This is a genomic window from Vibrio breoganii, from assembly GCF_024346795.1.
Classification (GTDB): Bacteria; Pseudomonadota; Gammaproteobacteria; order Enterobacterales; family Vibrionaceae; genus Vibrio; species Vibrio breoganii.
On the sequence record NZ_AP024865.1, the window covers coordinates 461,371 to 576,713 of the forward strand.

At 44.6% G+C, this 115,343-nt stretch carries 108 protein-coding genes (2 of these 108 only partly in view); 67 read left to right on the plus strand and 41 right to left on the minus strand.

The features are described from left to right. From OCU35_RS15140 to OCU35_RS15155, 4 genes are all read left to right on the plus strand, one after another. On the plus strand, positions 1 to 5,190 hold the 3' end of the coding sequence (locus OCU35_RS15140; protein ID WP_261826443.1) for a retention module-containing protein. It extends 14,097 nt beyond the left edge of the window; the window shows 5,190 of its 19,287 coding nt (coding positions 14,098-19,287); the start codon falls outside the window, past its left edge; the stop codon is at positions 5,188 to 5,190. A gap of 241 nt (positions 5,191 to 5,431) precedes the next feature. Continuing rightward, the gene (locus OCU35_RS15145) at positions 5,432 to 7,792 is read left to right on the plus strand and encodes a Lon protease family protein (RefSeq protein WP_261826444.1); all 2,361 of its coding nucleotides are present in this window, start codon (positions 5,432 to 5,434) and stop codon (positions 7,790 to 7,792) included. A gap of 4 nt (positions 7,793 to 7,796) precedes the next feature. Then, positions 7,797 to 8,489, plus strand: a complete 693-nt coding sequence (locus tag OCU35_RS15150; protein WP_261826445.1) for a class I SAM-dependent methyltransferase — start codon at positions 7,797 to 7,799, stop codon at positions 8,487 to 8,489. 156 nt (positions 8,490 to 8,645) lie between these two features. Beyond that, the gene (locus tag OCU35_RS15155) at positions 8,646 to 9,332 is read left to right on the plus strand and encodes a MaoC family dehydratase (RefSeq protein ID WP_017032366.1); all 687 of its coding nucleotides are present in this window, start codon (positions 8,646 to 8,648) and stop codon (positions 9,330 to 9,332) included. A gap of 79 nt (positions 9,333 to 9,411) precedes the next feature. Here the strand turns inward: OCU35_RS15155 and OCU35_RS15160 are convergent, their stop codons facing one another. Continuing rightward, on the minus strand, positions 9,412 to 10,236 hold the full coding sequence (locus OCU35_RS15160; RefSeq protein WP_261826446.1) for a phosphate ABC transporter substrate-binding protein: 825 nt from the start codon (positions 10,234 to 10,236) through the stop codon (positions 9,412 to 9,414). A gap of 148 nt (positions 10,237 to 10,384) precedes the next feature. Here OCU35_RS15160 and OCU35_RS15165 point away from each other — a divergent pair, with 148 nt between their 5' ends. Next, positions 10,385 to 10,738: a DUF3024 domain-containing protein gene (locus OCU35_RS15165; protein ID WP_017032364.1), complete on the plus strand. Its 354-nt coding sequence runs from the start codon at positions 10,385 to 10,387 to the stop codon at positions 10,736 to 10,738. A 3-nt stretch (positions 10,739 to 10,741) separates the two neighbouring features. Here OCU35_RS15165 and glgC read toward each other — a convergent pair whose 3' ends face one another. Beyond that, positions 10,742 to 11,959 (minus strand): glucose-1-phosphate adenylyltransferase, encoded by a 1,218-nt coding sequence (gene glgC, locus OCU35_RS15170; RefSeq protein WP_102430268.1) that lies wholly within the window; start codon positions 11,957 to 11,959, stop codon positions 10,742 to 10,744. Between the two features lie 275 nt (positions 11,960 to 12,234). On the opposite strand from glgC, the gene glpK reads away from it, so the two are divergent. Next, on the plus strand, positions 12,235 to 13,752 hold the full coding sequence (glpK, locus tag OCU35_RS15175; RefSeq protein ID WP_261826447.1) for a glycerol kinase GlpK: 1,518 nt from the start codon (positions 12,235 to 12,237) through the stop codon (positions 13,750 to 13,752). Positions 13,753 to 13,834: 82 nt separating this feature from the next. On the opposite strand, the gene pyrC is transcribed toward glpK, so the two are convergent. Continuing rightward, positions 13,835 to 14,866, minus strand: a complete 1,032-nt coding sequence (pyrC, locus tag OCU35_RS15180; protein WP_261826448.1) for a dihydroorotase — start codon at positions 14,864 to 14,866, stop codon at positions 13,835 to 13,837. A 154-nt stretch (positions 14,867 to 15,020) separates the two neighbouring features. Here pyrC and OCU35_RS15185 point away from each other — a divergent pair, with 154 nt between their 5' ends. Next, the gene (locus OCU35_RS15185) at positions 15,021 to 15,857 is read left to right on the plus strand and encodes an MOSC domain-containing protein (RefSeq protein ID WP_102498860.1); all 837 of its coding nucleotides are present in this window, start codon (positions 15,021 to 15,023) and stop codon (positions 15,855 to 15,857) included. Between the two features lie 52 nt (positions 15,858 to 15,909). On the opposite strand, the gene nadE is transcribed toward OCU35_RS15185, so the two are convergent. Then, positions 15,910 to 16,737, minus strand: coding sequence for an ammonia-dependent NAD(+) synthetase (gene nadE / locus OCU35_RS15190; protein ID WP_261826449.1), 828 nt, complete (start codon positions 16,735 to 16,737; stop codon positions 15,910 to 15,912). 95 nt (positions 16,738 to 16,832) lie between these two features. Here nadE and OCU35_RS15195 point away from each other — a divergent pair, with 95 nt between their 5' ends. Both OCU35_RS15195 and OCU35_RS15200 read left to right on the plus strand, forming a co-directional pair. Further along, positions 16,833 to 17,354 carry a nicotinate-nicotinamide nucleotide adenylyltransferase gene (locus OCU35_RS15195; RefSeq protein ID WP_261826450.1) on the plus strand — a complete coding sequence of 174 codons (522 nt, stop codon included), beginning with the start codon at positions 16,833 to 16,835 and terminating at the stop codon, positions 17,352 to 17,354. Between the two features lie 89 nt (positions 17,355 to 17,443). Beyond that, entirely contained in the window at positions 17,444 to 17,878 is a 435-nt protein-coding gene (locus OCU35_RS15200; protein ID WP_017029588.1) for a hypothetical protein, read from the plus strand. A gap of 43 nt (positions 17,879 to 17,921) precedes the next feature. Here OCU35_RS15200 and OCU35_RS15205 read toward each other — a convergent pair whose 3' ends face one another. Continuing rightward, positions 17,922 to 18,527 carry a hypothetical protein gene (locus OCU35_RS15205; RefSeq protein ID WP_261826451.1) on the minus strand — a complete coding sequence of 202 codons (606 nt, stop codon included), beginning with the start codon at positions 18,525 to 18,527 and terminating at the stop codon, positions 17,922 to 17,924. 348 nt (positions 18,528 to 18,875) lie between these two features. Here OCU35_RS15205 and OCU35_RS15210 point away from each other — a divergent pair, with 348 nt between their 5' ends. Further along, positions 18,876 to 20,006, plus strand: a complete 1,131-nt coding sequence (locus OCU35_RS15210) for a 1-acyl-sn-glycerol-3-phosphate acyltransferase (protein WP_261826452.1) — start codon at positions 18,876 to 18,878, stop codon at positions 20,004 to 20,006. Positions 20,007 to 20,077: 71 nt separating this feature from the next. On the opposite strand, the gene OCU35_RS15215 is transcribed toward OCU35_RS15210, so the two are convergent. Continuing rightward, a complete protein-coding gene (locus OCU35_RS15215) occupies positions 20,078 to 20,377 on the minus strand; it encodes a DUF406 family protein (RefSeq protein WP_017029585.1) in 300 nt (99 codons plus the stop codon). Positions 20,378 to 20,593: 216 nt separating this feature from the next. Here OCU35_RS15215 and OCU35_RS15220 point away from each other — a divergent pair, with 216 nt between their 5' ends. The 6 genes from OCU35_RS15220 (at position 20,594) to OCU35_RS15245 (ending at position 26,534) form a co-directional block, all read left to right on the plus strand. Next, positions 20,594 to 21,055, plus strand: coding sequence for a TetR family transcriptional regulator (locus tag OCU35_RS15220; protein WP_261826453.1), 462 nt, complete (start codon positions 20,594 to 20,596; stop codon positions 21,053 to 21,055). A gap of 163 nt (positions 21,056 to 21,218) precedes the next feature. Then, positions 21,219 to 21,497 carry a peptidylprolyl isomerase gene (locus OCU35_RS15225; RefSeq protein WP_017029583.1) on the plus strand — a complete coding sequence of 93 codons (279 nt, stop codon included), beginning with the start codon at positions 21,219 to 21,221 and terminating at the stop codon, positions 21,495 to 21,497. Positions 21,498 to 22,321: 824 nt separating this feature from the next. Further along, on the plus strand, positions 22,322 to 23,200 hold the full coding sequence (locus tag OCU35_RS15230; RefSeq protein WP_261826454.1) for an acetamidase/formamidase family protein: 879 nt from the start codon (positions 22,322 to 22,324) through the stop codon (positions 23,198 to 23,200). An 18-nt stretch (positions 23,201 to 23,218) separates the two neighbouring features. Beyond that, the gene (locus tag OCU35_RS15235) at positions 23,219 to 24,544 is read left to right on the plus strand and encodes an APC family permease (protein ID WP_261826455.1); all 1,326 of its coding nucleotides are present in this window, start codon (positions 23,219 to 23,221) and stop codon (positions 24,542 to 24,544) included. A gap of 227 nt (positions 24,545 to 24,771) precedes the next feature. Next, positions 24,772 to 25,872, plus strand: coding sequence for an AI-2E family transporter (locus OCU35_RS15240; RefSeq protein WP_102489693.1), 1,101 nt, complete (start codon positions 24,772 to 24,774; stop codon positions 25,870 to 25,872). Further along, positions 25,872 to 26,534 carry a potassium channel family protein gene (locus OCU35_RS15245; RefSeq protein ID WP_017029578.1) on the plus strand — a complete coding sequence of 221 codons (663 nt, stop codon included), beginning with the start codon at positions 25,872 to 25,874 and terminating at the stop codon, positions 26,532 to 26,534. The genes OCU35_RS15240 and OCU35_RS15245 overlap by 1 nt, the downstream gene beginning before the upstream one ends. An 82-nt stretch (positions 26,535 to 26,616) precedes the next feature. On the opposite strand, the gene OCU35_RS15250 is transcribed toward OCU35_RS15245, so the two are convergent. Both OCU35_RS15250 and OCU35_RS15255 read right to left on the minus strand, forming a co-directional pair. Then, on the minus strand, positions 26,617 to 27,159 hold the full coding sequence (locus tag OCU35_RS15250) for a YaeQ family protein (protein WP_065210759.1): 543 nt from the start codon (positions 27,157 to 27,159) through the stop codon (positions 26,617 to 26,619). A gap of 94 nt (positions 27,160 to 27,253) precedes the next feature. Further along, positions 27,254 to 27,463 carry a cold-shock protein gene (locus OCU35_RS15255; protein ID WP_017029576.1) on the minus strand — a complete coding sequence of 70 codons (210 nt, stop codon included), beginning with the start codon at positions 27,461 to 27,463 and terminating at the stop codon, positions 27,254 to 27,256. Between the two features lie 354 nt (positions 27,464 to 27,817). Between OCU35_RS15255 and OCU35_RS15260 the strand changes: the two genes are divergently transcribed. Next, positions 27,818 to 28,216 (plus strand): OsmC family protein, encoded by a 399-nt coding sequence (locus tag OCU35_RS15260; protein WP_261826456.1) that lies wholly within the window; start codon positions 27,818 to 27,820, stop codon positions 28,214 to 28,216. A gap of 69 nt (positions 28,217 to 28,285) precedes the next feature. Here the strand turns inward: OCU35_RS15260 and OCU35_RS15265 are convergent, their stop codons facing one another. After that, positions 28,286 to 28,588: a putative hemolysin gene (locus OCU35_RS15265; protein WP_017029574.1), complete on the minus strand. Its 303-nt coding sequence runs from the start codon at positions 28,586 to 28,588 to the stop codon at positions 28,286 to 28,288. A gap of 127 nt (positions 28,589 to 28,715) precedes the next feature. Between OCU35_RS15265 and OCU35_RS15270 the strand changes: the two genes are divergently transcribed. Continuing rightward, positions 28,716 to 29,234, plus strand: a complete 519-nt coding sequence (locus tag OCU35_RS15270; RefSeq protein WP_102328911.1) for an NUDIX hydrolase — start codon at positions 28,716 to 28,718, stop codon at positions 29,232 to 29,234. Here OCU35_RS15270 and OCU35_RS15275 read toward each other — a convergent pair. Then, the gene (locus tag OCU35_RS15275) at positions 29,226 to 29,990 is read right to left on the minus strand and encodes an ion transporter (RefSeq protein WP_261826457.1); all 765 of its coding nucleotides are present in this window, start codon (positions 29,988 to 29,990) and stop codon (positions 29,226 to 29,228) included. The genes OCU35_RS15270 and OCU35_RS15275 overlap by 9 nt on opposite strands. Positions 29,991 to 29,996: 6 nt before the next feature. Then, complete coding sequence (locus OCU35_RS15280) at positions 29,997 to 30,317, minus strand: heavy metal-binding domain-containing protein (protein ID WP_017029571.1); 321 nt, start codon at positions 30,315 to 30,317, stop codon at positions 29,997 to 29,999. Positions 30,318 to 30,507: 190 nt separating this feature from the next. Between OCU35_RS15280 and OCU35_RS15285 the strand changes: the two genes are divergently transcribed. From OCU35_RS15285 to OCU35_RS15295, 3 genes are read left to right on the plus strand one after another with little or no spacing between them, the layout of a single operon-like run. Next, positions 30,508 to 31,839, plus strand: a complete 1,332-nt coding sequence (locus tag OCU35_RS15285; RefSeq protein ID WP_261826458.1) for a TackOD1 domain-containing metal-binding protein — start codon at positions 30,508 to 30,510, stop codon at positions 31,837 to 31,839. Next, complete coding sequence (locus tag OCU35_RS15290) at positions 31,832 to 33,148, plus strand: glycosyltransferase family 2 protein (RefSeq protein WP_261826578.1); 1,317 nt, start codon at positions 31,832 to 31,834, stop codon at positions 33,146 to 33,148. The genes OCU35_RS15285 and OCU35_RS15290 overlap by 8 nt, the downstream gene beginning before the upstream one ends. Continuing rightward, complete coding sequence (locus tag OCU35_RS15295; protein WP_261826459.1) at positions 33,145 to 34,197, plus strand: HlyD family secretion protein; 1,053 nt, start codon at positions 33,145 to 33,147, stop codon at positions 34,195 to 34,197. The genes OCU35_RS15290 and OCU35_RS15295 overlap by 4 nt, the downstream gene beginning before the upstream one ends. Before the next feature lie 261 nt (positions 34,198 to 34,458). Here OCU35_RS15295 and OCU35_RS15300 read toward each other — a convergent pair whose 3' ends face one another. Both OCU35_RS15300 and OCU35_RS15305 read right to left on the minus strand, forming a co-directional pair. Continuing rightward, positions 34,459 to 35,850 (minus strand): glycoside hydrolase family 1 protein, encoded by a 1,392-nt coding sequence (locus OCU35_RS15300; RefSeq protein ID WP_261826460.1) that lies wholly within the window; start codon positions 35,848 to 35,850, stop codon positions 34,459 to 34,461. A gap of 135 nt (positions 35,851 to 35,985) precedes the next feature. Further along, a complete protein-coding gene (locus tag OCU35_RS15305) occupies positions 35,986 to 36,915 on the minus strand; it encodes a LysR family transcriptional regulator (protein WP_261826461.1) in 930 nt (309 codons plus the stop codon). 162 nt (positions 36,916 to 37,077) lie between these two features. Between OCU35_RS15305 and OCU35_RS15310 the strand changes: the two genes are divergently transcribed. The 3 genes from OCU35_RS15310 (at position 37,078) to OCU35_RS15320 (ending at position 40,481) form a co-directional block, all read left to right on the plus strand. Then, positions 37,078 to 38,274 (plus strand): glycine C-acetyltransferase, encoded by a 1,197-nt coding sequence (locus OCU35_RS15310; protein WP_261826462.1) that lies wholly within the window; start codon positions 37,078 to 37,080, stop codon positions 38,272 to 38,274. Beyond that, a complete protein-coding gene (gene tdh, locus OCU35_RS15315) occupies positions 38,274 to 39,305 on the plus strand; it encodes an L-threonine 3-dehydrogenase (protein ID WP_017032338.1) in 1,032 nt (343 codons plus the stop codon). Before OCU35_RS15310 ends, tdh begins: the two co-directional genes overlap by 1 nt. 276 nt (positions 39,306 to 39,581) lie before the next feature. Next, entirely contained in the window at positions 39,582 to 40,481 is a 900-nt protein-coding gene (locus tag OCU35_RS15320) for an EamA family transporter (RefSeq protein WP_261826463.1), read from the plus strand. A gap of 39 nt (positions 40,482 to 40,520) precedes the next feature. Here the strand turns inward: OCU35_RS15320 and OCU35_RS15325 are convergent, their stop codons facing one another. Next, a complete protein-coding gene (locus OCU35_RS15325) occupies positions 40,521 to 40,829 on the minus strand; it encodes a DUF1272 domain-containing protein (protein WP_261826464.1) in 309 nt (102 codons plus the stop codon). A 167-nt stretch (positions 40,830 to 40,996) separates the two neighbouring features. Here OCU35_RS15325 and OCU35_RS15330 point away from each other — a divergent pair, with 167 nt between their 5' ends. The 10 genes from OCU35_RS15330 (at position 40,997) to mnhG (ending at position 50,303) form a co-directional block, all read left to right on the plus strand. Beyond that, the gene (locus OCU35_RS15330; protein ID WP_261826465.1) at positions 40,997 to 41,680 is read left to right on the plus strand and encodes a spondin domain-containing protein; all 684 of its coding nucleotides are present in this window, start codon (positions 40,997 to 40,999) and stop codon (positions 41,678 to 41,680) included. Positions 41,681 to 41,690: 10 nt separating this feature from the next. Next, complete coding sequence (locus OCU35_RS15335) at positions 41,691 to 42,410, plus strand: spondin domain-containing protein (protein ID WP_261826466.1); 720 nt, start codon at positions 41,691 to 41,693, stop codon at positions 42,408 to 42,410. Between the two features lie 63 nt (positions 42,411 to 42,473). Then, positions 42,474 to 43,205 (plus strand): response regulator transcription factor, encoded by a 732-nt coding sequence (locus tag OCU35_RS15340; RefSeq protein WP_261826467.1) that lies wholly within the window; start codon positions 42,474 to 42,476, stop codon positions 43,203 to 43,205. Between the two features lie 34 nt (positions 43,206 to 43,239). Beyond that, positions 43,240 to 44,628 (plus strand): sensor histidine kinase, encoded by a 1,389-nt coding sequence (locus OCU35_RS15345; RefSeq protein ID WP_261826579.1) that lies wholly within the window; start codon positions 43,240 to 43,242, stop codon positions 44,626 to 44,628. A gap of 106 nt (positions 44,629 to 44,734) precedes the next feature. After that, positions 44,735 to 47,398, plus strand: a complete 2,664-nt coding sequence (mbhE, locus tag OCU35_RS15350) for a hydrogen gas-evolving membrane-bound hydrogenase subunit E (protein ID WP_261826468.1) — start codon at positions 44,735 to 44,737, stop codon at positions 47,396 to 47,398. After that, a complete protein-coding gene (locus tag OCU35_RS15355) occupies positions 47,398 to 47,748 on the plus strand; it encodes a Na+/H+ antiporter subunit C (RefSeq protein ID WP_261826469.1) in 351 nt (116 codons plus the stop codon). The genes mbhE and OCU35_RS15355 overlap by 1 nt, the downstream gene beginning before the upstream one ends. After that, entirely contained in the window at positions 47,748 to 49,244 is a 1,497-nt protein-coding gene (locus OCU35_RS15360) for a proton-conducting transporter transmembrane domain-containing protein (RefSeq protein ID WP_261826470.1), read from the plus strand. The genes OCU35_RS15355 and OCU35_RS15360 overlap by 1 nt, the downstream gene beginning before the upstream one ends. Further along, complete coding sequence (locus OCU35_RS15365; protein ID WP_261826471.1) at positions 49,241 to 49,717, plus strand: Na+/H+ antiporter subunit E; 477 nt, start codon at positions 49,241 to 49,243, stop codon at positions 49,715 to 49,717. The genes OCU35_RS15360 and OCU35_RS15365 overlap by 4 nt, the downstream gene beginning before the upstream one ends. Then, entirely contained in the window at positions 49,710 to 49,988 is a 279-nt protein-coding gene (locus tag OCU35_RS15370; protein ID WP_017032328.1) for a monovalent cation/H+ antiporter complex subunit F, read from the plus strand. Before OCU35_RS15365 ends, OCU35_RS15370 begins: the two co-directional genes overlap by 8 nt. 18 nt (positions 49,989 to 50,006) lie before the next feature. Then, the gene (gene mnhG, locus OCU35_RS15375; RefSeq protein WP_017032327.1) at positions 50,007 to 50,303 is read left to right on the plus strand and encodes a monovalent cation/H(+) antiporter subunit G; all 297 of its coding nucleotides are present in this window, start codon (positions 50,007 to 50,009) and stop codon (positions 50,301 to 50,303) included. A gap of 36 nt (positions 50,304 to 50,339) precedes the next feature. Here mnhG and OCU35_RS15380 read toward each other — a convergent pair whose 3' ends face one another. Both OCU35_RS15380 and OCU35_RS15385 read right to left on the minus strand, forming a co-directional pair. Beyond that, the gene (locus OCU35_RS15380; protein WP_261826472.1) at positions 50,340 to 51,275 is read right to left on the minus strand and encodes a universal stress protein; all 936 of its coding nucleotides are present in this window, start codon (positions 51,273 to 51,275) and stop codon (positions 50,340 to 50,342) included. A gap of 606 nt (positions 51,276 to 51,881) precedes the next feature. After that, positions 51,882 to 52,817, minus strand: a complete 936-nt coding sequence (locus OCU35_RS15385; RefSeq protein ID WP_261826473.1) for a hypothetical protein — start codon at positions 52,815 to 52,817, stop codon at positions 51,882 to 51,884. 86 nt (positions 52,818 to 52,903) lie between these two features. On the opposite strand from OCU35_RS15385, the gene OCU35_RS15390 reads away from it, so the two are divergent. The 6 genes from OCU35_RS15390 (at position 52,904) to OCU35_RS15415 (ending at position 59,360) form a co-directional block, all read left to right on the plus strand. Then, positions 52,904 to 53,134 (plus strand): DUF3820 family protein, encoded by a 231-nt coding sequence (locus OCU35_RS15390; protein WP_261826474.1) that lies wholly within the window; start codon positions 52,904 to 52,906, stop codon positions 53,132 to 53,134. A gap of 98 nt (positions 53,135 to 53,232) precedes the next feature. Then, a complete protein-coding gene (yghU, locus tag OCU35_RS15395; RefSeq protein ID WP_261826475.1) occupies positions 53,233 to 54,090 on the plus strand; it encodes a glutathione-dependent disulfide-bond oxidoreductase in 858 nt (285 codons plus the stop codon). Positions 54,091 to 54,466: 376 nt separating this feature from the next. Continuing rightward, positions 54,467 to 55,969: a glucose-6-phosphate dehydrogenase gene (gene zwf / locus OCU35_RS15400; RefSeq protein ID WP_017032323.1), complete on the plus strand. Its 1,503-nt coding sequence runs from the start codon at positions 54,467 to 54,469 to the stop codon at positions 55,967 to 55,969. Further along, on the plus strand, positions 55,966 to 56,682 hold the full coding sequence (pgl, locus tag OCU35_RS15405; RefSeq protein ID WP_017028065.1) for a 6-phosphogluconolactonase: 717 nt from the start codon (positions 55,966 to 55,968) through the stop codon (positions 56,680 to 56,682). The genes zwf and pgl overlap by 4 nt, the downstream gene beginning before the upstream one ends. Positions 56,683 to 56,706: 24 nt before the next feature. Then, positions 56,707 to 58,155, plus strand: coding sequence for a decarboxylating NADP(+)-dependent phosphogluconate dehydrogenase (gene gnd / locus OCU35_RS15410; RefSeq protein ID WP_017032322.1), 1,449 nt, complete (start codon positions 56,707 to 56,709; stop codon positions 58,153 to 58,155). Positions 58,156 to 58,595: 440 nt separating this feature from the next. Next, positions 58,596 to 59,360, plus strand: a complete 765-nt coding sequence (locus OCU35_RS15415) for a hydratase (protein ID WP_261826476.1) — start codon at positions 58,596 to 58,598, stop codon at positions 59,358 to 59,360. An 80-nt stretch (positions 59,361 to 59,440) separates the two neighbouring features. Here OCU35_RS15415 and OCU35_RS15420 read toward each other — a convergent pair whose 3' ends face one another. From OCU35_RS15420 to OCU35_RS15430, 3 genes are all read right to left on the minus strand, one after another. Then, positions 59,441 to 61,048: an ABC-F family ATPase gene (locus OCU35_RS15420; RefSeq protein WP_083188997.1), complete on the minus strand. Its 1,608-nt coding sequence runs from the start codon at positions 61,046 to 61,048 to the stop codon at positions 59,441 to 59,443. Positions 61,049 to 61,290: 242 nt separating this feature from the next. Then, entirely contained in the window at positions 61,291 to 62,517 is a 1,227-nt protein-coding gene (gene gltS / locus OCU35_RS15425; RefSeq protein ID WP_017032319.1) for a sodium/glutamate symporter, read from the minus strand. Between the two features lie 169 nt (positions 62,518 to 62,686). Continuing rightward, entirely contained in the window at positions 62,687 to 63,748 is a 1,062-nt protein-coding gene (locus tag OCU35_RS15430; RefSeq protein ID WP_261826477.1) for a helix-turn-helix domain-containing protein, read from the minus strand. Positions 63,749 to 64,156: 408 nt separating this feature from the next. Here OCU35_RS15430 and OCU35_RS15435 point away from each other — a divergent pair, with 408 nt between their 5' ends. Next, a complete protein-coding gene (locus tag OCU35_RS15435; protein WP_065210748.1) occupies positions 64,157 to 64,888 on the plus strand; it encodes a dienelactone hydrolase family protein in 732 nt (243 codons plus the stop codon). Positions 64,889 to 64,893: 5 nt separating this feature from the next. Here the strand turns inward: OCU35_RS15435 and OCU35_RS15440 are convergent, their stop codons facing one another. After that, positions 64,894 to 65,535, minus strand: a complete 642-nt coding sequence (locus OCU35_RS15440; RefSeq protein ID WP_017243098.1) for a hypothetical protein — start codon at positions 65,533 to 65,535, stop codon at positions 64,894 to 64,896. 204 nt (positions 65,536 to 65,739) lie between these two features. Here OCU35_RS15440 and OCU35_RS15445 point away from each other — a divergent pair, with 204 nt between their 5' ends. Further along, positions 65,740 to 66,288: a cytochrome b gene (locus tag OCU35_RS15445; RefSeq protein ID WP_038132945.1), complete on the plus strand. Its 549-nt coding sequence runs from the start codon at positions 65,740 to 65,742 to the stop codon at positions 66,286 to 66,288. Then, positions 66,285 to 66,854 (plus strand): YceI family protein, encoded by a 570-nt coding sequence (locus OCU35_RS15450; RefSeq protein WP_017028074.1) that lies wholly within the window; start codon positions 66,285 to 66,287, stop codon positions 66,852 to 66,854. Before OCU35_RS15445 ends, OCU35_RS15450 begins: the two co-directional genes overlap by 4 nt. A gap of 96 nt (positions 66,855 to 66,950) precedes the next feature. Here OCU35_RS15450 and OCU35_RS15455 read toward each other — a convergent pair whose 3' ends face one another. Continuing rightward, positions 66,951 to 67,373 (minus strand): hypothetical protein, encoded by a 423-nt coding sequence (locus tag OCU35_RS15455; RefSeq protein ID WP_261826478.1) that lies wholly within the window; start codon positions 67,371 to 67,373, stop codon positions 66,951 to 66,953. Between the two features lie 304 nt (positions 67,374 to 67,677). After that, a complete protein-coding gene (locus OCU35_RS15460) occupies positions 67,678 to 69,306 on the minus strand; it encodes an ATP-dependent endonuclease (protein WP_017028076.1) in 1,629 nt (542 codons plus the stop codon). 234 nt (positions 69,307 to 69,540) lie between these two features. Between OCU35_RS15460 and OCU35_RS15465 the strand changes: the two genes are divergently transcribed. From OCU35_RS15465 to OCU35_RS15480, 4 genes are all read left to right on the plus strand, one after another. Beyond that, positions 69,541 to 71,256, plus strand: a complete 1,716-nt coding sequence (locus tag OCU35_RS15465; RefSeq protein WP_261826479.1) for a bifunctional metallophosphatase/5'-nucleotidase — start codon at positions 69,541 to 69,543, stop codon at positions 71,254 to 71,256. A gap of 258 nt (positions 71,257 to 71,514) precedes the next feature. Continuing rightward, complete coding sequence (locus OCU35_RS15470) at positions 71,515 to 71,706, plus strand: hypothetical protein (protein WP_017028078.1); 192 nt, start codon at positions 71,515 to 71,517, stop codon at positions 71,704 to 71,706. Between the two features lie 334 nt (positions 71,707 to 72,040). Beyond that, positions 72,041 to 72,802 carry a transporter substrate-binding domain-containing protein gene (locus OCU35_RS15475; protein ID WP_261826480.1) on the plus strand — a complete coding sequence of 254 codons (762 nt, stop codon included), beginning with the start codon at positions 72,041 to 72,043 and terminating at the stop codon, positions 72,800 to 72,802. A gap of 529 nt (positions 72,803 to 73,331) precedes the next feature. Beyond that, on the plus strand, positions 73,332 to 74,813 hold the full coding sequence (locus OCU35_RS15480) for a lipid-binding SYLF domain-containing protein (RefSeq protein WP_261826481.1): 1,482 nt from the start codon (positions 73,332 to 73,334) through the stop codon (positions 74,811 to 74,813). Positions 74,814 to 74,897: 84 nt separating this feature from the next. On the opposite strand, the gene OCU35_RS15485 is transcribed toward OCU35_RS15480, so the two are convergent. The 5 genes from OCU35_RS15485 to OCU35_RS15505 form a co-directional block, all read right to left on the minus strand. Continuing rightward, positions 74,898 to 76,259 carry an L-serine ammonia-lyase gene (locus OCU35_RS15485; protein WP_102360212.1) on the minus strand — a complete coding sequence of 454 codons (1,362 nt, stop codon included), beginning with the start codon at positions 76,257 to 76,259 and terminating at the stop codon, positions 74,898 to 74,900. Positions 76,260 to 76,348: 89 nt separating this feature from the next. Further along, on the minus strand, positions 76,349 to 77,602 hold the full coding sequence (locus tag OCU35_RS15490; RefSeq protein ID WP_102446469.1) for an aromatic amino acid transport family protein: 1,254 nt from the start codon (positions 77,600 to 77,602) through the stop codon (positions 76,349 to 76,351). 391 nt (positions 77,603 to 77,993) lie between these two features. Next, positions 77,994 to 78,986 (minus strand): porin, encoded by a 993-nt coding sequence (locus OCU35_RS15495; protein WP_017028083.1) that lies wholly within the window; start codon positions 78,984 to 78,986, stop codon positions 77,994 to 77,996. Positions 78,987 to 79,536: 550 nt separating this feature from the next. Then, on the minus strand, positions 79,537 to 80,145 hold the full coding sequence (locus OCU35_RS15500) for a hypothetical protein (protein WP_261826482.1): 609 nt from the start codon (positions 80,143 to 80,145) through the stop codon (positions 79,537 to 79,539). 176 nt (positions 80,146 to 80,321) lie between these two features. Further along, complete coding sequence (locus OCU35_RS15505) at positions 80,322 to 81,218, minus strand: LysR family transcriptional regulator (RefSeq protein WP_261826483.1); 897 nt, start codon at positions 81,216 to 81,218, stop codon at positions 80,322 to 80,324. A 131-nt stretch (positions 81,219 to 81,349) separates the two neighbouring features. On the opposite strand from OCU35_RS15505, the gene OCU35_RS15510 reads away from it, so the two are divergent. From OCU35_RS15510 to OCU35_RS15540, 7 genes are all read left to right on the plus strand, one after another. Beyond that, entirely contained in the window at positions 81,350 to 81,778 is a 429-nt protein-coding gene (locus OCU35_RS15510) for a PACE efflux transporter (RefSeq protein WP_261826484.1), read from the plus strand. Positions 81,779 to 81,913: 135 nt separating this feature from the next. Next, positions 81,914 to 82,162, plus strand: a complete 249-nt coding sequence (locus OCU35_RS15515; protein ID WP_017028085.1) for a DUF3297 family protein — start codon at positions 81,914 to 81,916, stop codon at positions 82,160 to 82,162. A 213-nt stretch (positions 82,163 to 82,375) separates the two neighbouring features. After that, entirely contained in the window at positions 82,376 to 83,479 is a 1,104-nt protein-coding gene (locus OCU35_RS15520; protein WP_261826485.1) for an NADH:flavin oxidoreductase, read from the plus strand. A 428-nt stretch (positions 83,480 to 83,907) separates the two neighbouring features. Beyond that, positions 83,908 to 85,638 carry a choice-of-anchor F family protein gene (locus OCU35_RS15525; RefSeq protein ID WP_261826486.1) on the plus strand — a complete coding sequence of 577 codons (1,731 nt, stop codon included), beginning with the start codon at positions 83,908 to 83,910 and terminating at the stop codon, positions 85,636 to 85,638. A 115-nt stretch (positions 85,639 to 85,753) separates the two neighbouring features. Further along, the gene (gene mrtJ / locus OCU35_RS15530; RefSeq protein WP_261826487.1) at positions 85,754 to 86,251 is read left to right on the plus strand and encodes a JDVT-CTERM system glutamic-type intramembrane protease MrtJ; all 498 of its coding nucleotides are present in this window, start codon (positions 85,754 to 85,756) and stop codon (positions 86,249 to 86,251) included. A 118-nt stretch (positions 86,252 to 86,369) separates the two neighbouring features. Then, on the plus strand, positions 86,370 to 87,290 hold the full coding sequence (yegS, locus tag OCU35_RS15535) for a lipid kinase YegS (RefSeq protein WP_261826488.1): 921 nt from the start codon (positions 86,370 to 86,372) through the stop codon (positions 87,288 to 87,290). A gap of 14 nt (positions 87,291 to 87,304) precedes the next feature. Continuing rightward, complete coding sequence (locus tag OCU35_RS15540; RefSeq protein WP_261826489.1) at positions 87,305 to 88,288, plus strand: helix-turn-helix domain-containing protein; 984 nt, start codon at positions 87,305 to 87,307, stop codon at positions 88,286 to 88,288. 59 nt (positions 88,289 to 88,347) lie between these two features. On the opposite strand, the gene OCU35_RS15545 is transcribed toward OCU35_RS15540, so the two are convergent. Then, entirely contained in the window at positions 88,348 to 89,301 is a 954-nt protein-coding gene (locus OCU35_RS15545) for an ATP-grasp domain-containing protein (protein WP_017028091.1), read from the minus strand. 223 nt (positions 89,302 to 89,524) lie between these two features. Here OCU35_RS15545 and OCU35_RS15550 point away from each other — a divergent pair, with 223 nt between their 5' ends. Next, positions 89,525 to 89,704, plus strand: a complete 180-nt coding sequence (locus OCU35_RS15550) for a hypothetical protein (RefSeq protein WP_261826490.1) — start codon at positions 89,525 to 89,527, stop codon at positions 89,702 to 89,704. Between the two features lie 87 nt (positions 89,705 to 89,791). Here the strand turns inward: OCU35_RS15550 and OCU35_RS15555 are convergent, their stop codons facing one another. Together OCU35_RS15555 and OCU35_RS15560 are read right to left on the minus strand one after the other, a co-directional pair. Then, a complete protein-coding gene (locus OCU35_RS15555; protein WP_102562312.1) occupies positions 89,792 to 90,574 on the minus strand; it encodes a slipin family protein in 783 nt (260 codons plus the stop codon). Positions 90,575 to 90,583: 9 nt separating this feature from the next. Then, entirely contained in the window at positions 90,584 to 91,951 is a 1,368-nt protein-coding gene (locus tag OCU35_RS15560) for an NfeD family protein (protein ID WP_261826491.1), read from the minus strand. A gap of 248 nt (positions 91,952 to 92,199) precedes the next feature. On the opposite strand from OCU35_RS15560, the gene OCU35_RS15565 reads away from it, so the two are divergent. Next, positions 92,200 to 93,927 (plus strand): potassium/proton antiporter, encoded by a 1,728-nt coding sequence (locus OCU35_RS15565; RefSeq protein WP_017028095.1) that lies wholly within the window; start codon positions 92,200 to 92,202, stop codon positions 93,925 to 93,927. A gap of 70 nt (positions 93,928 to 93,997) precedes the next feature. On the opposite strand, the gene OCU35_RS15570 is transcribed toward OCU35_RS15565, so the two are convergent. Both OCU35_RS15570 and OCU35_RS15575 read right to left on the minus strand, forming a co-directional pair. Beyond that, the gene (locus OCU35_RS15570) at positions 93,998 to 94,567 is read right to left on the minus strand and encodes a PhnA domain-containing protein (RefSeq protein ID WP_017028096.1); all 570 of its coding nucleotides are present in this window, start codon (positions 94,565 to 94,567) and stop codon (positions 93,998 to 94,000) included. 142 nt (positions 94,568 to 94,709) lie between these two features. After that, positions 94,710 to 95,498 (minus strand): M48 family metallopeptidase, encoded by a 789-nt coding sequence (locus OCU35_RS15575; protein ID WP_017028097.1) that lies wholly within the window; start codon positions 95,496 to 95,498, stop codon positions 94,710 to 94,712. A 162-nt stretch (positions 95,499 to 95,660) separates the two neighbouring features. On the opposite strand from OCU35_RS15575, the gene OCU35_RS15580 reads away from it, so the two are divergent. The 3 genes from OCU35_RS15580 to OCU35_RS15590 all read left to right on the plus strand — a co-directional run bounded on the left by OCU35_RS15580 (position 95,661) and on the right by OCU35_RS15590 (position 98,086). Beyond that, a complete protein-coding gene (locus tag OCU35_RS15580; RefSeq protein ID WP_065210738.1) occupies positions 95,661 to 96,098 on the plus strand; it encodes a hotdog fold thioesterase in 438 nt (145 codons plus the stop codon). Then, positions 96,095 to 96,316 carry a DUF3389 family protein gene (locus tag OCU35_RS15585; RefSeq protein ID WP_017032294.1) on the plus strand — a complete coding sequence of 74 codons (222 nt, stop codon included), beginning with the start codon at positions 96,095 to 96,097 and terminating at the stop codon, positions 96,314 to 96,316. The genes OCU35_RS15580 and OCU35_RS15585 overlap by 4 nt, the downstream gene beginning before the upstream one ends. Positions 96,317 to 96,382: 66 nt before the next feature. Next, positions 96,383 to 98,086, plus strand: a complete 1,704-nt coding sequence (locus OCU35_RS15590; RefSeq protein WP_261826492.1) for an SgrR family transcriptional regulator — start codon at positions 96,383 to 96,385, stop codon at positions 98,084 to 98,086. Between the two features lie 29 nt (positions 98,087 to 98,115). On the opposite strand, the gene OCU35_RS15595 is transcribed toward OCU35_RS15590, so the two are convergent. The 3 genes from OCU35_RS15595 to OCU35_RS15605 form a co-directional block, all read right to left on the minus strand. Further along, complete coding sequence (locus tag OCU35_RS15595) at positions 98,116 to 98,370, minus strand: hypothetical protein (protein ID WP_261826493.1); 255 nt, start codon at positions 98,368 to 98,370, stop codon at positions 98,116 to 98,118. Positions 98,371 to 98,418: 48 nt separating this feature from the next. Continuing rightward, positions 98,419 to 98,841 carry a hypothetical protein gene (locus OCU35_RS15600; RefSeq protein WP_261826494.1) on the minus strand — a complete coding sequence of 141 codons (423 nt, stop codon included), beginning with the start codon at positions 98,839 to 98,841 and terminating at the stop codon, positions 98,419 to 98,421. Positions 98,842 to 99,188: 347 nt separating this feature from the next. Further along, entirely contained in the window at positions 99,189 to 100,229 is a 1,041-nt protein-coding gene (locus tag OCU35_RS15605; RefSeq protein WP_261826495.1) for a helix-turn-helix domain-containing protein, read from the minus strand. A 115-nt stretch (positions 100,230 to 100,344) separates the two neighbouring features. On the opposite strand from OCU35_RS15605, the gene OCU35_RS15610 reads away from it, so the two are divergent. From OCU35_RS15610 to OCU35_RS15625, 4 genes are all read left to right on the plus strand, one after another. Further along, the gene (locus tag OCU35_RS15610) at positions 100,345 to 100,692 is read left to right on the plus strand and encodes an MFS transporter (RefSeq protein WP_261826496.1); all 348 of its coding nucleotides are present in this window, start codon (positions 100,345 to 100,347) and stop codon (positions 100,690 to 100,692) included. Then, positions 100,686 to 101,909, plus strand: coding sequence for an HlyD family secretion protein (locus tag OCU35_RS15615; protein WP_261826497.1), 1,224 nt, complete (start codon positions 100,686 to 100,688; stop codon positions 101,907 to 101,909). The genes OCU35_RS15610 and OCU35_RS15615 overlap by 7 nt, the downstream gene beginning before the upstream one ends. Positions 101,910 to 102,025: 116 nt before the next feature. Next, the gene (locus OCU35_RS15620; RefSeq protein ID WP_017028104.1) at positions 102,026 to 102,439 is read left to right on the plus strand and encodes a glycine zipper family protein; all 414 of its coding nucleotides are present in this window, start codon (positions 102,026 to 102,028) and stop codon (positions 102,437 to 102,439) included. Positions 102,440 to 102,525: 86 nt separating this feature from the next. Then, a complete protein-coding gene (locus tag OCU35_RS15625; RefSeq protein WP_017028105.1) occupies positions 102,526 to 102,906 on the plus strand; it encodes a hypothetical protein in 381 nt (126 codons plus the stop codon). Positions 102,907 to 102,942: 36 nt separating this feature from the next. Here OCU35_RS15625 and OCU35_RS15630 read toward each other — a convergent pair whose 3' ends face one another. Further along, entirely contained in the window at positions 102,943 to 104,403 is a 1,461-nt protein-coding gene (locus OCU35_RS15630) for a protein adenylyltransferase SelO (RefSeq protein WP_102499549.1), read from the minus strand. Positions 104,404 to 104,438: 35 nt separating this feature from the next. Then, a complete protein-coding gene (locus tag OCU35_RS15635) occupies positions 104,439 to 106,031 on the minus strand; it encodes an ABC transporter ATP-binding protein (protein WP_102367050.1) in 1,593 nt (530 codons plus the stop codon). A 244-nt stretch (positions 106,032 to 106,275) separates the two neighbouring features. Here OCU35_RS15635 and OCU35_RS15640 point away from each other — a divergent pair, with 244 nt between their 5' ends. Continuing rightward, on the plus strand, positions 106,276 to 106,518 hold the full coding sequence (locus tag OCU35_RS15640; protein ID WP_065598902.1) for a hypothetical protein: 243 nt from the start codon (positions 106,276 to 106,278) through the stop codon (positions 106,516 to 106,518). Between the two features lie 80 nt (positions 106,519 to 106,598). On the opposite strand, the gene OCU35_RS15645 is transcribed toward OCU35_RS15640, so the two are convergent. From OCU35_RS15645 to OCU35_RS15655, 3 genes are all read right to left on the minus strand, one after another. Continuing rightward, complete coding sequence (locus OCU35_RS15645) at positions 106,599 to 107,615, minus strand: ABC transporter permease (protein WP_017243246.1); 1,017 nt, start codon at positions 107,613 to 107,615, stop codon at positions 106,599 to 106,601. Continuing rightward, positions 107,616 to 108,707: a microcin C ABC transporter permease YejB gene (locus OCU35_RS15650; protein WP_102481077.1), complete on the minus strand. Its 1,092-nt coding sequence runs from the start codon at positions 108,705 to 108,707 to the stop codon at positions 107,616 to 107,618. 233 nt (positions 108,708 to 108,940) lie between these two features. Continuing rightward, the gene (locus OCU35_RS15655; protein ID WP_261826498.1) at positions 108,941 to 110,749 is read right to left on the minus strand and encodes an extracellular solute-binding protein; all 1,809 of its coding nucleotides are present in this window, start codon (positions 110,747 to 110,749) and stop codon (positions 108,941 to 108,943) included. Positions 110,750 to 111,125: 376 nt separating this feature from the next. Here OCU35_RS15655 and OCU35_RS15660 point away from each other — a divergent pair, with 376 nt between their 5' ends. Next, positions 111,126 to 111,455, plus strand: coding sequence for a nitrous oxide-stimulated promoter family protein (locus OCU35_RS15660; RefSeq protein ID WP_241901739.1), 330 nt, complete (start codon positions 111,126 to 111,128; stop codon positions 111,453 to 111,455). 102 nt (positions 111,456 to 111,557) lie between these two features. After that, entirely contained in the window at positions 111,558 to 112,961 is a 1,404-nt protein-coding gene (locus tag OCU35_RS15665) for an IS4 family transposase (protein WP_261825301.1), read from the plus strand. 50 nt (positions 112,962 to 113,011) lie between these two features. Here the strand turns inward: OCU35_RS15665 and OCU35_RS15670 are convergent, their stop codons facing one another. Then, positions 113,012 to 114,412, minus strand: a complete 1,401-nt coding sequence (locus tag OCU35_RS15670; protein ID WP_261826499.1) for a DEAD/DEAH box helicase — start codon at positions 114,410 to 114,412, stop codon at positions 113,012 to 113,014. Between the two features lie 335 nt (positions 114,413 to 114,747). On the opposite strand from OCU35_RS15670, the gene OCU35_RS15675 reads away from it, so the two are divergent. After that, positions 114,748 to 115,343, plus strand: partial view of a histone deacetylase family protein gene (locus OCU35_RS15675; protein ID WP_102457188.1) — the 5' portion only. It continues 322 nt past the right edge of the window; only the first 596 of its 918 coding nucleotides appear in the window; it begins with the start codon at positions 114,748 to 114,750; its stop codon lies beyond the right edge, outside the window.

The following is a 115,343-nucleotide window of genomic DNA, read 5'->3' on the forward strand; positions in this document are numbered from 1 at the left end:
AATGAAGCAAAAGACGATGCTTACAGTGTTAACTTCGAAGACCTCGATATCACACAAGCAGAGCAAGATGCGCTAGATAAGTTAGCCGATGATCCAAATGCAACCCTGACCCCTGAAGAGCAAGCAGAACTGGATGAAAATCCGGACGAAATTAGTGAACAGTTGGTGGTTGACTTCAATACTCTGGATCAAGAGATTCTAGACCAGTTAGTTATTGTTGGTGCTGTGAATAACGGCGATGGTAAGTGGGTCGTAACCAATGAAGAAGACTTCACTATCGTAGCGCCAAGCGGTCTTAAGATCCCTGATGATGGAGATAGCGCTTTTTCTGAAATAACCATCACTTTCACCGCGCTAGTCTATGACAAAGGCGAGGATGGAGAAGAAAGCGCTCGCGTTCAAAAATCAACAGATGTCACGTTAAGTTTCCCAGAAAATGTCACTGCCGCCGACTCGATAGCTGCGGTTATTATTGAGAACAGAGACCCTGATGACATTGTCTTAGGTACTGAAGATACTAACGTTGACTTGGGTCAGCAAATTATGGACAAGGCGATACTAGCCACTACAGTCATCAAAGATGATGTAGCTGACATCTTTACGTTGGTGTTTGCACAATCAGAACTTGAAGGCTTTAGTATTGGTGGTGCTGAGTTTGATTACACCAACGGACAATACGTATTCCAAGGCCGAGTCGATGAATCTGGAAATATTATTGGGTTAGAAAACCTCATTCTTATTCCACCAGAAGATTATGCCGGTGACATTGCTCTCAAATTTACTGCTATTACCACAGATACAGAATCTGGTGATGAAAAATATCATGACTTGACTATCCCTGTCGCAATATCACCTGTGGTGGAAGATTCTCAAGTGGTGTCTGCGGTTGTAAAAGGCACAAGTGGGCTTAATCAAGACCTCCAACCGCTTGACCCTAATAGCGCCACTGATACCGAAATTTATCAAGACGATATTGCATATGAGGATGGCGTTATTCACCTAGAGGTTGGGGTAGAGTCAACAGATCTTGATACGGCCTCTGGTCGTGGTGTTGAAAGCTTCCAAACGGTCACTATTGCGTTGAAAGATGTGACAGAGGGTGTACTGATAGACCCTGATGGCAACGAGGTAAGTTCTTATACATTGACTTACGATCCGGCGAATCCAACGGCTATCGATGACTTCTTAAAGGATGTTCAGTTCATTCCTGCGGAGAACTTCCCTACAGGTGATAACGATAATATCGTTGAACTGACCATTTCTGGAACCATCAATGACACCACTGTTTTTGATGAGACAGCAGGATACGATCACCCGTCCAACGTGGATTCTGGAAAACCATTTAACGGTGAGGTTTCGTTTGAGGTGGTACCTGTTGTTGATAACATCCTTGTTGAAGGTGGTGATAGATCAAACAAAATTGTCATTACGGGCGCAGAAGATACACCTATATTTCTTGACCAGGTTCAAGGTACACCTTTTAAAATCAAGCTAAAGGATAATGATGAGTCAGAAGAATTCGTTTCTATAAGACTCTCAGGGGTTCCAATTGGTTTCTTGGTGGGCTCTACTAATGAAAATGATCCTGATGGGTTTGTGGTTAAAAATAACGGTGACGGCTTCTGGACAATACAGCTAAATAACCCATCGGTTACTGAGGTTTCATTTGCTGATCTCGAAATCACCCCAGCTGAACAATTCAGTGGAACTGTTGATATTGACATTATTGTCTTTACCCAAGAAAAACTATTGGGGGTTCCGGTTGAGCATACGGCTAACTTCACTCTCGTGGTTAACCCTGAGGCAGACGAGGTGGATACTGATATTGCCACAGCGGTAACTGGGCTTGAAAACGAAGATATTGAGATCCCAATTAATGCGTATATCGTCGATGATGAATATTCGTTATCCGGCAATGGTAGTGGCTCTGATTATGAAGAGAATGCTCCGGAAACTCTACGTATCACCGTGCTCGATGTACCTGATGGTGCAAGTATTAGTTTGTCTGATGGTACTTTATTTACCGACAATGGTGATGGCAGCTGGACAATTGATGTAGATGCACAAGAGCTAGAAAATATTGTCTTTAATCCAGGGGATAATAACTCTGTCAGCTGGGACCCATCGCAGATTAGGGTGCAGGTTCAGTCTGTTGAGTACGATATTAACAATATTGAGTATACAGGCCCAATATCGGAGCAAGTGGTTGATATCAGCATAGATGCGGTCAATGACCAACCACTCTTTGGCGGCATTGAACAGATTGATGCTATTGAGGATAACGAATACGTCATTGATAATTTAAGTATCTCTGATGTGGATGAAGCCGATGATCCGACGGCGGAATACACCTTTACCATTACAGTGGAAAGTGGGTTGATTAACTTCCAAGACGGAGCTGAGGGGCTATTTGGTATCACTCTAAATCCAGCCTCAAATGTACCGTCTACTACCATCGAAGTGAAGGGAACCATTGCCGATATTAATGCCGCGCTAGCGGATGGTGTTCGCTTCAATCCGGATGCAAACTTTAATGGCGATGTGAAAGCAACGATTACCGTTAATGATGGTGGCAACTCCGGAATTGTGGGTGAACCAAATGATAACAGTGCAGAGTTTGTCATTAACGTTCAACCTGAAAACGATCAGCCAGTGTTCGCAGCGCCTATAGATGACACGTCTGTGGATGAAGAAGGTACAGTGCTGATTGATACAATTCAGATTACTGATATTGATGAGTCAGAGGCGCCTTCTGCGGAGTTTAGTGTCACGTTATCAGTAGATGATGGACAGGGTAACTTTGGTTTTGCTTCTACGCCAACTGGAGTCACGGTAACGCCAGCAACAGGTGCAACCGTAGTACTGACCGGAACCTTGGCAGACATCAACGCTGCCTTAGCAAGTGGCATAGAGTTCACCGCAGGGGACGATGTTATCGGAACCGTACCTGTCACTGTGACTGTAGACGATGGTTCAAACGGTGGCATTGTTGATGCTGGGGATTCAACAACCTCAAATATTAATCAAACCAGTTTTGATATCGAGGTAAATCCAGTCAATGACGAGCCTGTTGTTACTGGCACTGCAGATGTGAATACTGATGAAGACATCGCTACAACAATTACTGGCATCCAGATTGATGACCCTGATTTGTTAGGTGATGCTTCAACAGACTATGTCGTTACCATCGATGTTACTGATGGTGATCTTGATTTTGCTCAGGCGGCAAAAGATGTCTTCACAGGCCAGATTGATATCACCAACGGCAAGGTCGTGATTACCGGCTTAGCGGCTGATATTAATACACTGCTAGATAGCGGAGTGATCTTTACTCCATCACAAGATTTTGTTGGAACCGTGTCTGCAACAGTGACCGTTAATGATGGCGGAAACCAAGGCAGTGGTGGACCACTGTCTGGTAATGCCTCATTCGACATTGTGGTAGATCCTGTCAATGATGAACCAGAAATCAGCGATATTTCTACTCAAGCCGGGTTAGAAGATACCGATACTCTAATCACTGATATCCAAATCTCCGATGTTGATGAGGCTGACGATCCGTCCGCTTCTTATAATGTCACTATCACCGTGGATTCTGGTGTGCTGAGTTTTCTTACCGACATTGAAACCGATTTTGGTGTGACGATTGAGACAATAGTACTGCCTGCCGCAAGCGTAGAGCTGTCGGGCACCATTACCAATATCAATGCAGCTCTTGCAAATGGTGTTAATTTCACACCTGATGCGGATTTTTACGGCACGGTATCGACAACAGTGCTGGTGGAAGACAATGGTAACTTCGCCACGCCTAGTGACCCTAAATCTGCACAAACAACCTTTGATATAGAGGTTGCTGCCGCCAATGATGCGCCTGTAAATACTTTGCCTACCGACGTCACTGTAGATGAAGGGGCAGAGGTTAAGGTGACAGGTATCCAGGTCAGCGATGTGGATTACTCTGGCATGTTCTCCAGTAGTGCCATTGAAGTGACCCTGAGTGTTGATGTGGGTAGCATCAACATCGTCACAAGCAATGGCAGTGTCACTATCACAGATAACAATTCTAGTAGCGTATTGATAAGTGGGCCTATTGATGATGTCAATGCAGTGCTGGCAGAATCAGCGGCTACTGATGGTGTTTTCTATGCTAACCCTCAGGGGAGCGACAGTGCTCAATTAACCGTAACGACCTCTGATGCTGGCGTGTTTGGTGATGACAGTTCCATTGAGTCAGACAGTGACAGCATCACTATCACGATTAACCCCGTGGCTAACGCCCCAACCTTAACCCTAGATAGTGCCAACCAAAGAAGCCTGAACACCATTATTTCTGAGTCTGCGTTGATCTCTCGAGGGATCCCGCTGTTGGGCTTGATGGCAGCGCTATCCGATGCTAACGAAACTCTTACCGTCGAAGTTCGTGGCTTAGATGCTGCCTTGTCCGTTCAATCCAGTGCAGGTAATGCTGTGCCTGGAAGTGAAGCGGGGACTTGGGTGCTAGATATTGCCGCTCTTGCGGATGCGACCGTTATCGTGACTGATCCTAATACATTACCTGCTTCTGATGTAACCTTTGATGTAGTCGCCGTATCTAAAGAGTTTGATGGAGTAACAGAATTGGATTCTGCTGATTCATCGGTCATTTCATATGCTGCAAATGTGGTGGCGGACGGTGATCCTCTAGATGCTTCCGCCGAGTCTGTGCCAACCACTATTGTTGATGGAGATGAAAACACAGTGCTGACGGGCACTAGCGGTGACGATGAGCTTATTGGTGGAGATGGTGCTGATACGCTGATTGGCGGTTTAGGCTCAGATATCCTCACTGGTGGTTTGGGCGGCGATCTATTTGTTTGGACTGATGTAGATGATGGCGCGCAAGATGTGATCACTGACTTCAATCTAATCGAAGGGGACAGCATTGACCTAACGGGTGTGCTTGATGAGCTTGTGACGAATACCGATCTAGACTCCTTGTTGCAAGACTTCTCAGTCAATCAAGAGCTCACGGCGACGCTTCTTAGCAACAACGAAGATGTGCAAATTGATTTCTCATCGACGCCAGATACAGAGACACAGTCCATTGTCGTGAAGGGCTTGAATAGTCAGTTAGATTACGGTGCTGATCCGAGTAAAGATCTGTTAACGGCCATGTTCGAGAATCAGGTATTTAAATATGACGGTAGCTGATGCTGTCGTGACACGCAGATATTCAACTAATTTGTCGTAAATTGATTAACTATTGGCCGCTTGTCGGCCAATAGCTTTATTTGTCACACTAACTCTTTCAAAACAGTATTACACTGAAAGTACTGATTGCATCACAAGGGATTGGATATCCAGTCTGTAGGTCCCAGCAATATCACGCTCCAGAGATTCGATTACTTGTAAATCCATCTCTCTATTCACCATTTTTCACATTGAGGTGACTATGGCTACATCTTCTCTATCGTCTAAAGCGCTTTATCGAGAGGCTAATCTCGACGCATTCGCATGTAAATCCACCAAAGATATCCCACCTATTGATGAGATAGTGGGCCAAGAGCGAGCACAATCTGCGGTTGAGTTTGCTATGTCTATAAGAGAAAAGGGTTACAACATTTACGCCATTGGTCGTAATGGGCTGGGTAAGCGCACCATGATTCTGCGCTATCTAAAACGCCATCCCTTTGATCTACATGAGCTTTATGATTGGTGCTACGTTGCCAACTTTGACGATATTCGTGTGCCTAAGGTATTGAAACTACCGCGTGGAGTAGGGCTAAGCCTTCGCGCGGATATTGAGAAGTTGATGACCAAACTGCTCAAGGCAATCCCATTAGCGTTTGATAACGAGATGTATTTTTCCCGAGCTGATCGTCTAAAGAATCAGTTAACCAATAAACAAAATAGCGCCTTGGAGCATCTAACCAAAGAAGCAAAAGAGAAGAGTATTAGCCTCTCTATTACCACTCAAGGTGATTACCAGTTCGTTGCTCTCGATGGTGAAGAGCCGTATACAGAAGAAGCATTTGAACAGCTAGATAAGAAAACCCAGGCAGATTTTGAGAAGACCATTGATACCCTTGAGATCTCACTGCGTCACATCATCCGTGACCTTACTGAGTGGGAAGAGCAATACTCAGACAAAATTCAAAAGTTAAACTCTGATGTGACACTGGATGTTATTGGTCACTTTATCAAAGAGTTAAAGGCAAAATATAAGAAACACCCTGAAGTAAAACAGCACCTTGCAGAGCTGCAAGCAGACATTGTTGAAAACGTAGAAATCTTTCTTGAAGAGAGTAACGAGCAAGGCGAAATCGCGACCGCATCGCTAGATAAGAAGCTACCACGTCGCTATAAGGTCAATGTCTTGGTCTCTCAACCCAAGGATGACTTGCCTATCATTGTTGAAGAAAGTCCTAACTATCACTCGTTATTTGGCTATGTGGAAACGGCCACCTTTAAAGGCACGGTATTTACGGACTTCTCACTTATTCGTCCTGGAGCCTTACACAAAGCCAACGGCGGCGTCCTGCTTATGGATGCGGTTAAGGTGTTAGAGCAACCTTATGTATGGGATGGTCTGAAGCGAGCACTTCGTTCTCGCGAGCTGAGCTTAACGGCGCTTGAGAAACAAGTGACCATGACCGGCGCAGTGTCTCTTGACCCTGAGCCGATCCCACTCGACGTGAAAATAATCCTGTTTGGGGATTATCGAACCTATCAACTATTGCAGCATTACGATCCAGAGTTTGCGGAGCTATTTAGAGTCACCGCAGATTTTGAAGATGAAATGAAGCGTGATACCGACTCTGAGCTTCATTACACCCGCTTTATTTCGAGCATTGTTCACGATAACAAGCTGCTACATTGTGATAAAAAAGCCATAGCGCGAATTATTGAACACAGCTCAAGACGAGCAGGTGATCAGAATAAAATCTCATTGCACTCAGCCAATATTGCCAATCTTCTTCGCGAAGCTAATTACATAGCAAGATCCGCAAGAGCCAATATTATTCGAGCCACCCACGTAGAAAAAGCCTTGTTAAATCAACTGTCTAGGGTAAGCCGATTGCAAGAAAGCGTAATGGAAACCTTCGTAAACGGCACGACACTAATTCATACACATGGTGAAGCGGTAGGGCAGGTGAATGCTTTATCTGTGCTAAGCACTAGCGATCATATGTTTGGTGCGCCAAACCGAATTACTGCGACGACCTCATACGGTAGTGGTGAGGTCATCGACATCGAGCGTAATGTCGACCTTGGAGGAAGTATTCACTCCAAGGGTGTGATGATTTTGACGGCGTACCTGTCTTCCGTATTTGGTAAGACGGCCAAGATCCCACTGACCACCAATATCACCTTTGAACAATCTTATGGTGGCGTTGATGGTGATAGCGCCAGTATGGCCGAGTTCTGTGCTGTCGTCTCGGCGTTCTCCAAGCAAGCGAATCGTCAAGATATCGCAATTACGGGTTCGATGAATCAGTTTGGAGAGGCACAACCTATCGGCGGGGTTAATGAGAAGATCGAAGGCTTCTTTGATGTGTGTAAAATAAAGGGAAGAAGCTCAGCCCAAGGGGTGATTATTCCTAAATCGAATGTTCAGAACCTTATGTTGCGTTTTGATATTGTCGAAGCAGTAGAAAAAGGGGAGTTTCATATTTGGGCGATAGAGCACGTCTCTGAAGCCATCAAATTATTTACTGGCAAGGATGCGGGTATTCCTACGGATGAAGGGAGTTATCCTATCGATACCATTTATGGTATTGCGCAGGCCAAGTTAAATTCTTTGAGGAAGTAAAACCGTGAGCAACCCTATGTATACCAAGTTCGCAGACCAATATGCGAGCGTTGTACAGAACAATATCTATAACGCCTTATTGGAAAGACCTTCTATTTTGGCGTTAATGGAGGTTAAGCCACAGCAAAAGATACTCGATCTAGGCTGTGGCTCGGGAGAGCACGCAAAAGAGATTCAGGCCCGAGGTGGCATTGTCACCTGTGTGGATTTGTCTGAAGAGATGGTTGAACTAGCGAAGGCGAACGCAACGCCGTTTCATGCCTACGCCCAAGATCTTCGTGAGGGGTTACCCAGCGAAGACGACAGCATTTACGATTGGGTGATTGCGCCACTGGTCATTCACTACCTAGAAGATCTCACCTCATTGTTCAAAGAAGTGAAGCGCGTGTTGAAGCCCGGTGGCCGCTTCCTCTTTTCTACGCATCATCCAATGAATGATTCTGAGTCTTCTCCAAGTGGTAACTATTTTGCTATTGAGCGTATAACCGAGGAGTGGGACACCATAGGCGAACCAGTAAAGGTGAGTTTTTATCGCAGAAGCCTGCAAGACCTATTTGGATCTATATTTGCCGCTGGCTTTTTAGTCTCAACGGTTTCTGAGGGAACGCCTTCACCTGCAATCGCCGATATAAGCCCGGAAACCTATGAAAGATTAAGTAAAACTCCTAGTTTCATTTACATCAGTTGTGTTTCATAATTATTTCAATACTGGGTGAAAGGTGTGCATATTTAGGGGTAAATTGCAGTTTTTATTGGTATTTTACTGCTGAGTGGACAATCACATGTTGAGTTAAAGTGTGATTTAGTTCAAACTTGGCGCGTTATGGCTATTTAAAGCTTCACTGGAGCATGCATGAAAGTTGTTGATATTCTTAAACACAAACGTGGCAATCTTACGAGACACCATATGGAGTTTATGGATAGGATGTCCCCATCACTTAGAGAATATTGGAGTGAGTTGGTGAACCGTGCGCACGCACAGCACCTTTTCCGCTCTTGGGGTAGAGACTTTCATAAGCCTGCGGTCAATGAAGAAGTAGAAAACCCAGTTAAAGATACCATTGAGATGAAGCCGGAAGCGGAGGCTTTGTACATTGAGCTTTCTGCAAAAATTGGTGAAGAGCTCCATATTGGCGAGTGGTTTAGCATTGACCAAGAGCGTGTTGATGCGTTTGGTAAAGTGACTGAAGACATGCAATGGATTCACACTGATCCTGATAGAGCAGAGCAAGAGTCACCATTTAAGACGACTATTGCCCATGGTTTTTTAACCTTAGCGCTATTACCGCGTTTATCTGATGCTGTCGATCCAGACAAGCCGTTGTTCCCTACAGCGAAAGTGACGGTCAATATGGGGATGAACAGCGTTCGCTTCCCTTACCCAGTTCGAGTCGGTAGCAATATTCGCGCTCGCAGTAGTTTGGTAAAAGTGGTTCCTATTCAGAAGGGTTTGGAAATCACTCGTGAACTGAAGGTTGAGATCGAAGGGGTTCGCAGGCCCGCTTGTGTCGCCGAGTCTGTGATTCGATTGTACTTCTAGTTATTTAGTACGATTGATATTACTATTCTAATGAAAGAGGCCAAGCTATAAGCTTGGCCTCTTTCGTTTATATACGTTGTTAATCTTGGTCTTGATAAGGAGTGTAGCCTTGATTCTCAATGATTGAACGCGCTTCTTTTGAAGTAACATACTGAGCGAACTTCAGTGCCGCTTTGTCTTCAAGATCTTGATGGTAGAAGATCAGGAATGGACGGGCTAGGTCGTATTCTTTGTTCAGTAGGTTTACTGAGTTTGGAACGACGCCATCAAAATTGAGAGGCTTAACAGAGGCATCGATAGACCCCATGCTAATAAAGCCAATGGCTTGCTGATTGTCACTGATAAGTGTCTTCATCATGCTATTGGTACTAACCACAAGTGCAGAAGGGCTAATCGTTGAGACTCGGCGGTCATTTAGAACTCGAGACAAACCAATTTGGTCTTCAAATGCATAGCGAGAACCAGAAGATACCTCACGAGTCACCACTGCAATTGCTCTGTCGTCGCCACCTAACTCTTTCCAGTTGGTGATTTTCCCGGTGTAGATCTTGTATAGTTGATCGCGAGTGATGTTTTGCACCGCATTTTGGTGATTAACCACCACTGCAAGTCCATCGTACGCAAACTGCTTAACAATAAGATTATCTTTATACTCACGTTCAGTTAGCATGCGTGAACTCATGCCGATTTCTGCTACGTCGTTTCTCACTAACGCAACACCTGCCGTAGAACCCACACCTTGAACCGCAATATACGTTTCACTATGAGTCTTATTAAAATTCTCAGCTAAGATATCCATTACACGCGCAACGGAAGTTGAACCGCTAACGTTGATTTGTGCTGCATTTGCTTTAACTGTACCAAGTGTCAGACACATCAGTGCCGTGAGAATCACTCTAAACATAAGTTTCCTTCTTCAAACTATAATTGTATCTATCGCAACAGAGTAAGACGGTTGTGTTACAGAACTGTGACACGAATGGAGAATCTGCATCTCTTCATGCCGTATTATCTATTTTAGAAGATCAGGATAAAAAAAGATGAGGTATTAGATGGAGTTATCTGAATTAGAGCAGCACCAATTAGTGAAATTTGCCTCTGATGCATGCCATTCACGCAACCATAGTGTGAGTGTCGATTTAGGTAAGGCGGAATTTGAATTGGTTGAAAACGGAATTCAGTTTTATCACTCTCAGTTTAAACTCGACTCTAAACATGCTGATTATCGATATCTAGTGGCGAAAATACTTCTGCGTGATGAGAAATGGACGCTTTTGGTGGCACATAGAGACCAATATGAAATGTTTGAAGGGTGGCATACCCACCCATCAATTGAACGTCTTGGGAATCAACTGCATCCGTTATTTGAAGAAGTAGAGCAAGATCCCCAAGGGCTGATTTGGTAATCGTTATTCGAAGATATAGCCCTCGGGTACGACGACAATACCTTGCTCTGAAATAGTGAATCGCTCACTATCAAGCTCTGCGTCATAACCAATCCTTGTTCCATCAGGCACAACAACGTGCTTGTCTATAATGCAGTTTTGCAACTCACAGTGCTCGCCGATTCTTACTTCATCAAACAAAATACTGTTAATTATGGTCGCACCGTCACCCACTTTGACATTAGACGACAGAATAGAACGCTGAACGGAACCACCGCTAATCACAACCCCATTGGCCACAATTGAGTTAATGGAGATGCCTTGATTCCCGGTTACTGAAGGCACGGTTCTTGATGGCGGACGTTGACGCTCGTAGGAACGAATACCCCAGTCGTCTTGATACAAATCGATAGGCGGAACCGGATCCAGTAAATCCATATTGGCTTGATAGAAAGAGTCGATAGTACCCACATCTCTCCAGTATGCATCTTGAGAGACGCGGCCCTCTTCGCAGCCAAAGCGATGTGCATAAACGCCCTCAGTATCAATCAACTTTGGAATGATATCGTGGCCAAAATCATGACTAGAAGTGTCAATTGCGGCGTCTTCTTCTAGCGCTTCCACGAGTGCATCCATACTAAAAATATAGATACCCATCGAAGCCAAACTTTTAGTAGGGTCATCAGCCAGAGTAGGGGGATCGGATGGCTTTTCTAAAAAGGAGATAATTTGATTGTTGGGAGCTGTGTCCATTACACCAAATGCACTGGCTTCTTCAACAGGCACCTCCATACACGCGATAGTCAGTGCTGCGCCCGTTTCTTTATGTTGTTTAAGCATGGGTTTGTAGTCCATACGATAGATGTGGTCGCCGGACAGCACGACAACATGCTTTGCTTCACTGCGCGAGAGCAGCCATAGATTTTGATAGATAGCATCAGCGGTGCCTTCGTACCAAGTCTCTCCCTTACGCATTTGTGGGGGAACAGCGGTGATGTATTCACCTAGCTCAGGGTTAAAGATCGACCATCCATCACGCAAGTGTTTTTGTAGTGAATGAGATTTGTATTGGGTGAGAACGAGAAGGCGACGGAGTCCAGAGTGCAGACAGTTACTCAGGGTGAAATCGATGATTCGATATTTTCCACCAAAGGGCACAGCAGGCTTTGCCCTATCTTGAGTCAACGGTGCGAGGCGGGAGCCCATTCCACCAGCCAAAATGACGGTTAATGTATCTTGCATTGCGACACTTCCTTGTTATTTTTATGGGGGTACTAGTAATGTGCAATAACTAAGCCATATTACAAGTCCTTGTTTGTTATAGCTTTTGACTGGTGAAATTCAAGTAATGCACCAATATGAATAGCTATTTAGTGCATGCGATCAATTTTGGTGCAATTAACGGTCGGTTTGGGTTTATGAAGTTCTAATATGAATCACACAAACAATTCTCTTTTTGTGCCAACCTATCTATACACAATCTATAGTTAATCTATTTGGTATTGATAGGAAACCCCATGGCCTCAGGCTCTTACATTGTTGCCCTAGACCAAGGAACTACTAGCTCAAGAGCGGTAGTCTTTGATGCTCAAGCAAATATCATTGCAACCTCACAGCGTGAATTCACTCAGTATTACCCGGAAGCGGGTTGGGTTGAACATGATCCGCTGGAAATCTATTCATCACAACGATCTACCCTCATCGATGTACTCGACAAGCTCTCTATTAAAGCGGAGCAAGTAGCAGCGATTGGCATTACTAACCAGCGCGAAACCACTGTAGTGTGGAATAAAGAGACGGGTAAGCCTGTCTATAATGCGATAGTGTGGCAGTGCCGTCGTACAAGCCAAATGTGTGAAACGTATAAAGAACAAGGTTGGGAGGAGTACATACAGCAAGCCACAGGCTTGGTATTAGACCCTTACTTCTCGGCGACCAAAATAAAGTGGATTCTGGATAATGTTCCCGGAGCAAGAGCCCTTGCTGACAAGGGGAAACTGCTGTTTGGAACCGTCGATACTTGGCTATTGTGGAAGCTAACACACGGCAAGGTGCATGCCACAGATCATACCAACGCCTCTCGCACCATGATGTTCAACATCAACAACCTTGAATGGGATGACAAGATTTTAGACTTGCTGGATATTCCTAGGTCCATGCTACCCGAGGTTAAACCCTCTTCCGGTCTATTTGGGGAGACCTGCATTGGTGAAGACGGAGGATTGAAGATCCCGGTTGCAGGTATAGCGGGTGATCAGCAAGCGGCGCTCTTTGGTCATTGCAGCGTAGAACCAGGGCAAGCCAAGAACACCTACGGCACAGGCTGTTTCCTATTGATGAATACAGGGCAAACCAAGGTAAACTCAAAACATGGATTGCTTACTACGCTCGCATGCAATGCGCAGGGAGAACCTTGTTATGCGTTGGAAGGGGCTGTGTTCATGGCGGGCGCTTCGGTGCAGTGGCTTAGAGATGAGCTAAGGCTGCTCAACGAGTCTAAGGATTCAGAGTATTTTGCCAACAAGGTGGACTCGTCTGAAGGAGTCTATGTGGTGCCTGCGTTTACCGGCCTTGGTGCACCCTATTGGGACCCTTATGCCCGAGGGACTATGGTTGGCTTAACGCGCGGCACCAGCGCAGAGCATATCGTTAGGGCTACGCTAGAGAGCATTGCCTATCAAGCCTGTGATGTCATTCAGGCGATGCAAGCGGACGCAAATATTAAGATGCATGAACTTCGTGTTGATGGCGGGGCCTCAAAGAACAACTTCTTAATGCAGTTCCAATCAGATATCTTGGATTGCGAGGTACAAAGACCACAAATTACAGAGGTAACGGCGTTAGGTGCCGCCTTCTTAGCGGGGCTTGCAGTAGGGTATTGGAAAGACCTATCTGAGCTTGAGGCGAGATCTAAGATTGAAACTCGTTATAACCCTGTGTGTGACGATGAAAAAAGAACCAAGCGATATGCCGGCTGGAAACGGGCAATTAAGTGTGCACAAATGTGGAGCGATCTGCACAACGAAGATGATTGACGCTAGCTTTTTGGATTAAAAAATAGGGTTGCTTTAATCTCGTTAAAGCAACCCTATTTCATATCTGTAGAAATGGAGGAGATTAAGCCTCTACCTTCCAAGTCATCATTTCGCCGCCTTTGATTGGCACAACGATGTCATCACCAAACGGCATGCTTTCAGCTACAGGCCACTCAGTTTTAGTTAGAGTTACCGTATCGCTATTGCGCGGCAGGTTGTAGAAGTCTGGGCCATTGTGGCTAGCAAATGCTTCTAGGTGCTCAAGCTTACCTTCAGCTTCAAATACTTCAGCGTAAAGCTCTAGTGCTGCGTGCGCAGTGTAAGAGCCTGCACAGCCACACGCTGTTTCTTTACGACCTTTAGCGTGAGGTGCAGAATCAGTACCGATAAAGAACTTCTTGTTGCCGCTTGTTGCTGCTTCAACCAGTGCTTTTTGGTGTGTATTGCGCTTTAGGATTGGCAGGCAATAAAAGTGAGGACGAATACCGCCAACTAACATGTGATTACGGTTGTACATCAAGTGATGCGCGGTAATCGTTGCTGCTACGTTGTCGTTCGCGTTCTTCACAAACTCTACTGCATCTGCGGTAGTGATGTGCTCTAGAACAATCTTCAGGGTAGGGAAGTCATTAACGATAGGCGCGAGTACCGTATCTAGGAACTCTTTTTCACGGTCGAAGATATCAACATCATGAGCCGTTACCTCACCATGGATAAGAAGCAAGAGGCCTTGCTTCTCCAATTCTTCTAGAACCGGGTAAATCTTCTTAGCGTCGGTTACGCCAGAGTCTGAGTTTGTTGTTGCGCCTGCAGGGTAGAGCTTACAGGCAACCACTTGACCCGATGCTTTTGCTTCTTGGATGTCTTCTTTGCTGGTGTTGTCCGTTAGGTAAAGAGACATCAAAGGTTGGAAGGTATCGCTATGGTTGTGCTCGTTGATACGGGCTTGGTAAGCGATAGCTTGCTCTGTATTGGTGGTTGGTGGAATGGTATTTGGCATAACCAAGGCACGACCATTGTAGCGGCTAATATCGCGCACGGTATCTTTTAGTACATCGCCATCACGAAGGTGAACATGCCAGTCATCAGGACGTGTAATAGTTAAGTTGGTCATCGTTTTGCTCCCGCCAAAATATTCCTAAAGGTGTAAGAAGAAACCGTGGTTGTGGTAAGGTGACTATGCCACGCAAACGGTTACTTGAATGCGGGCGCATAATAGCGAAAATGCAACCAGATTGCATTAACAAAGAGACAGTTAGGGGTATAAAGTGAAGGATAAAGCGCAATTATCGGGCATTAATATATTTCCGGTGAAATCGACATCGGGTATCGAGCAGTCTAGAGCGTGGGTTGGCTTAGAGGGGATCAGTTTTGACCGACGCTTTGTGGTCACCGATCGTGCAGGAAGAATGATGACAGCTCGTAAGTTCCCAAAGATGGTCACCATTAAAAGTACTCTACTCGCCGACGGTATTGTTTTAAGTGCCCCTGGCGCGAACAACCTTCACCTATCCACGAGCGATTTTGATCGTGATGAATTCGAGTGCAAGATTTGGAACGACCGCTTCTTCGCTTATACCACAACAGAAAAAGCCAATGCTTGGTTTACCAAGGTTATTGGCTCGGATGCTCAGTTGCTGTTTTGCGGTGAAGAGTCTAATCGTTTCCGAGAAAAACTAGGGACAAGAGTGAGCTTTGCTGATGCTTATCCGCTACTGGTGATTTCTCAGGGTTCTTTGGATGAGCTTAATCGCCGCGCCTCGCATCCGCAGACTATGTCCCAGTTTAGAACCAATATAGTCGTCGATGGCGTAGAGCCCTTTGCTGAAGATGGTTGGGAGCGAATTGCGATTGGTGAGGTTGAATTTCAGGTTGGCTCAACCTGTCAGCGATGCGTCCTCACCTCTGTCGACCCTTTAACGGGCGATAAAATGGCAGATAAGGAACCTACGGCTACCTTGTCTCGATTCCGCGCTGATGAAAAAGGTGCAATCTACTTTGGTATGAACCTCGTCGCTTTGAACGAGGGCATTATTGAGGTAGGGGATGAGATACGTATATTAGAGACTCGCAGTGCGGTGCTCTATCCCGACGCCGATGCATGATTGGTACAATAAAGGCACCTTGCGGTGCCTTTGTCTTTAATTGCGTTTGCTATTAATCGTAGATGGTCGGGATCGGCTCACGCTTGTGCTGAGTGCGCTTATAGATATCAATCAGCGTTTGTTTTGCGTCTTCGGCTAGAGGCTTGCCTTCCAAAAAGTTATCGATGTCATCGTAGCTTACGCTTAGCGCATCTTCGTCCGCTTTTTGTGGGTCTAGCTCTTCTAAGTCCGCGGTTGGCGTTTTAGCCACAAGCAATTCAGGTGCGCCCAGCGTATTGGCCAATTGACGCACTTGACGTTTGCTTAAACCAAACAGAGGCGCCAAGTCACACGCACCATCACCGAATTTAGTGTAGAAACCGGTAATGTTTTCAGCAGAGTGGTCGGTGCCTAATACTAGGCCGCCAATATACCCTGCGATTTGGTATTGAGCGATCATTCGAGCACGCGCTTTCACGTTACCCTTAACGAAATCGATCTTCTCAGCCGATTCAGGCATTAGGCCGGTCCCTTGCAGTGCTGCGCCAGTGGCTGCGTGCAACCCATCAACACCATCAGCGATGTTCACCGATACTGAATGTGTCGGCTTGATGAAAGAAAGTGCTAGCTGAGCTTCGTCTTCATCTCTTTGTGTGCCGTAAGGTAGACGAACGGCGATAAATTGATAGTTGTCATCAGTTTCTTGGTTGAGCTGGTCTACCGCAAGTTGAGCTAGGCGACCACAGGTAGTGGAGTCAACTCCGCCACTGATGCCAAGGACTACAGACTTGCATCCTGATTCCAGCAATTTACGTTTGATAAAGTTAACGCGTCGTTCAATCTCAAAGTCAACGTCGATGCTCGGTAGTACGCGCATCTCTTGGCGAATTTCTTGTTCCATGAGTTAAATGTCCTAAATATCGAAAGGCAACTTTTGGTATCATATTGCAAATTCAACTTTGTCTCAATTTCCAAACCCTTAGAGAAAACGCAATCATGAAAAAAATAGCGGTATTTGGTAGTGCCTTTAATCCACCAAGCTTTGGTCATTTGAGTGTCATAGAGCGTTTAGCACATTTTGATCAAGTGTTATTGGTGCCGAGTATTGCCCATGCATGGGGCAAGCAAATGCTCGACTATTCAGTACGATGTTCCATGATTGAAGAATTCATTGGAGATATTCCCTGTGACAATGTCGCCCTGTCACGTATAGAAGAAGGGCTAGATAGAGAGCAGGGTGGAGTCACCACTTTTCAGGTGTTAAGCGCGATACAGCAACAGAATCAACAAGCAGAATTAACCTTTGTGATGGGCCCAGACAATTTGTTCAGTTTCGCAAAATTCTATAAAGCGGACGAAATAATGAAGCGTTGGAATGTGCTTGCTTGTCCGGAAACAGTGGCTATTCGTAGTACAGAAATACGTGAAAAGCTTGCACAAGGTCAAGAAATCAAACACTTAACAAGTAAAAATGTTGTCAAAATATTGCAAAATCAGGAGTTATACCGCAATATTTAACGTTGCGATGACAGAAACTATTTTTTACAAGGATTAATGACGCAGTGACGCGGATACATACAACACTAGCACTAGTATGTGGCACTTTTATGGCAGGAACTTCTGAGGCCTGTGTGTCTGATCGCGATCCTACTCGTTCTATCGTCCTTGTCGACTCTACGCTTACCCTTTGCGAAAACTTAATCGAAACCGTTGACGAGCTGGTGGATGATTTGTTGGTTTCTACGAATATTAAAGAAGAACCATCAACCTTAGGTTACTGGTCTGATTGGATGATGGACAATGTCGATGATCCTCTTTTAACTCAACAAGTAGACCAAAGCTTCTTCGGATTAGGGGTATTTCGTCCTCACGAAATGACCACCAACGATGACGAGCTGTCTTATGAAGAGTGGATCAAAACTCACGGCCTTCAATTGAGTGTGGGTATTGGAGAGAAAGATCAACCACGTGTTAGGCTTGATTATCAATGGCATGAGCGTCATGAGGACGTCTTCCATGTACAAGTGGAAGTACCATTCTAAGATACATTGTTAAAGCGCCTTATGAAGGCGCTTTTTAGTTGCGCTAGAGGGTGTCGCCCAGCACAGCCATTCGAGCCATTTTGTAGCCTTGTTCGTTACCTGCAAACAAAGCCTCAGCAATAGCAGCGTCTTTTTTACCTGATAGACGCAACTTCTCTGCTTCCTTTATTCTCATAACCATCTGGTATTCAGCGGATAGATCTTTACCTGCGCTGTCCCACTGGCTGAGCTTGTGGCTTAGTGCGGTGGTTTGTAGGTTAGGGTGCATTTCTAGCAGTTCGTACTGCAAGGCGGTCAGCAGAACCTGCTGATGCTCTGAAAGGCTAGATACCTCAGACAGTTTGTCGAGTAGCGATAATACTAGCGTGTTAGGTTTGACATAGCCTGCTTGATGCGGAAAGGGTTTGCTTAAACGTTGTGACGCTTCGACCACCTTGCATCGACTATTAGGAAAGTAGCTCAAAGCAGACAAGCAGTTTGCAGGAAGCCAAAAGGTATCACCGGCTGCGATAGCGTATTCAATTTTACCCAATCTTACGCTGACTAAGCCCTCAACAACATGTATGAGCTGGTGCTTTAGGGTGGGTTTTCTTGAGGTAAGAGACAAGTATTCGAACTGTTTATCTTCAAATTGTATAGCGTAATGCATGTCGTTCAGCATCTGTTGAGCAGGGATTTCATAAGGTTAGCGCTTTCTGGTGCCCTAATAAAGTAATAAAACAGAACTGATGGTATGGTTATACCAATCACACTAAATAAGTGTTCAGAAATAGCACAGGAAAAATGCTCGAGAGCAAGGCAGAATTTTTCGATAAGTAGCTATTCTACAATCAAAAATTCTAACGTAGTTATCGAGCATTTTAACCAGCTAGAATGATCAGTTAGTTAGTACGATTGGTATTATATGGTCTGACCTTACAAAATCATCAACGATCTAGCTGTAAATTGTCGCGTAAGTGCGTAAAATCGGCGTGATTTTTAGAGAATGAAGAAGAATATGTCTACCGAGAACGATATTTACCAAGAGATTCGCCCTTATAACGATGAAGAGATTGCTCCAGCAATCCAGCGACTAATTAATGACGAAGAATTTATCTCAGCAATACTGAACCAAAAGTTCAGCAATCATGCGAAATGGTTTCAGGCGCTTATGTCTCCTTTGGTTAAACTGTATCTAAAGAATCGTTGGGGAAAACTCAACTCTATCGACGCAGTGCAAGTTGAAGTAGAAAAATACCTTCAGAAAGCACTTGATAGCACGACTGATGACGTCTCCTTTGATGGGCTTGATAAGCTAGACCAAAATACTCCGTATCTGTTTATCTCAAATCACCGTGATATTGCGATGGACCCAGCGTTGGTGAACTACGGGTTACACCACACAAACCATCAGACAATGCGCATTGCGATTGGTGATAACCTGTTAAGTAAGCCGTGCTCTACAGAGTTAATGAAGATCAACAAAAGCTTCATTGTTAAGCGCTCTGCTAAAGGGCCGCGCGAAATGATGAAGACTCTAGGGCTTTTGTCTTCTTACATTAAGCACTCATTAGAAACAGGAAACTCCATCTGGATCGCGCAAAAAGAAGGGCGCGCTAAAGATGGCAACGATTTCACTGATCCGGCAATTATTAAGATGATTCAACTAGAAGGACGCAAGCGTAAGCTGTCGTTCTCTGAATACGTTAAATCTCTTAAAATTGTTCCTGTGGCGATCTCTTATGAGATTGACCCGTGTGATATTGCGAAAGCCAACGAGTTGCATCAAAAAGCAACCCTAGGTGAATACAAAAAATCAGAGTTTGAAGACATCGATAGTATTGTTAAAGGCATTACTGGATACAAAGGTCGAATTAATGTGAGTTTTGGCGATGTGATCGATAGCGACATTGATAATGCTGATGCTTTGGCTGATGAAATAGATCGTCAAATTCATGACAACTACAAACTTTTCCCAATCAACTTGCTTGCCGCAGGTGTAGAAGACTGCAGCATAGACCAAGCAACGAGAGACAAGCTTGAAGCGAAACTGGCTCAACTGGAAGAGGGGGCTAAAGCGTACCTTCTTGATGGTTATGCAAACCCGGTAAGAAACTTATCTAAAGATAAGTCTGAGCAAGTCGCTTAAGCCGAGTTTGAAAAGGTGAAAATAAAAAAGGTCGAACTGAGTTCGACCTTTTTTATTATTTTTGAACGCTCTTAGCGAGAAATAGAGCGGCTCTTAAGATCAAAGATCAGTTTTTCAGCACTGACTTCAAATTTTAGCTTAGCGTGAAGTTCAAATTGTTCTTTTTCTTCGATTTCAACTTCATGCTCAACAGCAGCGTTTACGTTCTTAGCAAGCTCAAGGTATTTAGTGAATTCAGCTTCTACCGCTTCTTTGCTTGCAGCAAACAAAGAGACTTCTGAAACTTCATCACCTTCGTTGATAATAAAACCCATCTCGCCTGCAACGCCACATGCTTCACATACTTCAGGCTCTTTAATTAGTTTTGACATAGTTTATCTCCTATAACGGTTTGCCTCAGTTTACATAGCTATGTGAGCTACATCTACAAAAATCCATTGAGGTGTAACGAATAATTACAGGAACTGAAACCGGTTACTGAGTTATGTCATTAGATTGTCAGAATAAGGTTCCGTATATTGAATCTACGCTATAACTATATGAGTATTAACTAAATCAAGATAAGTCAATTCACAAAGGTCGGTGTAATGCCAAAGCGCAGTAAAGAAGATACAGAAATCACCATTAACAAAATCATGGATGCAGTCGTTGAGCAATTATTGACTATTGGCTATGACAAGATGTCATACACTACTTTAAGTCATGCGACTGGTGTATCTCGAACTGGCATTAGCCATCACTTTCCAAAGAAAACAGACTTTACAACGGCTCTAGATGGCCGAATCTATAAGTTATTCTTAGCGCACCTAGATTTAGAATCAGGCTTGCAAGGATTCTCACAAAGTTGGATGGATTCTCTTGAAAAGCCGCAGTTCTTGGCAATTCTACGCTTGATGTTTCACCACATTGTTACCTCTGATTGTGCTCATGAGTTTGCAAGGCAGGGCATTGATAGACTATTTGTTATGCTAAAAGAGTTGTATGGCGAAGAGAGTGAGAAAGAGCTTGAATGGCTGTTTGGTCGCACCATTATACAGCTCGCCAAATAAACACGATTCATTAAAACGCTGAGCTAACTGCTCAGCGTTTTTGTTCTAGGGCCTTCAACTTCAATGCTCCCTTCAACAAACGATGTCATTGGCAAACTTGGGGCTAACAAGTGTCTCGATATTTTGTATAATGCGTCCAAATTGAACATATCGAGACACCACCATGGCACGCACCGCGCACGCACTACATATCCTGGTTAAGCACAAAGACCAAGCTGAAGACATCATCAAACAGTTAAAGAAGGGCGCTAAGTTTCAAACTCTCGCGCGCAAATACTCTAGCTGCCCATCAGGTAAGAAAGGCGGTGACCTTGGTGAGTTTAAAAAAGGTCAAATGGTGCCACAGTTTGATAAGATCTGTTTTACCGGTGAAACCTTAGTACCACATCTAGTTAAGACTAAATTCGGTTGGCACGTGGTCAAGGTGCTATGGCGAACTTAGGATAATTTTTAAGTAGTTGAATTTAAAGGAATAGGCACTCTCAGGAGTGCTTTTTTGTATCTGGTAGATTATATCGGAATATCAAAAACCCTCTTAAACCATCACTCTCGTTTATATATCAAACCAATTTGACCGTCTTTTTGCTTCTGTAAAAAAGGTTCAAAATACCCTCAATTTCCAAATGTCCATCCTCGTAGGGGCTGGAGACATCTTGTTCGACATCACCGACGTTGTTGTAGAAAAAATACACGTAGTCGCAATTAGTACACTCCAGAGCGGCTTGTTAATGGCGCCCTGGTTGCCACTCGTAGCATTTCTTCTAACGGCACTCATTACACTTTTTATTAGGAATTATTATGAAAAACAAATTTGAAGAGTTCGACACGAGCACAAAAGTCATGCTATCCGCTGTAGCGTTTTTTACATGTGCACTTATCGTAATGATGATTAGATTCTCGTAAGTCATGAAAATACGATGAGTATGCTGAACTTCCTCCAGTAAAATACCAAATTGATAATGTTGTTGAAGCAATGTTCTTTGCTGAGAGTTTTTGCTGAACAGCTTTACTTGACCCGTCCTGATAAGCGCTGGCACATTTAAGTATTAAACCCCTTTTAGTTGTGTGAAACACTGAGCTTGGTTTGGTTCATCATTTTTAATGAATTATGCCAAGCAGTGTTATCGCCTTTATCCCCATTCCCTAAGTTCCTTTCATTTATTCAAACAATCATTTCATCATACAATATGACCAGTAGTTCACTAGACTGAATGTTCCACAAGCTTTTACTCGTTTTTAAAAGCACAGAGCAGACAGGAATGGAACATGACCCATATCAGTACCGAGCATTATGTTTATGCGATGAGCAAGGACAACACCTCAGTAGCTCATATCGAACCGAACCAACGCTTTACAGTCGACACCTTTGATTGCTTTCGAAATCAAATGGAAGGAGCAGGCTATGTGTTGGAAGAAATCGATTTTGCGAAAGTAAACCCAGCGACAGGACCTGTATTTGTACAAGGGGCAGAAGTGGGGGATGTGTTAGCTGTCACCATCCATGAAATTGAATTAGCCGATAAAGGCTCAATGGTGTCCTCTGAACTGTTTGGTAGCCTTTCTCATAAACTCTCAGGTTCAGTTGTCCACCCCGTAACCATCAATGGAAACAGCGCAGAAATAGCGCCCAATCTAAATGTTCCGCTATCTCCAATGGTAGGTGTTATCGGTACTGCGCCTGCTGAGGGCACTATTGCATGTGGCAGTCCTGGTGAGCACGGTGGGAACATGGATACCAAGGAAATCAAGCAAGGCTCTGTCGTTTACCTTCCTGTGAACCATCCTGGTGGTTTGCTCTCATTGGGCGATCTTCATGCCGCTATGGGCGATGGGGAATTGTCAGGTACGGGCATAGAGATCCCAGGAAAGGTAACCCTATCTGTCGAAGTGCTTAAGCAATCAAATTTACCTACACCAGCGGTGCTAAACGCCGACTTGCTCACGTTCATTGCCTCTGACCCTGATCTAGATGCAGCGGCAACACAAGCTGTAGAGAAAGCCCATCAGCACCTTATGACAGAATATGAAATGACCGATCATGTGGCTTCTCGATGGATGAGTGTCGGCGCAGACTTGGGCGTTTCACAGATTGTTAACCCGCTAAAAACAGCAAAAGTCACCCTCAAACTTAGCTGGTTAAAATAAATTAAAGGAGATACGGATATGCCTCAATTAAAGAAGAACATGAGTTTTGGTGGACTGTTGATCTATGCTCTTATCTTCATGGTTCCCATCGCCCCATTTGGTATCTATGGTGATGTATTCAATGTCAGTCATGGCATGGTGGGGATGGTTTATCTAACTGGTTTTGTTGGAATGCTATTTACTGCCTTGTCCTACGGCCGAATGATGAAAGAGTTTCGAAAAGCAGGCTCTGTGTATGAATATGCCAAACGTGGACTCGGTGCCAACATTGGCTTTATTGGCGGTTGGTGTATGTTGCTCGATTACATCATTATTCCTGCGTTGCTTTACATAGTTGCGACTATCGCTATGCATGAGATTGTCCCTTCAGTGCCTGCGTTGGTTTGGGCTGCTGTGTTTATCGGTTTTAATACCGTTGCCGCATTTGTGGGGCTCAATTTTACCGATAAGGTTAATAAAGTCTTCCTTGCCTTTATGCTGCTTTTGATTGGTATTTTTGTTGTCATGGCTTATCGCGGATTATCGACAGGTGAGTTTCCTGAAAGCCAAGGTTTCACTATGGCGCCTTTCTTCCAGAAAGAGCATTTTACAGTGGGTATGGTGTTCAGCGCAGTATCAATTGCAGTGATGTCTTTCTTAGGCTTTGATGGAGTTTCTACGCTCACTGAAGAGGCGAAAGATGGCGTAAAAACTCATTATGTTCCCTTTGTTTCTCTTTGCATTGCTGTGGTGTTGTTCTTAGCACAAGTGGTTTTTGCCGCTTGGGTTTTGCCTAACGCTGATGCCTTTCAAGCCAATAGCGGTAATGCATGGTATGTGATTGCAAAAATTGTGGGGGGCGGTTATCTCTCTACAGCGTGTGCGTTATTAACGGCTCTATCTTGGGGTATCACCAATGCACTGGCCTCACAAACTGCGGTATCACGAGTGATATTTGGTATGGCTAATGACGGCGTTTTGCCTCGCTCACTTGCAACACTGAATGAAAGGTTTAAGACACCCCACGTTGCGATTGCCTTGTCGGGTTTGCTATCAGCGGTATTGGTGTTCTTATTTGAGGACCACTTGGACGTATTTGTTTCCTTTGTAAACTTTGGAGCTTTAACAGGCTTTATCTTGCTTCACCTTGCGGTTTTATCTTGGTGCAACATCAAAAATAAATGCCAAAATGTATTTATCGAACGTATCTCGCCCCTTTGTGGCATCGCGATTCTCTCTTATGTTTGGATTGCTCTAGATCAAAGTGCAAAAATGCTAGGGTTGGCGTGGTTAGTTGTGGGCGTTATTGTTATCGCTATTAATAAGTATCGCGGTGTTTCGATCAATATCGAAGCTCTAGATTAGAGATTAATTCTTAAAAAAAAGCCGCTCACATTCAGTTTGTGAGCGGCTTTTTTATTTGTAGGGCCTTAATTTATTGCTGAGCCTTATCTTTTGTGTTGCATTTATTTGTTGTGTGTATGTTGCGAGTGTTTTTCTTGTTTGATGCAAAAAAAGATGAGGGGTTATGTCTATATAAGCTGTAGAATCATCTAAACTACCTTTAGTAGATTGTATTACAAGGACTTTTCATGAACTCTTCGCAAGATTTTTCCCGACAAGCTATCGATGCCTTTATTAAGATAATTATTATCGGCGTGCTTCTCTTTTGGTGTTTCCAAATATTAAAGCCCTTTGCTTTGCTGGTTATCTGGGGCGCAATTATCGCAACGGCACTATTTCCTGTGGTTAAGGGAATTCAAAATAAAACGGGGTTATCTCAAGGCAAGGCCAGTTGGCTATTATCACTCACGGGTGTCATCTTATTGGTCGTCCCCGCTTATCTGATTGGTGATAGTTTATTTAGTACCGCTGGCGATGTGTATCAGCAGATTCAAGAGGGTACCTTAGCGCTTAAGCCACCATCGGAGAGTATTCAGTCATGGCCATTGGTTGGTGAGAAGCTTTACGCGACCTTACTCAGTTTTTCATCAAACTTAACCAACGCATTGCTTGAGCATTCAGATCAGGTTAAAAGTGTTTTGGGTAGCGTAGCTTCTGCGATTGGTAGTGTTGGCGGCAGTGTATTACAGTTTGTGATTTCACTATTAATTGCCGGTATCTTCATGACTAACGCGCAGGCTTGTGAAAAATCATTTCAACAAATTTCAGTGCGCCTAGCAGGCGAATATGGCGCCCAATTTACTAAGCTCTCGGTTGCGACCGTGCGTAGCGTTGTGCAAGGCGTGATAGGGGTAGCGGTTATTCAGTCTGTTATGGCGGGTATCGGTCTTTACTTTGCTGACATTCCTTTTGCAGGTCTATGGATGCTAGCTGTGCTTATTGTTGCCATTATTCAACTTCCACCAATTCTGGCATTGATTCCTGCATTGATCTTCGCTTGGACTACCGATTCTACCTTAGTAGCAGGTGTGTTCACCGTTTGGTGTGTGCTGGTCAGTGCCAGTGATGCCGTTCTTAAACCTATGCTAATGGGGCGTGGTACAGATATCCCTATGCTGGTAATCCTACTGGGTGCTATCGGTGGTATGGCTATGTCTGGTATCGTCGGCTTGTTTGTGGGTTCAGTGGTGCTTGCGGTAACTCATAGACTGTTTGTGGCTTGGTTAGCTCAATCTGAGGTCGATGTAGAGCAGTTGGAAGTAGAACCTGTGGAAGAAGAGAGTAAGTAATGGCAAAGATGTCCGAGCGCGATAACTTTTTACATCTGTTTGTCGCTTTGATTGTACTGTTATTCGGATGTGCAATTCTCGAACAATTTTTTGAGACAGGGCAGGGGATCGTGTTACTCGGCCTGTTGTTTTGTATGTCGGCATCGACTCTCGGTATCGAAAAGAAGAAGGCAGGGGTTCGGGGCTGGTTAGGCTTTTTGATCGTCCTCGTGTTGCTGTCTTCGGTGGCCTCTATTTTAGAAGCGGCGAACCTTGCTATTGTTTCGCTGGTTGCTTTGATTTTGTTTATTGGACAGTATTTAAGACATGCAACGAAATTGGTATTAACCGCGCCGAAAATAGATAAAAATCAGATAGTGGGTTCAATCTGTATCTATTTGATGATGGGGCTATGGTTTGCGTTTGTACAACTGCTGCTGTTAGAGGTCCTGAAGGGGGGCTTTAATGGAATCGAACATGGACCATGGTTAGACAACCTTTCTAGAATGATCTACTTCAGCTTTATCACTATGACCTCTGTGGGCTACGGCGTGATAGCACCAACCGAACCTTTAACTCGCTTTGTTGCGTATTTTGAGGCGATTGCGGGGGTGTTTTACCTCGCAATCTTAGTATCGAGCTTAGTGAGTGCGGGTTTAACTCAAGTGAACGAAAAGAAATAGCGACCAATAGCTGGAAAATACAAGGGCCTGCGAACGCTTTTGCGAGAGCAGGCCCTTTTAATTTGTACTGAGCAGATTTGAGTTAGGACTTAACTTGCAACTCTGTAATGGTGATTTCAGTGTTCACATCGCCCAGTGTGGCAAACATACTGTCGCCAGAGATCATTAGGCTTAAATCGTTGGTGCGCTCAAGTCCTGAAACGAGCTCTTCAATAGGAGCGAAGTCAAACTGTGTAATGCTCGCATCATACTCGCGAAGCACAGACTGGTTTTTGTTAAACCAAACATCTGATTTGTTTTCATTGAACGTATAGAAGTGAGTCTGCTTTGACTTGCGCGCTGCTTTCTTAACTCTGTCCGTTGACGGCTCGCCAACTTCTATCCAAGTGACAATATCGCCAATATCAGAAAGCTCCCAAATATCAGGCTCTTCTTGCTCAGACAACCCCTTAGTAAAGGTTAGGTTTGGGGTGTTATTTAGACAAAACGCAAAGATGCGGACCAGCATGCGTACTTCATTTTCAGAAGGGTGCTTGGCTACAGTAAGGTTAATGTCATCAAATTGATTGCGATTAGTGTCGGCAAGGTTTACGCGAAATTTATAAATAGTGGGTTTGAGCGCCAAAGTGGGAGTTCCAGAAAATAGGATTTAGGCGTTTGATTATATAGGGTTGAGAGGAGAAAAGTAAGCCAGTGAAGCACTGGCTTACTTGGCGCAATTAAACAGCGCGAATTTGTTCTGCTTGCGGGCCTTTTTGACCTGTAGTAACAACAAATTCTACTTTTTGGCCTTCAGCAAGAGTGCGGAAACCGTCGCCTTGGATAGCAGAGAAGTGAGCGAATACGTCTGGACCGTTTTCTTGTTGAATAAACCCGAAACCTTTAGTTTCGTTGAACCATTTTACGGTACCAGTAACTGTGTTTGACATTGTCAATTTTCCTTTGCGATATAACTAAACTCGGTCAGATACGACCATACTAAGTGCTTGAAAACAGATTGCATTGACCGATGGTGAATACAACGGCGACTAGTCTCCAACTGTACTGCACAACTTCAAAAACAAAACTTTCTCTTGCCTGATTCAGTGTATCGACGGAAGTCTATAAGTCAATGATATCACTGGCATAGTCAGGGATACATTGTTCAAAATTGTTAGGTGTATTCAAGTTTTTCATCCTGAAACTTAAACTTGCACGACATGTCATGACACCGTCATCATTTCGATTGTTGAGTTCGCACTATGAGTGTGTAAAATGAGGCGAAATTAAAAGAGGATTTGATTATGCAAGCAACCGTATCTTGGGTAGATGATTTTAAGTTTATCGGTGAATCTCAATCTGGCCATTCAGTGGTTTTAGATGGCAGCGGTGGCAAGACAGCGCCAAGCCCAATGGAAATGGTATTGATCGCAGTGGGCGGTTGTAGCTCTGTAGACGTGGTAGACGGCCTAAAAAGTGCAGAGCAAAAAGTAACGGGCTGCGTAGCGAAACTGAGCAGCACTCGTCGTGACCAAGCGCCTAAGTTTTTCACCAGCATCAACATTCACTTTGAAGTGTCGGGTGTTGACCTTGATCCTGAGGTTGTCGCTAAAGTAGCGAAAGACTCTTTAGTAAAATACTGCTCGGTATGCCTAATGCTAGATAAGGGCGTGGAAATGACGCACTCTTGGGAAATTGTTTAAGCAGATAAAATAGAAAATGCCCCGCTAATGAACGTTAGCGGGGCATTTTTATAACTGACGTTAGAGAAATTAGTTTGAGGCTTTTCTCATTTCATCGTCACTCTGCTTTTGATTCTCGGGACGTTCATCTTCATGATTCATGTAGTAGTACTCCCAGATCTCATGCTTCTCATCATCAGAGATCTCACAGTAGGTGACTCGTTTACCTTCCTCTGAGGCACGCACGATTTCATGGTCTTGCTGTACACAGTACATAGATGCTTTACTTGTAATTGGATCCCAGTCCTCTACTGTGTACTCGTCTGGTTCGCTTGCACAACCTGCTAGCAACACAGCGCCACTCATTGCAGATAAAAGAAGGATTTTCTTCATTATTGGCTCCAAAGAACTATTTGTTTTGACTTATCTTTTTCAGTGTACGAGATATCTTAATTAATTCAATAGTTAACCTCTGGTTACATGTTAAAATATCGGGAAATTCAATTTAGCCGTTATTCTCATGCGCCATTTAAAAACTAACATCCATCCTGATTTAAGCGAACTTGATCAAAAGACCATCATACAGCGCCGTGCAACGCGAGCCATCGCATTGATGGGCGATCAAATACTGTTGCTATACACCGAACGCTATCACGACTATTCACTGCCAGGTGGCGGTATTGATGAGGGTGAAGATGTGATTGCGGGTTTAGTACGTGAGTTAGAAGAAGAAACCGGCGCGCAAAACATTCGAAATATCAAACCGTTTGGGGTGTTTGAAGAGTTTCGCCCTTGGTATAAGGACGATGCGGATGTGATGCACATGCATTCCTACTGCTATACCTGCCATGTGGACTTAGAACTCGGTACACCTAACTTTGAAGACTATGAGATCAAAAATGGTATGCAGGCAAAGTGGGTCAATATCCATGACGCTATCGCTCATAACGAACATACGATAGCCAATAGTGCGAAGAAGGGTTTAAGCATTGAACGTGAAACCTTCTTGCTGCACCTTATCGCGAAAGAACTAGTTTGATTTTTGCTCTTTGATGAGCTCTTTTAGCTCATCAATCTTCGTGTGAAGGGCTTTGATCTCTGCTTTCACAGCCGTACGCTCTGTATTCTCAGCCTGTTCCGTCTCGGTCATAAACCAATTGGCCACTAAACCGGTAAAGGTACCAAAAAGACCTACACCCGCGGTCATTAAGATAGCCGCTACCAATCTACCTTGTGTCGTCACAGGGTAGAAATCACCATAGCCTACGGTAGTAATGGTCACAAAAGACCACCAAAGTGCGTCTCCTGCTGAGTGAATGTTGGAGTCTGATAGCCCTTTTTCAAACTGCAGAATCCCAATAGCGCCAAAGATCACCACCAATACCGAGACGCTTGCGACGATGGAGAAGGTGCCAGAGCGTCGGTTTCGAAACAGGTAGTACAAGATGAGCTTGGTAGAGCGAACTGCTTTTAGAATGCGTAAGAAGCGCACCAAATGAACAAAGCGTCCATAACGTAGGGCATCGACTAACGGAATGCTCGATAGCAGGTCAATCCACCCCCATTTCATGTACTGCAGTTTATTGGGCGCACGGTAGAAGCGTTGAAAAAAGTCCACCAAGAAAACCATGCACACCATGGTATCTATCATAGCCAATAACTCAGAGGTATCTGAATCTAGGGTGAAGGCATTCTCCACAAATAGGGCAATGAGTACATACACCGAAAGGATTAAGGTGACGAACTGCAGTGGCCCTAATTCGTGCTTGGCCTCGTGTCGTTCTGACTTTGGCATAATGAGTTAGCCGATGGTGACTGCGGTGCCACTTGCGCTCACCATCAACATGCCGTTGTCTTTGCCTAGTACTTCGTAGTCAATGTCGATGCCAATAACCGCATTCGCGCCGATTTCACGCGCTTTATCTTCCAACTCTTGCATCGCAATAGTGCGGGCACGCTCCAACTCTTTTTCATAGGTCCCTGAACGACCACCGACCATGTCGCGAATACCGGCAAACATGTCCTTGAACAAGTTAGCGCCCAAGATGGCTTCACCCGCAATTACGCCGTGGTAGCTGAGAACACGTTTGCCTTCAACGGATTGTGTAGTGGTCATTAGCATGTTTTATTCCTCGTAGGTATTAAATCTCTTAAATGTACATAAACAGCGAATAAATTTAAGAAATTATAAGCATATCAGCGTTTTATTGTTCTACTCTTTAACAGAAATATATATTAAATAGTGTGCTAATCATAGGCTATCCAAGGTTCCACGTTAACGGATAAAGATTTTGATTTTCAAGGAGTGAAGAGTGTCTGATGAAAATAAGACTCTAGTGATATTCGGCGAGGCTTTAGCTGTGACTCCTCCTATGGGTTGGGATGTCGAGTATGAAACCAATGAAGACCAATTATTGTCAAGGCGGGGGATTATCTGTCTTATTAATGTCCCTTCTTTGGAGCAAGACTCCCTCCTTAAAAAAATACACGGGTCGGAGTTTGGATGGAGTTGGCGTTTATATGTAGTACAAGCAAGCACATTAAGCCCTTACTTGAGCGATGGAGTGTATGAATCTGACCAGATCCGAGGTGTTCCAGAGAAGCTTAACTACTTAAGTGAGCAGCCTAGCGATACATTACTGGCATATTTGTGGCTAGATGAGAGGCGGGCACTTAAACCCATCAGAGATGCTGGCACTACAGCAATCTATCGTTATCCCTTAATAGATGCTTACTATCAATTAGAACGCACCCCATTTCGATATATTCTCAAGCAGGTAGAGCAAGAGTTACTAGAAAAGGGAGAGTGTATTGATAGGGTTCGCTATTGCCAGAAGTGTCATTCTGGCCACTTGAATTATGTCGATGCGTGCCCTTCGTGTAGCTCTGTCGATACTGTTTCAAATGATGCGCTTCACTGTTTTACTTGTGGTCATGTAGATGACGCGAAAAATTTTGCTAAGCACAACGCACTCCAGTGTCCTAACTGCAGTACTTTATTAAAACATATAGGCGTTGATTACGATCGTCCACTAGAGCTAATGCAGTGTAATAGTTGCCAGAATGAGTTTGCGGAAGCTCGAGTGATAGCGCGCTGTTTAAGTTGTGGTCATAAAAACAATGTAGAGTCTCTTATAACGCAAACTTACTTCAATTATTTGAGTGGTGATAGAGCACACCTTTTTCTGCTTAACCAGGCCTCATCAAAAGTCTCCTTCCGTTTATCAGGGACAGTTGACCCCGTTCTTTTTGAATCGGTTGTGTCTTGGAAGAACCAGCTATCCATTCGTCACAGTCACACTGATCTTCTCATAGGTTTGAAGATTATTAATATCGAAGAATTTATCCAAAAATTTGGAGAGGTGGCTTATGTTGAGTTTTTGGCTCAGTTATCCGAACAGTTAGAGTCACTATTCAGAACCACAGACCTGAGCTGTCAATATAGTGAAGAAGTATTGTTTGTATTCCTACCTATCTGCGATACAAACTCCATAGAAATCCTTCGCGAACGGTTGTCAGAGTTTGCTACCAAGATCGAATCAAATGAAATAGGGCTTCGGGTAAGGCATTGGTATCTGCCTGACCAAGAGTTCGATGACTCAAACACTTGGTTTAAAGCCAAAGCGAGTGAGTTGGATGCTTGATTCTGTAGTCTATGTTTTAAGGAGTATGTGGGGGAGCATCTGGACTCATACAGAGGTGCTCATTACTTACTTCCCTCTTATTATCATGGTTGAGTTACCTTTGATATTAATGATGCTTGTTGGAGTGTTTAAATGGTATTGGAGAAACCAACATAGTGATCTAGATCGAGCGCCAAGTTTAAGCATTGTTATCACTTGTTATGGTGAAGGTGATGCAATCAAAAAAACCATCGATACGTTGGTGGAACAAATTTACCCAGGAAACATAGAAATCCTAGCCGTAGTTGATGGAGCGGTGCAAAATCAACATACCTATGCTTCCGCAGTGGAATCACAGCAACAACATCAGCACAGAAAAGATCGTTTAGTGAGAGTCGTGCCTAAATGGCAGCGCGGAGGCAGGGTGTCTACGCTGAACACAGGCTTATACAAAGCTAAGAATGAAATTGTTATCAACGTCGATGGCGATACCTCATTTGATAACGACATGGCTTTTAATATCGCAAAGCAGTTTAATAACGCAAATGTTGTCGCTAGCGGAGGCGCTCTGAGGGTTCGCAATTGGCAAGATAACGTATTAACCCGTATGCAAGCATTGGAATACATGATGTCTATGCAGGCGGGAAAAACGGGAACTCGAGAGTTTGGGCTTTTAAACAATATTTCTGGAGCCTTTGGAGCATTTCGTAAAACTGTATTGAAGCGAGTTGGAGGCTGGGATACTCATACAGCTGAAGACCTAGATCTTACTTTTAGATTCAAACAGTACCATGCTCGTTATCCCAATATTCGATTGGCGTTCACCCCACACGCAATAGGCCATACAGATGCACCTAGCTCCATAAGAGACTTTACGTTGCAACGACTTCGCTGGGATGGCGATTTGTTGTTTTTGTACTTCAGAAAACATATGAAAGGCATGACACCGAAGCTACTTACCTGGCCGGTATTTCTTTACACGCTAGTGTATGGAGTGCTGCAAAATGTGCTGATACCTGTGCTGGTAGTGATGTATTGCATGTATGTATTAGTAGTGTACCCAGTTGTCTTCACCATATCCGCTTTCATACTGATTTATCTTGTTTACCTAGCCATAGTTCTTATTAAATTCTCTATTTATTGGGTATTGATTTCAGAGAGGAAATCTCTAGATATCAAGCTGATAGGTTGGTTACTCGCTTACCCATCCTATGCATTGTTTGCTCGGTCGATCACCGCCTTTTCTATATTTAATGAGTTAATAAGGCGCTCTCATGAAGAATCGAGTATGGCACCTTGGTGGGTGCTGAAAAGGGGGAAAAGATTTTGAAAATTGAATTCATGCTCGATAAGAAAAAGAATCCAGCCACAGAAAAAGGACTTAAGGTTCTTTATGGTGGTACCAAACGCACAGGCTACCGAATTAGGTGGTTTGTGTTGGTGGCTATTGTGTTATTACCGGCTTTGTTTGGTTTAGGGTGGATTGTTAAGCAACAAGTGTTTGTTGTGGCGCCTGCTATCGTCAGCTACAACTCTGTGGATCTCAACGTTAAGACGTCTGGACTTATCAAAATGGTTAACTTCAAAACAGGGGACACAGTATCTGCAGGAAGTGTTTTATTCGAATTGAATGACCCTGTATTGGATTCCGAAATCCAATTTCTAGAAAGTGAGATCCAAGTACTGAGACGAATTCTAAAGCAGGAAGACGATTCAACACTAAGGCTTTATCGTGGAGCCGTTACTCAGTCACGTAATACTCTAAAAGAGATGGAAGCCATTAAGAGAAAGTTTGATACGTATTTTAGTAAGGGCCAGGTGAGCACATCCGACTACTCAGCGGTACTGAGTAATTACGCTGCGGCTGAAAGTAAACTAACCAATACCACCATAGAATTGCGTTTGGCTGAATTGAACTTGGCTAAGGAAAAATACTCAGGCGATGTAGCAAATGTCATTAGAAATCTGGAGAAAGAACTAAATCTAAAGATAAAGCTTAGAGAGTCTCTTCAAGTGAAAGCACCATTTGATTCCACAATACTCGATGTTGCTGGGAAAGTAGGGATGCAGGTAGGTGAGCTTGATACGGTTATGACCATCGCAGGGAAAGACACAACCCCACATGTCATTGCATATTTAGATCCAAAATATGTATCCAGCGCCAAGATGGGCCAAACGGTTGAGGTTAAGCTTCCTAATGGAGAAAACCACAAGGCTGAGGTTAGCACGTCCGTTCAACTAGCAACAAAGTTACCCGAACAATTAGCTAAGCCTTTTGAAGGCAAGAAAGCACTTATGCGAGTATCCGTTGAGTTTTCAGGTACGTTACCAGATCGCTATAAATTGGTAGAGGGCATGCCTGTGGAAGTTTACTTTTAGACTTAATAGGTAAATTGATTAAAGCGGAATTTCATCTGTTGCTTGGTAATGTCATGGGACAGATAAAATCACAGGTTGAGGCCCCATAAAAAGGGTAATAGAAAAGAGTAAAGCAGGGTATCTTTAACTGAGAACTAACCATTAAAGATATCCTTGCCTACTTTTACAGGGTCATATCAACCTAGAACCTAGAACCTAGAACCTAGAACCTAGAACCTAGAACCTAGAACCTAGAACCTAGAACCTAGAACCTTAAGCCGTTTACAATTTTAGCGTCGCCCCGCGGCTAGCAATTACGTCTTTATACCAATAGAAGCTTTTCTTTTTGGTGCGTACCAGAGTCCCTTCACCATTATTGTCTCTATCTACATGAATATAGCCATAGCGCTTACTCATCTCTGCTGTTGAGTTCGCGACCAAGTCGATAGGGCCCCAAGAGGTAAATCCCATCAACTCAACGCCATCCAATATCGCTTCATGGGCTTGCACTAAATGATCGTTCAGATACGAGATTCGGTAGTCATCGTTGATTTCGCCTTCTGGCGTCACAGTATCGATAGCGCCTAAGCCATTTTCCACAATAAACAGCGGTTTTTGATATCTGTCATGCAGCATATTTAGCAGAATACGTAACCCCTTAGGGTCGATGAGCCAGCCCCATTCACTCTTTTTCAGGTGAGGGTTTGGCACGCTATCGACGATGTTACCGACCTCTTTTTGCATAGGGTCTGCTGAGGCGCAACCACTGGCGTAATAGCTAAAGGAAATGAAGTCGACGCTAGCAGAGGCAATGATATCGAGATCGTCCGCCTGCATCTTTATCTCAATGCTGTTTTCTCTGAAGTAGCGAAGCATGTAGCCCGGGTATTTACCGCGAGTCTGTACGTCGCCAAAGAACAGCCACTGATTATTTTCCTGCATGGCAGCAATCACATCATCTGGATTACAAGTGAAGGGGTAATTAATCGCCCCTAAAAGCATGTTACCTATCTGAGCGTCAGGAATGATTTCATGACACAGGTTCACGGCTTTTGCGTTCGCAACCAGTTGATGGTGTATGGCTTGAAAAATCTCTTGTTTAGAGGCTTGTTCTTGAAGACCGACGCCAGTAAATGGCGCATGCAGCGACATATTGATCTCATTGAAGGTCAGCCATAGCTTTACTTTAGAGCCGAAGCGTTCGAATACAGTGCGAGCGTATCTTTCAAAGAAGGTAATGACACGTCGATCGCCCCAACCGTTATACTTTTCCACCAAGTGGTAGGGCATTTCATAGTGTGACAGCGTCACGAAAGGTGTCATGTTATGTTTGGCTAACTCGTCAAAAATACGATCGTAGTAGGCGAGGCCAGCTTCGTTGGGCTCTGCTTCGTCACCGTTTGGATAGATACGCGTCCAAGCAATGGATAAGCGCAAACAGGTAAAGCCCAATTCTTTAAATAGGGCAATGTCTTCTGGGTAACGGTTGTAAAAGTCGATTGCCAAGTCTTTGATGCCAGGCTCTCGCTCATCTCTTGTTTGGTGAGGACTAAGGATGCCATTGGGCAGCATGTCTGATGTCGATAGGCCTTTGCCATCTTCTAGGAACGACCCTTCAACTTGGTTGGCAGCGATTGCGCCGCCCCACAGAAAGTGCTCGGGAAACTGAATCATGGTGTGCTCCAATGAGTATGGTTATTGTAATTTTAGTTGTAGATAGTGAATCTTAGGCGAATATAGTCTCTTTCTGCTCAATTCATATCAAAATATTTTTGTCGTTGGATCGCTTTAAAAGTTAGCGAATTAGGGTTATTGAGTACCATTGCACTTATTGGAAAGTGCCTGACTAATAAAGTCGATAAACAAGCGAAGGCGCTCTGGCATATATTTGGTTTGCGCGTATTGCATGAGCACATTGCCATGATAATTACTGGTGAGTGTCCAATCCTCAAGCACTTGCACTACTTCTCCAGTTGCTACGGCATTCGCGACAACAAAATCGTGGAACAGCCCAATACCTAGGTGGCTTTTTACGCCGTCAAATCTTAGATTTGCTTGGTTCACGGCATAGCGACCCGATACGGTAACTGACTGAGATTTATCGTCTTTATGAAAGGTCCATACGTTGTCGTGTTCAGTTTCCGCCAGATACAAACAGTTGTGCTCTAACAGGTCACTGGGCTGCTGTGGGGTGCCATGCTTCATTAAATAAGGTTTAGAGGCGCACAAGATCAAATGAGTCTCACCCAGCTCTTTAAGCACTAAGTGTTCATCCGGTTGTTCTGACAGCCTAAAGGCAACATCAATACCTTGTTTTTGAATATCGACCGCACCGTCAATAGCGCGCGCCTTTATCTGAATATCTGGATACTTCTTTAAAAAGTCGATGATTAAGGGCTGCAAGACAACACTGAGAAAGGCCTCTGGCGCAGAGACTAAGAGGCTTCCCTGAGCTTGGGAGTGGCTATTTGTGGACAGCTCTACGGCTTGCTCGGCAGCGCTAAGCATTTGTATTGCTTGTTCATAGACCTTTTGACCTTCTTCTGTAATGCGAAGAGTACGAGTAGTTCGTTCAATAAGCTTCACCGCCAATGCGCTTTCGAGACGAGTGATTGTCTTAGATACAGCGGAAGGGGTCATCGCTAAGCTATTGGCTGCATTGGTAAAGTTACCTTGTTGAACCACTAGGGTATAGGTAGCAAGGTCGGGCAAAAGGGCAACAAGTTGAGTGGTTTTCATTATATGTGCCTACAGTTCACAAATGATTTTCCGTAGAAGGCATTATACTCGCAACATCTTTGAACTAGAATCTCTTTACACTGTAAATCAGGAAAAGATTTTGCTCCGAGCAAGCTAGATATCTTGCTTGGCATTCCCCCTTACTGAAAGGATCAAAGAATCATGTCTTCTGCGTTTTATAACCAAATTCAACAACAAATCGACGAAGTAAAAACTGAAGGTTTGTACAAGTCAGAGCGCGTTATCACTTCTCAACAAAAAGCGTCTGTGTCTATCTCTACGGGTGAAGATGTACTTAACTTCTGTGCAAACAACTACTTAGGTTTGGCTAACCATCCTGAGCTTATCAAAGCAGCTCAGCAAGGTATGGATAAATACGGTTTTGGTATGGCGTCTGTGCGCTTTATTTGTGGTACTCAAGACATCCACAAACAACTTGAAGACAAGCTATCTGCATTCCTTGGAATGGAAGATACCATTCTTTATACCTCTTGCTTTGATGCAAACACAGGTCTGTTTGAAACCATTCTAGGTAAAGAAGATGCCATCATTTCTGATGCACTGAACCACGCGTCGATTATTGATGGCGTTCGTTTGTGTAAGGCAATGCGTTTCCGTTACGCAAACAACAACATGCAAGAGCTAGAGCAGCAACTTATCGCTGCAAAAGAAGCGGGTGCGCGTAATACTTTGATTGTTACCGATGGCGTGTTCTCCATGGACGGCGTTGTAGCAAACTTGCCTGCTATCTGTGACCTTGCCGATAAGTACGAAGCGTTAGTCATGGTGGATGACTCTCACGCGGTAGGCTTCATGGGTGAAACTGGCGCAGGTACGCACGACTACCACAATGTGATGGATCGTATTGATATCATTACAGGTACTCTAGGTAAGGCTATGGGCGGCGCATCAGGCGGCTACACTTCTGGTAAGAAAGAAGTAATTGACTGGCTTCGTCAGCGTTCTCGTCCATACCTATTCTCTAACTCTGTAGCGCCAGCGATTGTTTCGGCTTCTCTACGTGTTTTGGATCTTCTTCAAGAAAGTGGCGATCTTCGTACTCACCTTTGGGAAAACGCTGCACACTTCCGTGCTCGTATGGAAGGTGCTGGCTTCACTATGGGTGGTGCTGACCACGCGATCATTCCAATTATGTTGGGTGATGCAAAGGTTGCCGCTGAATTTGCTGAGCGTTCGCTAGCAAAAGGTATTTACGTTGTTGGCTTCTCTTTCCCAGTAGTACCGAAAGGCCAAGCTCGTATTCGTACGCAAATGTCTGCGGCGCATACTCGTGAACAACTAGACCGCGCTATTGATGCATTCATCGAAGTAGGTCGCGACATGGGATTGATCAAATAATGAAGATTAAAGCACTTTCTAAACTTAAGCCTGAAGAAGGCATCTGGATGAATGAAGTCGATATGCCTGAAATGGGGCATAACGACCTGCTTATCAAGATCAAGAAAACCGCTATCTGTGGCACTGACGTACACATCTACAATTGGGACGAATGGTCACAAAACACCATCCCTGTGCCTATGGTTGTTGGACACGAATACGTGGGTGAGGTGGTTGCTATTGGTCAAGAAGTTCGTGGCTTTGAGGTCGGTGACCGCGTTTCTGGCGAAGGCCACATTACTTGTGGCCATTGCCGTAACTGCCGAGGTGGTCGTACGCACCTATGTCGTAATACTATCGGTGTGGGTGTTAACCGCACGGGTTCTTTCTCTGAGTACCTAGTGATCCCTGCGTTTAACGCATTTAAGATCCCTGAAGGCATCTCTGATGACCTAGCGTCAATCTTTGACCCGTTCGGCAATGCGGTTCACACTGCATTATCATTCGATCTTGTGGGCGAAGACGTACTGATCACAGGTGCTGGTCCTATTGGTATCATGGCAGCTGCAGTGGCAAAACACGTTGGCGCACGCCACGTTGTGATTACTGATGTGAACGAATACCGTCTAGACCTTGCTCGTCAAATGGGTGTTACTCGCGCTGTTAACGTTGCGAAAGAAGATCTAAAAGATGTGATGGCTGAGCTCAACATGACTGAGGGCTTCGATGTAGGCCTTGAAATGTCGGGCGTTCAAGCAGCATTCAGCACCATGCTAGAAACCATGAACCACGGCGGTCGCCTTGCACTGCTCGGTATTCCACCATCAGACATGGGTATCGATTGGAACCAAGTGATCTTCAAGGGTCTGGTCATCAAGGGTATCTACGGTCGTGAGATGTTCGAGACATGGTACAAGATGGCGTCATTGATTCAATCTGGCCTAGATCTATCACCAATCATCACTCACCACTACAAAGTTGACGACTTCCAAGAAGGCTTCGACGTTATGCGTAGCGGTCAGTCTGGCAAGGTTATCCTTGATTGGGAATAACCTGTTTTAGCTCTCTAGCTTAAGCTATTCCAGCGTGTCAGTCTTTCTAAAGCCCTAAGGATTCTTAGGGCTTTCTTCGTTCATCCGTATCCATCCTTATTTCCTTATATCTAAAGCCTATCTATATTTGACCTCAATCGAAACTGCCGCGCAAACACTGTAAAGGTAACGTCATTGAAGAGTCACAATCGCTAGTTAGAATCCGTCTTTTCCTAAGTTACCTAGAGTAATGGATCCCACTAGTAAAATAGACAAACTGTCTATTTAGGAAGCGCTTTGAGTATTATCGCGATTGTTTTGGTTGTTTTTTCAGCGCTGCTTCATGCTGGTTGGAACGTATTGGGTAAGTCTGGTTCAGGTTCGGGATATTCTTTTGCGTTGGTTGCATCGCTTACCCCTTTTATTTTGCTCTCACCCTATCTTGTGTGGTGTATCTCTGTAATTGGTCTTACCAATATTACAGCTGACTTTTTTTGGTTACTGGTTTTTAGCTGTATAGGACAGGCTATTTATTTGGTGAGCGTTATTAAAGCTTACGATCATGGCGACGTTGGCATGATGTATCCGATTGTGCGTGCTTTACCTGTTCTTATGGTGGGTATCGGTACGCTCATAGTAGGCCAAGCATTATCAGGTAACGCTTGGCTAGGTTTTAGTATATTGACGATAGGATGCCTATTAGTCCCACTCACAACACTTCGCGAGTTAAAGCTATCAGCGTATGCGAACATTGGCGTACTGTGGGCTGTGATTGCCGCCATGGGCACGACCTTGTATTCCATTTTGGACAAAGAAGCGCTTAATTGGTTAGTGCTGGAAACGTCGGGGTTAAGCTCACAGCAGATCGCCATTTTCTATCTTGGCATGCAGTTTCTTGGCACATCCTCGGTGTTGTTGTGTTGGCTTATTTTGACAAATAACAAGTCGGAAATCGTTAATGCAAAGCGTCATTGGAAGGGGTCATCCATTGCTGGAATTATGATGGGACTGACCTACGGAATCGTATTGTATTCAATGACATTGGTGGAAAACGTCAGCTATATTGTTGCGCTTCGACAAGTGAGTATTGTGTTTGGGCTTGCTCTGGGGATCACTATCCTAAATGAACGTTGGTTTCTCGTTCGAGGGCTAGGGGTTTCACTAGTTGTTACTGGTCTAGTGGTCGCGCTTGTCTAGGGTTGCTTAATTAAACGCATAGTATTTCTAAAAAGCGTGCTAGCGTTTTTCTGGGGCAATATGCTGGTATCTATTGGCAAAATCACTCATTTCTTGTTCTGAATATTTGCTCAGAATTCTCGTTGTTGAAGGTGGTTGGTGAGAGGTACTGAGCTTAGCTCGTCTTTCCTCGGTAGGTCGAATGGGTCTGGAACATAAACCGCCACCGCAGTTAGGGCATACGTTAAACAAAACGTTCTCTACACAATTTCTGCAAAAGGTACATTCGTAGCTACAAATCATCGCCTGCGTCGCATCTGCGGGTAAGTCTTTGTCGCAGCATTCACAATTGGGTCTTATCTCAAGCATCAAGCCTTCCTCATTCTTATCTTTCGCAGTATAGGTGACTCTATCCGTGTTGATTGAAACTGATTATAAACTTGTGAGAGTTTTATGAGATTTCAGAGACATTACTGAAAGATCTGCGGTTCATCCTTATTAGTACCAAAACAAGGTCATTACAGGATGGACTCAAAATGAAAAAACGTACTCAACTTGGATTAGCAATTTCTTCTGTTGTATTCGCACTCGGCTCTGCTGGTGCAAATGCAGCGGAACTTGAAATCACAGTAACGAATGCTACCAAGGGCATCTATTTTACTCCGCTCATAGTGGCAGCGCACAGCTCTGATTTATTCATGTTTAGAACCGGCCAAGCTGCCTCGGCGGAGCTGGAAAGCATGGCTGAAGGCGGAGACATCTCTGGTTTATCTACCGTGATTGGAAATGCGGGTGGTGTGGTGGTGGAAAACCCTGCGGGAGGCATTTTAGACCCAGGCGTAGGCACTAGCTTCACCCTAGACAGTGGCGATCTAGAGTATCTGTCCTTGTCAGCGATGCTTTTACCCACCAATGATGGATTTGTAGGCCTAGACAGCTGGATGATCCCAACTACACCTGGCACTTATAAAGCCACGTTACGCGGATACGACGCTGGCACAGAAGCCAATGATGAGATAGCCAGCAGTATGCCTAATCCTCCTTTTATCACCTTTGGCAGTGGCGCTACAGGAGTTGAGACTGCGGTAACCAATGCGGTTGTTCATGTTCATCCCGGAAATCTGGGAGATGCTGATTCAGCAGGTGGTAAGAGCGACCTTGATAGCAGCTCACACCGTTGGTTAAATCCAGTTGCAACCGTCACTATCGTTGTGAAGTAAGGGGGCTAAAATGAAAAATCGAATCTTATTAGCCGCATTTTCTATGGGCGTATTGGCTGGATGTTCCGACGACGATGATAATGATGTTGCTGCAATCGCCGCGAGCGATGCGTCAACTCAAAACCAGCGCTATACGATCTCTGTGATTAACTTAACCGCCAACCAACCAATGTCACCTTTGGCAGTATTGACCCACAACAGCAACTTTTCACTGTTTGAAGTGGGACAAAGTGCGTCTCTACCTTTGGAACAAATGGCAGAAGCAGGCAGCAACGCGGAGCTTATCGCCCTGATGGACAGCAACGACAATGTTGAACAGGGGTTATCGGGTAATGGCTTAGTCATGCCGGGAATGTCAGATGAGGTGACCATCACCATTGACCCTGAATTCTCGGGGTATGTGTCGGTAGCGTCGATGTTCGTTAATACCAATGACGCGTTTGTGGGCGAAACTGGGCTATCCATACAAACCCTGGCGGTAGGGGATAGCTTTGAGATGAACATGAACGTTTGGGATGCAGGCACAGAGCTTAATGACGAGTTAGCGTCAACCATCCCAGGCCCTGCGGGTGGGGGCGAAGGGTTTAATGCTGCGCGTAATGACGACGATGTGGTGGCATTTCATTCGGGCGTGATCACTAGTGATGATGGTCTAGCAAGTTCCGCTCTTGTAGCGACTCATCGTTTCCTAAACCCAGGAGCCAAAATCACCATCACTCGAATAGAGTGAAAGTAATCCTTCCTTACTACGGTCTAGTGCTCAGGGGTGAAAGAAACGAGTAAGGAAGGCTTTATGGAACCACAAGCGACGAATCTGATGGCCAACATTCTATTAGTTGAAGATGACGATGATCTAGCCGAACTCGTACTGATGCATTTGAAGTTTCAGGGTCACACGGTGACTCGAGTCGCTCGATGTGATGAGGCGCTAAGGCTCAATCAACAGCACACCTTTGATTTGCTGGTTCTTGATAGGGGACTACCTGATGGAGATGGTTTAGATATCTGCCATCAACTGAGGCAAGAGCAAAATTGGACACCAGTGCTTATGCTAACGGCCAGAGACAGTGAAATGGACAAGGTTGATGGGTTAGAGGCCGGTGTCGATGACTACATTACCAAGCCTTTTAGTGTTTTAGAGTTTCAAGCCAGAGTGCGCAATATTTTGCGTCGAGTAAGTCAGGTTTCAGGGAAGCCCACACAAGCCGAGCCTAATGATACTGCGATGAACTTCGGGCTACTCAAAATAACCCCAGAGCTTCACCGAGTCTCATTGGATGATAGGGACATAACACTGACAGCGACTGAATTCACTCTGCTTAAGTTTCTCGCCTCTAGGCCTGGCAGAGTGTACAGCAAGGATGAGCTACTTGGGCATGTGTGGAACACCGAACACTCTGGCTACCATCATACGGTTTGTAGCACCATCAATCGCCTTCGTACAAAGCTGAAACTCTCAAGCTCTGAGCACCGCTTTATTCAAACCGTTTGGGGCGTCGGGTATAAGTTCCAGCCATATCAATAACTAACAGATCTATAAGGTTAGGTGGAGTCGAATGATTAGCTTTAAGTCTCGCTTGATGGTGTTTACCAGTGTTTGGTTTTGTTTGGCTGTTGCCTTGATTGCGTTTACCTACAACTGGCAAAAACAGACCATAGAACTTCGCACTAAGCAGAGCTTGCACAAGCAACTTGCAACTCATATGCGAGAAGACAACCCCCTTATGATTGGCTCTGATTACAATCCAGTGGCCCTAAAATCCATCTTCCATACTCTAATGTTGCTCGGTCCAGATTTTGAGATTTATTTCTTGGACGCCAAAGGGAACATTACCACCCATGCCGCACCTGAAGGTGCACGGTTACAAAGCTCCGTTGACGTCGAGCCTATCACCCAGTTCCTTAATGATGAGCCGTTTCCTATTCTTGGAGAAGACCCTAGAAATCCTAACCAGAACAAGGTGTTTTCAGTGTCCGCACTCAAGGAGGGAGAGACCATCATGGGCTATCTCTACGTAGTCATAGGGAGCACTCAGCACAGTGCTATAGCTGCTTCTCAGGTTGATCCTCCCTATGTTGCTTTGGCCGGTTTAGTACTGGTTTCTATTATTGGTTTTGCATTTGGCGTGTATCTCTTGGTAGAGAAAAACCTGTTATGCCCAATTCAAAGGGTGACTAACCAGCTTCAACATCAGGCAGAGCATGACTTTCAACTGACACCAGACTTTACGCATCAGGTAAAGGAGCTTGCGCCTATTGCGGGCTCATATCACTTGATGGCAAAGCATATTCAGCAGCAATTTTTGCAGTTGGAATATCAATCATCGCATCAAAGGCAACTGCTTTTGCAACTCAGTCATGATCTCAAAACGCCGCTTTCCAGCGTATTGGGCTATCTGGAAACGTGGAAACTGCAGAACAAACAAGATCCCTTGATTGATGTGGCTTACCGCAATTGCGACAAGCTCTCCAATCAGTTGCATTCTATGCTGCAATTGGCAAAGCAAGAAACGCCGTTACTCAGCTACGAATACCACCCGGTAGACATCGCTACCTTGCTTGCTCAAAGTGCGGAGATCATGCAGAGTCAATTTAACCGCAAGCAAGTGATGCTGAAACTGGATGTTGCTCCAGAACTGCAAACCATAGGAGATAAGGTGTTGTTAGAGCGCTTAGTAGCTAACTTGCTTGAAAACGCGCTAAGGCATAGCCCAGCACATTCAACAGTGTGCTGTCAGGCAGAGCTAACGACTAATAAAACCGATATCAGATTTAGATTTACTAACCACGTTGAACCTAATGCTCAAGGGGGCTCGTTAGGCATTGGCATTAAGATAGTGCAGTCAATCTTAATGCTTCACCACAGCTATCTTGAAACGAAGCAAACAGACAATGAATATCAACAGAGCTTCACCTTACCATCAACAGGTTTGGTGCCTTTGGTGTAAGAAAGGCTAAACTTTATACAACGGCGAATCGTATAAATTGGTTTTGGGGTGCAGTTTCAGCGGTACTGCAGCCCGAAATGACCTTGATATGCATTGTAAGGATCAAATGACTCAAGATGCGAAAGTTAAGCCGCTGTACGAAAGTGATCATCGTCGACAGCCCCTATTATTAGGTTTTGCATTACTTCCATTGCTCGTACTGTACGCGGCATTAGTGCTATTCAGCCCAGAGCAAGGGAGGGTCGTGAGTGTTCCTTGGGTTCCTAGTCTTGGAATCAATCTTTCGTTCTATCTCGATGGTTTGTCTTTCCTATTTGGTCTGCTGATCAGTGGGGTCGGGGTACTCATTCAAATATATGCTTGGTCATATATGCGTGGAAAAGCCTCTCGTTTCACCTTCCATCTTTACCTAACGCTGTTCATGCTGGCCATGCTAGGTGTGGTTATCAGTGACAACATCTTGTTGCTGTTCGTGTTCTGGGAATTGACCACGTTAACTTCATACTTGTTGATCGGCTTTAATCATGAGAATCCAAAGTCACGTAAAAATGCGCTGCAGTCTTTATTGGTGACCGGTGCTGGTGGACTAGCGTTGCTGGCGGGTTTGATAATGCTTGGCAAGATGGCAGGCAGTTATGAATTAACCGTTATCATCGCGAAAGCCAGTGACATGCAGAGCCATTCTCTGTTTTTACCTTCGCTAATATTGGTGCTGTTAGGTGCCTTCACAAAATCTGCGCAGTTTCCCTTCCATTTTTGGCTCCCTAACGCAATGGCAGCCCCAACACCGGTGAGCGCGTATCTGCATTCTGCAACTATGGTCAAAGCGGGCATATACCTGCTGGCGCGAGTGTCACCGGTTTATAGCGACAGTGAGTTATGGTTTTATGCCTTAGGCGCTTTTGGCAGTGTGACTGCGATATGGTGCGCACTACTTGCGTTAAAACAAACCGACCTCAAGTTGATGCTGGCCTACAGCACCAATGTCGCTTTGGGCAAGCTCACTTTACTGCTTGCGGTGGGAACAGACCTCGCACTGGCGGCCGCTATCTTGTTTGTGGTTGCCCATTCATTTTATAAAGCGGCGCTGTTTATGGTGGTCGGCAATATCGATAAAGCGACGGGCACAAGGGACATGAGAGTGCTTCGTGGGTTAAAAGCTCTGCTAGGGCTTAGTTTTGTAGTCGCTGGTTTGGCCGCGTTTTCTAAAGCCGGAATGCCGCCATTTATGGGGTTCTTGAGCAAAGAATATATGTACAAAGCGGGCTTAGAGCTTGGCGCACCTATTGTTTTGGTTCTGCTGTTTATCAATGCAATCATGGTGGCATTGGCGCTGGCCTTGCTCCTAAAGCCTTTCTTTGGAACGCCCTCTAGCGAGATAAACGCTAAACCTGTGGAAAAGGACGCTGGGTTATGGATTCCGCCTTTGCTGTTGGCATTAGCCAGTCTTTCCGTTCCAGTATTCGGGCTGGAGTGGTTCAATACTCACCTTATCGTGCCGGGTAGTAATGCAATTGCACTTGGCACACAATTGCAAGGGGTGAAGCTATGGCAGGGCTTCAACCTTCCCTTGTTATTGAGCGCGGTAACCTTAGTGTTGGGTTATCTTGTTTATCGAGGCATTACGCCGATTTCAAACAGATTCAATAGAATCCCATTTCCAGATGCTAACAAGGTCTTTGACAGTTTGGTTGGCGCGATGTTGAGACTTGCGACGCTTCAAACCTCGTGGCTGCAACATAAGCGACTAAGCGGCTACGTTTTGTTGTCTTTTTCCATGTTAGCTCTACTTCTCGTGGTTGATCCATTACCGATGGTGCAAGGTATTAAAACGGGCTTGGTACAAGTTAAATACTACGAGTTTGCACTAGCCATTGCGCTGGTGGTGTCAGCATTGCTATGCGCTATATCAACCTCAAGGCTGCTCTCTGTGGCAGCCTTGGGCATTGTCGGCTTTATGACGACACTGGTGTTTATGCTGTATAGCGCGCCAGATGTGGCCAAAACCTTACTATTAGTCGAAACCCTCATCGTGATATTTGTGGTCTTGCTGATCAAGCATATGCCAACCACAGGTTCGGTAAAGAAACACAGTCATCGTCGCAAGGCATTGCACATGGCGATCGCTACTGTTATTGGCGTGTCTATCACAGCCATATTGGTTGGAATAACCTCGATGCCATTGGATAGTACGGTGTCTGATTTTTATGCAAACAATAGTGTGCCAGAAGGATTTGGGCGCAACGTAGTGAATGTCATTTTGGTTGATTTTCGCGCCATCGATACATTGGGGGAGGTGGTCGTCGTTGTCGTCGCTGGCCTTGCCGCGGTGAGCTTGTTGAAGACGCACAAGTATCACTCTCATCGTATTCAGTCTTTGATTTTTGCGACTACCTCGCACATTGTGGCGGCGCTAATGCTGGTCTTTTCTATCTACTTGCTCCTTCGCGGTCACAATGCGCCCGGGGGCGGCTTTATAGGCGCGCTTATTGCTGTTATTGGTTTTGCATTGCTGATGTTCGCAGAATCCCCCCAATACGTTCTTAATCGCCTGCACTATCCGCCATTTACTATCGCGGTGTTTGGCATCGCCGTCAGCATCGGAGCTGGGACACTGGCCTTGCTGTTTCAACAACCGTTTTTAACTGGTCTGTGGTGGAAAGAGATCATCCCTTTAGGCACCCCTCTTATTTTTGATATCGGCATTTATCTGGCCGTTATAGGCGGGGTAATGGGCATGTTGCTACGCGTAAATGAGGAGCTCGACTAATGGAGGTATTGTGGAGCATTGTCGTTGGGATCTTTGTTGCGATAGGCGTTTACCTAATGCTAGAAAGGCATCTGTTGAGGATTCTCTTTGGGCTGATATTACTCAGTAGTGCCGTCAATCTTGCTATCTTCACTGCCGGCCGACTAACACCGGGGGAGCTTCCTTTAATTGAGCTCGATGCGCTAGTGCCTCCTGATGGATTCGCTAATCCCTTGCCTCAAGCATTGATTCTAACCGCTATTGTGATCGGTTTTGGACTGCTGGTATTTGCGCTTCTACTTTTCTACCGATCCTACCTGGAAACAGGTTCAGCCGATGTTGATGAAATGACCGCCTCGGAGGAAGAGTAGTGACCTCTTTATGGCTGACTCTTCCTGCCGTCGGCTCGTTGCTAGTGGCAGTATTGCTGTTTTTCTTTAGAACCCGAACAAATCTGGTTAACGCAGTCAGTGTTTTAGGGGCATTGGCTCAGCTGATAATTGCTGGTTTGTTGGCGTTAGATATCATTAACCTTGGGCCTACGGCGGTGGCTTTTGGTCAGTGGATGGCACCTTTTGGTATTGTTTTTGTAGCTGACTTGTTGTCCGTTTCCTTGGTGATGATCACCGCCATCATTGGACTCGTGGTTGTTGTCTACGCCATAGGGGATCTGAAGGAGAAGCCATCGTATGGCTCGTACCACGGCTTAATCCATGTGCTCTTAGCCGGGGTCTATGGGGCGTTTCTAACGGGAGATATTTTTAACCTTTATGTTTGGTTTGAGGTGATGTTGATCGCCTCTTTCGGCCTTATGGTGCTCGATGGTTCAAAAGCGCAGATAGACGGCGCGGTAAAATATGTGCTGCTGAATCTGATCTCTACCTTGGTTTTCTTACTCGCAATAGGTCTTATTTATGGGGCGACGGGCACCCTAAATTTAGCGGACCTCCACTTTAAAGTGTCAGAGGTTAAGCCTGATTTGCAACGGGTTCTGGCAGTTTTGTTTCTGTTTTCTTTCGCAATTAAGTCTGCACTCTTCCCACTATTTTCTTGGCTACCTGCGTCATACCAAACCTTACCTAGCGCAGTCGTCGCTCTGTTCGCAGCACTGCTTACTAAGGTAGGCGTCTATGTTTTCTTGCGTATCTATACCTTGATATTTCCTCTAGTCGACAGTGGGTTACAACCTTTGCTGATTTGGGTGGCAGGCTTGACCATGCTGACGGGCGTTTTGGGTGCCGCTAGTCAGTTTGATATAAAGAAAATCCTTTCTTTTCATATTATTAGCCAGATCGGCTACATGCTAATGGGGCTGGCTATTTTTACACCGATAGCCATAGCAGGGGCCATCTTCTATGTCATTCACCACATTCTGGTTAAGGCGAACCTGTTCTTAATTGGTGGGGTCTTAGAGTACAAATACGGCTCTAGCGATTTGAGTAAACTGGGAGGGGCCTATAAAAGCTCACCCTTGCTTTCGTTTTTATTTATTGTTCCGGCGTTTTCATTAGCAGGATTCCCTCCGTTGTCCGGATTTTGGGGGAAATTGTTGGTCATAAAAGCGAGCATTGACGTCGAATTATACCTGCTGGCAAGCATTGCTTTATTAGTAGGATTGCTGACTATTTATTCGATGACCAAGATTTGGAGCGAGGCATTTTGGAAACCTGGTTCATCTTCACCTGAGAATGAACAAAGGCCACTTAAGATCCCCATGCCTTACTTGCTTCCTATAGCAACGCTTACCACCTTGAGCCTTATCATTGGCTTGTTTGCTGAGCCTTTTATTCAGTTTGCGATGCAAGCATCAGAGCAACTATTACAACCCACAGAGTATTTACAAGCGGTACTTGAGGAGGGCGTGTGATTTATTTTTTCCTCAATTTTTTCTTGGCGTTAGCCTGGATGCTATTAAATGGTAGTTACAATGTCACAGACTTTGTGCTGGGTTTTACTGTAGGGTTTCTCGCCTTAGCGCTAAGCCAGCCATTTGGCTTGAAAACAAGTTATTTTAAGCGATTTCGAGTAGGGCTAAACCTATTACTGTTCTTTTTATACGAGATGTTTGTGTCCGTCATTCGGGTAACGTGGGACGTTATCACTCCGACTCACTTGAGTGATCCAGACATAGTCTATGTGCCTCTAGACGTTTCAACGGACTTAGAGATCACTCTGTTAGCCAATATGGTCTCTTTGACTCCAGGTAGCTTAAGCCTTGATGTTTCCTCGGATAGAAAACATCTTATTGTGCATGCGATGTTTGCGCCGGATCACGAAAAGGTTTCACGAGATATTAAGCAGGGATTAGAGAAACGCATATTGGAGATGACACGTGGATAATTGGTTGATGATCAGCATCGTAATATGCAGCTTTTGCCTGTTTTTGAGCTTTGTTATGGCGGTAGTGCGTTTGGCAATAGGCCCCACGTTAGCAGACCGCGTAGTCGCACTGGATCTGATCGCATTCATTACCATTGGCTATATTGCTTTGTACACCTTATATAGCGGTCAGATGGCACTTCTTGATATCGCCATAACACTTGGATTGGTGGCGTTTCTGGGCACGATAGCCTTTGCTCGGCTGATAGCGAAGCAAAGTGGGGAGGGGTAAGGCTATGGGGGCATTAGTATGGAATGGTTGATTGGCGTATTCCTGTGCTTGGGTGGTTTGTTTGTACTCGTCGCAAGTTTAGGGGTACTTAGGCTGCCTGATCTCTTTACAAGAATGCATGCCGCCACTAAGGCTGGAACAGTAGGCCTAGGGTTGCTTTTGCTGGCTGTAGCGTTCGCTATCCCTGATATCACGGTGATATCACGAGTGATTGGTACCATGTTGTTTATCTTTCTAACTGCACCGGTGGCGGCGCATTTACTTGGCAAGGCGATGAAGCAAAGTGGGTACAAGATGTGGCAAAAAAAAGAGTAGCTCGTAGGCTACCCTTTGAAAGTGATGTTAAGGCGGTTAGACAAATGGTGTTACAAAGCCTTTTGGTTTTAATGCGACTAGAGAACACGTGACAGAGCGAACAATATTCTCTGCGGTATTGCCAATAACAAATCCAGGAATCCCGGTACGTGCTAGCGTGCCCATAACAAGAATGTCAATTTCATGCTCGTCTACCCAATGCGGAATAACATCATCTGGAAGGCCGTGTAAGTGATGCACTATAATCTCACCGCTTACGCCAGACTCCTTGATAAGGTGGTCAAGGGCTTCTCTGTGTTCCACTTTGGCTTTGTCTATTTCAGCATTAAGCTCTTTATCTTCAATTTTGATCCAGGCATGGCTGTCCAAATAGCGCTCTAATTGATACTCCCAGCAGGATAAAACGTGCAATCGGCTGTCACAGCTATCCGCAATTGAGCGAGACAACTCCATCAGACGCATACAGAGCCCTCTGTGTTCGTCGCTTGCGATAATCGGGTCAATGGCAACAGCCACTCTTCGTTTGTTTCTAGGTTTGTTGCTAGCACGGTTTAGCCACACGGGAGAAGGACATTTCCTAAGTAGCGTCATGTCTATGGCTTTGAAACCTTCGTCATCGTCATCTAATGGCTCTGCATCTTTAATAAGCAGATCGTGTTCACCCTTATGAACCGCCCGTATGATATTGATAGCGGGCTTATCTCCACTGACGACTTCTAGAGGGAAAGAGACATCGTCTTCGGCGATATTATGGGTATCTCTACTGTCTTTAATGTGCTCGCTGACATTATGAATCAGAGAGTTCTCGTAACTGGACTGATACTGAGCAAGATTAACGGGAAGTGGAGGACAAAAGATCATGCCTTTCAACGGAGCTTTATTATTGTAAGAAAGTCTCAACGCTTGGCCGATAGAGTCACTGTGATTAGATAATCCTTGGCTAACAAATAGAATATTCTTAAACTTTTTCATATATACCTCCGTGGGCATAAGGCATTAGTGTTTAAAGTGCCGAGTCTTGTATTGTCCTAACTGCTTATCGATATGTTGATAGTAAAGTTTAAAGTCGATCCTTGTCCTATTCAAACTTGGTTTTAAGCTCAGATAAACCTATCCCTTTCTGTTTTTTATTACTCATTGATAACAATGGGGTTATCTCTGAATCTCTGTCCGATCTTCTTTTCTTGAAAAACATTTTCATGATCGTGTGGTCTAAATTATTCGTATACCCCGAAAGTGGTAGTTGCTCAAACTAAGTATAGGCAAGTCAAAAGCGCAAAGGACGACAGATTATCATCTTTCGTGAGTTGGAACGGTTTTGGCGACACTGGCAAGGAGGAAGTATGAAAGTATGTCCATCATGTTATAGCGAAATGGTTTCTCGAAGCGGGATCCAAGTATGTCCTAGACACGAAATTGGGGATTGTAGATTCAATGGCTATGATAGTGTGAAACTTGATACGAATGTGAAGCCATCGAGTTTGAACGAATCCAAACAGAGACAATCCCCTCAGTTGCGACAACAATGATTTAGCAAGGTGAGCCAAACAGGCTCACCTAGTTATTTGAAGTTAGAAATTAGAAATTCTCAAAGCGGATTTCTAGCCTTAAACGAATGCTCGCTTCTTCCTCAAACCCCTGATCGTATTCTCTATACCAGTTGTATTCGGGTGTCACTTCGTAATAGAACCATTTAAAGAAAACATTATGGCGATAGGTCATCCCAATCAAGGTATTGTCAATGAAAGAGCGTGGATAGTCTGTACCTGTGGTACTTACGGTGTAGTTGATGGCCTGAGTCTTCGAGAGATATTGATATAACACAAAAGCTGTACCTAAATCCCAGATACTCGTATCGTCGGCATGATCCCGATTGAATTCGGCAAATGAGGTCCAGCGCAGCAAGAAGTTTTTGGATAGGGCTTGGTCAATATCAAACTGAGTAGACTCTCCAGTCAGCTCTGTTTCTTGATAAATTTTTTGTGTAACACGACTAACGGTGTTGATCCCAATCGGGTAAGTGAAACGGTACCGTGCCTCAATCTTAGGCTTAAAGGTCGCTTTAATATTAAAGCTGCTGTAACCCTTGGCATAGATGTCATACCTCAGGCCAATAGTGCTCTCTACTTCTTCCGCGTTGCGAGGGAAAAGATCAAACAAGTCATCCTCACCATCAGATTCGATGATCAATTTAAGGCGGTTTGTCACTTTGGGTAGGTTAAACTTGGCATCGATCCTGGTATTGTATTTGAAGCCGTCATATTCAAACTGAGTAAAATCATTTTTCCAGCGCACAGAGGTGCCCGCTCTAGCATCCTCAGTCACACGCTCATCAGCAAAGAAATCATCAAACCAAACAGCAGGTTGGCAAAACTTGGTGTTCAGATAGTGGTAAGCTCTGGAGATGGCTCTATCGTCCTCGGGTTTGCTCAAGCACTTCTCTTCAGTATCTTCAGCCCAAGAGGGGGCGGATAATCCTGTGAGTAGGAATGTGATGAAAATGGCTCTACGCAAACGGGTTCCTTTAGTTTGTGTCACTGATTTCTATTATCGTAGATGTAACAATAAATGTCATGAAGTGTTTGATTTGGTTTTAAAAAATGTTAGAAAAAGAAAATATAATTAAGCTTGCTCGAATGAAAATGCCGTTTGGGAAATTTGCCGGTAGGGTACTCATAGACTTGCCTGAGGAGTACCTGTTGTGGTTCCAAAATAAGTCGGAATGGCCGTCTGGTGAATTAGGACAGTTACTGCAATTGTGTTTAGCGCTAAAAGTCGAAGGATTGGACTCGGTGGTGAAGCCATTGAAAGAAGAACAGGACAGGTATTAGGCTGTTAAAACACTTGCCTTCGAAAAGGAGTAGGCATAGTATGATTTTAATTGAGCGATCGTTCATTTAAGTGGTTAAGCCAAATTCAAGGAGATGTTATGACTGAACAATATGTACCGCCGAAGATCTGGGTCAATGATGCAGAGGGTGGCAATAAGTGGGCGAACATTAACAGCCCTGAATCGGGTGCACGATTTGAGCGAGAGCTGCCGGTAGGTGAGCACGCATTTCAGTTGTACTCGCTTGGTACGCCTAACGGCCAGAAAGTGACCATATTGTTTGAAGAGCTTTTAGCCGCAGGAATTAAAGATGCAGAATACGATGCCTACCTGATTAACATCGGCGAGCTAGACCAATTCTCATCGGGTTTTGTGGGTGTAAACCCAAACTCTAAAATCCCTGCATTAGTAGACAAAACCGGCAGTGAGCCAGTTAACGTATTTGAATCAGCGTCCATCCTTGTTCATTTGGCAGAGAAGTTTGATCGCTTCCTACCTAAATCCGGTCCAGAGAGAACCCAAACATTCAATTGGCTGTTCTGGGCACAAGGTTCAGCGCCGTTTTTGGGCGGTGGTTTTGGACACTTCTATGCTTACGCCGATGAAAAGCAAGAGTACCCAATTAATCGCTTTGCGATGGAAGCCAAGCGTCAGTTAGACGTGCTCGATAAGCAATTAGCGGCAAATACTTTTGTCGCGGGCGAAGAGATCACCATTGCAGACATGGCGATTTGGCCATGGTATGGCAATTTGGTTCTAGGGAACCTTTACGATGCTGCGGAATTCTTGCAAGTAGAGACCTATACCAATGTGTATCGCTGGGCAAAACAACTTGAGCAGCGCGAAGGCTTTCAGCGTGGGCGTGTTGTAAACCGTTCGTTTGGTGAAGAATGGGAACAAGTACCAGAGCGTCACAATGCAGAAGACATCGATAAGGTGCTAAAACTGCGACCATAGCTTTCATAACTTAATTGCCAATAGAGCAGTGGATTAACACTGGCTCTATCTATCCCAGAGCGGTATATCGCTCTCGGATAGTGTTGCTGTATAGATATTAAACAGGTAGGGCGGGAAACGAAAGTTACGAATGAAAAACGTTTGTATTAAGCTCATATATAGCTAGACTGTAGCACAAGGCAATCTCCGTAAAGTTATCGGAGATTTTTTTTGCCTATTTTTTACAATTTGTCGCCCTATGAAAGTGACAAGTTATTTTAATTCAGCCCATTCGGTGTAGAATTCTTTTCATAGTGCATTTTGACCCATTCGGACGCGGTTTCCCCCGACGACGTGATGGATGTATGCAACCCTTAAAGGTACTTAAGGACACATGATGGTAATACCTGATAAAAGCAGCATAGTAATTTTTGGTGCTTCTGGAGATTTAACTTACCGTAAGCTAATCCCAGCTTTATATCGACTGTACCAAAGCGGTCAACTTCCCCAATCGTTTTACATTCTTGGCGTAAGTCGCACTGAATACAGTGATGAGAGCTACCGCGAGAAGATTAAGAAGTCCCTTCAAGAATTCGAACAAACAGAACAAGTGGTATTAGATGAGTTCATGAACCATCTACACTACCAGGCGATCAATACCTCTGACACAGCTGATTACGCCAAGCTTGTAGCGAGACAAGATGAACTTGCTGCTCACTACCAATTGGAACAACGTAACGTTCTTTACTATTTAGCGACACCACCAAGTCTCTATTCAGTGATCCCTGCGAGCCTTGCGGCGCACGGGTTGAATAAAGAAGATGACGGCTGGAAGCGTTTGATCGTTGAGAAACCATTTGGTTATGACCTCGCTTCTGCAAAAGAGTTGGGTAAGAAAATTCACACTCATTTTGAAGAAACTCAGCTGTATCGAATTGACCACTATCTTGGAAAAGAAACGGTTCAAAACCTGCTGGTGTTCCGCTTCTCAAATATCATGTTTGAGCCTCTTTGGAACCGAAACTTCATCGAGTATGTAGAAATTACCGGTGCTGAGTTTTTAGGTGTTGAAGAGCGTGGTGGATACTACGATGGCTCAGGCGCTGTGCGCGACATGTTCCAAAACCATTTGCTGCAAGTATTAGCAATGGTGGGCATGGAGTCTCCTCCTCGCATAAACGCAGACGCTATTCGTGACGAAGTGGTTAAGGTACTGCGAAGCCTCAAGCCACTTGATGAGAATGACCTGACTAATAACTTAGTATTGGGTCAATACACAGAATCTGAAGTGCGTGGCGAGTTCTTGCCTAGCTACCGTGACGAGAACGGTGTTGCCGATGACTCACGTACAGAGACCTACATAGGCCTGAAGGCTTACATCAACAACAGCCGTTGGAATGGTGTACCATTTTACGTTCGTACCGGTAAGCGACTGCCGACGCGCGTTACCGAGGTGGTTATCCACTTTAAAGACACGCCTCACCCAGTGTTTGGTCAAGATGCTCCCGAGAATAAGCTTATTATCCGTATTCAACCGGATGAAGGTATTCAAATCAGCTTTGGTTTGAAAGAGCCGGGTGCAGGTTTCCATGCCAAAGAAGTGAAGATGAACTTCCACTACAAGACGCTGAATGAAGCCCATATGCTGACGGCTTATGAGCGCTTGTTGCTTGATGCATTAAATGGCGACGCAACCTTGTTTGCACGTTCAGATGCAGTCGAAACATGTTGGGAATATGTTCAGCCGATTCTGGACTTTAAAGAGCGCCCACAAGCATTGTTTGGTTACGCTAGTGGTACATGGGGGCCGAAAGAGTCTCATGATCTGCTAGAGCGTGATGGAAAAATGTGGCGCTTCCCATGCAAAAACTTAACAGACACAGATTATTGCGAGTTATGATGAATACCAAAATTTTTGAAACTCCAGCACAGGTAGTAGAGCAGCTTGCCGAGGAGCTAAAAGCATTTAGCCAACTAGGCAGAGCGGTGCACATCTCTTTGTCTGGTGGCAGCACGCCAAAAATGTTGTTTAAGTTATTAGCAACGCAGCCTTACGCTAGCGATATCCAATGGCAGAACCTTCACTTCTGGTGGGGTGACGAGCGCTGTGTAGCGCCTGACGATGCAGAAAGTAACTTTGGTGAAGCCAACGCATTGCTATTTACGCCTGTAGGCGTCCCTGCGCAGAACATTCACCGTATTCTTGGTGAAAACGACGCTGAGCAAGAAGCGGTTCGTTTTGCCAGTGAAATGCTCGAAGTTATCCCTTCAGAAAATGGTGTTCCAGTGTTTGATTGGATCCTATTGGGTGTGGGCGCGGATGGACATACCGCGTCTCTATTCCCAGGCCAAACTGATTACAGTGAAGAAAAACTGGCTATCGTTGCTGCACACCCAGAATCGGGTCAGCTTCGAATTTCTAAGTCAGCTCAAGTACTTCAAGCGGCAAAACGTATCAGCTACTTGGTGCTTGGCGCAGGTAAAACCGACATCGTAAACGAGATCTACCACACTCCGGCTGAGGAGTTGCCCTATCCAGCGGCAAAGATTCACTCCATTGCGGGTGAAACAGAGTGGTTTTTAGATTCAGATGCAGCAAGCAAGATTGCTTAAGATAAGAATATTAGGAGAGAGTGTATGAAAGGTGATATTGGTGTAGTTGGACTCGCAGTAATGGGTCAAAACCTTATCTTAAACATGAACGACCACGGTTTTAAAGTTGTAGCACACAACCGTACTGCCGCGAAGGTAGATCAGTTCCTTGAAGGCCCAGCGAAGGACACTAACATCGTTGGTGCATACTCGCTGCAAGAGATGGTCGATAAGCTAGAAACGCCTCGTAAGGTGATGCTTATGGTTCGTGCGGGTGATGTTGTAGATAGCTTTATCGAGCAACTTATCCCTCTACTAGACAAGGGTGATATCATCATCGATGGTGGTAACACTAACTACCCAGACACTAACCGCCGTGTTGCTTACCTTCGTGAGAAGGGCATTTACTTCATCGGTACTGGTGTATCTGGTGGTGAAGAGGGCGCTCGTTTTGGTCCTTCTATCATGCCAGGTGGCTCCCCAGAAGCATGGGAAGCGGTAAAACCTATTCTTCAAGGCATCTCTGCGAAAACAGATAAAGGCGAGCCTTGTTGTGATTGGGTAGGTAACGATGGCGCAGGTCACTTCGTTAAAATGGTACACAATGGCATCGAATACGGTGACATGCAGCTTATCTGTGAAGCATACCAGTTCATGCAAGACGGCCTTGGCATGTCTGCTGACGAGATGCAGAAGGTATTTGCTGAGTGGAACACCACTGAGCTAGACAGCTACCTTGTTGAAATCACAGCTGACATCTTAAAGTACCGTGACGAAGATGGCGCACCTCTAGTTGATAAGATCCTAGATACCGCAGGCCAAAAAGGCACAGGTAAATGGACGGGTATCAATGCTTTAGATTTGGGTATTCCGCTAACGCTTATCTCTGAATCAGTATTCTCTCGCTGCCTGTCTTCACTGAAAGATCAGCGCGTAGCGGCAGAGAAGCTATTTGGTAAGACGGTTGAGCCTGTAACAGGTGACAAGCAAGAGTGGGTTGATGCACTTCGTCAAGCGCTTCTAGCATCAAAGATCATCTCTTACGCTCAAGGTTTCATGCTGATGCGTGAAGCGTCAAATGAGAACGGCTGGGACCTAAACTACGGTAACGTAGCACTAATGTGGCGTGGCGGTTGTATCATCCGTTCTGCATTCCTTGGCAACATCCGTGATGCGTTTGATACGGATCCTGAGATTGCATTCCTTGGTTCAGACCCTTACTTCAAAGCCATCCTAGAGAACTGCCTAGGTGCATGGCGTAAGGTTGCGGCTAAGTCTTTAGAAGTGGGTATCCCAATGCCGTGTACGACTTCGGCGCTGTCTTTCCTTGATGGTTACACGACAGCTCGTCTGCCAGCGAACCTCCTGCAAGCTCAACGTGACTACTTCGGTGCTCACACCTATGAGCGTATCGACCGTGAGCGTGGCGAATTCTTCCACACTAACTGGACAGGTACAGGCGGCGACACTGCGTCTACGACATACGACGTATAATACGTAGGGTCTGTTGATCTTTTGAGGTTATTTTTGTAGCGATTTGTTGGGTATTAATACAAGGCAGTCGCTTTTAGGTGTGGTGGTTCCACATGAAAAGTGACTAACGCGGTAGAAATGCCCAACAAAGCGCTATCCGAAGGGCTCGTCCAGAACCCATTTACTCTGTGTTGAGCGACTTTTGCTTAGATGACTAGGCGGCAAGTCCCTCGCCTTGATTAAATGACTTCTGGTCGAGCAAAATTTAATCGCAAAAGGCCAACAGACCCTAGTCTCTAGCGCTCATTTTTTTCAGCGCACAATTTGAGATTGATGTGAGAAGGTGACTTGTTTTCAAGTCACCTTTTTTGTTTCAAGAGGGTTCAACGGCACATGGGTAGTCTATTCAGAGCACTTGATTTCCTATATCATTAATTAAAACAAATAACAGGTAATACAATATGACTAACTTTTTTAATGACGCTGCCTCTGAGCTACTAGGTCGTCGCATTGCGGGTACAAAAGCACCACGTCTAGCGGAAAACATTCGCCCGACCTCTCTAGAAGATGCACTACAAGTTCAAGCAGCAATGATTGAAGCTAAGAGCGGTCAAGTAGGTGGTTGGAAGTGTCTAAACCCTCTATCTGAAGACAAGTACATCGTAGCGCCTATCTTTTCTGATAGCGTACAACAAGGCGACACTTGTGAGCTGTTTGCTGACAATGGCGTAGCGCGTATTGAACCTGAAATTGGCTTTACGCTAGGCAAAAACCTGCCAGCTAACCCAGAAGGTTACACCGAAGAGCAAATCAACGATGCGATCGGTTCTTGCCGCATGGCTCTAGAGCTTATGCAAGCGCGTTTTGCTGCTGATAGCGATGCTGAGTTCTACGAGAAACTAGCAGACTGCATGGTTAACCAAGGTCTATTTGTTGGTCCTGAAATTTCACGTGAAAAAGCATTCGACGCGGCTAAAGTGAACGTTACAGTTATGCAAGGCGACCACGTTCAGACGTTTGACGGTGAGCACCCGAACCAGTCAGCACAAAGCCCAATCTACTGGCTGATTAACTTCATGACTCGTCGTGGCGTTGAGTTCAAAGCTGGCGAAACGATTATCACTGGCTCTTACTGTGGCATCGTAGAAGTTGCATTTGATAAGCCAACGACCATCAAGTACGACGGTATTGGTGAATACGAAGTGGTATTTAGCGCTAAAGCGTAAATTCAGACTTTGTTTGCCTAAATAAAAAGCAGAAGCCCTAGGGCTTCTGCTTTTTTAATGCGTGTTTGTCTAGCTTTTCGTTACAAGGTAACGGCTAGTTCTCTCTTCTGGTGGTCTAGGTACTCATCATAAGTGCCTTGGAAGTTCACCAGCTTCTTATCTTTGATATCGATGATAGAAGTCGCTAGAGAAGAGACGAACTCACGGTCATGACTAACGAAGATCAGCGTACCTTGGTATTCTTTAAGCGCGGAATTTAGCGCTTCGATGGCTTCCATGTCCATGTGGTTCGTTGGCTCATCCATAATCAACACGTTGATGTCTTGCATCATCAACTTGCCAAATAGCAGACGGTTTTTCTCACCACCAGAACAGTTCTTCGCTTTCTTGTTCGCATCGTCAGCGGTAAACAGTAAACGGCCTAGAATGCCACGTACCATAAGGTCATCGTGCTTAACGGTGCGCCACTGAGAGATCCAATCAAAGATAGTTAGGTCATTGTCGAAGTCAGCAGTGCTATCCTGCGGGCAGTAACCGATAGACGCATTCTCTGACCATTTCACTACGCCATGCATTTGCTCTAATTCATTTACTAGGCAACGTAAGAACGTTGTCTTACCAACACCGTTCTCGCCAATAACTGCAAGGCGACTTCCAGCTTCAAGGAGTAGGTTACCCCCTTCAAACAGAAGCTCATCATCGAATGCGTGTCCAATGTCTTTGAGTTCAAGCGCTTGACGGTGCAGTTTTTTGCCTTCGCCGAAGTCAATGGATGGGCTAATACGGCTTGATGACTTAACTTCATCTAGCTTGATCTTGTCCATTTTCTTAGCACGAGAACTTGCCTGTTTTGCTTTAGAGGCATTAGCACCAAAGCGGTTTACGAAGTCTTGCAGTTCGCTGATTTCTGCCGCTTTCTTAGCGTTGCTTGATAAAAGCTGCTCACGGATAAGTCCAGAAGCTTCAAGGAAGTATTCGTAGTTACCTGGGTAGATACGTAGCTCACCATAGTCGATATCAGCCATGTGAGTACATACAGAGTTCAGGAAGTGGCGGTCATGCGAGATGATGATCATGGTGCACTTACGCTGATTTAGCTCTTCACCCAGCCAGTTGATGGTGTGAATGTCCAAGTTGTTGGTAGGCTCATCTAGAAGCAAGATGTCTGGGTTAGCAAACAGTGCCTGCGCCAGTAGTACGCGCAACTTCCAACCTGGAGCAACCTGTTGCATCAAACCGAAGTGAAACTCTTCTTCGATACCGGCTTGAAGAAGAATATCGCCAGCACGGCTTTCTGCTGTGTAGCCGTCCATCTCTGCAAATTCGCTTTCAAGCTCGGCCACTTTCATGCCGTCTTCTTCGCTCATCTCTGGAAGAGAGTATATACGGTCGCGCTCTTGCTTAATTTCCCAAAGCTTGCGGTCACCCATGATAACCACATCAATCACATTGTATTGTTCAAATGCGAACTGGTCTTGGCTTAGAACACCCAGTTTTAATCCAGGAGTAATAGAGACATTGCCTGAGCTTGGTGTTAATGCGCCACTCAAGATCTTCATGAAGGTTGATTTACCACATCCATTAGCACCAATAAGGCCATAACGGTTGCCGTTACCAAATTTAGCAGAGATGTTTTCAAATAACGGCTCTGCGCCAAATTGCATTGTGATGTTTGCGGTAGATATCAAAGAACTATTCCTGAGAACTAAAGTAAGGGTCTGCTTAATCAAAGACAGTGACTAAACAGTGAGATACGAGGCGCGGAATTATACAGACTTATTCGATAAAAGACAGTTATGAGATAGGTGTCACATAAATGATTTCATTGATCAGATGTATAAAATAGCAAGGATAGGGGATTTCTGGGTTCGGCAGAATAAAAAAGCCAGCTTATTAAGCTGGCTTATGATTCAGACTTGATTAATTAGGATTAACCTATAAAGGCGATGTAACCCTGCAGAACAAGTAAGTTAACGATATCGATAAAGAAAGCACCCACGATAGGCACTACCATGAAGGCCTGTGGGGAGGGGCCGTAGTGGTTTACCAGAGAACCCATGTTCATTACCGCTGTTGGCGTCGCGCCCATACCAAAACCACAGTGACCGCCGGTGATTATGGCAGCGTCATAATTACTGCCCATAACCCTAAAGGTTATATTGTATGCAAATACCGCAAGCACACAGGTTTGCACGCCTAGAATGACCAACAGTGGCATAGCGAGATCGAAGATCTCCCACAATTTTAGGCTCATCAGTGCCATCGCTAGGAACAGTGCTAGTGATACGGTACCGATAATATCGACAGTGTCGGTATTGAACTTGTACGCACCAGTAAACTCGTAGATGTTTGTTAGAATAACACCAAGGAACAATGCAAATACAAAGTCAGGGATACCTTTAAGCCAACCGATACCTAAACCTGATGTGTATTCCTTAATGTAAGTCGCACCCACAACGCACACCAAAACCATAAACATGGTTTCAATGACGCGACGAGGAGTCACCTTGTCTTCCTCTGTCTCGTTATAGGTAACGACATCTGGGAATTTCTCATGGTGCTGTGAACCGTCACCGTACTCAGAAATCAAATTGTGCTTATTGATTCTACGCTGAGCAACAGGGCCACCAATAAGACCACCCACAATCAGACCAAAGGTCGCAGAGGCCATCGCAAACTCGAGCGTTTTAAGCCCGTACAGTTCATCGAAGGTTGCAGCCCAAGCCGCACCTGTACCGTGACCACCAGAGAGGGTAATTGACCCAGCTACCAAACCCATCAACGGGTTTAAGTCCATCATGCTAGCAAGGCTCACGCCTATGGCATTCTGGATGATGATATAAACGGAAGCCACCCCTAAAAAGATGAATACTTTTTTACCGCCTTTAAGCAGTTGAGAGTAGCTTGCGGATAGACCCACGGTAGTGAAGAACATCAGCATCAGTATTTTTTCTAGAGGTAGTGTGAAATCTAGGTTGATACCGTTGAAGTGCAAAACCGTGATGACGATGGCAATGATAAGGCCACCAACAATCGGTTCAGGCACTTTGTATTTTTTTAAGAAGGGAACCCTTCTGTTAATGAACTGGCCTAGAAAGAGTACAAAAATCGCGATTAGAAACGACTCTAAGCTGCCAATAGTATAAGTAGTAGTCATAAAGCTCCTTTAATGCACGGCGAAAACCGCTGTGGAGATGAGTATTGGATAACTATAGACGAAAGTTGAAAGGCCATCGTACCTAGTTAGTCCAAATTTAGGAGGGCGGATTATACGCCAGAAACCTCAAATTTCAATTACCACTTTACGCCATGCGAAAATTAAATGATTATGACTGTTTGATTTTTAGACTATTTTTCTCTTCGATCAACGCAGCTTGGTACAATTTTGGAGTTAAACCACTGAAGCGTTTAAAGGCTCTAGAGAAGTGAGAAATGTCCGCATAACCCAGCTGAACAGAGACTTGTGTCAGGCTCAAATTCCGGCTCATAAGCTCACAAGCAGTATCAAACATAAGGCTATTTTTGATCGCTCTAAATGAATTTTTTTCTTGCTGTAAGCGACGCTGAAGCGTACGAGAGCTCATATCAAACAGATGCGCTGCTAAATCAATATCGAGGTGTTGTTCATGCACGTAGGGCTGCAAGGCAGTATATATAGTATCGGTGAAGGTACTGTGCCAAACAATTTCCTTTGGTTCAGGCTCGGGATATGGCGTATAGATAAGGTTATCTAGTAAATCTAACTCTACGCTTATCTTTGTTATTTTTTGCCCAAATAGAAGTTGAACCTTACTGGGTATGTTTTTGGCAAAATCACCGTCTAGGGATTGTTGCAGTGAGACTGACTTTGGACGCCAATTCGTATTGTTAACTAGCACTCTCAATAATTCGGTGCAGTACAAAACAGTAAATATCTCGCGCCAGCCTTCAGGGTGTAAGTTCTTAAGATTGGCGGTGCAAAACCAAGCCGTATCCTCATCCACTTCTAAGTATTGAGAACTGGCTGGTATGGATTCACGAATCAGTAGATTGAACTTCACTAACACATCACGAACTGTAAGCTTTTTAGTGAGTGAACGTACAAACTGAGGTATTAAAACACTCCGTAGCGTTTTTTGTACTATTTCTACGTATGCGAATATTCCGCTCTTATGATAAATATGTTCGGTTAGAATCATTATTGGCTTGGTTGACAACATGTTATCGTCACCCTGCAATAATTCTCGGCTAATGTTGGCAGCTTCCAGCGCATCGCTGGTATCGATGCCATTTCTCTCAAATTCCACAACTAAAGCATTTAACGCATCTGCCCTTACTAGCGGTATAGACCCGTCGTTGGCCTCATCAGGCTGTTTAGGTATTGCGGACTTAAATGCTTTAGGCTTCAATTCGATAGTTCTCATCAAAAGTGATTAAATTATAAGAAGTTATTTGTGCTTCACAGGTTACTTGTGGAGATTCTGCGACTTACTATCTATCAATAATATACTGAATTCACTAACAACTATGAAAATATTCTTAGTTCCTTCGATTTTATCAACTTTTGTAACGGTGATTGTTTGCACAAGAGCGAAAAGGAATAAAGTCACCACGAAATTCAAACAAGAATAGTGACTAGGCTGGGAATAGGCTACACAAACGGCCATTATTAAATGGATGGCGTATTTACTGCGAGTGATTTGCCTATGACTCTGATTCTAAACTAGGTTTTAACTTTAAATACGAATATAAATAATCTCTATTTGTAAAAAAGCCGTACTACACTCTTCTTAACTCATAAGGAAGGAGAGGGTGTCATGCGTCATTTTTTAACTGCAGCGTTAATCTTGGGTTCGGTTAATGCTGTAGCCGGTGAAGATATTGTTTATGAAGTCGACGGTAAAGCTTATCAAGGTTACTGGTCTAAGGTTTCAGATTCAGCACCACTGGTACTGCTGGTTCACGATTGGGATGGTTTAACAGACTACGAGATCAAGCGAGCAGAAATGCTTAACGAGCAAGGCTACAACGTGTTTGCCGCAGATCTTTTCGGACAGGGCGTTCGGCCAACAGAAGTAAAAGATAAGAAGCAACACACAGGCGAGCTTTATAAAGATCGCGCCAAACTACAGAAGTTGATGGCGGAGAGTCAGCGTAAAGGCGAGATGCTCAATGGCGGCGGTGATAACACTGTGGTGATGGGGTATTGCTTCGGTGGCGCTGCGGTACTTGAGGCCGCTCGCGCAGGCGCAGATGCCAAAGCCTTTGTGACCTTCCATGGGGGTTTAACCACACCAAAAGGCCAAAGCTACAAGATGACCAAGGCACCAGTCGTTGTCTTCCATGGCACAGCTGATACGGCTATTACCATGAAAGATTTCGCGATGCTTGCAGATGAGCTAGAGAAAACGGGCATCAAGCATGAAATGGTCTCTTACGGCGGCGCACCTCATGCCTTTACTGTGTTTGGCTCAGAGCGTTACCGCGAAGATGCAGACATGAAATCATGGACACGATTCAATGAAGTGTTAGTAGAAGTGACTAAGTAAATCTCCTATTTACACTCAAATATCGCATAAAGCTGGACGTATCTTTTCACCGAAGATGCGTCCTCTTCTTTTTTAAGGGGGTGGGCGTGGGCTTTATAGCAGGGCTGGAGGTTGAGAGATTGCATCACGTCATCAAGCTTTGGCGCCGAAGATTGAGCCAACAGGATCCCTTGCTGTGCATACTCCGCAAAATCATCAGGTAATTGGTTGTGCCACCAGTCAAGCAGTTGCTGGCTGGTGTTAATGCGATTTAGCCAATGATCACACACCAGTACCACACAATCGTTCGGTTGGATGGCATAGGCATATTCTTCTCTCCACAGATTTAGGGTATTAGAAAGCTGTCCTTTGAAGACTTTATTGGCGGTTTTTATCGAGTACGGGAATAGCCACACACTGCCATAGGGGAGTGTGATGCGGCGGTAGGCAGTGTTTTCACTACCATTAGTTGTTTCTAACTCAATTGAATGACTTGCTAGAGAAGTGCCAAACTGTTTCGCGATTACCTGCAGGCGACGTTCTACCAGAGAGGTTAAGTGATTGTTACTTATTCCTCGGTTGTGCACGGTGGGATAGTGCTGTTTTGACAGGGAAAGACAGTCGTTTTGAACTGCTTTAAGAGCCTGAATAACGATGTCTTTGAGCAAATTCTCGTCCGATTATTAGATATTATGTCAATGATTTTACTATAGTTTAAATTGTAAGCTTAAGTAAATTGCCGAGTTCCTTCAAATTCTTTGAATAAGTCTGTCAAATTCAACCAATCGTAGTTTTATTTAGTTCGCGCATACTAGCTCTATCTTGTAGTCTAGTTGTTAAATAAAGGAAACGGTTAAGTGACTGAGTTACTTATGGAGCAAAGGAGTAGTACGTTGAAAACCTATAATCGCACCGCTCGCATTATTCACTGGATTTCTGCTGTAACCGTCATTGGAATGTTTGCTGTGGGCTGGTGGATGGTCGACCTGAACTACTATAGTGAGTGGTATCAAACCGCGCCGTTCTGGCATAAATCAATAGGGATTATTCTCGCAGGGTTAACCATTTTCCGTGTCGTTTGGAAGGCTATAACAGGCGCACCTAAAGTTGAAGGCAATGCCTTTGAAGTGAAAGCAGCCAAATCAGCGCACCACCTTATGTATCTTTTGCTGTTTGTTTTGTTTGCTTCGGGTTATTTGATATCGACGGAAGATGGCAGAGGAATCTCTGTATTTGACTGGTTCGAAGTACCAGGACTAGGAAAGCTGTTTGAAGGACAAGCCGACCTTGCTGGCACAGTACATTATTATGTGGCATTTGCCCTGATTGGATTGGCAGCTATCCATGCCTTAGCTGCACTTAAACATCACTTTATCGATAAAGACGATACGCTACGCAAAATGATAGGAGGTTCAAAATGAAGAAATTAACGGCTGCTCTAGGATTGGCACTTGCGATGGCTACACCTCTGTACGCTAACGCGGCAGATTATGTAATTGATACCCAAGGTGCGCATGCATCCATTAACTTTAAGGTAAGTCACCTTGGTTATAGCTACATTAAGGGACGCTTTAACCGTTTCTCTGGTGAATTTAGCTATGATCCTGCAAACGTTGAAGCCTCTTCAGTAGAAGTGAAGGTCGATACAACGAGCTTGGACTCTAACCATGCAGAACGTGATAAGCACATTCGAAGCGGCGACTTCATTGATGCTTCTAAGTACAGTGATGCGGTATTTAATAGTACTAAAGTTGTCGACAAGGGTGATGGTAACCTAGAAATCATGGGTGATTTGACACTACATGGCGAAACCAAACCAATCACCATTGAAGCTAACTTTATTGGTCAAGGTAAAGACCCGTGGGGCGGCGAACGCGCTGGCTTTATGGGCACAACCCGCCTAGAACTGGCTGACTTTAATATTCCAGTTATGGGTACTTCGAGCTATGTAGATATGGAACTGCATGTCGAAGGCAAGAAAAAGTAACGTTTAAACTCTGTACCTTTTCTTTTCACCTCGCTTGATTCATTCAAGCGAGGTTTTTTTCATTAATAACAACTCATTTGTTCTGTCTACGAGTCATTATAATTCATGACCTAATGTGCGCTTGTCGCTTAACGCTTTGTGTGTGTCTTTTACATAAAACACGCTACCGACAGTAACCGCTGCACCTGCTACAACTAGCCCCGGATTACCAATGGCTGCGATAGTCGCCACACTCGCAAGAATAAAACCAGCCGATCCGCGCGTAGCTTTCTTCTCTAGTTTTTCATAATCCGTATTTTCTAGGTAGTCTATACGCTGTTCATAATCAGACTTAGCCTTACTGACAGATTCGGAATAGTCAGCTTCAACGTAAGCAGGTTCAGATTGTGTTTCATTGTTGGTTTCTAAGGTCTGAGCTTCGTCTGCTGTGGCATGGGCATAATCAACAAAGCTAGAGTAGTCAGCGAGTGCAGAAGTAGAAACAAACAGAAGTACGATGAATGTAAACAGTTTTTTCATAGTTTAGCTCCAATATCAATGGGTAAATTAGGCATCGTAAACTTGTTTTAAGAGATGTTTTCTCATGGACGGTAATTATGGATAGCGATTATGCTATTTAAGTCTGCCTAAACGTATAAACATTGCTTCGGTTCTCATGGCGAAAGCGCCGTGTAAACACATCGTTCATAATATTTAGGCGTATCTTATATGAAATGAAAATAGGATATATGCGGTTATATTTGGTTGATTCATAAATACCAGTTATGGTTTACGAAGCAGAACCCTGCTGGAGCGTTATCACTTCTTTGTTTATTCAGAAAAGTTAAGTATTCCCATTAGCCATACTGATCACCCGTTTGAGCGTCCAGCGAATGAGCAGTGGCACTACACCGTCTCCGTGAGTTTCACAGTATTCAACAATCGCCAGAGCTACGTCGGGCTTAGCGTGTTTCTTCAATGCCCTTACAATCACTTTTTTCGCTGGGATAGGGTGGTCATAAGGGATCTTCACCATGTCTCTAAAGAACTTCTCAAAGCCATTGTTATAAAGGTAGTGCTCAATATCCTTATCCGGGAGCTCAGTTAGTCGGTGCCGTTCTTGCTCGCCATGGAGCATTGTTCTCACAGAGGCTGCATATTTTTTACCTGCGGCGTCACCATCTGTCACTACATGCCAGTCAATATCAAACGCGCGAGCGACTTTGAGTAACGATTTTAGCCCTGATTGCGCGAACTCAACGATTTGCACACCCTCGGCGGCGAGATCGTAGCCACACAATTTGGCTAATTCGTTAAATAGCCAGACCTCCGTTTCACCTTCAACTAATAGCCAGCACCTTGCAAATAAAGCGCTAGAACGATGAAAGCGTATATGAAACCCGACACGTCTTAGTTCGTCTGACGAGAGCATCTCAGGGCGAATGTATTTGGCTTCTGTGCGATCTGATTTTCGAACCAATCGTTTGATACTTCGCAGAGGCACAGCCCCTAGTAAAACAGCCGAATTGGTGGTGAGTATTTTCTGCATCGGCATCATTTGCAGTAATGCCCAAGCTCGAGCAAGGTGAGTGGGGTGAAGCCGACCCTCAGGATCTTCAACGATCAGTAAGGGTCTTGCACAACGTCGCAGCTCGGTGTTCCCCTTTGCTTGCAGGTAATTGTTCAATAGCCCCATTAGTAGCAAACGAGTCTGTCGGTCTTTGGTTTGGTCAACAAACTGCTTCAGCGACATCTTGCTACCCGCACTTGAGGTAAAAATGCCATCTCGCAGTGCTCTAGGGTCGTGCCTTGAGTGAGTTTTATAGGAAAAGTAGTGATCGACAAGGTCGTGCATGGTCTTAACGCTGCTTTTCATCTCTTCTTTACTGATAAGGCCTGGGTGTGAGATGAGGCGGCGACAGGTGTTCTTGATTCTGCGTTCGATCTTAGAATCCGGTTGAGGAGACTCTTCAAGGCGTTGAAAACGTCTTGAATCACGCAATCGAATGACAGGATGCAGAATCATCAATTCTTGTGCGAGCTTTGCGGTGTGATGCAACTGCTTTGGAATTCCCTCGCGATTTAAAAAGGCGTAGTGTGTTGTGACTTTAGTACCCTCTAGTGTGGCACTGAGTCGATAAATAATTTCAGAGCGACCATTTGAACGCTCATTCCATGCGGGTTTTATTTTGCGGTAGCGACCGGATCTTGGTTCATTGTTGCTGCTAGCGCGCAGCTTAAGCACTATCTGAAGATGCTGGGTTTGAGGGTGTGAGATTGAGTAATCAACATGAAAATCACGCATTTCAAATTGATAGGGTTCTGCATTCGTCGGTAAGGCAACAGATAGGGCATCGAGTAGCGATGATTTACCCCATGTGTTTTCTCCAATCAGGGTTGTCAGTTGTTCAAACGGCAAAGAAAGACGCTTTATGCCCCGAAAGCCAGAGATTTCGATCCGCTCTAATTGCATAATCTACCCCTTTTCCTTTCATTATAGAAAACAGACCGGATTTGCACTGCGAAGCTTCGCATGTTTCTAACTAATTGATATTTTATGTTCTTCTAGGGAAATTAGAACCTAAACAAGCCACGTAGATACTGGGTCAGATAAGGTTTTATACGCTCCAGAAAATAATTCATTGGTTTGTCATATTCGCCCGACTACAATGGCCTTGAAACTAGAGATGAATGAATGAAGAAAAGAATGAAAAAAGTGACAAGGATACGGGTCGCTCACATCAACGATACCCACTCATATTTTGAGCCAACAACACTACAGCTGTCTTTAAATATAGAGAATCAAACGTTAAACCCTTATGTAAGCGTAGGGGGATTCGCACGTATAAAAACACGTTCGCAAGAGCTTAAACAGCAATCCGACCAAGCAGGTCGAGAGTTTCTTTTTTTGCACGCCGGTGATTGCTTTCAAGGGACGCTGTACTTCTCCTTATTCAAGGGCGAAGCGAATTCAAGGCTGCTAAATCAACTCAACCTAACCGCAATGACGCTGGGAAATCATGAACTGGACATGGGCAACGGTCCCCTTGCCACGTTCGCCAATGAAATCAACTTCCCTTTATTGTGTGGCAACTGGGATCTCTCAAATGAACTTCAGAGCAAGCCCTTAAGACTTAGCGAAACCCCAAGCGTACACTCATATCAACCACACTCTAAAAGCGCCAAGTGGCTGACCCATGAAGTGGATGGTGAACAGATTGCGATCTTTGGTTTATCCATAGATAAGATGATGGACATTGCAAACCCTGATCCCGACACTCCGTTCGTCAATGCCACGCAAACGGCCATCAACACGGTTGAACAAATCCATGAATCAGGGATCAACAAAATCATACTGCTTAGCCACCTTGGCTACGATGCTGATCTGAAGCTTGCTGAGAGTGTTAAGGGTATTAGCCTGATTATTGGCGGACATTCTCACGTCCTGCAGGGTGATTTTAGCGAACTGGGCTTGTCGTGCCGAGATGAGTACGGAAAACGCGTTAACGACACTTACGTTGTGCAAGCAGGCCTGCACGCACAAGCCATCGGCCACTGTGATATTGATTTTGATGAATCGGGCAAGGTCGTTGCATTTCTTGGTCGAAATGAGCTTCTGATTGGTCGTCGATTGTGTCTTGATGCGACGATGAGCGATTGCGACTGTGATGGCGAATATAATCAGGTGTTCGACTATTTACAGTCTCATCATAATATCGTGCGCTGTAAAAAAGACCCTGCGATACATCAACTATTAACTGAAACCTATAAACCAGAGGTGCATGCGCTGCAAACGAGTGTTGTAGGCCATCTTAAAACTGGGCTGAGGCACGTAAGGATCCCTGATGAAAAAGGGCCGAGTGAGATTTGCTCGTTAGTTGCTGAGTCTTTCTACCACGCGATGCGCCATCGTGGGCACAGCATAGATTTTGCAATACATAATGCGGGTGGTGTGCGCTGCTCTTTAAATGCGGGGCCAATCAGTAAGGCTGACATTGCCGGTAAATTACTGCCTTTCATCGTACCCATTGGCGTTTATTCCATTGAAGGGCGTCATATTAAGGACGTGTTGGAAGGCGCTATTGATAACGCTGTGGATGAAAGTGGCACAGGCTCAGGAAGCTACCCGTATTCCTATCAGTTGGATTATCAGGTAGTGCTTGATGCGAAAAAAGGTCAGCGCGTAAAAAACCTAAGGATCTATGATGAGGTTCGTGGCTGGACAGACATTCGCGACGATCACGTCTATTGGGGCACGTCTTCAGCTTACACAATGAAGGGTAAGGAAGGGTATTCGGCGATACTGAACTGTCGTGATGATTGGACGGTGACTGAGATGTCGATGGCTGATTGCTTCCTAGAGTTTGTATCAAGAGAAGCATTGCGCTTTGAGACACAAATTAAATTAGGCCTAACCACATAAATTTTCACTTTTTTATTGTGACTGTTTTGTAAACAAAAACTGCCTTTAAATAGCCATAGGAATTTATATTCACAGAATAGTGCGTAAATTGCGGATTTATGCATCTATTCCGTAGGTTGATTTTTGCACTTGTTACTGCGTTGTAAAATTAGAAAAACTAATCCGAAGTCTGAATTTTACTCGTTTTATTCTTACACTGATTTTGCCTATATTTGCGCCATAACTTATTGAAACTTACCAGAAATTAAAGAGGCACTCATGGCGCAAGTAATGAATCTTAACACCGTGGCAGTACCTAGCTCTCAGGAAGCAAAGAGCTATTCTATTGATTTCAAAGGATTGATGATGCACCTTGTTGATATTCTTTTCGGCAAAGGTCAGACTACTACAACTTACTATGCATCTGATCTTTCGGATCACATGCAAAAAGATTTGGGTATGACGCGCTAATAGATTAGCCATACTGCACATTATTCGAAAGCCCTGCTCTCTTTGAGAGCAGGGCTTTTTTGTGGTTGCTCGTAAATGAGTGGCAGCTGAAAACATAAACGGCAGTGAGTGGTATGGTTACATCGCCAAGCGGTGCTTTCACAAAAAACCGGTTTCATGCTAAATCATAACTTCTATTTAAGCTTTCCCTGTGCTTAGCGCAGCCAGTACTGAACTACTAGTTGGTAAATTCAATTGCATAGTTGATGAATTTGGTTTTGTAAATGATTGGGGTGGAATTAATTTTTGATTTTAGTGTATAGTCAGGCTTACAGTTGTTAAGAAGGACTAATTCATGAAAACACTAATCTTAGGTCTCTCTCTGGGCCTGATGACCGTGGGTGTTGCACACGCGGACCGTCTAGACGATATCCAGAAAGAGGGTGTACTAAGAGTAGGTACTACAGGTGACTATCGCCCATTCTCTTACCACGATGGCGAGACACTTAGTGGTTACGATATTGATGTGGCAAAGCATATGGCTGATCAGCTTGGCGTTAAGGTTGAGTTTGTGGAGACCACTTGGAAAGGGCTGTTGGATGGCCTAGCGCAAGATCAGTATGATATTGCTATGGGGGGTATTACTCGTAAGATGCAACGTCAGTTGAACGCTGAGCAGACTCAAGGCTACATGACGTTTGGCAAGTGCTTTTTGGTCGCTAAAGGCAACGCAGAAAAATACGATACCCTAGAAGAAGCAAACCAAGCCAGCACTAAGGTGGGCTATAACATTGGTGGGACAAACGAGTTGTTCGCCAAAGAACACCTGACTAGCGCCAAGTTTACTACTTATGAAAATAATCTAGATGTACCTGAGGCGGTTGCAGAAGGTAAGGTAGATGTGATGGTCACCGAGACGCCAGAAGCTCTGTATTATCAAAGCATTGATAAGCGCTTAGAGGCATCAAGTTGTGCTGACCCATTCACTAAGAGCCAGTTCGGCTACTTGATCCCTAAAGGGGAGCAACGTCTTCTTAATACTGTAAACTTCATTATGGATGAGATGAAACTAAAAGGCGTTGAAGAAGATTTGATGAAAAAGAACGCCCTTAAATAATGTGGTGTCAGATATCAAAAGGTTCCTTCCTTATTAACTGGAACTGAACTAAAAACGGTAGTGGGTGTAAGGTTACATCGACAAACATAGCCTTTATCAAGCTACCGTTTTTATGCTAAATACTGCTTTCTTTCCTCATACAGCGAAAGCTTTTGGTTTGTATACTCCTTGACGGTGTCCAATGTGCTCAGTGGTTAACCATCAAAGAAACCGGATATTGGCATTCCTTTCAAAATGTTGGTTCAGACAAGAGGCATGAAGTGTTCAAATTGTGGTATCGCAACTGAAACTATTTCTCTAAATTAAACCTTATCTCCGTTTCATCATTCGATCCATTGATGCCAATGATAGCAATTGCAAGAAATTCTCTATATTTAAAGCCCTCTTTTTCGTATCGCTCTTTAATTCATCACTAGGCTCAATTGAATACTTAAATAAGAGTGAGGATCGGTATAAGCCTGAGTGATAGGTTGGGGATCTTCATCATGTTAACCTGCGCGCACTTTGTAACCAGTTGGCTTATGGCACTATGCGCACCCCCTTTGTATTTACCAGTTGTATCGCTTTGTTTATGACGGCTTGTAGCTCTTCGATCCCATACGAAGAGAGAGAAGAGATCCGCCAATCAATAGATGATGAAAGTGAGCAGTTAATAGAAGAACTGGCAGAGGTCTACCCAGAAATTCATGCTCAACTAGAAGAAGCAGAAGGGTATGCAACGGGTGTAATGTCGAACATTAAGGTGCCATTGGTGGGCGGAGGCACGGGTATAGGTGCTGTCTATAACAATGTTGATGACTCTACCACCTACATTGACCTTTATCGTTACGATGTAGGCGCTGGCCTTGGCCTGAGTAGCTACAGAATGATATCTGTTCTTGATACCCCTGAGAACCTTGAAAAGTTTAGTGAGGGTTTCAGCGAGTCTTCTTGGGGGACTGACTGGAATATAAGCGCCAGTGGTATAGAGACCGAGCAGGTATATTATCTAGAAGATAGCGAGATTCCTACGTATCTGGTGTTCGAGTCTAGTGCCTCAGCTGTGGGGAGTGCCCGTTTGATGTCGGTATCGGTAAACGAAGAACTGACCGAAACTGGGGTGGGTAATGCGAAATTTGCCAATCATGAGTCAGCTGGTGATGAGTCGAACCCGAAATGGGATAGGCCACTACCATTCTTCGCTCAGGATGTGGTTGACCAAGGATTTAGCCTGCCTTTACCTTTTGGCATTAGCATTCTTTATGCCGAAACCAAGCAGGATATGACGATTACGGGTCTTGAGGCTGGGTTTAGTCAAATGGGTTCAGGCACTGTACCAGTGGAGTTTATGTCCTTTGACAACAACTACTCACACAGCCAATCACCTCAATTGAAGATTGATGCTTGGGTGTTCCCATTTATGAATGTGTTCGCTACTGTGGGTAAAGTTAATGGTATGGCGCATGTTGAGTTTGAGTCTGATGGATCCCTTATCAATGGCTCTGGTATTGGTGGGGGACAGGTATGCACGCCAAATCCTATTACAGGAAATAGACCTGAATTTTGTGATGCATTAGAACAATGGGATGGTTGGAATCACGCTCTCGATGTCGATCTGGATGGGTGGAACTACACTATAGGCGCAACGTTTGCAGCGGGTTGGGAGGATTACTTTTTAGCGATTCCTGTATCAGTTAGCTATATAGACATGAAAAATGCGAAAGCAGAAGAATTGGTGATCAGTGTATCTCCTCGGATTGGTAAGCAGATTCCTCTAAAAGATACCAGCAGTGTTGATGTTTATGTTGGAGTTAGTTATTTGGATAGCTCGTTAACGATACACGGTGAGCACTATTACGGCGACAATGGCGAGTACATTAACTATAAAATTGAGCAAGAAAACATCGACAAATGGATGGGTCTAGTAGGAGCAAGCTACAACTTCAACCGTTCATGGGCAATTCAAGCGGAATATGGACAAAACGGTTCTGACAAACGCCAGTTTGTGTCCTCTCTAACGCGCCGCTTCTAATTGGTTAAGCCAATAAAGAAAGGCCCAGCTTAGTGCTGGGCCATTGTATTTATTGAGTAACCTACTTTTTAGCAAAAGAAACTTTTAGCAAAGCACCTTAATAGCTAAGCCACCTTGAGAGGTCTCACGGTATTTAGCGTTCATGTCTTTACCGGTTTCAAGCATGGTCTCGATAACCTTATCAAGGGATACTCGAGCGGCAGAGGTGCGGCCTAATGCCATACGAGCCGAGTTAACCGCTTTCACTGCAGCAATGCCGTTTCTTTCGATACATGGTACTTGAACTTGTCCTGCAACTGGATCGCACGTTAAGCCAAGGTTGTGTTCCATACCGATTTCCGCCGCCATGCAAACCTGTTCTGGACTGCCGCCCATTAGCTCAGCTAAACCTGCAGCTGCCATAGAACATGCAACGCCCACTTCGCCTTGGCAACCAACTTCTGCACCTGAGATAGAGGCGTTACGCTTGTACAAACTACCGATTGCACCTGACGCTGCAAAGTAACGGGTATATTCTTTTGCTGTTACAGGTTGAATGAATTTATCGTAGTAAGCGAGTACTGCAGGAACGATCCCACACGCGCCATTTGTTGGGGCGGTTACTACTCGGCCACCTGCAGCATTTTCTTCATTTACAGCAAATGCAAATAGGTTAATCCAATCTACTACTGCCATAGGGTCTGCGTTAGTGCCGGCAGACGTGGAAAGCTTTTTGTAAAGACAAGGTGCGCGGCGGTAAACACGAAGTGGTCCAGGTAATACCCCTTCTGTATTCATGCCTCGTTCAATGCCATCAGACATGGTTTGCCAAATAGCAGCAAGATAGCTCGAGATAGCCTCATCTGAATGCAGTGCTTTCTCATTCTTAAGTACTAAGGTGCTAATAGAAAGTCCGCTTTCAACCGCTTGTTCAACAAGCGAAGTTGCCGAATCAAAAGGGTATGGGACTTCAACGGTTAGCGCTTCAGACTGACCAAAAGAGGCTTCATCGACAATAAATCCGCCACCGATAGAGTAGTAGGTTTTGCTATGTACTAGCTCATTGTCAGCCCATGCATGGATTTGCATGCCGTTTTCATGCAGCGCTAGGTTTTCAGAATGGAAGTTCATCCCACCAGAGGTAGGGAAATCAACGATGTGACTGCCAGTATCTAAAGCCAGCTTGCCTGTTTGCTCTACATTTTTGATAAATCCATCTATCGAATCAATATCAACGGTTTGCGGAAGGTTGCCCGCAAGGCCCATGATAATCGCAATGTCGGTATGGTGACCTTTGCCGGTTAATGATAGTGAGCCATAGACATCGACCGTTACCTTGGTGACTGACTGCAAGGTTGCCATGTGCTTGAGTTCTTCAACGAATTCATAGCCAGCCTTCATTGGACCTACAGTATGAGAACTAGAAGGGCCAACGCCAATTTTGTAAATATCAAAAATACTGATCATGATTATTCATGCCTTATTGTGAAATAAAGGGGAGAGCAGAATAAAAAGCCCCTAGCCATAAGCTAAGGGCTATTGAGCATCCAGGTTTATTAGAAGATGCCGTACGTTGCAGAAGTGATCGCTGCGATACCACAGATAAGCGTGAAGATACGAGCTGCTTTAGTGGTTGCTAGCTTCTTCATTGCTGGAACTTTGTACATCGCAAAGACAGGCATAATGAATAGAATTGCAGCAATCATAGGTGCGCCAATTGCTTCAATCATGCCAAGGATACTTGGGTTAACAATGGCTACAATCCAAGTGGTTACGACGATGAAGCCCAAAGCAATCTTATCAATCTTACTTGCAGAAGCGTTTGAGCGTGATTTAGCAAGACCAACCAAACCTTCATGAGCACCTAGGAAGTGACCAAAGTAGCTTGAAGTGATGGCTGCGAACGCGATTACTGGACCCAAAATAGAGATGATTGGTGACGCATGAACATTTGCTAGGTAAGAAAGTACAGAGATGTTTTCAGCTTGTGCTTGCGCTAGTTGCTCAGGAGATAGAGACAACACGACCGAAAATACGAAGAACATAACGAAACCCATAAGCATTGCTGACGCGCCGCCGGTGATCATGTCTGTTTTTTTGTGTGCATCTTCGCCGTAGGTTTTACGCTGTTCTTTAGTGAACTGGCTGATGATCGGGCTGTGGTTAAATGAGAATACGATGATTGGGATAGCCAACCAAATAGTAGAAGGCAGTGTGGTCCATTCAGGAGTCACTGACATCATTGATGTATTCCAGTCTGGAATTAGGTAAACCGATAGCGCAAGCAAGATAAGCACCAATGGATATACCATTGCAGATGTTGCTTTTAGCATCAGTTCCTTACCGAATACTACGCCACCTGTCATTAGGGCAATTAATCCACCAGAAAGTAACCAGCGTGGAACAGATTCCATGCCAAGTTGATTCACCATGAAAGAATCCACGGTGTTAGTGATACCTACACCGTAGATGAGAACGATTGGGTAGATGGCAAAGAAGTAGGCAAAGGTAATAATGGTTGCGCCAGTCTTTCCAAAGTGTTCTTCAACGACGTCGGTAATGTCCGCATTTTCGTTCTTAGATGAAAGAACAAAACGGGCTAAGCTCTTATGAGCAAACCATGTCATAGGTGCTGCAATTAGGGCTAGAATAACTAATGGCCAAAAACCGCCAGCGCCCGCTTTAATTGGAAGGAAAAGTACGCCTGCACCTACAGCTGTACCAAAAAGAGAGAGACACCATGTGATGTCTTGATAAGTCCATTTACGTGTTTTCCCTGATACTTGTTCTGCGATAATCGTTGTTGTCATTATATAATTCTCGTAAAAAAGGGATGTGATTGATTTCGGGGCGCATTGTGTTGCAACGCAGACATTTTTATTGTGATCAAAATCAATCCTTGAGGAAGTACCGTAAGTAGGGGGAAATTATTTGGATTGGATCACGAATTTCGCGTGCTACACGATAGATTATTTTTGTCTTAGCATTAAAAATTCTAATGGAAGTGGCTTTTTAATTTATGCAATCGTTTGCGGAAAAACAGGGTGAATATTGAGAGGATGTACAGTAGAACGAGAAGGGATAGTAAATAAGGTGCATAGAAAAATGGAGCTCTGATTGAGAGCTCCATAAAGATGGCTAAAGTTTAACTAAGCGTCGTTTTTCTTAGAAAGTGACTGTTGCTTAGAAAGTAACTTTTGGTTAGAAAGTAACTTTTGCACCTAACATGCCTTTAAGTTCTTCATCTTGGGTGAACTTCTTGCTCACACCAGCATAAGTTAGGAAGTAGTTAGTGAACTGGTAACCGAGATCTACGGTTGCGCTGTTACGATCATCTTTCTCTGAATCGAAGTTTGCGCTAGTGAACGTAGATGCAAGGGTTAACTTGTCAGTAAAGTCGTAAGAGCCTGCTAGCTCGTAACCTTGGAAATCATCACCCAACTGAGAGCCGTTCACGTAAAGCGCACCAAGGTACAGTGCATCTGTTACATCAGCGCCTAAACCGACTAATACGTTGTCGCTATCTTTAGCATTGCCGTCATAGGTTTCTTTTGCGTAACCGGCACCTGCTTTTAACATGCCGAAGTCATAGCTTGCTGCCGCACCGTAGCCTTTATCGATGGTTGCATCGATCTTTTGAGCTGGAATCTCAACACCATTGTTATCGAAGAATGATTTCGATACTTTCGCGCCGCCGCCATTAACGTTGGCTTTAACTGTTAAGTCACCATAGGTACCAACATAAAGTAGCTGGTTATCTGCACGGTCAGCCGTAGCAGATTTGCTTGATGCTTCTGAGCCGTAGGTATTCAGGATGTCGGTATAGTCAGTGATTAGGCCAAGAGAGCCATCTGTTTTACCGTATTGCAGTTCAGTATTTTCATCACCAACGCCAACGTAAAGGTAGCGAGTATCGTTTGTATTGTCTTTGGTAAATTCTTTTTCTACAAAACCACGCGCATGAACATCTTCAGTGATTTGAGTCTTAGCTTCAAAGTTGAGACGAGCACGAGAAAGCTCTTGTTGCTTTTGGTTTACTTTATTGTCTTTACCTTGGTCAGAGAACTCACTACGAGCCTCAACACGGCCGCCTAGAGAAAGAGCTAAGTTGTCTGCTTTGTATACTTCAGCAGCGTTTGCTGATGCAGCGAATGCTGAGGCAACTGCGATAGCAGTCAGAGTCAATTTTTTCATTTCTATATCCTTTAGTGTCCAGCACAAAAATTCTGAATTGGTGCTGGAACTAAAGCCTATATATTTTGTCTGTGCGGCATAAGATGAATAAATAGAAACTTATTTTGTATAACGAATAGGGGATTGATGGCAGGTGATTAATGTGGCATATCGCTTGTTGTCCAAAAATAAAGCATTGATAAAAAGTAAATATTCTTGATCTGTGAGTAATATTCCGAGCATAAAGTTAATTCCATTCCTGCTTTCAGTGATGCGTTTTTATGCATTTCTGTGACTAGAAATTCATTAGGCATCATTTGGAAATACAGTGACTAATTTAGGGTAAGACAGAGGGCACTAGATGCAACAATGCGTAGGTTAATATCTTGATGCCTAAATGTTACTAATTGTGTATAATTAACTGGACAATGTGAGGAAATCAATGATTTTGTTAAGTATAAAGCTACTTCAGATTGGATTTGTCATTGTCTATAAGGAATATAGAAAACGTAATATTCAAATGCCTCCTGCCTAGGAGGCATTTTTTTGTCTTAGAATTTCAGCTTGCTATTTACAGAGCATTTTTATCTCTGGTCATCTTAGCCGTACACTCTTCATCTATCGCCAGTTTTGCCTCAGAAAAGCCATTGCTTGGGAAGGTGGCGACCATTCCAATATCAGACTTAATAACAACGGGCTTCCCCTTGCCGAATTCGCTTAATACAAACGCAAGTCCTGCAGGGTTCTTTGGGCGGTATAACCGTGCGTTGTCATTGACCTTATCAACGTACTTGAAGTGGACATCTTGGCCGTTCACATTGAAGATGCCGCTGATTCTATTGCTGTAAAATGCGCCAGTGACAAAGAGTTCTCCTGCGCAATTGCTTGGATCAGTGCTGTAACCTGCTGCGTAGTCGAGATCGCCTTTGTGCGTTTGGTCGTTCCAGCCTACATTCTTGGCTAATCCATTGCCGTGATAACTCCACTCTTCACTGGCAAGCCATGCCTGCTTTTCATCAGAGAAGCGATTGAGTTGTGAGTCTGTTTCAATTGATGCTTGCGGTTGTTGAATCTCTGATTGAACAGGTGTTGCGGTATCTGCTTGTGATGTAATTGCAGTGCTTGTGCAACCTTGAGTAATAACTAGCATAGAGCCAAGCAATAGCGTTGCTTTGTGCATAATGTCTTCCTTGAAAGTAAAGGCGATTTGAATAACACCATGATATCTCTGGGCTAATGAGTAAAGGTTAGCGTAGTGTCTGATTTACTCTAGGTCTTTGTTGTTTCTTTGTCAGAAGACGGTTATTTCTCGACAGTAGTTAGGGTAGCGTGTGCAAAAAGGTGAATTTAACGTCGTTATTTCCAATCACATAATTCATATTTTTGATGTTCCAATAGTGCAATTATTTGTGTCAATACTGGCCCCTTTTGGTGACTTCTAGAAACAAAGCAGCCTACGCTATTGAGCCAGCCATCACGTTCGTGAGCCACTGGAAGCGCAACTAATTTTTCTTGTCTTAAAGCCACTTTTAGTGCTGATTCGGGAATGTTCGCCCAACCAATACCTTGGCCTACCATCTCTACTAGTGTCTGATGGTTATTAGTAAACCAAGTGTTTGTACTTATCCCATAAGTAAAAGGGAGCTCTTTCTTCTCCGTATTGCGATAAACGCATTGGCGATACCTTTTTAGATCAGAATCTCTGACTACATTCATCTTCGAGAGTTCATGCTCTTTTGAAGCGACAGTGAGGAACCGAGCATGGCCTAACAAGAAAAAATCCATATCGACTTTTAACTCTCCATCGCCATAAACGATGCCTATCTGAGCACGTCCTTGACGAACGAGTTCTTCGACTTTAAAGCTAGAGGCACTAATGAATTCGAAGTGAGTAATCGGGAATTGCTGGGAAAGGGGAGTAAATAACGCCAACAATTGATCTCCAAGCAAACTTTCATCTACAGCGATAGCAATGTCATGTTCGTAGTCTTTAGTGAGAGCTTCTACCTTTTGGTCAAAATGTTTTTGTTGGTGCATGATCGATTTTGCTATTGGCAGCAAAGCCTTACCACTTTCTGTGAGCTGCGGAGTATTTCTCTCTCGATTGAATAAGTCTTGGTCGATCGAGATTTCTAGATTAGCGATGGATTGACTCACTCCTGATTGCGCCCGTTTTAGAGAGCGAGCTGCGGCTGAGAATGACCCTGTTTCGCACACGGCTATAAACACTTTAAGTTGCTCAAAACTGTACATTTTAAATACCTATAATTTTCAATTACATCAAATGGTATCACTATGTGTGATAGTAGCTAACTTTTCATTAAAAAACACAGTGCCATAATATTGTCCTCTTTAATATAAACCTTAAATATGAGGAAACTGTTATGGGTACGATAGAACGTATCTTTCATTCGATACTATTTGAAGTATTAGCCGTATCATTGTCCATTCTTGGATTGATGATGCTTACTGATCACGAAACTGGGACACTATCAGGTACCATGATAGTTATTGCGACGATTGCGATGGGTTGGAATTATCTATTCAATCTTGGTTTCGATCAGGTAATGAAGGGAGAAAAGACAGATAGAACACTTAAGGACCGTATTATACATGTAATACTATTCGAAGCAGGTCTGTTGATTCTTACCATTCCAGTAATGGCTTACCTATTAGGGTTGTCATTATTAGAAGCGTTTATAATGGATTTGGGGGTGACTCTGTTTGTGACCTTTTATGCGTTCGTGTTTAATTATACCTATGACCATGCTCGCGCATTCATTGTCACGAACAAGGCTTTACATGTCCATTGAGCAGAAGTTGCCCGTATTCTATCTAAGGAACGCTCAACACCTATCCAGTTACAGCTAGTATTAGATAGGATTTCTTGAGCGCAAGGCTCGCTTTGTCTACAATGACGCACACTATTATTTTTTCAGGTCATGAAAATGAGCGACACTAACGAAAAGCCAACTCTTCCGGATCACCTTTCAGGTAACCCTCGCAGCCCTCACTATGTTGAAGAGTGTTTTCACCATCGCATCGGTATTCGCCTTAACGGTAAAGAGCGTAACGATGTAGAAGAATACTGCGTCAGTGAAGGTTGGGTAAAAATCCCTTCTCCTAAAGCGCTAGATCGTCGTGGTCAGCCGATCCTTATCACCCTTAAAGGGACAGTAGAAGCTTACTACGTGTAAAGCTCTACTTTATGAATATAAACGGCTCATGAATTCGTTCATGGGCCGTTTTTTTATGATTCACTTTAACTTGCCCTTAGAACCTTGCCCAACAGCGCATAACTTAATCTAGATTAAGGTTTTGTTTGCGATTCATCAGTAAAGTCAGTCATCCGATCTAGATCACACTTTTCAGCGCTGCCTTTAACGCAGTTTCACATTAGAGGATTCGACTTGAGCATTTTGTTTTCACCAGCCCAGATTGGCAATATGACCCTTAAAAACCGTTTTGTGCGCAGCGCAACATGGGAAAACATGGCGACAGAAGAAGGTTATATGACCGAGAAGCTGTATGACATCTATGAAGAACTGGCTAAGGGTGATGTGGGCCTTATCGTAACGGGTTACGCGAATATCGTAGAAGATGAAAAGCCAAATGCTGGAATGATGGGTATCTACAATGATTCGTTTATTGAGGGCTACAAAAAGCTAACTGATCTTGTACATCAGTACGATGCCAAGATTGTTAAACAGATTGCTTACGGTGGTACTAAGACCACGTACAACCTTGGCGAGCGAGTCATATTCGCCCCAAGTGATATTCCTGAGCGTGGCACCAATACTCAAGGTAAAGCCATGCGCAAAGACGAAATTAACTTCATCGTTGATGCCTTCGCCGAAGCGAGTCTGCGAGCGAAAAAATCCGGCTTTGATGGTGTTGAGATTCATGCTGCTCATACTTACTTGATCAACCAGTTTCTGAGCCCATATTACAACCGCCGTGACGATGAGTATGGCGGTAGCTTAGAAAACCGCATGCGATTCTTGGTTGAGATCTATGAAAAAACTCGCGATCTCGTTGGGGAAGACTTTCCTATTCTCATCAAGCTAACCGCAACCGAATTCTTTGAAGGTGGGCAGAGCTTTGAACAAACGCGCGCTATCTGTAAGAAGCTAGAACAGCTTGGCGTCGATGCCATTATTGTTTCAGGCAATATTCACGGTAAAGCCAGCGAGATGGTCGGTGAGTCGTTCGACGGTTATACCCTACAACAAGAGGGTTACTTTCACGAATACGGTCATGTCATCAGCCAAGACGTCAACGCACCCGTGATTACTGTCGGCGGTCTAAGTGACTTTGATGCAATTGAAAACATAGCCAACAACACTGGCATCGACTTCTTTGCGGTTTCTAGACCTTTACTGGCAGAGCCTCAACTCATCAAGCGCTGGAAAGAGGGTGACCGAGCCCCTGTTGATTGCGAGCGCTGCTCAAAATGCCGCACGAAGCGAGGCAATTTTTGCGTGGTATTTAAACGCCGAAAGAAACAGAGATAACCCCGCAATAAAGACATAAATTAACGGCTTGTAGCTTTTTAACTGCAAGCCGTTTTTTGTGTTTTTGACGAAAAATCTGCTGGACTATTCTGTTGTTTTTATCGTCAAAATGCGTGGTTAGATCAAGGTTTGGTTAGGTAATGAAGTCGATGCCTTTTTTCGACTTTAGTAATGATTTTCCTTTGCTAGATTTAAAGTGAGGGTGCATTAGGGAGTGGTAATATACCAATCGCTTAAATACATTTGTTCACCTAAACTTGACTGTTAACAGAAGCGGAACAATCGCTAGATGCTAAGCAGTAACAGCCCAGTTTGATGTTGTCGTCAATGCATTTAACGCCTGATGGGGTTGCTCCTATCTTGAATAATAAAGAGCCTTTCCTTACGCACTATGGATGATTATCTAGCTAGCGATAGTGGAGATTATTATGAACATGGAAAGGATTAGGCGAAGCACCTACGGTGCAATGGGCTTGACGTTCTTAAGTCTACTCTTCGCTGCAAATGCCTATGCAGCGATTATACAAAACTCTAATGTTGATACATCACCAGATGCCTTTATTGGTGACTGTGGCGTACCTGGCGAACTAACCGCTTGTATTGGTGGTTGGAACCTAGACAACGTTGATGTGGTTTTAAGGTACGAGGATGGTCTGGAGTTTGGGTCATTTGATGAAGACTCTGGTATCTACAGTTTGATGACTTATGGTGATTATTTTGAGAGCTCAGTCAATGGTGATGAAGGGCAGGTTATGGCTCGCATTACTGGTAAAGACTGGCCAGTCGGAGAGCCGAATGCGATAAAAATCGTCACTGGCGACTCTGATGTTTCCCATGGTAAGCCTCAGAATTGCATTATTGGTTCGTCTTTTTTGAGTCCAGATAACTCTGACATCGAAGATGCTAATTTCTTAGATTCAACGCATCCTCAACCTGTTATTTGTTCTAGTCCATTTCAGACTCATAAACGGTTTAAAGTTGCCATGCTTCCGGCCTCAGTGGAAGATATCGACGAAGGTGATGGCCATGGGATAGATCTTGTGTTCAATGTGCAAGATGAAGTGGTTGATACTGAAGCGGAAGCTGAAATAGCACTTCGTTCCTATCAAGTTTTTAGCAAGATTAACAACTACACAGGTAGACGTTTAAGCGGTTACAAAGTCATCGTGGGCACAGGACGTGGTGGCGAATTTAAATCGGCAAGTGAGACTGGTATATCTAATGTACTTCATCTTTCCTTAGGAAAAGGAGAGGGTGCTTCCGGCGGGCACGATAAACTTGTTTATGATGGCTCAGATATCTTTGAAAGCGACAGTTTAGCCACTTTCTCCCATGGTTTATTTGGCGCTCCGGATAAGCATTTTACTAGTAATGGTTTCTTCGATATGCGCACTGCTGGGTATGATGTGGAACAAGGATGCGTATCCAGTGCCGACGGTGCATGTGCTAGCTACAGTAATCCAATGACGGAAGAAGGCCAACCAGAGTTAATGGCGTCGGACATGATTTATTCGACCTCCGCGCTCGCCAGTCACTACCATGAAACCTTGGGCATTATTGAAGGGCTTCCTTTGGGAGAATGGCTTCCATCAAAATGGCAGCCAAAGGCGGTATTCTTTGACGAAGACAACGACCCTGAAACGGACGCTACTCTCATTGCATGGTGGGATGGTAACAACTGGCGTGGGAACTATGATGAGGGATTCCCTGTCATTGACCAAGCTGAAATAGATTGGCTAGCGGCTAACCCTAACGGATTGTACGAAATGGGTGATATAGAGGATGTACTAAATTTGGGTATCAACTACATTATTAAAGTAGGCAATGGTATTCCTGGTGGCACATTCACAGTGAGAGTAATTCCAGTTGTATCGGATAACCAAACGCCTCCAGCGTGGTGCACTGGATTCTTTGGAAGTTGTCATGAGCCGCCTTATGGTGCGGCTACGCAAGCTGAGGAAGCCATTGAAATAGAAGATGATGTGGTTAGCGAGAGCGAGGTTGATGGCTTTGCTGAAGCAATAGGTTTAACCGCTACTGACGGCGGCGGTGGTTGTACTTTAAGTAGGAACGGACGGTTAGATCCAACTTTGTTACTGCTATTTGTCATTGCACTGGTCCAAATTTTCTGGCGTCAGCACTGTTCACGAGCTAGCTAGTTGTTAACTCAACATCGTGGCATGCGATGGATTTTCAGAATCGGTAAATGACCAAGCCGGCATCACTGGAAAATGGTGTCGGCCTTTTTGCAACAACAAGGGAGGTTATGCCCTTATGCACTACCTAAAACCCGGCAGACTTGGCGTGTTTGATGAGCTTGCTTTGCGAGGCGATAGGCGATGGGCTTCTGATCGGCAGTTTAAAGCGGCTTGGCTCTTTGGAATCGCTGTTGGGTTGTTACTATTTTCTGGTCATGTTCCAGATTTAAACGCACAACAATCTTGGCAGACATTATTAGTGGCCGTGCTGGTGTCGCCTATAATTGAAGAGCTGTTGTTTAGAGGTATATTGCAAGGCAGATTATTAAGGTTGGATTGGGGGCGAAAGCAACTGATTGGCTTTACAGGAGCAAACCTATGCTGCTCCTTATTGTTTGCTGCGTTTCATTTATTTAGTCATGCTCCAATCTGGTCTCTAGGTGTATTTTTTCCCTCGTTGTTGTTTGGATATTTTAGAGATAAACACAACAGTGTCTATCCCTCTATTGCTCTGCATATCTTCTACAACGCAGTGTATTTTTTACTGCCAATCGTAATCAGTTACAGCTTTTGAAATTTAAGCCCTCTGCCTGTTTAGAGGAAACTATAAGCCATCCGTATCTCCGTCTTCTTACTTTGCTGTACCTTACCCCGGTTATACCTGCTAGATTATGAATAGTGCTAACTAAGTAGTGGTTAAGATTTTGATTCGATTGATACTTAATGGAAAAAAAGCCGGTCTCGAGAGCGTTAGAGAGGCGGTTTATGCTCTCCGAGAGAAAGGGTATGACCTTCAAGTTCGTCCCACTTGGGAAGAGGGTGATGTTGACCGATTGGTGCAAGAAGCGGCCGAACAAGGGGTAACGCGGCTAGTCGCAGGAGGCGGAGATGGCACAGTCAACGAAGTGGTCAGTGCGATTCTTAAGTATGATCTTAACCATTTAGAATTATCTGTCTTGCCTTTAGGGACGGCTAATGATTTTGCCACGGCGTGTGAGATCCCATCAGAACCTATTGATGCGCTTAAATTAGCGGTATCGGGACAGAGTTATTGGGTTGATGCAGGCTCAGCCAATGAAAAATACTTCATGAACGTCGCAACGGCAGGGTTTGGCGCTCAGGTAACAGCAACGACACCGGTTGTACTTAAGAACTTTCTCGGCGGAGGTGCTTATACGCTGTCTGGGCTAGTTCAGGCGATAAACTTTCAGCCCTTTCCTGGCACTGTCATTCACGATGATAAAGCGACACTCGCAAATGTAGTGGTTGGCGCGGTATGCAACGGCAGAACCGCTGGTGGCGGGCAGCCATTAGCTCCACAGGCGTATATTGATGACGGAGTGTTTGAGCTGTTCTATATCGAGGGTTTCAATGCTAGTGATATTCCCACCGTCCTTGAAGAGCTTCAAGAGTTACATGAAGGCCCTGATACTCAGTTTGTGCATAGACACAGTATTCAAACGATTGAGTGGCACTCCGAGCAGTCTATGCCAGTGAATCTAGATGGCGAGCCAATGTCACCGCAAAATGTGACGATAAAAGTACTCCCCAGTAGTATTAAATTGGTGCTCCCTGGCAATACCCCGATCTTGCTTAACCGAAATAAGGCTTAAAGCTAAGTATCAAGATGACACAACTTTTTCATATTGAAACCGCTAGAGCTTTGTATTCTATCGGACAAGATTACAAGCATTTACCAGGAGTGAGCGATGCTCTTAAGCTGTTCGCTCCTAGGCTAGGGCGTGAAGACTTGATAGTGCATCCTAGGTTTCCCTGCACCCATTTGGTTTTAGTCATAGCAGATAATATTGAGCGCTCAGAAATCACGCACTTTTATGAGAAGGTGGGGATGGAAATCGTGCGATATTTGCCTGCCGAGCTTTCAAGTGCAAATCAGACAATTTTACAGTCCCTCGAGAGGTTCAAAACCTGGTTAAAATCAGGCACGGATAACGCGAAGTTTGAGATAGAAGTTGATGGTGACACCTTTGTAACCTATACGCTCAACGCCATTGAATTTAACCATTTTACCCATAATTCCAGGCACTCATTAGTGACTGAGTTGTTTGTTATTGCTATCACCTGTGCGTTTTTGCGTCATATTTCTCAGCAAAAAGGCTTCGTTAAGGCTCTGTATTTGCAACATGAGTCGCGAGCAAGCCTTCCAAGCTTATTAGCTGCTGGCGATGCTCAGGTGTATATCTCTCAAACCCATACAATGTTGGCACTGGATACTGAGTTCATGCAGCAAAGGGTAAAAAAGACCAGAGGAACCAAAAGTACCGCGCCTAGGCCTCTACAAACCACGACTTTTTCTGAAGAACTGAAACTAGGGATCAGACCTTACATAGGGTTTGGTAATGTCACGACACCCGAGATCGCAGACGTATTTGGGATACCGAAACGAACGATCCAGCACAGGCTAAGCAAGGAAGGAGTCTCACTTAAGGAGATTACTAATTCTATTTGCGTTGAGTTGTTCGATCTTAGATATGAGAAGGGCAGGTTTGAGATAGAAGACTTAGCAGCGCATTTAGGTTACAGCAACGCGTCGTCTTTTATTCGAATCTACAAAAGAGTCACCGGCAGAACACCAGGCCAAACACATTAGAAATAGCTCGAAGAAATGGCTTAGCAGTGATCGAAAAGCCATTTCATCAAAGGCGAGGCTTACGACGATTCAGCCAATTGCACTAAATAGTCAGCAATCGCCTGCATACCAGATTTTGGTACGCCAGCCTTTATCTCAGCTTTAGAGTTATAGTTGGTGTTGGTATTCACATCATAGGAGTACCACTTTCCATTTTCATCGCAGATCACCTCTATTCCCGCGATATCGATGTGGTTATCGGCTAGGAATTGCTCGTGAAGCTTAATGAGCGGTGAATCGTCAAGGATATTGGTGATTTCAAACTTATCTTTCTCTGGCGCTGGTTTATCGTCTTCAAAAGCTGGGCAAAACGCATTTTCAATTGAACATCCATCTGCAGGGCATAGCTCAAAACCACCCTCAGTTGAAACCTTAACCGCATAAAGAAACTTACCGCCGACATACTCACAGCGAACAATGTAAGGTTCTGTGGATTTTACATACTCTTGCAGTAGCCAAATGCCATCAAGCGGGCTATCAGCTTTGAGTCGTCTAAGGCCTAGCTTAACATCGTCTAGTGAATCGAATTTTTCAACGCCCAGTCCTTTACCACCACGGTTTGGCTTAATGATCAGGGGCCAAGTATTAAACTTCTCTGCAGCTGATACAATGAAATCACCTCCGACGACCGCTTGAGTCTTAGGCGTTGCGATCCCAACTTTTTGCAATGCGGCATATTGAGATATCTTGCATACTTCCAGATCGATCACGCCATTTCCGTTCACTACGGTAGCGTTATTAAGGCCAAGCCACTTATCAATAACGCGCGTCAATTCAGGGGCATACCTATGATCACGTGTGTGTGATGATGCACTCATTCGATTGTAATAAACCGCATCTTCTGGAACGGTATCGAACTCAATATGACCCTCGTTCACAAACCATTCCTTGGCAGGTACATTCAACTTATCGAATGCTTCACGAAGAGGCACAATCCATTCCTCATTCTCGTGTAATATATAGATCGATTTCATACCTGTTCCTTGTGTTTACTTGTTTTGTTCCTAATCAAATAACTATTGCCAACTCTGAGATTGAAAGCTAGCGATAAAACGCCGTTGGCTATAAGAAATCGGACTAACTTATAACCGAGATAATTAAGGCGAGAACAAGGGCAAATTGGATGTAATGCACGAGTAGGACCGCTTACCAACAACTATACTTATAGTGTTAGGACAAACTGTAGAGGTGACTATCATGGACTTTACAGAAAAACTACGCTTACACGGTCGCGCCGAGGAAAATAGGTATTTTGCTGAGCTAGACCGTAAATTGATAGATGCGATGCATGAAAAGCAGAAGCATGAAGATGAGATACTGAAGCGTATCGAGGCTGAAAACCTGAATCTGGACAGCATGATGGTTGACGCTAAATAGATTAGGTATTTATCACCAGCAGGCACCCTAAAGTAAACAAGATGCCTGTAGGCAACGCTTACACAATTACAAAGTTAGTAAGCGCACTTATCCCTTATCCTTATCTCCACTCTCTTTGTTTATTGCCTTAGCGATGTCATTTACGGCTTCAACTAGGTTGATAGGCATTGGAAACACAATCGTCGATGTTTTATCCGTAGTGATCTCTGTGAGCGTCTGCATATAGCGAAGCTGTAAGGCATTTGGAGCTTGATTAAGCATCTCGGCGGCCTCTTTAAGCTTAGTAGATGCCTCTAACTCACCGGTAGCATGAATGACTTTTGCACGGCGGTTTCGCTCTGCCTCTGCCTGACGGGCGAGGGCGCGTACCATGCTTTCATTCAGATCCACATGCTTAACCTCAACGGTCGCGATCTTAATGCCCCAATCATCGGTTTGCTGGTCGAGTATGGCCTGAAGATCTTTATTAAGTCTTTCTCTTTCAGACAGAAGCTCATCCAACTCATGCTGACCGAGAACCGAGCGAAGCGTGGTTTGTGAAAGCTGGCTGGTGGCATCGCTGTAGCTTTCGATGTTGTTGATGGCCATCTGTGGGTCAACGACACGGAAATAGACCACGGCATTGACTCGTACTGAGACGTTATCTTTGGTAATAAGATCCTGCGTTGGGACATCTAAAACGATGGTTCGCAGGTCGACGCGTACCATTTGCTGAACGATGGGAATTAAAATGATTAGCCCAGGGCCTTTAACCTCTTGGAATCGACCAAGAAAAAAGACCACCCCTCTCTCGTACTCCCTTAACACCTTGAAGATCTGTGTTGCTAAGGCGATAACGAGAACGACAATGACTGCTGTTGTGTAAAGCATACGCGCCTCCTATTTTTTGGCACTTGGGCTCACCGTTAGGGTCAGTCCCTTGATCGATTCGATGGTGACTTTATCTCCATGTTTGAGATCTGTATTGCCTAGCGCATGCCAGAGCGCGCCATCTAATTGGACTCTGCCTTTGCCGTTGATAAAATCTTCACTGACGATGGCTGTTTTTCCTGGATAGGTCTCAAGACCTGTGGTCACGCGTCTATTTCTGACCTTCATTAGCATGCCAAGCGTGATGATGATCAGAGCTGCTGAAAATATGGCGACACCGAGGATCAAGGGTATGGCTATCTGGAAGCTAGGTAGGTCACTGTCCATAAGAAATATCGACCCAAGCACGAATGCAACCACACCACCGAGCCCCAATACTCCAAAGCTTGGGTTAAAGGCTTCTGCAATCATCAGGGCTATGCCTAGTAGCAGTAGTGCGAGCCCAGCATAGTTGACCGGCATCATCTGCAGTGAATACATCGCCAAAAGCAGACAAATACCCCCTAGAACCCCGGGTAAACCAATGCCAGGGTTATAGAATTCCAATAACAAACCGTAGATACCAATGAGCATCAAGATGTAGGCGACATTGGGATTGGTGATAACCGCTAACATTTCGGCGCGCCAATCAGGAATTCGCTGTTCAAAGTTCGCAGGTGATAGTGACAATGTCACTTGTTGATTGTTCACAGTAACAGTAATGCCTTCAATTGCAGCGACAAGTTCTTCGGGCGTGTTCACCACATAGTCAATAACATTGAGTTCCAATGCCTCAATTGCATCAAGACTGGCGGCTTCACTGACGGCCTTTTCGGCCCATTCGGCATTCCGATCATGGAGCTTAGCAAGACCCTTGATATAGGCCTTGGCATCATTAATGACTTTCTTTTCCATAGCCGTCTTGGCAGGAACTTGCTGATTGCTATCGTTGGAGTCATCTTCTGTTTTGTCAGAGCTTGAATTGTCAGCCTCATCGCTGGTGCTTGGCGGTTTGGGCGAACCACCTAAGGCGACGGGAGTGGCGGCGCCGAGATTCGTGGCCTCAGCCATAGCTGCGACATGGCTCGCTAACAAGATATAGGTTCCAGCGCTGGCTGCTCTCGCGCCAGAAGGCCCCACCCAAGTTGCAATGGGTATTGTAGAGGTGGTGATTGAATGAATGATATCGCGCATAGCGCTATCTAAACCGCCAGGGGTATCCATTTTTAGTATCACTAGGCTAACGTCGTTGACTTGTGCTTGTTGGATTTCTCGAGACAGGTAGTCACTAACAGCAGGGCCGATAGGACCTTTGACTGGAATGACCCAAATAGTGCTTGCAAGAGTTTGACCGGCAAACAGCAGCAATGACATAAGCCATAATAGAAGTAATCTCATGCAGTCCTCCTTTTACAAGGATCTGATGAACATCTAGAGTAAGTATAGACTGGGTGGGGTAAGCCTTGATATTAATGCTGTAGAGTTTGATTTTTTACATAGTTTGCGTCGTTAATCTGGCAAAGCTTTTCATAGAACTGTTGCAAGATATTTCATATCGAAATATAGCAAAGAGCTATAAGAATTACTTTGTTATAATTTTTACTCAATGAACTGTAACGAAAAGTGAGGAACAATTGGACGTAAATATGATCGATAGCCTGTTCTTAACAGGAGCGGTTCTTATCGTACTCAGTGTTCTTTTGACCAGAGCATCCTCTAAGCTAGGTGTGCCGATTCTACTTATATTTTTGGTTGTCGGTATGCTTGCGGGCGAAGATGGACCAGGTCAGATTGATTTCAATGATCACTCATTAACTTATCTCATCAGCAATCTTGCATTGGCGGTTATTCTTCTTGATGGTGGCATGCGAACCAAGGTATCCAGTTTCAAGGTGGCCTTCTGGCCTTCATTGTCACTCGCAACCATAGGCGTAGCGCTGACTTCAACCTTTACGGGTTTAATGGCGGCGTGGTTGTTCGATCTGACCTTACTGCAAGGTATTTTAGTCGGAGCAATTGTCGGCTCAACGGATGCCGCTGCTGTTTTCTCAATGCTGAAGGGACAAAGTCTAAATGAGCGAGTAGGCTCAACCCTAGAAATTGAATCTGGTACCAATGACCCGATGGCGGTCTTTCTAACGGTCACCTTGATCGCTGTACTTGGCAATCCTGAAGCTGATCTTGGCTTGTCATTCTTAGCCACTAGTTTTGGTATGCAGTTTGGCATAGGGGCTTTAGTCGGTCTTGGCGGTGGATGGTTACTTTGGGCTTTGATCAACAGAGTGGATTTGCACGAAGGCTTATATTCCGTCTTAGTGATAGCTGGTGGTATTGCTCTGTTTGCCCTTTCTAACAAGCTCGGTGGCAGTGGTATTCTTTCTATATATCTGGCGGGTTTGTTGATTGGCAACAAGCCTACAAGCTATCGTCATTCGATATTGAATGTACTTGATGGCATGACTTGGATGAGTCAGATAGTGATGTTTTTAGTGTTGGGTTTACTTGTTAAACCAGCAACACTTATTGAGATTATGATCCCTGCACTCATATTAGCCTTTGGCATGATCTTAGTGGCGAGACCTTTGGCTGTGTGGATTGGGTTGATGCCATTTAAGAGCTTTACGAACAAAGAGCGTAAGTTCATTTCTTGGGTCGGGTTGAGAGGCGCGGTGCCTATCATCTTAGCGGTGTTCCCTATGGTTGCAGGCCTTCCCAATGCGGAGCTGTACTTCAATATTGCCTTTTTCGTGGTGATGGTATCTCTGCTCGTACAGGGTGGGACTTTGATGAAAGCGGCACGAATGGCAGACGTTACCTTGCCACCAAAGCCGACTCCTATATCCAGAAGCGGAATGGAGATTTTCCGTGCAAGTGAGTGGGAAACGTTCGTCTACCGATTAAAAGAAGAAAAATGGTGTGTGGGTGAGCCTTTAAAACGCCTCACCATGCCAGAAGGGACACGCATTACAGCGGTGTTCCGAGGTGAGGAATTGCTACATCCAACGGGCAGTACCGTGTTACAAGCCAATGATACCCTATGTGTAATGGGGCAAGACAAAGATCTCGATGCCTTGAGCTTGCTGTTTAGTGAAGCCCCAGAAGATGAAGTGACTCCGCGTTTCTTTGGTGACTTCTTTTTAGACATCAATTGTAGCGTGAGCGATGTGACGGGTTACTACGGCATTACTGTATTGGAAGAAGAGGCTGATATGCCCCTCAAGGAACTGGTCGAACTTAAGCTAGGGTCATACCCGGTATTAGGTGATAGCTTTGATTGGTATGGATTGCATTGGGTGGTTGCTGATGTAAAAGACCACAAGGTGACGAAAATCGGCTTAGGTTTGCCAGATAACGAAAAAGCCGACGCGGAATAGTTTTCTAGCCAAGCAATAAAAAAGCGCTAACCGTTAGGCTAGCGCTTTTTACTTGAATCTACTTCAGTGCTTACTTCTTACGGCAGAATTCGCAACGAAGCCACATAGACTGACCTTCAACTTTACCAGAAAAGAGTTCTGGATCGTCTTGTGCAAGGCTGATGTTTCTTACCATGGTGCCAATTTTGACAACCATTGAAGACCCCTTAACAGGTAGGTCTTTGATGATGGTGACCGTGTCACCTTTTGCTAGTGGTGCGCCGTGACAATCAACGTGTTTCTTACCGTCGTTTTCCATGCCAGTTTCAGCCCAAGTCTTGGTCTCTTCTTCCATGTACATCATGTCTAACAGGTCTTGAGCCCAACCTTCGGTGCGTGCAAGACGAGTCAATTGACGCCATGCTAGAACTTGTACAGGTGGCTCTTGGCTCCACATGCTGTCGTTTAGACAACGCCAGTGGTTTACGTCCATCTGATCTGCGTCTTCAACTTGAGTACGGCATGTGTCACATAGCAGTGCGCCGTGGTCTACGGTTGCATGAGAGTGAGGAGCAACAGCAAAAGGTTGTAGATCATTAGTTGCGCCACAAAGCTCGCATTTGTCGCCGCAGCGTTGACGTAGTGTTGATTCAATAGACATGTATTAACCTTGTTATCTCTTGTAATTTGGCGACATTATCCATATTTAGCCATGGTAATGAAAGCAGTTCACGATCAATGTTGATTTAGAATAAGTTTTCTATGTCATCGTGCTCATATGTGATTACTTTAGAGCAATAAACTCAATTTGGCTTTGAGCAATTGGGCTTTTGTCCGGAGAATTTTGGCTCGGTTTCCGCTTTTGCCGTTAGGTCTTTAATCCTCGTATCGTGAGAAGGGTGTGTCGAAAGCAATTCTGGCGGTTGATTGCCCCCTGAAGCCTTAGCCATGTTCTTCCATAAATCGACACTTTGGTAGGGGTCAAACCCCGCTTTAGCCATTAACTCCAATCCAACGATGTCCGCTTCGCTTTCTTGCGTTCTGCCGTAGGGCAACAAAACCCCGTATTGAACGCCAACGCCCATGGCTGCCATTATTTCATTTCGGTATTCCTGATTACTGAGTGCCACATTGCTGATTTGCAACCCTGTATTGGCAAGTTGGGCGTGAGACATTCGCTCATTACTGTGATCGGCGAGTACGTGCGCAATTTCGTGGCCGATGACGGTGGCCAGTTGATCCTGATTAACTGCGACGTTTAATAGACCGGTATAAACGCCAATTTTCCCCCCTGGAAGGGCAAAGGCATTCACCTGATCACTATCAAATACGACCACTTCCCATTGGCTAAAACTGCCTTGAATAGGAACATACTCTAAAATGGCATTGGTCACACACTGAACGTAAGCATTCGTTTTAGCGTCTTTACTAATGGTGAGTTCCGATTTCATTTGTTCAAACGATTGACTACCAAGATCAGACATTTGGTTATCTGAAAACAAAATCACTTGATTACGTCCCGTTGGAGAGGTGGCGCAAGCGGTCATCATGGCTGCTGATGCCAATGAGAGCATGAGTGTTTTTAGTCGCATAGAAGGGTTCCTTTTCTATCTTTGCGCTAATCCTAAATGTTGGTTTAGTACAAGTGTGGTCGATGGAGTAAGATTTTCCCACAAATCAGGAAAATTTAGACACTAAAGTGTTTAAAAAGAATAAGATAACAGAACCTAGCAAAAACAAAGGAAAAGACATCGATGACGATATGGAAACGCGACATCAGTCTAGAATCTCTTAATACCAACTCAAAAAATACCTTGATTGAGCACTTAGGCATTGTTTATACAGAGATTTCTGATAATTCGTTAACCGCGACCATGCCTGTTGGACCGAACACACATCAGCCATTTGGACTATTGCACGGCGGTGCCTCTGTCGTCCTAGCGGAATCGCTAGGTTCTTATGCAGCGTATTACTGTTGTGAGGGTGACAGCCATTGTGTAGGTCTTGAAGTTAATGCCAATCATCTCAAGGCGGTACGTAGTGGCACTGTTACTGGAGTAGCAACGCCTATCCATTTGGGTCGCACGACACATATCTGGTCCATTGAGATTCGAGATGAGCAGGGTAATCTGGTGTGTATCTCTCGTCATACAGTGATGGTTAGGAACCCGAAGAAGAAGGCAAAGGTATGACTTTAGACTTTGAATTGGGGAAAATCATCGTTAACGCCCACGAGATCATGATTCGACTCGATGGAGAGCAACGTTTGACCTTCCAAGCGCAAACTGACGCAATTCAACTGATGGGGCAAGTATTGGTGATATTAGATGCCCAAAGCCGATTTTCTATTAAGCTTCCCACTGAAATCATTGAAGAAATTTCGCAAGTTACCGGCATCGCGATAACATAAAATCTCTCCACTTCGTGCTAAAATGAGGAAATCGATAATTTTCTAATTGACTGGAATTTCCTCTTTATGAGTAGCCCGCGACTTCGAACTCAGTTTGAAACCCTATTTGAGCACTTTAATGGTGAAGACAGCGATACGCGTATAGAAGACATCACAGAGATTTTGTTTTGTACCAGACGAAACGCGCGTATCGTACTGAACAAGCTCAGTGAAGAGGGATGGATCGAGTGGCACCCTTCTGCTGGGCGAGGCAAGCAATCAAAGCTTATCTTCAAGCAGAACCGACAAGATGTAGGAGAGGGACTAGCTAAACGTTATCTTGAAGAAGGCCGTATAGGGCAGGCATTGCAAGTTCTTAATCAAGACGCAAACCGTCTAACTCAAGTGATTCAGGATTATCTAGGCGTTCAGCACAGACAAGGACAGCAGGTTCTCAGTCTTCCTTATTATCGTCAGCTTTCAATGCTAAACCCGAGAAAGCCTCATCGACGCTCAGAGCAAAACATCATTCATCAAGTCTTTAGTGGTCTTACACAACTGGATGAAAACGATAAGCTGACTCAAGATCTCGCCCATTCTTGGGACAATGTTGAAGGCAGTCATTGGCGCTTTTATCTTAGGGCCAAAGTTCGCTTCCACAATGGTCAGTTGCTTGAAACCGAGCATGTGGTTGAGCACTTAAAGTCATTAGCAAACTTGCCCTTGTTTGCTCATATTCAAAACGTCACCACGCCTTCTCCATTGGTCATTGATGTAGAGCTTAGTCGAGCGGATTATCATTTTGATGTATTGCTTGCTGAAACGGTGGCCAAGGTGCTTCCGTATAACAGCACAGAGATTGAAGATTTCGACCGCTTGCCTAGCGGAACGGGGCCTTACCGAGTGTCTGTCAATGATGACAAGAGGTTGATTCTTGAGGCCTTTGATAGCTATTTTGGCTTTAGACCGTTGGTTGATAGGGTTGAGGTTTGGGTTATTGACGAGATTCACTCAAGTATTGTCTATCCAAGCTTGTCTCAACCAAATATGCCGACACAGCGCACCGACGACGACGTAGCCTTAGATCCAGGATGCACTTATATTTCAGTAAACCAACGCAGTGGACTTGGCCGGGATAAGCAGTGGCAAGAGTATTTCGCCTCTAAGCTCACCACGTTTAATCTGTTTGCACAGCTTTCTCAAGAGTCTATTGTTGAGCTTGGATTATTGCCAGCCCATGGTCTTAAACCCGGTTGGTACCATAGCCAGCCGCTCAGACAACTATCACCGCCTCAAATTGAGACGGTCAGTATTGCATACCATAGCGAACATCCAGTTTTCCCAACCCTATCCAAGGCCATAGCGTCGCTACTCAAGCAAGATGGGTTGGCGGTACAGTTTATACGCTATGACCATGTTCCTGATGACATTGATTCAGTTGATCTGTGGATTAAACCTATGGGGCTTGGGACTCATCGAGACGACACCTTGCTGGGTTGGCTTCTTGACTACAGCAATCTCGATCACTTAAGTACCGATAATCAATTTGAACACATTCATCAAGTCGTTCAGGAGTGGCAGGGGCAACCTAATGCTGGATTCCCAGCAAGGGAGTTAGGTCGCTATTTGGTGGAGAATCAATTGATTATACCTATGTTTCACTGCTGGCTTGGGGTGAGTAAGGACCATTGCGGCGCGCTGCAAAATGCGAAGTGTAATGCGCTAGGTTGGTTCGACTTTTCTAAGGTTTGGGTAAAGTTAAACCAACCTAATGAGATACAGCGAGTTTAGGTGTTTGATGCAGAAAACAGAGCTAATTATTACCCTATATAACCTAGTGTCCTGATGTACTCTTGGTTGAGCTCGATTATGTGGCTCTCGTTTTCTTCTTCGATTGTGTGGCAATAGAGATCCTCGCCGGTAAAGTACAGCCAAGTCCACACCGTGTTTAGCGGTACGGGCAGAGTAGCGGTCCAAACTGCTACTCTTTTTACTGTGCTGGTTCGGCATTCCTCAGCGGCGACTGTACCCGTTAGCAAAACTAGTACTGCAAATATCATCAATTTTATTTTCATAAGAGCACCTTCAAGTCATTGAAGTCGTATCTCGCAGATACTCTGCTGTTATTTACTGTGCAACTCTACCATAGGGTTGATTAGCTTATCGACGAGCAAAGCGTATGCTTTTTCCATTCCCATAATGAGGAAGATAATGCCGAAGAAAGCGATAACACCGCCAACCCAGCCCGTAAATGCTACAGACTCAAACAGTACGGCGATGATGCCCATGGTGACAAATTTCCCGCCAACTAAAGAAATATAAGACGTAATTCCGCGACCAATTTTGTATTTCTTAGCGTCGCCTTTTTGTTTCCACTTGTTGGCACTCCATGCTTCAAGGCCGATGAAAAAGCTGAGGCACAGTTGCATCAATAGCCCCACAAAGATGATTTCTTTTACACTTGGAATGTGTACCCAAGCCCACTGGCTTGCGATAGCAACAGACAAAATACCGATTAGACTTTTTTCAATAGCATTAACTTTCATTTTGATTCCTATTACGATGATTAATGTGCAGTGATTTATTTTTCAAATCAGTGCAGGTCGTTTAATTCATGGTGTTGTTCATCAAATGAGACTTATGCAGTTTCATCATCCTGGATTGACTGTGCAGTTTGCTCACCTCTAGTTAGCTCGGTTTGAGCTCATCACCACTGGGTAGATGCGATGAATTATAGAGATTGGAGTAGGGTCGCAATGCACATTTTACGCAATGATGTTTAATTTGTTTAAAGGTGGGGTTAAGAATGAGATGTCTTGTTGAGTGGGTTCATTTCTTAAGTAACGTGACTTAGAAAGGTACGCACTACGAATAGAGGCCATGGACCGCACTGCTATGATGACCCCAACCTTTTATCATTGTGAGCCTGGTAATATCTAAGGGGGGTGACCCCTCGGTACTTTTTAAACTGTCTCGAAAAACTCCCTTCGTGGGTGAAGCCGAGCTTTTTGGAGACCTCTTTAGGGGGAATGCCCCTAATTAACAAGTTAACGGCGGCGCTAGTGGTGATATAGGCACTGAGATCAGTAAAGTTGAAATGCACCTTTTGTTGAAGTTTACGGCGCAGTGTTTGAGTAGAGATATTGAGCATATCAGCGACTCTCTTGGCACAGGGAAGACCGAAGTGCAGGGTATAATTGGCAAGCTCATACAATTCTTTTACCTCATCATTGGCCTGAGGCATGTTAAGCAGTTTATCAATTTTATCGCTGAGATTATGGCTTAGATAAAATGAAGAATCGGCACTGAGAAAGTCGAGGTCATTGGCCTTGGTTAGAAGGTCGTTGGTTTTAAACCATACCTCTGTTGTTGGGCTATTCCATTCAATATCACATCCAAACGCATCTTTGTATTTCTCCATAGCGTCAGTAGAACCTGAGATTTTGATAAGCTGCAGTTCGAAATTGTCGTGGGAGGCTTTTTTTAAAAAATCTAGCATTAACAATACGTTGTATACGGACTCGTGAAAGCGTGCGCGCTTTTCCGGGGAGTAACTCTTGTGTACCCACTTGATGATATTTTTGTTCCCGGTTTGCATGGCGTAAAAGCTACCGCCAGATTGCATATGAGACATACCATAGTTAAACCGACGAAAAGCCAATATGTTGTCAGGTGCTGACAGTAACCATTCACCAAACCACCCAATATTGTCCATACGGATCAGGTGTTTGAATTCAAGCATGTAGTCAGGGTTTCCCGATAAGCGCTCAACCTCCTTGTACCAACGGGTGATTTCGGAGTACGGAATTAGGGTATTAGCGTCTTCAAAGACGGTTGCGGGTATAGGGCAAAGCGCTGAGTCGACATTGAGCACAGACTGCAGGCTATTATGTAGTCTAATGAAAAAGGCACTGCGAATGAAATACACGGACATAAATTTCAGCAAATATCATCAATAAGTGGTGTTTTATGATTTTATCTGTTGAATCTGTTGGGGTAAACCGTAGAAATACTCAAACTACTAAAAATTTAATTTTACGAGTATTTTCATGAGTTTATTTGCTGTCCCGTTTGTTGAAACCACTGCTGATACGGTGCTCCATGTTGTTGCCTTCGTTGTTCTTGTTGGCACTGTCGCAGCAGGTCTGTATGGCTTTTGGCGCTTTCACGAATTACCTATCTCCAAGGCTCATAAACGAGATCATAATCAGGTCGCGCTGATAACCGTTCTCACTTGGATAGGCTTTCTCTGGCATTGGGTGTGGGTAATCGCAGTATTTATCGCATTTGTTGACCTCGAAACGTCCTTAACGAGAATTCGTGATATCTGGAATGCGCCAGTTGGCACACCAGCACCAAGCAAATCGACAAAAGCAGAGGAGAGCGAAGCATGTTAGAGGGCTTAGCAGTATGGGCACTGTTTATTTATCTTCTTCGTCTAATAGGCATGCCATGGAATAAAGGGACGAAAGGCTTTGCTTATATTGGGGGAAGTGGATGGTTAGTCTTTGTTTGGATTGGCTTAATTAACTATACGCCAATGGACCTCTCTGGAGGCTCTGTTGTGCAAGCGCCTCACGTTCAACTCAGACCGGGTAGCACCCAAATTAAGGGTAAGGTAACCAAGATACACGTTAGCCCCAACCAAGAGGTATCCAAGGGCGATCTAATCTATGAGATTGACCCTGAGCCTTATCAAATTGCGCTTAATCAAGCACAAGTAGAACTTGATAGTAGCAAAGTGTCTTATGAGCAGGCTAAAGAAGACATTGCTATGGCTAAGTCAGATCTCAAAGCGTCGAACAAGATCACCGCAATTGAGCAGAGTAAGCTGAAAGCGGCGTATGCGGATCTGAAGCTAAAACGAAGCACTTTAGAGCGTTACGTTGAGCAAGAGGCGGTAGTCAAACACTCAGTGACAGAAGCTCAATTGGAAGAGCAACAAACGCTAGTGACGCTGGCTCGACTAGAGATTGAAACGATCAAGGCTGAAATTTCAAAATACGAAGTGGACGCTGAAAAGTCGGCACTTGAGATTGAAAAGTCACAGCTGATCCTTACCAATAAGAAAAACGACATCCATCAAGCTATGGAAAGTTTGCATAAGGCACAGTGGGACCTAAAGCAAACAAAGGTGTACGCACCGTTAGATGGTTATCTCACTAACTTTATTTTGCGCGAAGGGCAACTCGTTAGCACCATGCCGCGTCTTCATATGTATACCAATGAGAAATACGTGTTAATGCGCGTGAATCATCAGGCAATACGTAATGTCGAAGCGGGGCAGTTTGCAGAGTTCTCATCACCGGTGTTCCCAGGCAAGGTATTTGCAGCAGAAGTCGAAGGCATTGTTGAGGCGACGGGTGAGTCGCAAGGGAGTTTGCTGTCGTTTGATCCCAACGTTCGCACCACAACGGGTAAAAACGTAAATAACAAGCATCACTTTGTGCGCTTAAAGATCCACGAGAGTGAAAGGTATGACATTCCTGTGGGCTCTGTGGGCTTGGCATGGATCAGTGGCGACAAACCCGCGTCTTTCATGAACTTTCTGGATGCGATTCGAGGCATCATCATTCGAATGAAGTCACAGATTTACTTCTTGTATTCAATGTAAGGCTCTATTCATAAGCTGAATGAATAGATCAACCAAAGCTCGCTTTATATATACAAGACGGAGTTTGCCACACAATACGTTCCATCTTTTGTGTGGCAAATTGAGTAGCATTTGATATGAAAAAACTTCGAGCAACCCTGTTAGTTGGTGTACTTAGTACAGCGTTTACTCTTCCTGTTAGTGCCCATGGATTGGTTTATGATCAAGGACAATATGATTCTGATCTGTTCAGCGAAGACATGGTGTACTGTGAAGGACTGGGGCTTCAAGCGCCTCAAGAAGAGGCGGATAACGTTGCGCAAGAAACGGCTAAGCGTGGTGCTAGAGGTGCAACTGCGGGTGCGGTAGCGGGAAGTGTATCAGGCAACTCAGGCTCAAGTGCGGCTAAAACCGGTGCTGCGGTAGGCATGACCCTTGGTATTCTTGGAAACCGAGGCAAGCGCAATGCGGTAGAGGCGAGCAACCAAGAGGCTTACTCTGAAGTGGTCCGTAACTGTATGTCAGGGCGTGGCTATACCGCTCTGAACTAAACGTTTCTTTTGATTATCGTTTGATTAACCTGATAAGTCGTTTATCTAGGTTCATTTCGTTACAAGCTAACTAGGACCACTTAACCATGAAAAAATTTATCTATTTGAGCTGTGTCAGTTCTATTTTGGCTTTATTTACCGCAACCAAGGCGATGGCGCTTACGGTGAATCCCCCTCCCACGCAACAGACATTTGTCGAACAAGTCCGATGCGGAGGCTACGCCGCTTTTTTAGCAAAAGAAGCCAATATTAGTCACTATGAAGACAGGATGTTCAGACATATCGAACAAGCGACTGTGACAACTTTGGCTCTGAATCCCGGCATTAGTGATGGCGAGGCGCTAATCTCCTCTACGTCAGAAGTTGCACGACAGCTGGGTTGGGAGCAAGCGAATGCGTATCACTCGGGCGATATGGGTAAGTACCAAAAGCAGGTTATGAATCAATATATAGACCAGTGCAGTTAAGTAATCGCAGTTAAATAACTGCGATTTCAGCAAGGTTTAAGAAGAACAACTTAGACAAATGCCTTTTTGGTCGTTGCTTGGTGGCAGTGACCAATGAGAAGGGCAGGCGTGATCAATAAAGGGATTTGCTAACACAGTAAGCCAAGTCTCTAAGATTTCAAATTCTCCATTTTCCACCTTCTCGATGGCTTCTTGCGCCAGATGAGTACGTAAAATGTATTTAGGGTTGACCCCTTGCATCGCATTTTGTCGCTCTTGATCGTTACTATAATCCAAGGCAATACGTTGTTGGTATTCTCTAAGCCAAGCAATGAACTCCGGTTTATTTAATGTGCTATTAAGCTCAGTGTCTGTCCAATTATCAGGGCCTGTCTCTGACAAGACCCTCAGTGTAAAATGAAAATCTAGTCCTAGCTTTTCCATCAATTCTAAACACGAGTTGATAAGCTCAGGGTCGTTTTCATGTTCACTGTCTAATCCAAAACGTGCTCGCATTAAACGTCGGTATTCGGCTTGAATGTGTGAAGCATATTCCTGCAAGGAGGCTTCTATCTGTTTGCTATCGATTAGCGATGACAGGGCGTAACCGAGCGCGGATAGATTCCACTGACCAATCCCAGGCTGCTGGTGAAAGGCGTAGCGTCCACTGTAATCACTGTGGTTGCAGATGTGCTTGGACAAATAGGTATCAAGAAAGGCAAAGGGACCATAGTCGAAGGTGAGGCCTAGTATCGACATGTTATCTGTGTTCATTACGCCATGACAAAAGCCATAGGCTTGCCAATGCGCGATCATGCTTGCCGTGCGTTTGGTGACCTGTTGGAAAAACGCCGCGTATTTATCTTCAGAATCCTTTAATTCAGGCATGTGCCAGAGGATAATGTAATCCGCTAACGCCTTTATCTCGCTGTGCTGTCCGCTATAAAAGAGATATTCAAAGTGACCAAATCGAACATGGCTTGGGGCTATCCGTAATAGAGTAGCCGCTGATTCGATCTCTTCTCTTCGTACGGGTGTGCTTGCGCCAGAGATAGCCAGGGCTTGAGTGGTAGGAATGCTCAGTCCATCCATGGCCGCACTGATCAGGTATTCTCTTACACTTGAACGAATCACTGCTCGCCCATCTGCACCGCGAGAATAGGGAGTCTGGCCACTTCCTTTAAGATGAAAATCCCACTTTTCACCATCATCGTTTATGAACTCTGTAAGCAAGAGCCCTCTACCGTCTCCAAGATCTGGATTGTATTGACCAAATTGATGACCAGTGTACTTCATCGCTATGGGTGACCAAGACTCAAGGATGCCTTGCCCCGACATAAGCTGTGTAAGTATCTCATCGCCAACAGACTCAATATCAATGCCAAGTTGCTTTGCGAGGCGCTGATTGGTATGGATGAGATACGGGTCGCTGAGCGGTGTCGGGTTGACTCGGCTTGATAGTGAAGAGCCAAGATCGGCGTAGGTGTGGCAGTAATCGAGCTGATCTAAGCTTTTCATAAATAACGTTTTACCTTAGGTTTTGATGTGACAGATTACATCTGTGACAATGTCACCAATTGTTGTGTGTAATCGTGCTTAGGTGCATTAAATACTTGCTCTGTTTCACCGTATTCCACCACTTGTCCCGCTTTTAGCACCATAGTGTCGTGACACAGAGAACGCACAACGTTGAGGTCATGACTGATAAACAGATAAGTTAAACCATACTTTTGTTGCAGCTGCTTGAGCAGATCTAACACCTGTGCTTGTACAGTACGATCTAAAGAGGACGTTGGTTCATCCAGTAGGATAAACTCAGGCTTAAGGATTAATGCTCTAGCAATGGCTATACGCTGTCTCTGCCCACCAGAAAACTCATTAGGATATCGGTGGCGCGTTTCTTGGTCGAGGTCTACCTCTTGCATTACGCGACAAATTTCAGCGTCTATCTCACTATCCGTTAGGTCTTGATGGACTCGCAACCCCTCACCAATGATCTGCGCAACCGACATTCGTGGATTGAGAGCAGAGAAGGGGTCTTGAAAGACGACCTGCATCCGACTTCTCAGTGGCAACATCTGTTTTCTATCTAGCGATGAAAGCTCTTTGCTATCAAATACGATGCCGCCATTACTATTGACCAAGCGAAGTATCGCCATACCCGTTGTAGATTTACCTGAGCCGCTCTCACCAACCAAGCCCAGGGTGTGACCCTTCTTAAGGGTGAAGTTAACCCCAGTGACCGCTTTGGTATGGTCGATGACACGCTTAAATATCCCGCCAGTAATCGGGAACCACACTTTAAGATCGTGTGCCTCAACTAGATTGGCGTTGGTGTCGGGGACTTCTACAGGAGAGCCAGAAGGGTCGGCATCAATAAGCATCTTAGTGTAGGGATGCTTTGGGTCACTAAACAAAGATTGGCATTCGCCCGTTTCTACGAGCTTTCCTTCTTTCATGACACAAACGCGATTAGCAATACGTCTAACAATACTTAAATCATGAGTAATAAAGAGCATAGCCATACCAAGCTCTTGCTGAAGATCTTTTAACAGATCCAGTATTTGAGCTTGTACGGACACGTCCAGCGCTGTGGTGGGCTCATCGGCAATCAATAATTCTGGTTCGTTTATCAGCGCGAGGGCAATCATTACACGCTGCCTTTCTCCGCCACTCAGTTCGTGGGGATAAGCGTTAATCTTTTGTTCTGGGTTTCGAATACCGACCTTGTTTAGCCAGGTTAGCGCGAGCGTCTTGGCTTTATTGGCACGAAGGCCACGATGTATCTCAACGGTTTCCACTAGTTGACGACCAATCTTATGAAGAGGGTTGAGTGATACCATAGGTTCTTGGAATATCATGCCAATACGGCCACCGCGCACGCCACGCATACGACGCTCTGAGAGAGTGAGCAGCTCTTCCTTGTCAAAATGGATAGTACCTGTTTGATAGACGGTACTGGCTTTTGGCAGTAGGCGCAGAATCGCATTGGCAGTAACGGATTTACCTGAACCACTTTCACCCACTAAGGCGAGCGTTTCGCCTTTGTTAACAGACAAACTCACGTTTTGCGTTACTGTCCTTGGGTTATTTTTCCCACCAAAGGCAACCGAAAGATTATCAATGTGTAGTAGCGCCTGCGTCATATCATTCCTTGTTGTGGTGTTGTTGGCTCAACCAATAAAATAGTTGGATTGGTCTTAGTTAAGCGAAAAATTCTTGCAAATAGATGTACAGATACTAATCAAAAGTTGTGCCAAGGCTCTCATTTTCTCAAATAAAATGTAGCTCATTCAAATAAATTAATATATCTTATTTGTAGTATTTAAATACAATACGCTTTCGAAAACTCTGTCTTGTAACCCCCCTAAACTGACTCAGGAGGCTAATATGCCAAAAGAAATCTACAAATCAGCTTACAGCCTCGCAAAAGAAGCGGAACTGCACCTTCAATTGGCGCAAAAATGTCTACGCTCTCTAGATGCGACCGTTAATGAGGCACTACAGCAAGCAACCTCAGTGGTTGACGCTATCGCGGGCCAAAACGAATCTAGCCTATCGGCTACAACGGACCTTGCTAACGAGCTGAAACAATCTATCGAACGTCTTAAGCTTTCAGAGCAAACAAGCTAATAAGTAAATTTGCCAAAAAGCCCCCCAGTTTTTATATTCAGTTTTTTGAAAGAGGCGTTTAACGCCTCTTTTTTTGTCTCTTATGCTTGGGCGTGAGGGTCAAACGCGTCTCTTACCGCTTCTCCAATAAACACCAGTAGACTTAGCATTATCGACAACACGATAAAGGCCGAAAAGCCCAGCCATGGAGCTTGCAGGTTAGCCTTACCTTGAGCGAGCAGTTCGCCAAGCGAAGGGGAACCACTAGGCAAGCCAAACCCTAAGAAATCTAAAGAGGTTAGGGTAGTGACCGACCCCGAAAGAATAAATGGAATCATAGTCAGTGTTGCTACCATAGCGTTTGGCAACATGTGTCTGCTGATGATTCGTTTATCACTAACCCCTAATGCGTGAGCGGCTTTCACATAGTCAAAGTTACGGCAGCGCAAGAACTCTGCACGCACCACACCCACTAAACTCATCCAGCTAAACAGCACCATTATGCCAAGTAGCCACCAAAAGCTCGGCTCTACGAAACTCGACAAGATAATCAGCAAAAATAGGGTAGGCATGCCTGACCAAACCTCAATAAAGCGCTGACCAATGAGATCCAGCTTTCCGCCGTAATAGCCCTGAGTTGCCCCTACAACAACACCAATAATGCTGCTGACAATGGTCAACACAAAGCCAAATAAAACGGATATACGGAACCCATAAATGATTCGGGCTAATACATCTCGTCCTCTATCATCAGTGCCTAACCAGTTAATAGAATCTGGGGCAGAAGGCGCAGGACCAGGTAAGTTGTAGTTAATGGTGTCGTAGCTAAAGCGAATGATTGGCCAAACCATATAGCCTTTTTCATTGATGAGGTCTTGTACATAGGGGTCGGTATAATCCGCTTCAGCTGCAAACTCGCCGCCAAATTCAATCTCGGAGTACTGCTTTGCAATAGGGAAATACCAGCCGTCGTCAAAGCTGACAAACAGAGGTTTATCATTGGCAACGAGTTCAGCAAATAAGGTTACCGTAAACAACAGTGTGAAAATCCATAATGACCAGAAGCCACGTTTATTGGCTTTGAAGCGATCGATGCGAAGTTTAAGTAATGGATTCATTTATCTGGCCTCGAAGTCAATGCGCGGGTCTACCCACGAATAGGTGAGATCAGAGATAATGCTGAGTAATAAGCCAAGTAAGGTCATGATATATAAAGAGCTAAATACCACAGGGTAGTCTCGTTGAATAGTGGATTCAAAGCCAAGAAGACCGATACCCTCAAGAGAGAACATCACCTCAATCAGCATTGAACCGGTGAAGAAGATACTGATAAAGGCGCTAGGGAAGCCAGCAATGATAATCAACATAGCGTTGCGGAACACATGCTTGTAGAGAATACTTTTCTCATCCAGACCTTTGGCTCTCGCTGTAACCACATATTGCTTGTTGATTTCATCAAGAAACGAGTTTTTGGTCAGCATCGTTAGGGTCGCAAAACCACCAATCACCATAGCAAGAGTCGGCAGGGTTAAATGCCAGAAGTAATCAATGACCTTTTGATACCAGTTAAGTTGGTCAAAGTCGGAGGAGACTAAGCCTCGTAGAGGGAACCAATCGAGGTAGTTGCCGCTAGCAAAGACGATGATAAGCAATATGGCAAACAAAAAGCCCGGAATCGCGTAGCCGACAATGACCAATGCGCTGGTCCAAATATCAAAGCGAGATCCGTGATGAATGGCCTTTACTATCCCGAGTGGAATAGAGATCAGATATATGATCAAGGTACTCCAGAGCCCCAGAGATATAGAAACCGGTAATCGCTCGACAATGAGGTCGATGACATCGCCTCCTTTGAATAAGCTTTGGCCAAAATCAAAGGTGATGTAGTTCTTGAGCATTTCAAAATAACGCACGTGAATCGGTTTATCGAAGCCAAATTGCTTTTTGATCTCTTCAATAACCTCAGGGTCCATTCCTCTAGAACCGCGATAGCCGGTGGTTTGTGCATCGGCGTTGCTAGCGCTAAGTTCAACCTCTTGGCCACCCCCAGTAAAGCGCTCCATTACCCCTGAGTCTAACCCTTCCATCTGAGCAATAGCTTGCTCAACAGGGCCACCAGGTGCGATCTGAATGACAAAGAAGTTTATGGTTATGATTGCCCATAAGGTGGGAATGACGAGCAACAGGCGTCTTATTATATAAGCTGACATAACTCTCTATGATTGAATGTGAAAAAACAAAATGATAGTTCCAAGCTGCAAGCTGCAAGCTACTAGAAGCTAGAAGCTAGAAGCTAGAAGCTAGAAGCTAGAAGCTAGAACCTAGAACCTAGAACCTAGAACCTAGAACCTAGAACCTAGCTAGAACCTAGAACCTAGAACCTAGCAGCTAGAACCTAGCAGCTAGCAGCTAGAAGCTTGCAGCTAGTAACTTGGACTAGTCGCTACCGTCTTTTAGCCGGTAGCTTCTGCGCTTTCTCAGTATCGACCCACCAAGTATCTAAACCTAGGTCATACTCTGGTCGAATGTCTGGCCTAGCGAATTTGTCCCAACTTGCTACCCTAAATGCGCCTGTATGCCATGCTGGAATAGCGTAGAAGTTCCAGGTCAGTACGCGGTCGAGGGCTGGGCCTAAGGCTTTGAGTCTTTCTGGGTCTTGCTGATGGGTGTCGATCTCTTCTGTTAGATAGTCGATAGCCTTGTTTCGAACACCCGCTTGGTTATAGGTGCTATCGATAAAGTTACTGTTCCATGCAATCTTCAGGTTAGTGCTTGGGTAGGCATTGGCGGAATACGATGAAAAGATCATGTCGTAATCGCGCTCATGCCAGCGCTTAAGGTATTGAGTCGTATCCACCGTGCGAATCTTCATGTTGATACCAATATTGCTGAGGTTCTTTTTCAACGGATCAGCAATACGTTCGGTTGTTGGGCTGTAAACCAGCAACTCAAACTCGAATGGTTTACCGGTTTTGCTGTTGGTCAGTACACCGTTCTTGGTCTCCCATCCGGCTTCTTTGAGGAGTTTAATTGCGGTACGCATCTGCGTACGAATTCGCCCAGAAGCGTCACTTTTTGGTGGCGCGTATGACTCGCCGAACACACGCTCTGGTACTTGGTCCTTAATAGGTTCAAGAATTTCAAGTTCTTTTGCGCTTGGCTTACCCTTTGCTTGGTACTCGGTATTCTGGAAGTAGCTGCTGGTGCGAGCGTATTGGTGGTAGAACATGTTCTTGTTCATCCACTCGAAATCCAATGCATAGGTTAGGGCTTCGCGTACCTTAGGGTCTTTGAAAATGTCGCTTTCGGTATTATAGATAAAACCTTGCATGCTCTGAGGGATCTGATGAGCGATCTCTTCTTTGATTATGTAGCCCTTATCGAAGTTAGAGCCTGTGTAGGAGGTGGCCCAAAATTTCGCAGTACCTTCTTGTCTTAAGTCGTATTCCCCTGCTTTAAAAGCTTCAAGCATCACTGTGTCATCGCGATAATAATCGTACTGTATGGTATCGAAGTTATTTCTGCCGATGTTTACTGGCAAGGTTTCAGCCCAATAATCGGTCACGCGAGCATAGGTAATACTTTGACCAGATTTAAAGGAATCAATTTTATAGGGCCCGCTTCCTACTGGAGGTTGGGATAGAGGCTGACTAAGGTCTTTGTCTTTCCAGAAATGCTCTGGAAGCACCGCCATTCCTTGCACTAAAGCGAATAGCACGTCTCTGTCTGGCTCTGCCATCTCGATTCGCGCTGTTTTATCGTTTATTGCTTTAACGGACTTTATCTTCTTAAAGTAGGTTTTGTATTGAGGCACACCTTGATCTAGAAACTTTTGAAAAGTGAACTCAACGTCTTTGGCGGTAATTGCCACGCCATCTTGAAATTTAGCTTTTGGGTTGATATCAACTTCCATCCAAGAGAAATCGTCTTCATAACGCACTTTCTCAGCAATCAGCGGGTAGGAGGTATTGATTTCATCGGTAGGAGAAAACATCAAGGTATCGTAGATTTCTCCTGTCATAGCGCCAGGCTTACCGCGAGAACCGTAACGGTTAAAGCTATCGTAGGTGCCGATCGCTCCATAAGTGACGTGACCACCTTTGGGTGCAGAAGGATTAACGTAGTCTAGATGTTCAAAACCAGAAGGGTGCTTGGCCTCGCCAAAACCGGATAAATAGGTCGATTCGATCACCTCTGCGTGAAGCCATGGTGAGCAAAGAATAGCGCCTGTGAGCAGCGTCCTTTTAAGCATGTAACTCTCCGTTTCCCTGTCTATATATTGCCCGCATGTCTCGTAAAGTGGGGCAATGTGCTCTTACTAGTCATTCTATTATCTTAGCCAAAACAAAGCTAAGTATTTCAATAATAGTGATAAATCTTGGTTTTATTTTGAGTGTCGGCTCAGAAGTTAGTTCCATTTAGGAAATTGAATGGTGGTGTTTTGTACGCATTGAAGTAGAAAAAGAGACTTAGAGCTAAATCAAGAGAGTTGGTATGGCGATATAGGCTTTTTAAGTTATATACTAAATGTATGTTACGGGTTGTGAGAAATAGTTTTGCAAAGGCAGCAACAACTAGACGAAATATTAAGCGGTGAATTGCTTAAAGAATATAAGACTGTGCACGCAATGATCGAGATCTATTGCGCGAAGCATCATGGGGTTATACATGGTTTATGTGAAGAGTGTACCGAGCTAAGTCAATACGCTAAGACTAAGCTGGATCGCTGTGTATTTGGTCAGAACAAGCCAACCTGTAATCGTTGTCCTGTACACTGCTATCGACCGGAACCCAAAGAGAATATGCGTGCTGTGATGCGATTTTCCGGTCCAAGAATGTTGCTCAAACACCCACTACTTGCCATTCGTCATCTGCGTCACGAAAAGAAAGCGGTGCCTGAGGTGCCGAAAAAGAACACCTCTAATCGGCACCTAAGGAAAAGCAGCGGTAAGCTTTAAGCTGATAGCTGATAGCTGATAGCCTGACTTTCATACACAAGTCTTGTTATCTAATCTCAGTGTGATCTAATACTTCTTTTAGCTTATTAGGTCACACTTTCTATGTTTACTTCCAACTCTGAGCACTGGGCTGAATTTATTTTTGGTCGTGCACAGCTTGGCGATCCTCGTCGCACTAACCGCCTGGTTAAAGTAGCCAGTGATCTAGCTAAAAACGCTGGTAAATCGGTGAGTCGTTCTTGTGATGACCCTGCCAGTATCGAAGGTGCTTACCGCTTCATTCGTAACGATAGTATCAGCCCCGAAGCCATTGCTGAGGCTGGGTACACTCAAACTGACGAGTTAGTTCGTCAGCGCCCTTTAGTCTTAGCACTCCAAGATACTACTGGTCTGAGCTACCGCCATTCTGTTTGTGAAGAACTCGGCGAAGTCAATTCAGGGAGCGACACCCGCCACAGTAATAAAGGACGAACACTCTATGCTCATTCCACATTGATGTTGGATGCTCAGAGTGAACAAGTGCTTGGGTTGGCTTATCAACATTATTGGTACCGACAAAGTAAGCAAGTACAACAAACCCATCAATTACAATGCAGAGAGCGTAGCGAAAAAGAGAGTTATAAATGGCAACATAATGTTGAACAACTCTCATCACGACTTGAAACACTCGACAATGTCATTGATGTTTGTGATCGCGAAGCGGATATGTACGAATACCTAGACTATCAAATCAGTCAAGGTCACCGTTTTGTCGTACGAGCAAGCGACAATCGACGCTTAGTCGGCTTTGATGAAAAGCTTTTTACAGTACTCGATGCCCTTGAACCAAGCGCTCACTACACCATAGATATTCAACAGAAAGGTGGACGTCGAGCGCGAACCGCAACGATAGCATTGAGTCATACATCGGTGACGTTGCAAAAGCCTCAACGCGCTAAAGCAGAAGCCACTATTACTGTAAATGCCGTGGTCTGCCAAGAAGTCGAACCCAACGGCGAAAAAGGTAAATTACGCTGGGTACTTTATACGACCGAACCAGTGACAACTCCCGAAGAAGCTCGTCAAATAGCTCGCTACTACGAACTAAGGTGGCGCATAGAGGAGTTTCATAAAATCTGGAAATCAGAAGGTACACAAGTAGAAAGATTGCGTATGCAAAGTCGTGATAATTTACGTCGTGTAGCCGTTATTCAAGCCTTTATCGCAGTACGTTTATTTCAGTTACGGGAACTGACGCAAAACAAGGAAGAGGCGAAGAATATTCCATGCACGGTTTATTTCAGTAACGTCAGTTGGAAAATACTATGGAAAGCGGCGCACAAAACTAAGCCAATACCAACAGAGCCCCCTTCACTGCATTGGGGATATTACGCCCTCGCCAAGTTAGGTCGCTGGCATGATAGTAAACGGAATGGTCGTGTGGGAGTTGTAGCATTATGGGATGGCTGGTTACAGCTAATGCAACTAGTCGAATCCTATGAAATGCTCAAAGGACTCGACTTGTGATCAAGAGACAGGCTGATAGCTGATAGCTGATAGCTGATAGCTGATAGCTATCAGCTATTAGTATTACGCTGCGGGCGACGTCTTGGCGTTGGTTTAGCACCATCGCGAGAAGCTGTTGCAGGTTTGTTTTGTTGGTTGCCCTTGGACTCACTGCCTTGGCCTGAACCGCGTCGTGTAGAATGACGCTTGTTCTTGTTGGCGGGTTTATGCCCTTGAGCGTTTTCAGCTGAGCGTTGACCATCTTTGTGTTCAACTCTTGGCTTTTTAGGTTTCTTAGGCTTGATAGCGCGTGTATCAAGCTTTGATTCAGGAATAGGGTTAACAGGCTTGAAGCCTTCCATTTCATGGCGCTCTAGTACCTTGCCAATCAGCCTTTCAATGGCAAACAACTCTTTCGTCTCGTCAACGCATACCAAAGAGTACGCCTTGCCTGTTTCACCAGCACGACCGGTACGACCAATGCGGTGTACATAGTCTTCAGATACATGGGGAAGATCAAAGTTAACCACTTGAGGAAGCTGAGGGATATCGAGACCACGTGCGGCAATATCGGTTGCAACTAAAACGCGAATCTTACCTGTTTTGAACTCTTCTAACGCTTTAGTACGCGCGCCTTGGCTCTTGTTACCGTGAATCGGTAGCGCTGAGATTTTTTCTGCTTCAAGGAAACGAGCGAGGCGGTTTGCACCATGCTTGGTCTTACTGAACACTAGAACTTGCTGCCAATTACCCTCTTTAATGAGCTTGGCAAGAATGGAAGATTTTTGGCGCTTATCAGATACGTAAACGCTCTGCTCAACCAGTTGAGTGGTTGAGTTTGGCGGGTTTACTGAAACCTCTACTGGATTGTTAACTAGGCCACGAGCAAGGTCTCTGATCTCTGGAGAGAAGGTCGCAGAGAACAATAGGTTCTGACGCTGTTTAGGCAGTAGGTTCAGGATACGTTTGATATCACGGAAAAAGCCCATGTCTAGCATGCGGTCGGCTTCGTCTAACACCAATACTTCTAGCTCAGAGAACTTCACCGCATTTTGGCTGTGCAGATCTAGTAAGCGACCAGGCGTTGCTACTAATACATCACAACCCTTGCGAAGATTAAGCATCTGAGGATTGATCTTAACGCCACCAAACACAACGGTAGAGGTTGTTTCTAGGTGTGCGCCGTATTTTACTACGCTGTCATGTACTTGAGCAGCAAGCTCACGAGTTGGTGTTAGAACAAGAGCGCGAACGTGATTTCCTTTTGGTCTTGGCCCAGTACTCAATCGCTCAAGCAGAGGTAGAGTAAAACCAGCGGTCTTACCTGTACCCGTTTGAGCTGCGGCCATAACGTCCTTGCCTTCAATAATGGCAGGGATGGCTTTTTCTTGGATAGGAGAAGCCTTTGTATAGCCTAATTCGTCAATAGCACGAAGGATCGGGGCTGATAGACCAAGGGAGTCAAAACTCATAGATGTTCTCGATGTGAAGTAGTGAAGGCGGATTTGCCTGCAAATAATACCAATCACACTAAGTAAGCGTTCAGAAATAGCGAAGAATAAAATACTAGAGAACAAGGAAGAATTTTTCGATAAGTAGTTATTCTACAATCAAAAATTCTAACGCAACTGTCGAGTATTTTAACCAGCTAGAATGACCGATTATTTAGTACGATTGGTATGAACTAGTGAGAGCGTAGTTGAATAATGTGAAAAACGCTCACCTTCTTAGGAAGGGGCGCCATTTTGCTTTCTTTTGTGAGAGACATCAATAAGAATATACAGACCTAGGTAAAACAAAGTCTTACATGCTTCCATTAATTTATCATCCTATCTATTCAGATCTGCCTCTTCCTGATGGGCACCGTTATCCGATCATGAAGTATAAACTGCTGTATGACGCCGTTGATTTAGAGTTGCGACAACGGGGAATGGGCGCAGAGCGTGTGTGCTTTTACCAACCTAAGCCTTTATCAATAGACACTGTCTCACAGAGTCATGACTTAGGTTATATCAATCAGCTCGTTTCTGGAGATTTACCTGCGCCTAAAATGCGTCGTATAGGCTTTCCCTGGAGTGAGCAGCTGATCAAAAGAACCCTTACCTCGACTGCTGGCACTGTAATGACGGCGCAAAAAGCCATTGAAGAGGGTGTAGCGATACACCTTAGTGGTGGCTACCACCACGCGCATGCGGATTATGGTAGTGGGTTTTGCCTGTTCAATGACTTAGTAGTTGCAGCCAATGAAGCACTAAAGCATCCAGACGTCGACTCAGTCATGATCATAGATAGCGATGTGCATCATGGCGATGGTACCGCCACCTTGTGTGCTGATAACCCAGATATTACGACAGTCTCATTTCATTGTGAGAAGAACTTCCCAGCGCGAAAACCCAGCTCTGA

Excerpts from the sequence above, each read along its gene's own strand:
- OCU35_RS15165 (WP_017032364.1), top strand. The coding sequence starts at position 10,385 with ATGGAGTTATCTGAATTAGAGCAGCACCAATTAGTGAAATTTGCCTCT.
- gnd (WP_017032322.1), top strand. The coding sequence starts at position 56,707 with ATGAAAGGTGATATTGGTGTAGTTGGACTCGCAGTAATGGGTCAAAAC.
- OCU35_RS15660 (WP_241901739.1), top strand. The coding sequence starts at position 111,126 with ATGATCGAGATCTATTGCGCGAAGCATCATGGGGTTATACATGGTTTA.
- OCU35_RS15575 (WP_017028097.1), bottom strand. The coding sequence starts at position 95,498 with ATGCGACTAAAAACACTCATGCTCTCATTGGCATCAGCAGCCATGATG.
- OCU35_RS15290 (WP_261826578.1), top strand. The coding sequence starts at position 31,832 with ATGCTTGATTCTGTAGTCTATGTTTTAAGGAGTATGTGGGGGAGCATC.
- OCU35_RS15225 (WP_017029583.1), top strand. The coding sequence starts at position 21,219 with ATGGCACGCACCGCGCACGCACTACATATCCTGGTTAAGCACAAAGAC.
- OCU35_RS15145 (WP_261826444.1), top strand. The coding sequence starts at position 5,432 with ATGGCTACATCTTCTCTATCGTCTAAAGCGCTTTATCGAGAGGCTAAT.
- OCU35_RS15380 (WP_261826472.1), bottom strand. The coding sequence starts at position 51,275 with ATGAAAAAGTTTAAGAATATTCTATTTGTTAGCCAAGGATTATCTAAT.
- OCU35_RS15650 (WP_102481077.1), bottom strand. The coding sequence starts at position 108,707 with ATGTCAGCTTATATAATAAGACGCCTGTTGCTCGTCATTCCCACCTTA.
- OCU35_RS15640 (WP_065598902.1), top strand. The coding sequence starts at position 106,276 with ATGCCAAAAGAAATCTACAAATCAGCTTACAGCCTCGCAAAAGAAGCG.
- OCU35_RS15160 (WP_261826446.1), bottom strand. The coding sequence starts at position 10,236 with ATGTTTAGAGTGATTCTCACGGCACTGATGTGTCTGACACTTGGTACA.
- pgl (WP_017028065.1), top strand. The coding sequence starts at position 55,966 with ATGATGAATACCAAAATTTTTGAAACTCCAGCACAGGTAGTAGAGCAG.
- OCU35_RS15540 (WP_261826489.1), top strand. The coding sequence starts at position 87,305 with ATGACACAACTTTTTCATATTGAAACCGCTAGAGCTTTGTATTCTATC.
- OCU35_RS15465 (WP_261826479.1), top strand. The coding sequence starts at position 69,541 with ATGAAAAAAGTGACAAGGATACGGGTCGCTCACATCAACGATACCCAC.
- OCU35_RS15450 (WP_017028074.1), top strand. The coding sequence starts at position 66,285 with ATGAAGAAATTAACGGCTGCTCTAGGATTGGCACTTGCGATGGCTACA.
- mrtJ (WP_261826487.1), top strand. The coding sequence starts at position 85,754 with ATGCACTACCTAAAACCCGGCAGACTTGGCGTGTTTGATGAGCTTGCT.
- OCU35_RS15555 (WP_102562312.1), bottom strand. The coding sequence starts at position 90,574 with ATGCTTTACACAACAGCAGTCATTGTCGTTCTCGTTATCGCCTTAGCA.
- OCU35_RS15655 (WP_261826498.1), bottom strand. The coding sequence starts at position 110,749 with ATGCTTAAAAGGACGCTGCTCACAGGCGCTATTCTTTGCTCACCATGG.
- OCU35_RS15670 (WP_261826499.1), bottom strand. The coding sequence starts at position 114,412 with ATGAGTTTTGACTCCCTTGGTCTATCAGCCCCGATCCTTCGTGCTATT.
- OCU35_RS15595 (WP_261826493.1), bottom strand. The coding sequence starts at position 98,370 with ATGAAAATAAAATTGATGATATTTGCAGTACTAGTTTTGCTAACGGGT.
- OCU35_RS15200 (WP_017029588.1), top strand. The coding sequence starts at position 17,444 with ATGGCAGGAACTTCTGAGGCCTGTGTGTCTGATCGCGATCCTACTCGT.
- OCU35_RS15245 (WP_017029578.1), top strand. The coding sequence starts at position 25,872 with ATGGCAAAGATGTCCGAGCGCGATAACTTTTTACATCTGTTTGTCGCT.
- OCU35_RS15510 (WP_261826484.1), top strand. The coding sequence starts at position 81,350 with ATGGGTACGATAGAACGTATCTTTCATTCGATACTATTTGAAGTATTA.
- OCU35_RS15625 (WP_017028105.1), top strand. The coding sequence starts at position 102,526 with ATGAAAAAATTTATCTATTTGAGCTGTGTCAGTTCTATTTTGGCTTTA.
- OCU35_RS15480 (WP_261826481.1), top strand. The coding sequence starts at position 73,332 with ATGCGCACCCCCTTTGTATTTACCAGTTGTATCGCTTTGTTTATGACG.
- OCU35_RS15615 (WP_261826497.1), top strand. The coding sequence starts at position 100,686 with ATGTTAGAGGGCTTAGCAGTATGGGCACTGTTTATTTATCTTCTTCGT.
- OCU35_RS15515 (WP_017028085.1), top strand. The coding sequence starts at position 81,914 with ATGAGCGACACTAACGAAAAGCCAACTCTTCCGGATCACCTTTCAGGT.
- OCU35_RS15435 (WP_065210748.1), top strand. The coding sequence starts at position 64,157 with ATGCGTCATTTTTTAACTGCAGCGTTAATCTTGGGTTCGGTTAATGCT.
- OCU35_RS15470 (WP_017028078.1), top strand. The coding sequence starts at position 71,515 with ATGGCGCAAGTAATGAATCTTAACACCGTGGCAGTACCTAGCTCTCAG.
- OCU35_RS15310 (WP_261826462.1), top strand. The coding sequence starts at position 37,078 with ATGTCTTCTGCGTTTTATAACCAAATTCAACAACAAATCGACGAAGTA.
- OCU35_RS15240 (WP_102489693.1), top strand. The coding sequence starts at position 24,772 with ATGAACTCTTCGCAAGATTTTTCCCGACAAGCTATCGATGCCTTTATT.
- mnhG (WP_017032327.1), top strand. The coding sequence starts at position 50,007 with ATGGAATGGTTGATTGGCGTATTCCTGTGCTTGGGTGGTTTGTTTGTA.
- OCU35_RS15300 (WP_261826460.1), bottom strand. The coding sequence starts at position 35,850 with ATGATTCAGTTTCCCGAGCACTTTCTGTGGGGCGGCGCAATCGCTGCC.
- OCU35_RS15475 (WP_261826480.1), top strand. The coding sequence starts at position 72,041 with ATGAAAACACTAATCTTAGGTCTCTCTCTGGGCCTGATGACCGTGGGT.
- pyrC (WP_261826448.1), bottom strand. The coding sequence starts at position 14,866 with ATGACCAACTTAACTATTACACGTCCTGATGACTGGCATGTTCACCTT.
- glpK (WP_261826447.1), top strand. The coding sequence starts at position 12,235 with ATGGCCTCAGGCTCTTACATTGTTGCCCTAGACCAAGGAACTACTAGC.
- nadE (WP_261826449.1), bottom strand. The coding sequence starts at position 16,737 with ATGGAACAAGAAATTCGCCAAGAGATGCGCGTACTACCGAGCATCGAC.
- tdh (WP_017032338.1), top strand. The coding sequence starts at position 38,274 with ATGAAGATTAAAGCACTTTCTAAACTTAAGCCTGAAGAAGGCATCTGG.
- OCU35_RS15590 (WP_261826492.1), top strand. The coding sequence starts at position 96,383 with ATGAGTAGCCCGCGACTTCGAACTCAGTTTGAAACCCTATTTGAGCAC.
- OCU35_RS15565 (WP_017028095.1), top strand. The coding sequence starts at position 92,200 with ATGATCGATAGCCTGTTCTTAACAGGAGCGGTTCTTATCGTACTCAGT.
- OCU35_RS15335 (WP_261826466.1), top strand. The coding sequence starts at position 41,691 with ATGAAAAATCGAATCTTATTAGCCGCATTTTCTATGGGCGTATTGGCT.
- OCU35_RS15155 (WP_017032366.1), top strand. The coding sequence starts at position 8,646 with ATGAAAGTTGTTGATATTCTTAAACACAAACGTGGCAATCTTACGAGA.
- OCU35_RS15610 (WP_261826496.1), top strand. The coding sequence starts at position 100,345 with ATGAGTTTATTTGCTGTCCCGTTTGTTGAAACCACTGCTGATACGGTG.
- yghU (WP_261826475.1), top strand. The coding sequence starts at position 53,233 with ATGACTGAACAATATGTACCGCCGAAGATCTGGGTCAATGATGCAGAG.
- OCU35_RS15665 (WP_261825301.1), top strand. The coding sequence starts at position 111,558 with ATGTTTACTTCCAACTCTGAGCACTGGGCTGAATTTATTTTTGGTCGT.
- glgC (WP_102430268.1), bottom strand. The coding sequence starts at position 11,959 with ATGCAAGATACATTAACCGTCATTTTGGCTGGTGGAATGGGCTCCCGC.
- OCU35_RS15585 (WP_017032294.1), top strand. The coding sequence starts at position 96,095 with ATGACTTTAGACTTTGAATTGGGGAAAATCATCGTTAACGCCCACGAG.
- OCU35_RS15550 (WP_261826490.1), top strand. The coding sequence starts at position 89,525 with ATGGACTTTACAGAAAAACTACGCTTACACGGTCGCGCCGAGGAAAAT.
- OCU35_RS15210 (WP_261826452.1), top strand. The coding sequence starts at position 18,876 with ATGTCTACCGAGAACGATATTTACCAAGAGATTCGCCCTTATAACGAT.
- OCU35_RS15460 (WP_017028076.1), bottom strand. The coding sequence starts at position 69,306 with ATGCAATTAGAGCGGATCGAAATCTCTGGCTTTCGGGGCATAAAGCGT.
- mbhE (WP_261826468.1), top strand. The coding sequence starts at position 44,735 with ATGACTCAAGATGCGAAAGTTAAGCCGCTGTACGAAAGTGATCATCGT.
- OCU35_RS15445 (WP_038132945.1), top strand. The coding sequence starts at position 65,740 with ATGGAGCAAAGGAGTAGTACGTTGAAAACCTATAATCGCACCGCTCGC.
- OCU35_RS15645 (WP_017243246.1), bottom strand. The coding sequence starts at position 107,615 with ATGAATCCATTACTTAAACTTCGCATCGATCGCTTCAAAGCCAATAAA.
- OCU35_RS15415 (WP_261826476.1), top strand. The coding sequence starts at position 58,596 with ATGACTAACTTTTTTAATGACGCTGCCTCTGAGCTACTAGGTCGTCGC.
- OCU35_RS15195 (WP_261826450.1), top strand. The coding sequence starts at position 16,833 with ATGAAAAAAATAGCGGTATTTGGTAGTGCCTTTAATCCACCAAGCTTT.
- OCU35_RS15635 (WP_102367050.1), bottom strand. The coding sequence starts at position 106,031 with ATGACGCAGGCGCTACTACACATTGATAATCTTTCGGTTGCCTTTGGT.
- OCU35_RS15255 (WP_017029576.1), bottom strand. The coding sequence starts at position 27,463 with ATGTCAAACACAGTTACTGGTACCGTAAAATGGTTCAACGAAACTAAA.
- OCU35_RS15620 (WP_017028104.1), top strand. The coding sequence starts at position 102,026 with ATGAAAAAACTTCGAGCAACCCTGTTAGTTGGTGTACTTAGTACAGCG.
- OCU35_RS15455 (WP_261826478.1), bottom strand. The coding sequence starts at position 67,373 with ATGAAAAAACTGTTTACATTCATCGTACTTCTGTTTGTTTCTACTTCT.
- OCU35_RS15305 (WP_261826461.1), bottom strand. The coding sequence starts at position 36,915 with ATGAAAACCACTCAACTTGTTGCCCTTTTGCCCGACCTTGCTACCTAT.
- OCU35_RS15265 (WP_017029574.1), bottom strand. The coding sequence starts at position 28,588 with ATGAAGAAAATCCTTCTTTTATCTGCAATGAGTGGCGCTGTGTTGCTA.
- OCU35_RS15390 (WP_261826474.1), top strand. The coding sequence starts at position 52,904 with ATGTTAGAAAAAGAAAATATAATTAAGCTTGCTCGAATGAAAATGCCG.
- OCU35_RS15605 (WP_261826495.1), bottom strand. The coding sequence starts at position 100,229 with ATGTCCGTGTATTTCATTCGCAGTGCCTTTTTCATTAGACTACATAAT.
- OCU35_RS15505 (WP_261826483.1), bottom strand. The coding sequence starts at position 81,218 with ATGTACAGTTTTGAGCAACTTAAAGTGTTTATAGCCGTGTGCGAAACA.
- OCU35_RS15570 (WP_017028096.1), bottom strand. The coding sequence starts at position 94,567 with ATGTCTATTGAATCAACACTACGTCAACGCTGCGGCGACAAATGCGAG.
- OCU35_RS15270 (WP_102328911.1), top strand. The coding sequence starts at position 28,716 with ATGCGCCATTTAAAAACTAACATCCATCCTGATTTAAGCGAACTTGAT.
- OCU35_RS15275 (WP_261826457.1), bottom strand. The coding sequence starts at position 29,990 with ATGCCAAAGTCAGAACGACACGAGGCCAAGCACGAATTAGGGCCACTG.
- gltS (WP_017032319.1), bottom strand. The coding sequence starts at position 62,517 with ATGACTACTACTTATACTATTGGCAGCTTAGAGTCGTTTCTAATCGCG.
- OCU35_RS15495 (WP_017028083.1), bottom strand. The coding sequence starts at position 78,986 with ATGAAAAAATTGACTCTGACTGCTATCGCAGTTGCCTCAGCATTCGCT.
- OCU35_RS15630 (WP_102499549.1), bottom strand. The coding sequence starts at position 104,403 with ATGAAAAGCTTAGATCAGCTCGATTACTGCCACACCTACGCCGATCTT.
- zwf (WP_017032323.1), top strand. The coding sequence starts at position 54,467 with ATGGTAATACCTGATAAAAGCAGCATAGTAATTTTTGGTGCTTCTGGA.
- OCU35_RS15215 (WP_017029585.1), bottom strand. The coding sequence starts at position 20,377 with ATGTCAAAACTAATTAAAGAGCCTGAAGTATGTGAAGCATGTGGCGTT.
- OCU35_RS15260 (WP_261826456.1), top strand. The coding sequence starts at position 27,818 with ATGCAAGCAACCGTATCTTGGGTAGATGATTTTAAGTTTATCGGTGAA.
- OCU35_RS15280 (WP_017029571.1), bottom strand. The coding sequence starts at position 30,317 with ATGCTAATGACCACTACACAATCCGTTGAAGGCAAACGTGTTCTCAGC.
- OCU35_RS15330 (WP_261826465.1), top strand. The coding sequence starts at position 40,997 with ATGAAAAAACGTACTCAACTTGGATTAGCAATTTCTTCTGTTGTATTC.
- OCU35_RS15205 (WP_261826451.1), bottom strand. The coding sequence starts at position 18,527 with ATGCATTACGCTATACAATTTGAAGATAAACAGTTCGAATACTTGTCT.
- OCU35_RS15545 (WP_017028091.1), bottom strand. The coding sequence starts at position 89,301 with ATGAAATCGATCTATATATTACACGAGAATGAGGAATGGATTGTGCCT.
- OCU35_RS15325 (WP_261826464.1), bottom strand. The coding sequence starts at position 40,829 with ATGCTTGAGATAAGACCCAATTGTGAATGCTGCGACAAAGACTTACCC.
- OCU35_RS15235 (WP_261826455.1), top strand. The coding sequence starts at position 23,219 with ATGCCTCAATTAAAGAAGAACATGAGTTTTGGTGGACTGTTGATCTAT.
- OCU35_RS15355 (WP_261826469.1), top strand. The coding sequence starts at position 47,398 with ATGGAGGTATTGTGGAGCATTGTCGTTGGGATCTTTGTTGCGATAGGC.
- OCU35_RS15340 (WP_261826467.1), top strand. The coding sequence starts at position 42,474 with ATGGAACCACAAGCGACGAATCTGATGGCCAACATTCTATTAGTTGAA.
- OCU35_RS15220 (WP_261826453.1), top strand. The coding sequence starts at position 20,594 with ATGCCAAAGCGCAGTAAAGAAGATACAGAAATCACCATTAACAAAATC.
- OCU35_RS15490 (WP_102446469.1), bottom strand. The coding sequence starts at position 77,602 with ATGACAACAACGATTATCGCAGAACAAGTATCAGGGAAAACACGTAAA.
- OCU35_RS15500 (WP_261826482.1), bottom strand. The coding sequence starts at position 80,145 with ATGCACAAAGCAACGCTATTGCTTGGCTCTATGCTAGTTATTACTCAA.
- OCU35_RS15485 (WP_102360212.1), bottom strand. The coding sequence starts at position 76,259 with ATGATCAGTATTTTTGATATTTACAAAATTGGCGTTGGCCCTTCTAGT.
- OCU35_RS15600 (WP_261826494.1), bottom strand. The coding sequence starts at position 98,841 with ATGAAAGTTAATGCTATTGAAAAAAGTCTAATCGGTATTTTGTCTGTT.
- OCU35_RS15580 (WP_065210738.1), top strand. The coding sequence starts at position 95,661 with ATGACGATATGGAAACGCGACATCAGTCTAGAATCTCTTAATACCAAC.
- OCU35_RS15525 (WP_261826486.1), top strand. The coding sequence starts at position 83,908 with ATGAACATGGAAAGGATTAGGCGAAGCACCTACGGTGCAATGGGCTTG.
- OCU35_RS15560 (WP_261826491.1), bottom strand. The coding sequence starts at position 91,951 with ATGAGATTACTTCTATTATGGCTTATGTCATTGCTGCTGTTTGCCGGT.
- OCU35_RS15230 (WP_261826454.1), top strand. The coding sequence starts at position 22,322 with ATGACCCATATCAGTACCGAGCATTATGTTTATGCGATGAGCAAGGAC.